The organism is Leptospira soteropolitanensis (genome assembly GCF_026151655.1).
GTDB classification, from domain to species: domain Bacteria; phylum Spirochaetota; class Leptospiria; order Leptospirales; family Leptospiraceae; genus Leptospira_A; species Leptospira_A soteropolitanensis.
The window spans coordinates 1-115,343 of sequence record NZ_JAMQPN010000010.1; the positions used below are offsets into that span (position 1 = coordinate 1).

Consider the following 115,343-nt stretch of genomic DNA (forward strand, 5'->3'; position numbering starts at 1 on the left):
TTGCCACAATTTTCTTCAATTCTGAATTCTCTCGTTCAAGTTCTTTCATTTTTTGGATATCACTTAATTCAAGACCTCCATATTGGTTCCGCCATCTATACAAAGTTTGCTCTGTAAAACCATATTTTCTTGATAATTCTTTGATCGTAACTCCAGATTCTGCTTCTTTTAGAATTTGGAATATCTTAGGTTCTTCTACTCTTTTCTTCGCCATGCTTTACTCCTATTTATCGGAGGAAAACTAACTTATCAAGTGGTCCAATTTTTGGGGGGCAGGTCACTGCTGGTATCGTTGATTTCAATTCTTCTGTTATTTTTGTGAATAGAAAAGAAGGTAAAGTTTCAGAAGGCGGTGGAGACTTAACTTTAGGTAGTTCTCAATCCTTTACAGTTCAACTAAAAAGAAAACCTATATCGAAGGTTGAAATCCAATTGGTGCTTTCGGATTTAACTTATGTTACTGCATCGCAATTGAATATTACATTCGATTCCCAATCGTGGTCGATTCCACAGACTTTTTATATTACTGCTAAAAATGATGATTTGTTGAATGGCAATCGAAAGATTAGTCTGCAACTCATAGCAAAATCGGATGATACAGATTTAGATCTAACACCTATAATTATACCGATTGAAGTTTTGGATAATGAAAAACGATTATTTGTTTCAGCAAATGCATATACGGGAGGATCTTTTGGCGGAATTTCTGGGGCTGATACTATTTGTTCTTCTGATATAAAATGTCCTGCTGGTTCAACTTGTAAGGCGATGATTTTAGGTTCAACGCGAGTAGCCTCTCAATCTGCAAATTTAGGTGACGGCCAGGTTGATTGGGTTCTACATCCTAATGCCCATTATTATCTCACCGATAACACATCTTTGATAGCAAATACAAATTCCTCTTCACTCTTACAAATTCCCTTTTTCAGTGTTATGAGTGCCACTGCTCCTGGGACATGGCTTGGTAGTAACTTTGGTTGGATATTGGGGGCAAATAGTTGTAGTGATTGGACGGATAATACTAATACTGTTACGGGTTATATGCTTCGTACACAATTTACAAATAGCACGCTTTTTGGAGGTAATTTTAATTGTAATAACCCTGTAAATTTATTTTGCGTAGAGTATTAACATTTTAGCTGTATGAGTTTTGTAGTTACTTGTAAAAAAATATAGGAAAAAAATTAATTGCATTATTAATGCTTTTTGTTCTCAAACTTGAGAAAATTACAATTTGGTTTTTCGTTTCCTTTTTTGCATTTCTCTCTTGCGCAAAAACTGAGTTAAATAACCTATGTGACCCGAATTCACGCTCTTATGGTGACACCTTCATTCTATTAGGCTTGCTAGGTGAAAAAAACACCCTTGTTTTCCAGGGGTTAGAATCGTTACAAATCCGGGTCTTAACATTAATACATACAATGGCACTTTGTCTGAGTCCGGAGGAAATGCTTCTCAAGGTAGCTCGATCACTTTTGAATCCTTTTTTGGATCTGCTCCCAAAGATACAGTTTCCGTCCAAGTCATAGTAAGTAATCCAAGTTATGCTACGGTTTCACCAACATCATTTGTTTGGACACCAAATGACTGGGAAGTCTCAAAAAATATTACGGTAACAGCAGTGAATGATACCCTATTAAATGGGACCAGAGATTTTTTGATTCGTTTGTTACCAACATCGGCGGATAGTAATTTGCGACTTCAAGAAAGATTGATCTCGATGCAGATTCAAGATAATGATAAACGGTTATTCGTGAATTCAACTCTTACTAAAGGAAATCTAGGTGGGATTGTTGGCGCAGATGCCATGTGTTCAATGGATCCAAAGTGTCCTGCGGGTTCCCTATGTAAGGCGATGCTTGTTACCGATTCGGGAGTTAGAATCGCAAGTTTAACAGCAAATGCTGGTGATGGTCAAGTGGATTGGGTTTTAAAACCTTATGCGTCTTATTATCAGAGTAATAATATTACTCTGATTGGTACTACAAATGGTGTTTCTTTACTAACATTCCCGCTTCTGGCAGGAATTGATCCAGGCTCTGTAACAACTTGGACAGGGATGGGAACCTCCTGGGATGCGCAACCGGACCATTGTTCCAATTGGGGAAATTCAGTTTCTGGAAATGGCGTTGTGGGCAATTCAAGTAGTACTTCAGGGGCACTCCTCAATAATTTGAACGTTGCATGCACTAGTGATTTGAAGTTCTACTGCGCAGAACAATAAGGAAAAATTTTGAATTTTCGTATTGACAAAGCATATCTAATAGATATATCTTGGAAATATATCTATTAGATATGGTGTCCCATGCAAACAAATCGTCGGAATATTCTTGTAGTCCTTGGCCATCCGAATTCGAATTCACTTTGTGCGCATTTAGCGGAAACCTATGTAAATGAAGCAAAGAAAGTCGGTCATACTGTCAATTTTCTGAAATTAGGTGAATTGAAATTTGATTATAATTTACATATGGGTCATAAAAAAGAATCCCAACAGTTACTAGAACCTGACTTAATCCAAAGTCAAAGATTGATATCGGAATCTGATCATTTGGTCTTTGTATTTCCTAGTTGGTGGGCCAGTATGCCTGCGGTTTTAAAAGCATGGATTGATCGCGTTTTTTTGCCTGGATTTTCTTTTAAATATCGAAAGAATTCACCATTTCCCGAAAAACTTTTGTTAGGTAAAACTGCCCGTATTATTGTAACAATGGATGCTCCGAGTTGGTATTACAAATGGTTCAATAAATCTCCTGGTGTTCAGTTATTGAAGTTTGGTACTTTGGAATTTTGTGGAGTATCTCCAGTCAAAGTAACTATCTTTGGTCAGGTAAGAACTCGAAAACAACGAGACTTTATGAAATGGACTAAGTTAGTTGAATCGATTGCAATAGAAGGTAAATAATATGATTTTTGCTAATCCAGAATTAAATGAATTTGAAAGTAAGGGGCAATATTTAAATTTTCGAGGTTACTCAATTTTTTACCGTGTGATAGGAACTGGTGAAAATATATTCCTTCTACATGGATATCCATTCAATAGTTATGACTGGAGTTTAGTCATTCCAGAGTTATCCAAAGAGAAAAAGATTATCCTTCTGGATTTTTTGGGAATGGGTTTTTCTGATAAACCACAAAATTATCGTTATACGTTTGAAGAATACGCAGAGATAGTGAATGAAGTTGCTAAACATTTGAATATAGTTGAAGCCGATATTTTGGCCCATGATTTAGCAGTAAGTGTTGTCCAAGAAATGTTAGCATCTCCGGAGAAAAATAAATTTCAAATTCGATCGATTGCGTTTATGAATGGGGGTTTGTTTATAGATGTTTATAAACCAAGGTTGATTCAAAGGTTATTATCGCAAACTCCCAATGCGATCGGAAGATTTTTAAGTAATCGTATGAGCAGAAAATCAGTTGAGAATTCTCTACTTCGTTTATTTGGCCGAGATACAAAACCAAACTTAAGTTTACTAAATATTCTTTGGGAAGTGTTAAATTATAAAAAGGGAAAATCAATAGCCTACCTCATTGGTAGAATGGTCTTTGAAAAAGTTCATTATCAAAATAGGTGGATTGAGGCGATGTTAAAAACAGGAATTCCATTTTGTTATATTTGTGGACCTGCTGATCCAAATTCTGGAAGGCATATGGCAAATCGGTTTACACAAACTTTTCCTAATAAGCCTGTTTATTTTTTATCAGAAATGATAGGTCATTGGCCGCAAATAGAGTCGCCGAATGAAGTGACTTCAATGTATTATCAATTTCAGAATTATCTAAAAGATTTAAATGAAACGAGAAAGTAAAACACCTTATGCGCTCCTAGGAATTTTATCGCAATGTGAAATGAATGGGTATGAAATCCGTAAATACATTGAATCAACGATTAGTTTTTTCTGGAGTGAAAGTTTTGGTCAGATTTATCCAACACTAGCGAAGTTAGAAGAAGAAGGCTTAATTCGTGAATGGGAAAAAACTGACAGTAGCGGAAAAAAGAAAAAAGTGTATAAAATCACTCGTCCTGGGTTAGAAGCATTTCGCCGTTGGATGGATGAATCTACCATTCAAACTAATAAAAGAAATGAACTATTGTTTAAGGTATTTTTTGGAAGGCATATGAATCCTAAGCTATTAACTCAACAATTGGAAGAAGAAACAAGAAAACAAAAAGAGGATTTAAAATCTCTCAAAACTTTTCAAAAAGAATTAGACAGTGATTGGGAAAACCATCCTGACCAAGAATACTGGTCTCTCACGCTAGAATATGCAGAAAAACTAGCAAAACTCAATCTTGACTGGATTGAAAAAGTAAAACAGAAGATTAATCATTAAGTTTTTATTCTAAATTTTAATCAATGTAAAAGATGGTAACATTCCTATTTGGAGCAAAATGAAATAAAATGGTTTTATATTGATTAATTTCATTGATTTGCAAAATACAATCGATATAAAAAGCTTATGCATGGAAGGGCCTCTAAAAAGATTTTTTTCTTTTTTTTTAGCCTTCTCTGTTTATCTCACTCCCCTGTTTTCGGAATCGAAAAAGTTACTCTTCATTTAAAATGGTTTCATCAATTCCAATTTGCTGGATATTATACTGCACTAGAAAAGGGTTTTTATCGAGATGTTGGGCTAGATGTTGAAATTTTAGAAAGTACTGTTGGAATCAAAGGTATTCATGAAAAAGTAATACAATCAACCGGTCAATATGGTGTTGGAAGTAATGAATTAATTCAAGAACGATTTGCTGGAAAACCCGTAGTGGTACTTGCTGTAATTTTTCAACATTCTCCTTCCGTTTTATATTTCAAAAAGACTTCGAATATTCAAAGTATCCACGACCTCGCTGGAAAACGAGTGATGTTGACTCCGAGAATGGATGAAATAGTGGCTTATTTGAAAAAAGAAGGTATTGGGCCTAGCGATTTACAATTGTTAGAGCATGGATTCAATCCAAATGATTTAATACAAGGAAAGGTTGATGCATATTCTGGTTATGCAACAACACAAGCGTATGATTTTAAAAAAGCAGGATTCCCTTATATTGCTTATTCGCCACGAGTTGCTGGGATAGATTTTTATGGCGATAATTTGTTTACCAGTGAAGCCGAGATTCGGGAACATCCAGAGAGAGTTAAGGCTTTTAGGGAAGCGAGTCTTCGTGGTTGGCAATATGCGATGGCGCATCAATCGGAGATAGTTGACCTTATTTACGAAAAATATTCAAAACGGAATCCGAAAGAAAGATTACTTTTTGAAGCGGAACAAATGACTCCATTGATTCAACCTGTCCTGGTTGAGATGGGGTATATGAATCCTGGCCGATGGAAACATATCAATGAAGTATATTCCGAATTAGGAATGTTGCCTAAAAATATTGATTTAAAAGGATTTATCTACGATCCTAACCCAAAAGTTAACTACGATTGGATTTATTATGCGTTTGGATTTATAGTTGTTTCTTTTTTAATAATTTGGTTGGTTCAATGGCGGAGATTGAATAAACAATATTCTGAGAATCTTAAGAAGCAGGTTGAAGTTAGAACTGAAGAGTTAAAACATTCGAATGAATATTTGCAGGTATTAAATCAGAGTTTGTTGAATACATTGAAAGAGCTTACTGAGGCTCAAGAGAGACTTTTGGCATCCGAAAAGTTGGCGGTTCTTGGACAATTATCAGCAGGAATGGCACATGAACTGAATACACCGTTAGGTGCGATAGTTTCTTCAAACCAATCTATCACCGATTTTCTAAATAAAATAAAGAACGTTATTGAGTCTATAATTGGATTTAATAAAGAGGATTCTTTGCGATTCCATAAGTTGCTTGAACAAAGTTTGAAAAATAATATTTTCCTTGAGGGAAAGGAAGAGCGATCTATAAAAAAAGAACTAGCTATAAAGTATTCGAATTCGAAAAAGATGGATTTATATGGAAAACATATGCAGCTGGTGGTCGAAACTGGAGCGTTTCGTTTGGGTGATGGACTAAACGAAATTTTAGAAAGTGAAAATTCTCTTCAAATTTTGGAAACTGTAGCAAATATTTTTGCTGCCTATCGATCTAATCAAATCATATCGGTTGCATCAGAAAAAGCAACCCATGTAATCAAAGCTTTGAAGAGTTACTTGGTTTCAGAAAAAGATATTTTAAGTGGGGATACCGCGGTTGATCTTATTTTCGAAATTGAAACTATATTGTCTTTATATCATCACAAGTTAACTAAAGTTAATGTGTTAAAAAAATATTTAACAGATAAAAAATGCAAAGGAAGTAGAGATAAACTGAATCAAGTTTGGATTAATCTTTTGAATAATGCATTACAGGCAATGGGTTATGTCGGAACATTAGAAATCAAAATTCAGGAAGTGGAATCTTGGATTAAAGTGTCTATTACTGATTCCGGCACTGGCATTTCTGACTCAATTAAGAATAAAATTTTTGATCCATTCTTTACGACAAAACCTGCGGGAGAAGGTATGGGCTTAGGTCTTGATATTTGCAAAAAGATAATTTTACAAATGGGAGGAAAAATTGAGTTAGAAGATGTTCCGAATGGAGCGTGTTTTTCTGTTTGGTTGCCAATGGCTTGACGCCGACTAAATTTTTTATAATCTGCTTATCTTAAATTCTAACGAAAAATACTTTTTCGATTCCAATTACTAAAGGGGGGATGTAGAATCGTTTTAGTTCGTATGGAACCTTTAAAAGCAATGTATTCCCGAGAATGGGTTCTCGGATTCGGTAACCAATTGGCTAAGGTTGATTCCAAAATCAATCCTCTGACATTCCAAAAACAGGTATTTGCTTCTCCCTGGAAACAGTTGGAATTAAAAGAAAGAATCAACCGTTTATCTGATGTGTTGGTTGAATATTGGCAAGATCCTCTTGTTCAAATATATCCGAATTTATTTAAATTGATAGAAACTTTACGCAAACAGGGTGTTTCTGATTTTAATTTTCCTTATATCTTTTTGAATGATGTTGTCACCAAAAAGGGGTTAAATGATTTTGAAACATCGATGAAAGTACTGGAAAAACTCACGGTATTTTCTAGTGCTGAGTTTGCTATTAGGTTCTTTTACAAACAACACTTTGATAAAACCTTAAAACAAATGTATAAATGGTCGAAACATAAAGAGCCAATGGTTAGGCGACTGGCTAGCGAAGGAAGTCGGCCGATGTTACCTTGGGGCATTGGCATTCCTGAAATTAAAAAAAATCCAGCAATACATATGCCTATTATTGAAACTCTTTGGGATGATAAAGATGAGATTGTTCGAAGGAGTGCAGCGAATCATTTAAATGATATCTCTAAACTTAATTCTGATTTAGTGTTGGAGTTCTGTAGAAATAAATTTGGAAAGTCAAAAGAATTAGATAAAAATTTGAAACATGCTTTGCGAACGCTTCTAAAAAAAGGAAATACTGAGGCACTATCTTTTTTTTCTTATAACACAAATTGGAAACCCCAAAAAATCAAATTTGAATTATTGAATAAAATAGTCAAGATAGGAAGTCCACTTGAGTTTAAAGTTTCAATCAAACAAACGCCTAAGGATGAAACTAAGGTTAGGATAGAATATAAAATTGGGTTTTTGTTAGCGAATGGTACCTTTGGTTATAAGGTATTTCAGTTGGGTGAAAGAAGTTTATTGCCAAATGAAGAAGTGATAATTTATAAAAAACATTCATTTATACCGATCACTACCAGGGTATATTATCCTGGAACACATACTATATCGATTTTATTAAATGGCAATGAAATCAAATTATATAAATTTGAATTAATAAGAGGATAGGGACCATGCAACAAAGATTTTTAATTGTTCTGTTATGTTTATTATTTAAAGTTCCTTTTATTTCTTGTTCTGTATTTTATTCCTCAGAGAGACCAAGGGTTGATTTTTCTAAAAACATTAAAAATAAATCTATTAGTTATGAATTGATTGGTTGGGATGACGAGGCAGACCGTAGAAGGATTTCTTATATACTATCTGCTTTACAATCCTCTGGAAAATTTTCAACTGTTCGATACCAAGACCCTACAAAAACAGATGTTCATGTCCAAATCATTTTGGAATCAAGTCCTAGATTCAAATTCTTCTTAGGAGAAGCATCTGAACCAGTTTCTTATTTGCCAGAGAGGGATCCTATCAGATTTGGAGTTTATTTAATCAATCGTTTCCTTGCTATTAGTACTTTTTTTGTAATACCTGATGTTGATCGAGATGATGATTATTTGGTATTTAGATTAAGTAAAAAAGGAAAACCATACAAGGAGTTTCGATATCCGATGGAATCCTATCGCGTGTTTGGTTGGGTTTCTCTTCTCCTAATGTGGGGAGATGATAGTAAAGAATGGAAACCAATCCTTACGGAAAAAGTGTCCGAATTTTTAGGAGATACATCCAATGAACTTTAAGTCTAAGTTACGATTTTTGATTTGTATTCTTCTTATCCCTGTTTTACTTAATTGTGCTGCTTTTCCGGATGTTGTTATATCTAAAGAACGTAAATCTTTATCGATTGAAAAAGAAAAAGTCAGAATCGTTTTTACAGGGTTTTACCGTTACGATGAAGAAAAAAAGGCGATCTTGGAAGTTTTGTTAAAAGAAGGATTCATTAATGATCCAAATGCCAGTTTAGGATTAGAAGTGATTCTCCAAAAAAGAGAGCCGCATTATCGCTATTTATGGATACATCGATTGAATTTTCTTTTGACATTTCTTTCGGGTGGTTTTGTTCCATCTCATATCAGGACGGAATCTACACTTACTTTTCGATATTCTAATTTAGGTGAAGTAGAAAAAGAATTTGTATATGATCTTGGAATGGATCAGTGGCGTGGAATTCCAGTTGTTATTTTTATGATCACTCATTGGCCAAACAAAGTTTATAAAGAACAATTAATTGAAGCAACTAAATTGGAGATAAAAGAAATATGAGGACATTGTCTGCAATTGCCTTTTTATGTTTAACTTTATCATGTATGGGGCTCACTCGAAAGTTATCTCCAAATGAAAAACAGGATGTTTTGGAAATTCAAAATAACAAAAGAACATATATGGTTCATTATCCAAAAAAATGGGATGGTTCACCAGTTCCTCTGTTAGTTGCGTTGCATGGGAGATTTGGCTCTGGTTCTTCTATGATCAAACAAACTAAATTGGATCTTCTTTCTGATTCAAAGGGTTTTGTGGTAGTTTTTCCCGATGGTTTTAAAAGAAGTTGGGCTGACGGAAGGGGAAATACCCCAGCAGATCAAAACAAAATCAATGATGTTGTTTTCATTGAATCCATAGTAAAAAGGTTAATAGCGGAAGGATCTGTAAATTCAAAGGAAATATTTTTGGTTGGCCATTCTAATGGTGGTTTTATGGCTCAAAGATTGGCCGTTGAAAAACCCGAACTATGGAAAGGAGTGGTGAGTGTTGCGGCTCAACTTTCCGTATCAACGCTGAAGAGGAAGTTGAGTTTAAAAACAAAACCCGTTTCTATTGGTATCATCGCTGGAACTGAGGATCCATTAGTTCCGTATAGTGGTGGTTATGTGAGAGATGGGGGAGAGATTCTTTCAGTTGATGATTCTATTCAAAGATGGAAAGAATGGAATTCTTGCGGTGATGTTGTTACTAAAAAATCAAAAAGTTTCAAAGAAGACGAAGCAGAAATAAAACTAGATTTCTTTCGATATGAGTCTTGTGCAGAGAATACCAAAGTCGGTTTAATTCAGCTAAATGGCTTGGGTCATAGTTGGCCGGGAGAAACACCAATGATACCATTTATAAATCAGGGAAAAACTACGAAGGTCATTAGTGGTTCTGAACTTGTATGGGATTTTATGGAGAGTTTGTGAAGGATTCAAAAGTTGCATTAGTAACCGGAGCATCTAGAGGGATTGGGCTTTCCATATCTCGGATGTTAGTTGGTTTGGGGTATAAGGTTTATGGAATAGCCAGAAATCCAGAAAATTGTAATTATTCAAATGATAAGTTCCATTTAATTTCTTGTGATCTTAACGATGTTAAACAGTTGGATCGGATATTAGATACTATTCCTGATAAAAAAGATGTAAGTTTGTTGGTTCATAATGCAGGACTTGCCTATTTTTCTCCAGTAGAAGAATTATCTTCAGATAAAATTCGAGAAATGGTTGGACTCCATATTACTGCACCAATGTTATTAACTACTCATCTGACTCGATTTTTAAAACAAAACAAGGGTCGCATTGTATTTATTGGATCAGTCGCTGGTAAGGAAATTTCTCCTTGGGGGAATGTGTATGCTTCTCTAAAAGCAGGTATTCATCATTACGCAAGGGAACTATTTGCCGAATTGCGAAAGTTTGGTGTGAAAGTTCATTTGATCATACCTGACATCACTAAAACCGATTTTTATAATCACCTGAATTTTGAACCTGATGAAGATCCAAAGTCTTTTTTATTGCCTGATCAAATTGCTGATGTTATTAGGGATTTAGTTGCGGAAGATCGAGGTTGGGTGATACCTGAGATTCAGATTTCACCAGAATTCTTTAAATTAAAACGTAAAAACAAAGTTAAATAGTCATTCACCAATGGGTGTTGTATTGTCAGAAAATGGATCTTGCGCCGACGTTGACTCATCACTTCCAATAGAGGTGGCATTAGTAGTTGGTATCATTTTTGCAATCACAGAGTCTTCGTCTTGTTTTCGTTTGATGGCTCTAATTTTTCCATCAGTTTCGTAGAGCCTTTCGATTACCTTTTTCAGTAATAGAAATAAAAACTCGGGACTTTCTTGGCTCATCTGCACAAAAGTAGTTCTGTTGATGATTCCTAATTTTGCAGATTCAGATACTACAACAATGGAAGCAGCTCTTGGACTATTATTGATAATTGCCATCTCCCCAAAAAATTCACCAGGTAGAATGCTTCTGAGTTTTACATGTTTGTTTTCAATTTGTTTATAAATATCGAGTTGTCCTTCAAACAAAAAAAACATAGCACCGTTCGAAGGTACTCCTTCCTTAAAGAGCACCTCACCTCGTTTGATGTTGATCATACTTAGTTTTGCGAGTGATTCTTTAAGTCCCATCAGTAGACTCCGTAAGATCTTTTAGCTTTTGTTCTGCTTCTATCAAACGTTCAACATAAGTTTGTAATAAAGCATATACAAACATAGGATTTGAGTTAGCGATACGTATTAAATTTTGTTTGTCTAAAATTCCAAGTTGTGCTCGGTCTGATTCTATAAAAACAGTCATCGCTCGAGGGTGACTAGAAATCAGCGCAATTTCCCCAAAAAATTCTCCTGTAGAAAGTTTTCGCACTTCATGAAAATTTCCTTGGTCCGGGGCACCCATGCCAACAGAAAGAGTTCCACTTAAAATGAAATACATTCTTTCGTTAGACGGTTCTCCTTCTCTTACGATGATTTCTCCTCGTTTAAAAGTCTTCGTAGGGACAGTGTTTACAAAGTCAAAAATGTTGATTCGATTATCTTTTTTAGGAATGGACATTAAAGGCCGCGGTAAATCTCAATTAGTTCAGGAATTCTTTTTTCCTCAGCATATTCTAGAGGTGACTTTCCCATTTTGTCTTCCACTTTAGAATCTCCGCCGTTTAGGACGAATACCCTCGCTAATTCCAAAATAGAATCGCTTTTACCAGGATCAAACTGGATTGCTAGTTCGGAAAGTATAGTTTTCCCTAATTTATCCTGTTGGTTTATATTCGCTCTTCTCTCTATTAGGAATAGTACTAATTTCTTGTAACTTTCGGACTGAGTGGTATCACGGGAGGATAAAAACTTTTGGATTGCTTTGTGTAAAATAGTAAGGCCATTGTTGTCTGTTAGGTTAGGATCTGCACCTAATGTGATGAGTTGGGACATCGTATCAATACGATTTCTATTGAGTGCAATGTGAAGAGCACTTAACCCACGTTTGTTTTTGGTATTTGGGTTCAAACCTTTTGTCACCAAGAGTTTAATAGTTTCATCGGCAAACTTTTGTTCTTTTTTATCAATTTCCAACTTACAAACTACTGTAATGAGGTTTTCTCCTTCTTCGTTTAAAGATTGAAGATCGGCACCAGCTGAAACTAAAAGTTTAAATGCTTCTGCATCCTTTCTTTCGATAGTCGAAAAAATCAGACTAACACCGTCTTTTTGTTTGTGGTTGGGATCTGCCTTTTTTGATAATAGAAACTTAGCAATAGCGATTTGTTTGTTCTCTAAAGCTAAAGAAAGTGAGGTTTCGTTGGTTTTAAGGTTTAATGCGTCTACAGGAACATTCTTTTTCACTAAAGCTTCTACAATTTTAAGACCAGCTTTTCTCGAAGCCAAATGAATCGGAAGATACCCAGATGGATTTGGTGTCATTAGATCTGCATTTTTTTGTATTAAGAGATCGGCGATAGTCCACTTTGAATTTTCAATAGAGTCTTCAAGAGGATTTTTAATAGTAGAAAGTGTTTGGTTGGGATTAGCACCAGATTCCAATACAAGTTTTAATAAGTTTGTATCATTTTTTTGCAAAGCGAGCTCGAAAAGAGTTTTTCCGCTTAAATTCTTGGAGTCTACGTTTAGTCCTTTTTTAATTAATAAGCTAATCGCTGTTAAATTTTTTTTCTCTAAAGCATAAAATAACAAAGATTCTCCGTCAGGAGTTTTGGTATTTACGTCAGCTCCTCGGTTCAGAAGAACTTCCAATCCCTGGGTAAATCCTTTTTCAATCGCAAACACAATGGGACGTATTGATTTTGTATCCTCTGCATTTGGATTGCCATTGGAATCTAAACTTAATGTTAAAAGTTTTAAATTCTTCTGTTCAATGGAAACAAACACGGGAGTTCTTCCTGTTAAATCAGGGAGATTAATGTCAGCACCATTTTGGAGTAGGTAGTTAATCGAATCGATCTTTGACTTTTCGAATGCTAAATACAGTGGGGACTTTCTTGGATTGTTTCTTAAGTTTACATCGGCTTTGCTTTCTACAAGTAACTTCTGTACGGCAAGACTCGATTTTAAAACAGCTACATGGAGGGCTGTATTCCCATCAGCATCATATGCATTGAGGTCTGCACCTTTTTCCACAATGGTTTTGATTTGGTTTGTAAAACGAGAAGTAACCACATAGTGTAACAAAGTTTTGCCGGAGAGATCCCTTTTGTTGAGATCGGCACCTTGGTTGAGTAAAATTTCAAAATGTTTAGGTTTATTTTTTTCAACAGCAAGTACTAGAAGAGACTTTCCCGATTCGTCACTGCTGTTAATATCACCACCATTAGAGATTGCATTTTCAAATTCCTTTAAGTTCCCTTTGGTTAAAATCTGAACCATATCGGGCGTGGTTTGAGTAATCGACGTTGATTCTATTGGGTTTTCTTGCGAAAAAATAGTTCCGAAGGAAACGAGTTGTAGGAATAAACTAAAGGTAATCAGATTATGTTTCATTTGGGTAAATAGGCGTCAGGATCCAATGCTTGTTGGTCAGGGCCTTTCCTAACTTCAAAATGTAAATGTGGGCCGGTGGATTTACCGGTATTGCCAACCTGACCAATGATGTCGCCTGATCGGACAGTGTCACCTTCTTTTACTTGGCGTTCATTTTGGTGGGCATAATAAGTGAATATATTGTTTTTATGACTTAGAATTGTTAGCATCCCATAACCACCGCTAGTTGTTATTGTTCTCCAAACCTTTCCATCGCTCACGGCTTTTATTGGTGTACCAATGGAAGCAGGTAAGTCGATTCCTGAATGAAAGGCTCCGACTTTACCTGTCACTGGGTCAACTCTCGTTCCAAAATTCGATGACACATAACGATCGTTATCAACAGGAATTTGAAAGTATTTGGAAATATCGTCACTGTCAACAAGAGGGCCTCGCTCTTTGGAAACAAATCCTCCAAAGACCCAACCTTCCCATTCATCATTCCATGAAACGTAAATCCATTTGGATCTCACTCCACCTATGGTTTCTATTTCTTTTTTTGAATCAATGATTTTGATTTTTTCATCACCAGGGATTGTTATGATAACTGAGCCGTAATCGTTTGGTTCATCTCGCATTCTTAAACTTGCGGAGCGTATGTACCTTTTTTCTCCATTTTTTAGTTCATCTGGATTTTCTTGGGGATAGTTATTTTCTCCTGATTGAACATCATAAGATACCACTTCGGATGAACTTAAATAACCACCAAATACCCATCCATTTCCGTAAGCAGATGATATTTGAAACCATTGAGCTGTGATTCCATCAATGGTATCTTCAGAGACCGTTGCGGATTCGATTTTTACTTTTAGGCCTTTAGGAAGTCTCGCAACTACATAGGCATTGACATCAGGTTCTCCACGCATATTAAGAGAACTTGCCTCGACCCACATATCTTTTCCTTTTTTGCTATCGGAATAATTATTGTTAGGTGTCTCTGGTATTCGACCTGAGAGAGAAGACAAATCTAAAGAAAGTCCTTCTGTATTTCTGGATTTTAGCATTGGTTTGGTAGGTGAAAGTAAGTCTTGAGACACATAACCTTCTTGTTTAGATTTGGTTCGTACAAGAACCCAATGTGGCTCTTCTTTTTTTGCAGTTACGTCTTGTTTCAGAACCATAACCACTTCTAAAGTATCACCTTTTTTTACTTTTACGTTTGAACGATTAGAGATAGTATGCGAAGGTTCTAGTTGAAGGATAAAATTTTCTGCAGCAATAGCCGAAACCATCTTTGATTTTTTATCTTTGGCGCCCGGTGCGGCATTATGGTCTGCGATCCCTTCTGCTTGTTTTAAATCGATAGGAGTAGTCGCCATTTTAAATCCAGAAAATTTTGCCTGCACTCGATTTACAAAGTCATTATATTTCTGTAAAATTTCTTCCTGTTTCTTTTGGTTAGCTGTGATAAGGCCGGTTTGTCGTTGTTTGTCCCTATCTTCCAATGTGGTTTGAGAAAGGATTGGGAAAGTGCAGAACGAAAGAAAAATAGACGTTAATAGGATTCTCTGATTCTTCATAAAACAATCTATAAAAACCAAAGAAAATGGGAATGGTCAAGGTTTTTTGTTTAGTCTTCTTCGGGTAGCAGGGGAGTTAAAAAGTAAGAAATAAATTCCAATTTCCCCCTCATGGATGATTTTTCATATATGGAAGCAGTTTGGTTTTCGATAGTCCGCAGACTTTTTTTGCGTACGGCTGCGATTTGTTTTTGAGAGAAACCGCGAAGCAACAGGATGGCGATTTCCGTTTCAGCTTCCGAAAGATTCCATTCCACCATTTGGGCTTTGGCTTCCGCCCAGAATTCAAGTTCTGGATTTTTTAAGATTCTATTCGTACGTTTTAAGTCATGAATTTGAGACTTTGCTTGTACATTTTCTACAGCTTCCGCTTTCAGTTCTTTGTACAGAATAAAGACTACAAGAAAAGAGGAAATTGCAATAAAGGACTCTACAGTGGCAATGATAATCCGGAACCTATCAAAATACTCCGACGGGTTGGTTAACGTAAAGATTTCTTCAGCGATCCAAACAATGAGAGATAAAACGTAAAATGCTAAAAAAAGAATTCTTACCTGACGAGTCTCCATATTTCTTTCTTATTTTTGCAACGAGTATCTATCTACGCAAGTCAGTTTCTTAGGTAGTTTCCACATTTGCGGGTTTCCTCCATTGTAAGATGGGATTGATGTTTGTACGTGATGTGTTATGAAAAATGTCCAACAGCCTCTACAAGTAGATCTACTAAATCTTCAAGATCTAGTAATACTTCCCGCTCTGGTTCAGGCAGTAAGGGAGGAAGTAGTTCGAATTCAGGATCTGGATCTAGTCCTTCAGGAGGTGGAAACTAATTTAAGAACCGGTTTGTCTATAGATGATTTTTGCGCCTATCTGCAAGTTTTTATATAAATCTAGGAAGATTTGATTGGGAACCATACCTTCCAAATCTCTGGAAAATTCTGGACGTAGCCGTTTCAAAAAATACATCCCCAACTCACCTTTGTTTTTTGCTTTGATCTTTCCTCGATATTCACATTCAAAGAAACGTTTCACCTTATCATAAGTGGTTTCTGAAAGATTAATTTCTCCAGCATCACCAGAACTTTCCATTCTACTTGCTGTGTTTACTGTATCTCCCCATACATCATAGGCAAATTTTGTTTTACCAACAACACCTGCCACTACAGGGCCCGTGTGAATACCAATTCGAATTTCCCAGAAATCTTGACCTAACATTTGTTTAACTGATTTGATTTGAGTCATAAACGATTTAATTTCCATCGCAAAAAGACAAGCATCCACAGGATGTGTGAAGTTACCTTGTGGAATTCCACCAGCAGCCATGTATGAATCACCGATAGTTTTTAGTTTTTCGAAATTATACCGGACTGCAATGTCATCAAATTGAGAGAAACAGCCATCTAACTGTTCAATTAAATCTTCTGGAGAAAGTGATTCCGCAGCTGCAGTAAAGTTTTTGAAGTCTGTGAACAATATACTCACCGATTCATATTCCATTGGAGCGACTTCTCCTCGTTCGATCAACTCATCGGCAAGATCTCCAGGAAGAATATTTCTTATGAAATGCAGTGTCTTTTCTCTTTCTTTTTCTAAATCGCGTCTAAGGTTTGCATTGTGAATGGCACCAGCTATTTGTTCGCAAAAGGAAATAATTTCTGCAAACTCATCTTTGGTCCAATCTTGTTCTCTTGTGAGACGTGTAACACAGATAATACCAATGGTTTGTCCCTGAACCACAAGTGGAATTTGTCCAAATAACTCTAATTTAAAACTCTCTACGATAGAAGAATCAATACTAGACAGTTGCTTCCATTTGATGGATTTTTTTAAGTAAACCGGTTTTTGTTTTAAATATGTTCTGAAAAGAGAACCAATGTTTGGTGATATTTGTGGACGAAAAGATCGAAGAAAGTTGGTGACCAAAAGGCCTTTATTGAAAACTTCTGCTCCTTCCATGAGAGGAACAAGGGAATTCGTTTTTAGATCTACAAGTAGGATAAATCCAAGTTCCACCCGATGGTTATTCTTTAGATAAGTAAATACCTCTCTAGTGATGTCCTCAATTTGAGAAAACGAATTGATCTTTCGATTAAATCTATGTAAGTTTTCTAATTTCAATCGATTAGTTTCAATGTTCTCTTTCTCTTTTTGAATCGCAATATTTCCTATTTTAAGTTCATTTAATAGATATCCGGTTTCTATAGTTCCAGCAATGTAATCAGCTATAATTTTAATCTGATTTAATTGTTGTTCTGTGACTTCAAATATACCTGAATAATCTAATAAGTCTAATGTGCCGATGAATTTGTTCCTCAAATAAAGGGGTACAATCAGCAGTGATTTTAAATTAGCAGAATGTTTGTTTTCAAGTTCGACCCCTTCTGTTTTATAAGATTCAAAATCTTTAATGTAAAAACTTCGTTTGCGTTTGCGAACATAGGCATGAGCATAAATAGTAACGTACGTATCAGATACAGGGATTTGTCTTCCCATGATTTCTTCTTTCACTTTTTCGGAAAGTCCCTCTGGAAAGTTACTATGAAAAAAATTTAAAACTTCTGATTCTTCTTTGTAAACATATAATAAATAGTGTGGGACTTTGAATTTTTCTCGAATGTAGTGGCCAAGTATGTTCAGAATATCTTTCAAATCGGACGCTGAATTAATTTCCCTAAGTAGGCCATCTAAATCTGAAAGTTGTGTATAAGAATCAACTAACTTATCAGAAAACTCTTCTGAAACTGATTTGGTTTCTAATAGTTCTTTTTCTCGGTTTGCTAAATCCTCTTTTAATAAATTTAGTTCAGCATTGTAAGTTAAAATTATATTTTCTTTTTCTTCGTTTTGTTTGTATAAATAAAAAATCCAATATACAATGCTTAAAAATAGTATTACGATGCCAAAAAGTAAATACATCATTTGATTAAAATTTTTGCTCCGCGTTTTTGCTGAGTATATAACCTGCCAAACTTTTCATTCGGAATGAATCCTGAATCGTCAGATAAATCTGGTTTTAAAGATAACAATTCATAAATTGGGAATTGGTCACCTTCGTATGTATTAATTTGTCTTTGGTTATCGATATGGAATAGACGTTTAACTTTTTCCATAGTTTCTAATGAAATATTGATTGGGATACCTACACCACCTCTTCGTATAGCCTGCGTTTGTGTCACCGTTTTTCCCCAAACGTCATAGTTGAACTTAGATTTCCCAATAACTCCTGCGACAACTGGGCCAGAATGGATGGCTATAGTGATTCCATTGGGTCGGAATGGAATGTCTTTAAAGTCTTCCATCATTCTTAATACTTCATTTTTGATTTGCAGTGCAGCAAGGCATGCATCCACCGCATGAGTAAAATTTCCAACGGGAAGTCCTCCTGCAGCTAAATACATATCTCCAGTCATACGAAGTTTTTCCATTCCTTTTGCTTTGATGATTTCATCAAAACGAGAAAAATATAAATCGAGTCCTTCAATGAGTTCCTCTGGAGTGAGTTGCCCTGTGATTTGAGAAAAACCTGGAAAACTAGTCATAAGAAGAGTTACATTTTCGAACTCAACTGGATTCACTCTTCCTTTTTTTTGTAATTCTTCTGCAACGTTTTTAGGAAGAATATTGAGCAAAAGAGAATCTGATCTTTGTTTTTCTTCTTCTATTTTTTTGAGTAAAAAATGATTGTTGATGGCACTAGCAATGTGTTCCGATACACCTACGATTGAATTCACTTCATCTGTTGTTAGTTGGATATTTTCATCGCTAATTCCATAAACTGCCATAGCAACAACTTCATCATTGTTGACAAGCGGTGAGATTAAAAATCCTGTCATTCCTGATTTCTCAGTAATTTGTTTATCTATATCGAATGGCATAGTTTTAGGAACGTGTTTCATATAAAAATGTCGTTTTCGTTGATAACATTTATAGACGAACCCACTTTCCTCGCGTAATGGGAAACGGAGTGATTTGAAGTAGTTTATATTTTCGTCGATTAACAGATCAAATCCGGAATGGTTAAGATATCGGAATTCATTGTATTCCTTGTCTAAAAAATATAAAACACAATGTTCTATTTTATAATTTTTGCGAATAAAACCAAAGATTTCGGCTAAAATGTTTTCTAAATTGTTTTGTGAGTTTACGTTTTTTGCAAACTCGTTCATTTTCTGAATTTCTGCTTTGGCGCGTTCCGATTTTTTTCGTTCCTCTTCTGTGATTTGTAATAACAAAGAATTTTGGATCGCACCGGCGATTTGATCACAAAAACCCGAAATTCTTCCGAGTACTTCCCTTGTGACTTCCATTGGTTTTTGGTAAGAGGTGAAATAAGCCATTCCTATGACTTCATTTTGAACTACGAGAGGAACAGCCACAAAGGAAGTGAGACTCAATCGAGAAAAAATTTCTTTATCTAGTTCTGATTCATACCGTTTGGGAGGTTTTGAAACAAACAAAGCCTTTTTTCTGAGATACGTTTTATAAATAATTCCGCCTCTTTCGTTGAGGGGAACACGAATTGATTTTGCAAAAGACAATTGATCTTCTGTTGCGTAAGTCGGAATGGTTGTATTGTATGTATATAACTCTTGTTTTTTGGGGTCGACGAGTTGGAGTAGAGTAGCTTCGATTTCGAAGGTTTTTAAAATGTAGTTAAACATTTCTTCGATGATTTGTGAAAGACTGGATTCTGAATTGATTTTTTTTGTGAATTCATTTAGCTTAACCACTTCGTTTTTAGCGTTTTCCATTTGCATTCTTGCATTTTCAGCAATGAACTTTTCTCGGTTCATTTCTTCCACAAGAATGGAATTTGTGACAGCAGTGGCAATGTTTTCAGCCGTATTTTCGACTAACTGAAGTTGTGACCTAGAAAAACTAGTTCCTTTTTGTTCGGTAAACAAGGCTAACATAGCTATGACTTTACCTTGGGAACTGAGAGGTATGATCATACCTGGATGTTTCCCAATCAGTTGGACAAACATTTGATTTGATTCGGTAAGTCGCGATTCCCAAACTTTTGCAAATCGGAAAGGACGATTCCTTTTGTAAACTTGGTAAAAAATTCCAGCACTTGGGTCCAAAGGAAAATTCATACCGTGTAATTTTGTTTCTAGTGCCAACCCAGAGTTAGGTGATGAGACTGATTTATGATAGACTATTTTCGAATTATCTACATCCACTAAAAGTAAAATCATTGAATCACAAAAAACTTCATCGTTTAAATAATTAAATGCTTTGCCAAGAATGCTATCTAACTCAAGAGAGGTGTTTAGTGTTTTTGCAAATTCATTGAGTCGTTCTATATTTGATTTAGAATTCTCTAGTTCTTGCGTTCTTTCGACAACGATGTCTTCTAGTCCTTCTTTTAGAATGTTAAGTTCTTTGTTAGAAACTTCTAGTCGTTCTTTTAGTTTTTCAATGGATAGGTAGGCTCTTGTAAATCCATATGAAAGGATGTATCCTTGGAAAAGTATGAAACCCAAAAACCCAAAAGGAGTCAGATTCATTGTATTGATTACATTATTTTGATAAAGGATATCATGGACAACTGTCCCAAATACAAAGCTAAATCCTATTAGAGAGAGTCCTGCACCAACGGTATCAGAGCGATAAGCCATGATGATGGCAATTGTAATCCTTACACATACCAATATCAGAAAGATTTGGAAATAATGGATTTGGGAACTAAAAACTGCCACAGGTAAAAATATTGAAATGAGAAATGGAGAGATAAGAATATTTAGAACCCAGATGGTTTTCTGGCCAACAGTGTTTGGAAATACCAGACGGTAGAAGTATGCAAAAACAATGGTTGCGATATATATAGTTGAAAATTCTAATCGAATCAGAAAGTCCATTGGCATATTGGGAAAGATATTGAGGATATTTCTTTCACCGATAGTAAGAAGTCGCATAACAATGAGTAAACTAAATAGAGATATGAAAAGACTAGCTTTGTCTTGCCTACGCATGACAAAAAGGCCCAAGTGATAAAGTGCCCAAAGGAAAATACTCCCTGCAAGAAATGATGTTACTTGATAACTGCGATTGACTTTATCATATAGAGTCCGTCTTTCGCCAAGTTCCATACTTTCCCAAAATCCACCTTTGGAATAATGGAAATTGGAAATTTCATAAACGATTTCTGTTTCACCAGAAACAGGTTCTAAATCCATAAGTACAGATTTATATGATGGTTCAAAATAATTTGCGTTAATTCCGAAACTACCCTGTTCCAAAATCAATTTCCCATTGATGTACAATCTGTACGCAGAAGAAAGGTCTAAGTTATGAAATGCTAGGTTAGGTGTGTCTTTGGGAAAAATAACTTTTAGTTTATATGTCGCATAACCAAATCCACCGAGAGTTTCTCCAAACCAATCGACTCCTTTCCAGTTGGATGGTACTGTTTGGTAAATATACTTAGATTCTCTACCGAGATCTGCATTGATTTGGATTCCTTTTGCGGTTTGTTGCCAATAAAATTCCCATTCTCCGTCAAGGCTGATGTTTCCATCTTTCACAAAGTCCCATGAGGACAAGTCTAACTTTCCTTCCTTGGCGATTGGTTTGTTGCGATTGACTTCTCCACAGCCTAACATCGCAAAAAAAATTCCCACAAGGGATAGCAAAATGATTCTTTTCTTCATAGGTAGGGTCTTAAGTTAAAAACTAGTTATAGAAAAGAAAAGGAAAAATTCAAAAATAACTTACTTTTATTTGCGAGGAAGAAAAATTTTTAGATAATGAAGTGGACATGAGTTCTAAAATTTCTTCCGTTTCTAGTTTCGAATATGAAACTATTTTATCTTTTTTTTCAAAAGCATGAAATAAAATGGAAGAGTCCTTTCTTACTTCTGTCATTCGTTTCAGAAAATCAATATTCATTCTAAATCCCCCAAAACTGATGTCTGTAATGCCTTCTATTTTTAGTTCTTTCCCTAGTTTGTCGGCTAACGATTGGTAATGTGTTTTCCAATCGGGGACTCGTAAAATTGGGTCAATACAAATACGAACCTTCCAACCATCTGAAATGGCTTGGTTGATGGATTTTAATCGGGCCTGTAAGGATGGGGTTCCATGTTCGATAGTTTCGATGATGCTTTGTGGACTGATGGTCCAAGCTAAGATGACATTTGGATTAGGATGAATTTTGGCAATTTGACTGTAGTTAGTCGATTTCGTGCGAATTTCCAAACTCAAACTAGGTTCGGTTGCGGCATATTCTAACCAAGCCTTGGTTGCAGGAAAAAATGATTCCAAAGCCAAAAGGTCGGTATCGTAAGACAAAGCCAAATACAGGGACTTGTTTTTTTCTATAAAATCTTTTGTGGCATCGAAAAAGTCTTCCCAATTGACAAATAACACGAGATTTGCGGAAGGGAACATCCCTTGCAAATAACAATATTCGCAATCGTAAATACAGTTGAGTGCAAGAGTATTGTAGTAAAAGTGAGGATGGGAAAAGTTAGGTGAAAAATCGCTTCCAGGATATAGAAAGTTGTCTTTTTTTTCCGCTAAAATCAATTTTGGGCTTTCTTTTTGGATTCTAAAGTTTTGCGAATTTCGGTTAAAACTATCTTTATAATGTCGAATGGAAATGGGAATCGCTTGAGGAAAACGAGTCAAAATCTCTTTGGTTCGAAAGTGGTCTTTTATACTTTCTTCAATATAAATATGAGAAAAAACTTTAAACATGAAGGGTTTTTCTCCATTCATCAAAAAAATGTTTAAGATCTGTTTTTGATTTAAGATTTTCTTTTAATGTATCTTCAGGGAAAGGTAAAAGCGAATTTGGATTTCGTAGTCGAAAAAACCGAATCGATTTTTTAAGATCATGTTTCATGGTTTCTGTTAGGCGTATATCTTTGATAAAGTTTTCTACTTTTGGCCAGTCATCAGATTCGATATTGTCACCAAGATTCCAAGGTAAAGGGGAAATCCATTCTTCATATAAAGGTTTTGCGATTTTTGCCATCATCATTTCTACATCATTTGATTGGCAGAATTTTCCTTCTAAATGGTCGGATACGACTTTTGCAATTGCAATGTTTTCTAATGGAAAGTAAAGGGATGCTGCTGCAAAGAAACCGGAACCTTCCATATCAACTAAATTGACACCATCTAACTCATGTTCAGTAAGCGTAAAAAACCGATCTATTTTTTTTTCTTTAGTTATGGGCCTGTCAAATGTTTTGAGATTGGTTTCGTTTTTGAATTGGGAGTTGATAATCCGATCTGGATAAAAATCTTTTCCTGTGGCAGCATCAGTGACCTTATGAATCCAAAAATGATCACCTAAAGAAAATGCGATTTGGTTTGCACCAGCAATGCCTAGGTTCCAAATTTTCATTTGGTTGCGTTCCACTTTTGACAAAGTATGAGCAAATTCAGAAACAGCCAAAGCCATTGAGAGTTTTCCTGTCCCAGATATGATGATATAATGCGATTCGTTTTGAAAAATTCGAAATTTGCCAGAGGGAGACAAGGGTTTCGCTTGTAAAAGTTCCAACCAGGGTTTAGCCTCGGAAAGTACAGCGAAAAACAATGCAGACATAGTCTAAACTTGCAATAGGGGGGTTTTATGCAAAGGAAAGTTTTGTTTGCCATTTTTCTCTTTATCAGTTCCAATATTTATGCCGGAGGAAAAAAGATGTCATTCTTTGATTTTAAATCTACATCCATCCAAGGAAAGGAAGTTTCTCTTTCCGAATACAAAGGACATCCTGTCCTTGTTGTCAATGTTGCATCTAAATGTGGTTATACGCCTCAATACGAAGGTCTAGAAAAAATCCATCAAACTTATAAGGACAAAGGATTAAAAGTCATCGGATTTCCTTCGAATGATTTTGGTAGTCAAGAACCGGGAACCGAATCTCAAATTGTAGAGTTTTGCAAACTAAACTTTGGAGTCAGTTTTGATCTGATGAAAAAAACAAAAGTTTTGGGAAATGATAAAGATCCTGTTTATCAATTTCTAACAGAGAATGCAAAAGAAAAAGGTGATGTGAAGTGGAACTTTGAAAAGTTCTTAATCGATAAAAATGGTAATGTAGTATTTCGATTTCCCTCTGGAACTAAACCAGAAAGTGCGGAGCTAAAACAAGCAATTGAAAGCCTTCTCTAATTTAAGTCGATTCTGGATTTTGCTTTTTTTTGTCGTTTGGGGCATTTCTGCTGAAGAGGAAAATTCGTCCGTACAAATTGTACGTACGTCTACCGCAGAAATGGTTTCCATTGACGAAATTGTAAAAGAAACTTCAAAATTCAATGTCATCGTTTTTGGAGAAGAACATGATAATGACGATTTACATCGTTTTTATCTGGCCTTATTCAAACGTCTATCGGAAGTAGAATCCTTGTCCTTGTCTTTAGAAATGTTGGAAAAAGACGAACAATATATAGTGAATGAATTTTTGGAGGGTAGGATTTCTGAGGTAAGTTTTCTTTCCTCCATAACTCAGTGGAAAAATTTCAAATCCGACTATTTTCCGTTAGTTTCTACTGCCAAAGAAAAAAAATGTAATGTGATTGCAGCCAATCCTCCTAGAAGGTATGTAAATTTGATTTCTAGGAAAGGTTTGGCTGCCTATCGGGAATTTACAGACCAAGCCATCCAATATTTACCACCTGCTTATAGTTTAGAAAAGTATCTTACAGAGGACTACAAACAAAGGTTAACTGAACTTTTCGGACAAGGACATGGAGGAGGCCACGGAGGAAATCAATACCTGATTTTAGCACAAGCGACTTGGGACCAAGGTATGGCTGAAGCGATTTCTCGTGAATTTTATAAAACAGGTAAGAAAGTGGTTCACTTAAATGGTCGGTTTCATTCCGACAGAAGGGGCGGTGTCGTACACAGACTACAAGAAATGGGACTTTCTGTCTTGGTTCTCTCTGGATTTGTCAAAGATAGGGAAGAGAGTCGAGATTTTGCAAAAATCGCTGATTTTGTAATTTTAACAAACGGCCGATAAGAATAGGGAGAACCTATGTCGGCACTTTCTCCCAAATATCTTTGTCCACATTGCCAAAAGGCATCTCGATTGCCAGAACCAATCCCTCGGGAAGGTAAATTTCAGCTAACATGCGCTCATTGTAAAGAAAAGGTAATTCTCAATTTTGTAGATTATCATTTCGAGATTTTGCAAGTAGTACCGAAAGAGCCGGTAGTTACGGATGATACTCAGTCATTCCAACCATTTAAAATTCCTACGACTCCCATAGCAAAACCAAGTTCCTTCCAGGAAAAAGTTCAATCCAAATCGAAACCAATTTGGGAACGTAAAGTGGTTTTTGTGCGAGAACCAGAAGAACGACAATTCAAACCAAAACCATTAAAACAAAGATTAACCACAGGTAGTAAAAAAAAATTTTCATTTTCCTATTGGAAAATAACATTCACAGTTACTTCAATATGCCTTTTTTTATTCATTCTTGGGTTTTCTTATTTTGTTGCTGGAGTCCTTGCTACTAAAAAAGAAGTGCCTATTTATTTGGAGTCCCTTTCGAAAAATATTCCCACTAAAATTTTAGATCGTAATGGACAGATGGTGAGTGAAATTTTTCAAAAGAGAACTTCCACCTTACGTTTGCAAGATTACCCAGAGGATATGATATCGATCCTTCTAAATATTGAAGATCAAAAATTTTTCTTTCATGGTGGGATTGATTATTCAGCAATTCTCAGGGCTTTTTTAAAAAATATCATTAACTTAAGTTATAAACAAGGTGCTTCGACCATTACTCAACAGTTAGCAAGAATCATTTTGGATGATCGTCGTAAAAGTTTAAATCGTAAATGGCGAGAAGCACAACTGGCATTTGCTTTAGAGTCTGTGTTAACGAAAGAACAAATATTAGAAACTTATATGAACCATGTGTATTTGGGACATGGAGCATTTGGATTTGGAGAAGGGATTAAATTTTATTTTCAGAAGAATCCAATGGAGTTAAGTAAAGAAGAAATGGTGCTTCTTGCGTCACTTCCGTCTGCACCAAACAAATACTCTCCTCTTAAAAATCCGGAAGATTCTTATACCCGGGTTCGCGCTATATTACAAATGTTTCGGAATCGTGGCATTTATCCCAATTTAGACCGCGAAAAAATTGTTAGTTTTTATCATAATCTTTCTACTCGTTCCCCGAATGAAACTGTTTTTGGTTCGAGACAAGACATTGCTCCTTATGTGACCGAACATGTTCGCGGGATTCTTTCTTCTTTAGAAGGTGATAAAAATATTTATGAAAGTGGTGGGTATACAGTAGAAACAACCTTGGACCGAGGTGCCCAAGAACTCATTGGTCCGATTGTTCGTGAATATTTAACAAAATCTCGAAAGTCAGGGAAAATACAAAAAAAGAGAGTGCGAGTAAAACCAGAATCACCATTAGATTTGGCATTTCGCCAAAAACTGGAAGAGGTTTCTATTTTAAACGAACTCGTTTGGAATACGGATAGTCTGGATTCGGAAAAAGATACAAGCGTCGTACAAGCTGCCATTGTGGGAATTCAACCAAACACAGGTCAGGTGTTGTTTTTACATGGTGGAGAAGAGTTTAATTCACAAAACCAGTTCAATCGTGCTACCCAAATGCGTAGACAAACCGGTAGTTCCATCAAGGCAGTGTTATACGCCTCAGCCATTGATGCTGGAGTCATCCAATCAGGCACAAGAATTTTAGATGCTCCTTTGTATTACCGAGGAGGTGGGGGAAAAGAGTGGGCTCCTGAAAATTTAGGAGGTAACTTTGACGGTGAAATTTCTCTTCGCACAGCTCTAGTGAAATCAAAAAACACAGCAGCGGTTCAAGTCGCAGAACGATTGGGAAGTGCAGGTATAGAACGTTATTTTACAAAATACTTTTTTCCAAATGATTCAGAAAAAAAAGCACGATACCGGGGAGACTTATCTTTAGCACTTGGTACTTTAGAAATATCTCCTATGGAGATGGCATCTGCTTTTACCGGCTTTGTGAACCAAGGTACTGTCAAACGTCCTTATCTAATCCAAAGGATAAAAAATGCGAAGGGTGTTGTTTTGTATGAAGCTGGTGGTTCTGACGAATTCAAATTAAAATTACCACCGGAACGCCAAGTCATTCGTCCTGATACGGCAGAAGTGATGGTATCCCTACTTAGAGATAGTGGTCGTGCCAGTGGAGTCAGAAATGGTAGTTATGCGGGAGATTTAATCGGCAAAACAGGAACTACTAATGATTATAAAGATGCATGGTTTGTTGGGGCAAGACCTGATTTATCTTTGGCTGTTTGGGTTGGTTATGATAATCCAAAATTTGGAATGGGTCCTAGTGGGCTCGGAGGGGCAGTGGCAGCTCCTCTTTGGGGAGAAATTGTCTCTTCCATTGATAAAAAAAATATAATTCCTAAAATACAATTCAGCCAACCAGTGTATGCAAAACCTTTTAAAATATGTGCATTAACAGGTAAACAAGCTGGGTCCCATTGTCCAGTAGCAAATGAGCTTTATCTTTCCGATTACCCTCCTGAAGGAATTTGTACAGAAGATCATAAAGCAACGCATTCAGAAAACAAAGATTTGATGAAGGGGTTGTACTAGATGAAAAGATATCATATATCATTCCATTGCCTAATATTTCTATTGTATGTAATGGGATACACTCCATCGGTATTCGCCAATTCTTATTATGAAGCTGGGTATGAGATGGAACAATTAAATACTCTATTTGCCATTCCGCTATATGAAAAGGCATTAACAGAAAAACCATCTGGTAAATTACAGAAGGCAGTAGTATCCAGACTTTTCTTTTTATATAAAAAACATGGGAAGTTACTGGACGCATTGTTTTTAGGAAGTAAGTATCCAAATCTCATTCCTACCAAAGAGAGAAGTTGGATTTGGACAAACTTAGCAGAAATTTATAGACCTATTAGTGTTTCTGAACTTTCCTCAACATATGTACTTGCTAGTAAATCCTCTCCGGAAAAATATTTGGAATTATCGGAACATTTGAAAAATGCCGCCTCGCAAAAGTTATACGAATTTGCATCTATTATTCTTTTGAAACGCAAACAATATAAAGCGATTTTATCAATTTATGCAGAGAATCCCGGTATGGTAAAAACCCCATTGTTTATTGGGATTTCTGAATTTAAAATTGGCGCAGATTCAGGTAAAGAATTTTTGAAAACAATATTAGGTGATACAGATCGTGAGCGCACTGACCAAGAAAAATCCGATGTATTGTATTTGATGGGTGTTTATTATCGCCAAACAGCGGACTATGATTTGTCTGCTCGTTACTTTCGAATGAGTGGAAGTTTTGGATCAAAACCAAGAGGAGATTTAGAGACAACAAAATCCTTGGTATTAAAGGGAAATTCCAAAGAGATGTGTTCGACTTTTAAATTTACTATATCCTCCTCTGATGAAATAGAAACTCTCTTAAATTTTTATTGTTCTCCGAATGCAAACAGTTCTTGGAAACCTTATGAACCGAGTATTCGTATTTTGGCAGAAAGAGAGGGAAATGAATTTTTAACATTACTCTTTCCAGGGATCAACTAATGAAAATATTCTCATATCTATCGATTTGTTTTACAAGATTTTTGGTAATCGTTTTATTATCTTTCACCTATCCTTTATTAGCAAATTTTTTAGTCACACCAGAACAAAATCTGCGATTGGAACTTGTCGGATCTTCTCGAGATCAAATTCGTTTTTGCAAACAGAAACCAATACAGGTATTTGGTCGTAATCCAGTAACTTCTTCTGGCACATGTCAGTTTTTACCGGAAGCAGAAGTGAGTTTAGATCATTTTTTTACTGAAGAACTTGCGGACACGGAAGAAACACAATGGGCTTTCTATGATGGATCGGGCAAACAATTGTTTCCGACAGTCACTTGGGAAGGGCAAGAGACATTGAATTTCATATCTGTGGTGCGATCAAAACGCGGACAATTTGGTATGCAATTGCAAAGGAAAAGAGACGAAGCGTATTTTTTCTATCGAACGAAGATTCAAAACTGGGTGATTTAGATGAAAGAAGTTCTAAGAAGACTTTTCTTTTTGTCTTAAGTATTGTAAGATCCAAATAACGATTGGTAAACTTAATTCTAAACAAACATAAACGTTAAGTCTAACCTCTGTTGGAATTCCAACGGTGATCATTGAAATCACACGACCTAGACCTGATAAAAAAACAGCTGTACCCATCACATAGATAAGATCTCCTTGTTTACGAATGGTAATTGCCACCCAGAATGCAATGAGGCCAGCACCAAGAAGAATCCCAGCTAAATAACGATATACATTGTCTGCATAGGGAGTAACAGCTGTTCCCTCGGGCATGATGAGGGAAACACCTTTGATTAAATTGGTAATTCCACCGGAAAGACCAATTAGAAACACAAGGAAAAATAGGATCTGTAGGATTCTTTCTTTTTTGTTCATTTGGACCTTTTCTATCGCTATAGGTTTTTTGGAGCAAACTATAATTTGGTGGGAAATTAAATGTTAGGGGGGTATTGAAATCCCTCAATTAGTTAAAAAAGTTTCCAAAAACTGTTATTTCTGTTTTAAAAACACCAAAATTCCGTTCAAAACGGTTTATGGTTCGCTCATTGGCGAAAAAAGTGTAGATCCATATTCTATTTTTCTAATGATAGTTCGGAAGTTAGGTTATATGAAATCTTTAATTTTTATTTTAATTGTGACTGTGTTGAATTGCACAGACCAAAAGGATTTTTGTAGGCAAACCGTCGAAGGTAAGGGTGGCGGTTTCTTTGAGGGTGATGCTGAATCGCTTTGTGCAAGTTATTTAGTTTTTGATCAAACCGTAAGAATCAATATAGAGAGTGGACGCCCTTCTTCGTTTGCTCGTTTCTTATCAGATCAATATTTGTTGCTTTGCCTCTATAAAACCATCGAGGAACGGAAGTGTGAAAAAAAATCGGAATACATCCCACATTTTGGGTATTAAGTTAAAGTGATGAAGCAGCTTCGAAACATATTTTGCCTGATCCTCATTGTTACTCTAACAAACTGTATGGTTGGTAAAAAGGAAGATGCGTGTAAATACTATCTGGATAGGGATTTTAAATCATACTGTGAACAACTAGTTCTTTTATCGCCTACAATATTGAAAGAGGATAAAAATTTAGGACAAGCGATCGCTTCCAACATTGTGTTAGTCGGTTGCGCCACCTATCTCAAAAAGAAAAAGGAATGTGAAAGAGAAGAGAATCGTTACCTTCCGGGTCTATATGGGATGAATGAATTCAGGCAAAATCTGGACTTTTTAAAAAAAGAAGAGAACCAATATATTTGTAGTATTTATGGATAATGGTGTAATATAGATTATGCGGAAAATTCAAAAATTATGATCATCAAAAGAATTGTACAAATTTATCTGATATTTTTCCTTTTCATCTTCCCAGTTTTCTCTGAAGAAACTAATATAGAAAAGGAAAATAATAAATCAATTGAAGAATTAAAAGAAGAAGAAAAGAGATTAGAAGAACTTCTTAATAAGAAAGAACAGGAATATAAGTTAATAAGAAAAGAAAGACTGCGAAAGGAATTTAATTCTGATTTTATACATTCAGTAACAATTTCCCTATCTCCAAATCTGTCTCAAGGTTACAACAGTCCGAATTCACATGAGGTGCCATATATTCTTTACATCCCTCGACTCAACAATCAAGACACACCTAGCCGCAACAAGACTTTGTTCTTATCCTATTTTAATTTACCTAGTAACATTGGATTTCAATTTTATGCGATCAATATATCCTCTAATCCGAGTATCATTGGATATGACCCCTCAAATAGCCAACTTTTTGAAATTCATGATGCAAAAAATAAAACAGAAGTTACATTTTTATTTTTTAAAATGTTCTCTATTACAGAAAATTCAAAATTTGGATTTTTAGTTGGTCTAACAAATCAAAATGAAGAATATACTCGTTCGGATAAATATTATAATTCTATGGCTTACTTCCGACAAAATCAGAAATTTGCTGGATGGGGTCCAGAGATAGGATTAAGCTTTCAATATACGTTATTCGGTAAAATTAAAATTTCCAATAATCTCTCATTTTTTGTTACAGATAACAATTATAGTTACTCCAGGCTTTTTTATAGTCAGAATTTTCAATATTATATTGAGGCTTATGATACTAACAGTATTCCAGGAATCAGATTGTTAACAAATGGCAATAGTTTGAAAAATGGGTCTATACAAACTACTGGATTTCGAAACTTTTTAACTTTGGAATTTCCGGTTTTAGATAATATTGGATTCAATTTAGGACTAATGACTTCCATTAGAAATATAAAATTTCGAAATTTTGATGCCGATACTTTAGGTTTTTCAAGAGATGGTATGAGATATGAAACACAAAATGGGATTGAGCAATATTTATTAACTTCCGCTTTTTATTCTAATACAAAAAATCAAACTACCTTCTATTCGAATATTAATTTCGGACTTACTTTTTATCATTAACATGCTGCGTTTAATAGAGACGGCTATATTCCTTCTGAACTAAGAGCCAGCCTAGGTCGGTAAGTGTGTTGGTTATGCAAAGTAGCAAAAAAATTTTGAGGAAGACATGAAAAAAATAACAATAATACTGATTCTATTTCACCTTCAATGCGCAGATGGCGAAAGGCAGAATTGCAGAGAAAATTTGGATTCTATTGAATTTCAGAAAATAATGGCTTTAAGTTTACTGGTGCCAATTCCAAAAAATACAGATCAAGAAAATGAAAGCCGCAAAAACATTGGCCTTGTTAACTTTGTTTATACTCAAAACAAAGCGGAAGAGAGAAAACGAATATGCGATAATAAATTAGTATTTAAAATCTTTGAACCAGAAGCAAATGATTTTGATTAATGTTGGCAGAACACTGATAAGATCACAAAAAATGAGGTGTCGGAATAAAAATGAAGTTTCTTTTGTTTTGGAATATTGGGCAAGTTTAAATGGCATTCTATCAAACGGATCTTTTATTCATGCAGGAAAGTTATCCTTTGAAAATAAATATTTAGAACATGTAATTGGTATTATTGATTCTATTTTAATCGCAGAAACCAAACAGAGAAAATTAAAACTTTGGACATCGGATAAGAAAATTTTAAAACTCCTCACTCCCCAATATATCTTTGAATTATAGAAAATACGCTGTATAAAAGCTTCGGAAACTTAGTTTGGGCAGGACGGATCGCCCACCCATCGCTCCGCCATCGTGGCTACGTTCGCGCGGGCCCGTCACCGCTCGCTTTTCCGCATCGTGCGGAAACTGCTCCATCCCCCCTTGCTTGCCTTCGGCAATCAACATCGCCTCAGCTTTTTACGAAAGCTTCGCGGGGTCGCAGACGATCTCCTCTATTCGAATCCTTCGATCAGTTGTTAGTTGGGAGATTTGTTCCGTTGAAAAGGAACTTAGTTTGGGCAGGGAAGGATTCGAACCTTCGAAGGTAAAACCAGCAGATTTACAGTCTGCCCTCGTTGGCCACTTGAGTACCTACCCGAAGAAGTTGCATGGAGCCGCCTGAGGGATTTGAACCTCCGACCGGCTGTTTACAAAACAGCTGCTCTACCACTGAGCTAAGGCGGCATGCATATCCAATTTTTGTGAAAAGCGGTTAAGGTCAAATAAAAATTCTTTGAGCGGAGGCGGATTCTTTCAGAATGACAGGAGATGGCACTGTTTTTGGTCAATTCTCTCATGACGATTTCCATTATTGGATTCTATTTGGGTTATTTCTTTCGAAAGAGAGACCAAAAACGACATAGATTCTTCAACACAATCGGGATTTTGGCAAATCTTTCCGCCGCTGTTTACCTTTTGAGCATTAAGTATTTGTTAGGTGGGATAGCCTTTCACCAAATTTATCCAACAGCACCGGAAATTATTATCCACATCCATCGTTTTTTTGCAGCCATTGCGCTCATTCTTATGTTGTGTATGGGTTATTTGGGATGGAAAAGAAAACGAAACTTACACGTAAAATTGCATTACATCTTTTTGCCATTGTACACGATTGTTTATATCTCCGGTCTGTTTTTATTTCAATCAAAACCGCTTTAAGGAATGTTCATGGAAAAAATTGAAGTCGCAAAGAAGTTTGCAAAAGATATCCGAATCCAAGTAATTAAAATGGTCACTGCTGCCAATTCTGGTCACCCAGGTGGTCCTCTTGGACTTGCTGATATTTATGCTGCACTGTATACTTCTGTTTTAAAACATGATCCAAAAAATCCGGATTGGGCAGAAAGAGACCGACTCATTCTTTCTAACGGCCATGTTTGTGCAGTTCGTTATGCTTCTATGGGCCTATCTGGATATTTTCCTGTAGAGGATCTACTTACATTTCGAAATATTAATTCTTATCTCCAAGGCCATCCTTCTACTCGTTATATGAAAGGACTCGAATCGAGTTCAGGTTCTCTTGGACAAGGTTTGTCTGTTTCTGTTGGTTTGGCTCTTGGTGCAAAATTAAAAAAAGAGACATATAAAATTTATACATGTATTTCTGACGGTGAATGCGGTGAAGGAATGACTTGGGAAGCTGCACAATCGGCAGTTCATTTCAAAACTGACAATCTCATTGCTTTTATGGATCGGAATTATATTCAAATCGATGGTAACACTGAAGAAGTAATGAAGTTAGAGCCATTGGATAAAAAGTTCGAAATGTTTGGTTGGAATGTAATCAATGCAGACGGACATAATATGGAAGAGATCTTTGCAGCCTTTACAAAAGCTAAACAACACACTGGTGGACCTACACTCATTGTCTTTAGAACCATTTTAGGAAAAGGTGTTTCTTATATGGAAAACAATCCTAAATGGCATGGAACTCCTCCAAATAAAGAACAAGAAGCGCAAGCACTAGCAGAATTGGTTTAATCTTCTAGATTCGATTGACATTTTTGTTTTTATAAAGATAGTTTTTGCATGGGACAAACTTCCTTTCCTGACTTTTATCCGGATGATATCACTCGTATATTATATGATTGGGAAGTTGCCCCACCCGAAAAAAAACGTTTTTTATTAAAACTCATTGCATCTCGAATTCCTTGGCAGATCCAATTGGAATCTGCATTGGATGAAGTAAAAGATCCATATCTCAGAGTACAGGCTAGAAATTTAAAATCAGAAATCTCTCGCCATAGGTTACGTCATTCTTTCTTTAAACTTACGTTACGTGGGAATACGAATCATTATAAAGATTTAGAAGAGATGGCAGTTCAGCTTTCTAGTATCGGTTTTCCTGATCAAAACTATGCCGAAATCAAACATGAATTAGATAGAATTGCACTCAGAGTTTCCGAGTTGTATGATGATCATTCTGGATATTTGACAGATGAATTAAAAGTGCAAATTCTTTGCCAAGTTTTATTCCAAGAAGAAGGATTTGTTGGGAATATCCAAAATTACAATGACCCAGGAAATTCTTATCTATACCAAGTGATCAAAAGTAGATTGGGAATTCCAATCACTCTTTCTGTGGTATACCTGTTAGTTGGCCAAAGATTGGGGCTTCCGCTCTATGGTACCAATTTGCCACTTCATTTTCTTTTGCAATACGAATCGGAAGGTTATTTTACTTACATTGATCCATTTCATGGCGGAGTTTTGTTAGATAAATTTACCTGTGAAAAGTTTTTGGAAGCGAATGGATATTCTAATTCACCAAAATATTTTACAAAAGCTTCCACACTTTCTATGATCAAACGTATGTGTCGCAATCTAATCCACATTTATCGAGATAATCAAACAAAAGAAATGGAAAATATTATAAAGGATCACCTTCAGATTCTCGAAAGCAGATCCACTCATGTGGAATAATCAATGAAATCTAATCTTGGTATCCAATCCATTTTAGCTAAGTTTGATAAAAACCTAGATGGAATTATAAAGGAAGATATTCCTGTTCTAAAAAAAATCAAAAAACATGTCATAACATCTGGCGGAAAAAGGATTCGACCTTTTTCTCATTATTTGTTTTGTCAGTTTCTAAATGTAAAAGATGTTAGCTGGCTTGATGTAGGTAGTGTTGCTGAACTCATTCATGCGGCAAGTTTACTTCATGATGATGTTGTTGACAATGCTCCTATTCGTCGAGGTAAACCAACCATTGGATCTTTGTTCGGAAACAAAACGGCTATTCTTGCCGGCGATTATCTGTTAGCTTGTGGTATCAGTCGACTGAATTCACTTGGGAATTCCGAACTTATGGAAATTTTTTCGCAAGTTTTAAAAGATTTATCGGTAAGCGAACTTTTGCAGATGGAATGGGAAAAAAATCCAAAAATTTCCTTAAAGGTTTACGATTCCATCATTTATGGAAAAACGGCTTCGCTTTTTGGAGTTTGTACAGAATCGGCCGCCATTCTTGCTGGTAAAACTAAAAAGGAAAGAATGGTCGTACGTGATTTCGGCGTTAGGTTAGGAAAACTTTTTCAAAAGAAAGATGATTGTTTGGATTATTTTGTTGATTCCAGTGCGAGTGGAAAGGAGTTTTTAAAAGATTTTAAAAATGGTTTATTTACCTATCCAGTTCTTATTTTACGTAATCAGCTTGGTTTAATTGAAAAAAGAAAATTAGAATCAGTTTTTAAAAAGGAAGAAAGAGATTCTTCCGATGAATCTTATATTTTAAATCTGATGGAATCCAAAAAGGTATCAGAGATTTTGCATAAAGAGTTAAATTCAGAAAAAAACTATCTTTTGAGTTACTTAAATCAATTTCCAAATAGCGGTGAACGAGAACTTTTTGTAGAGCAATTAAATCGTCTGACTTAATTGAATTTTTAAGTTTCTTCGACAAAGGGTTCGTTGGGATCAATGAATTCGATGACTGGCAATTGTATCGAAAAGCAAGTCCTTCCCGGTTCTGATTCTATAAATATATTTCCTTTGTGTTTTTCTATAATCGACTTCGTTATTCCAAGGCCCATCCCTGTTCCATCGCCATGATTTTTGGTGGTGAAGAAAGGTTCAAAGATTTTGTTTTGAATCTCTAATGGTATGCCGGGACCGTTATCTATTACTTTGACTTCAACTAAACTTCCTTTTTTTTCGGAAGTGATCATAAGATTTCCTTTTTGATTCATGGCTTCGAGTCCATTTAAAATCAAATTGGTCCATACACGAATTAAATCTTCAGGCCAACCGAGAATGGTTGCATCCGTCAAAAAAGTTTTCTTAAGTGAAACTTTACCCCGCATTTTGTATTGGTAAATAGTAAGTACCGTTTCAATATTTTCAAGGAGAGTGAAAACCCTCCTTTCTTCAGCTTTTGTGACTCTTGAAAAGTTTTTTAGGGCAAGTATAATTTTTGAAGATCGGTCAACAGCAATTTGAATAATTGATAGATGGAGTTTGAAATTTTTTTCCTCTAGAATTAAGTTAGATAGTTTTTCTTGTCCAACTTTTAGTAAGGCAATTTCTTCATCATATAATTTTGTAATTCCTACATCTAAAAATCTTTCTAATATTGCATCTTCGAATTCTAAATCATTGTCTTTGCAGTTTTTTTTAAGATTTGCTTTTTTTTCTTTTCGTTCCGTGTAACTTGCTACTAGTCCAAAATCGGATTGGTAGGTAAGCATTTTTTGAATGGTTTTTAGTTCTGTCGGATTGAGGGAGGAATAGATATTCTCCTTGGACCCTAGGTTCTTTATTTCATTGTTTTTCGATTCAATTAAAGTTTCAATTGAAGCTTTGATCGCACTAAGCGGATTATTGATCTCGTGGGCCACGCCTGCGACTAATTTTCCCAATTCAGACATTTTTTCAGAAAATACCAATTGGTTTTCAGTATGACTGATCTGTAATAATGCCTTTTCTAATTTTTCGTTTTGCGTTTGTATTTCCTTAGTTCTCTCCAAAACCATCGTTTCTAACTCTTCGTTTTCTTTTGTTACAGTTTGTTCTTTTTTGATTCGGTTTTGAATTTGAAATTTTGAAATCGCTATGGTAAAAATTGTCATCTGGATGGCGGCACCAATCTCGTTTGCAGAACTTAAAAATGGAAAAGAAGGTAAATAACCGAGGTTTGCAAAAATTAATAAAGTGGTACTGATCTGTCTCACAAGGAATGCATAAAACAAAACATTTGCGTTTTCTTTTCTTTTAATCATACAATAAATGGCATAACCAAAATTGAAAGTTGAAAACATTAGACTATTCGCATATATAAATCGAAAGTAAAGCTGAAGATCAATAAATACGATGAAAATAGACAGAATTAAAAAGTAGGCATAAGAAACTATATATTTGTCTGCATTCGGATATTTCTGTTTTGTTTGTAAGAACTCTCTAAGAAAAAGAACCAAACCAAAAGGACTTAATGAAACGAGTCCAGGTACATATCTATAAAACCATTCACAATCACTAAACCCGTATTCGTAAAATAGTCCCGATCTCAAAACATTTGTAAAGAGAATGGACATGGTTGCAAAAGTTAGTAAAAGATAAACTCGCTCTCTTAAAATGATATACTGTGTTGCAGAGAGTAGGCAAACCAAAATACATAACCCAAAGTAGAACCCTTGCCAGAGAGAAATAGATTTTGTAAATTTAAGTAAACTGAATTCATCTTGAATGCGAAAATTGATTCGGTGTGTGTCTTCGGATTGGATTCGAATTAAGTAAATTCCTTTTTCTTTTGCGGGAAAAACAAAGCCGCCTGTAAAGGATACTTCAGGAGGTTTTTTCCTAACAAGACCTGTTTTGATTTCAGAGACTTTTTTCCCGTCTTTATATAACTCACAATCCAGTTCGGATATCATTCCATTTTCGAAATGAAAGTATCGGGAGGAACTTTCTTCTAAGCTGATTAAATAGTAGTGACTTTCTTTAGTGAATCCAAAATAAAATTGAGAACTGTGATCTTTTGGATTAAGGTCTGTTAGATTTGTTTTTGGATTTGTTCCTAAATGCCAAAGCCCTTCGCCCCCTTCCGCCATAAGGGAAAGGGGAAGGAATAAAAGGCAAAGAATAACTTGATACAATCTTATTGATCGTTCTGTGGATTTTTATTGTGGAACAATATTTGGTGCGTTACATTTCAATGTACCGCGAATGATCACAGACTTTGCATCCGTATTTGTATTTTGGACTAAACAAGTTCTGTTATCAGATGTAAAACATTGTGTTGAAGAAGTACCTGATGTACAGTTAACACTATCTAGTGTATTACAAGAATTCAATATAGAAGTAGTGGATGTGGAAGTTGTGCTGTAAGTTCCATTTAAAGTGATTTCTAAATTAAAAAAGGAAATTTGTTGGGCACTTTGTAATGCAGTATCAATATTGATACCTTGATTGAACCACTCTACGGTTCCTTGAGTCCCTTGGACAGTTTTACCAAATGCTCCACCCGCTAAAACAAATCCTTGTTGTGGATCTATTTTTCCTTGGATCTGCGTGCTATCGTATGTAAAACGAAGGTTGAGAGTTTCTTTAGTTTTGAAAATCAATTGGGAAATCACCGTAAAGCGAGTGTTATTGCTAGTGGAATTAGATCCACCAGGGGTTGGAGTTGATCCTGGATTAGCGGATGTAGTAGTTGCTGGAGTGGCCTGTCCACAACTGGTTGTCACATCGTTATCGACCTCGCCCAAGAAAAAGAGGGAAGGTTCGCCTTCCGGTAAAATCGTGATTTCCGCTTTGTTTTCATTCTTTAGACCACAAGTAACAAAAATGGAGGAAAATGCGAAAAAAATAACGATATTTCGGAACATACCATCCAATCGTCACCGGAATTCATTCTCTGGTCAAGAGGATTCAGAATTTCCTTGGGAAATTTAGAGGAAAATACAACCTTGCCGTATGGGCTCAAAATTCGGTCTAAAGGGAGTGTTTTCGATCCAGGGACCACGTTCGATTTATGTCTATTCTCTGTTCATTGGTCTTCTTTCGGGCTTCGGTGCTTACGGATTTAACTGGGCCCTAACTTGGACAGAATCATTTACCTTTGGGAACCTCATGGGTTACGATCCAGGTATTCCTACCGGAGATTTAAATTTTCATTCCGTTGGTTCTGTAACTCCTCTTTCCCCTTTTTGGATTTTATTACTTCCGGCGTTTGGTGGCCTCCTTGTTGGCATTGTCACAAGTTTTTTTTGTGCTGAAGCACAAGGTGGCGGAACGGATTCACTGATCTATGCTTTTCATTTTAATGAAGGAAAGATTCAGGCTAAAGTTCCTTTTTATAAAGCGGTTGCCACCATACTTACGTTAGGTTCCGGGGGATCGGGTGGAAAAGAAGGACCAACCGCTCAAATTGGAGCAGGTTTCGGTTCCAGCTTAGCTGGATATTTGGGAGCCGGTGCCAGAGCGAGAAGGACTTTGATGCTTGCAGGAACGGCCGGTGGACTTGGTGCCATTTTTCGGGCTCCGCTTGGTGGAGCAATCACTGCAGTGGAAATGGTCTACCAAGAAGATATTGAAAGTGATTCCCTTGTGCCTTGTATCCTTTCTTCTGTCACTGCTTATCTAACTTATATAAACATTGCGGGAAGTGGTTCTCTATTTTCCGTACAAGAATATAGTCTGAATGATTATAGACACATTCCTTTATATATACTTCTAGGACTTCTTTGTTATGGAGTGGGTTATTTTTTTGTAAAAGTTTATCACACAGTTCAGGATATTTTTTCTAAACTTCCTCTACCAAATTTTTTGAAACCAGCGTTTGGTGGACTTCTTGTGGGTTGTATTGCATTACTTTTTCCAGAAGTATTGGGATCTGGCTTTGGCCTCATTCAAAGAATGATTAATGGTGAAGTTCTTGAATCTACAAGTTTTGGATTTTCTGGACCTTTTTTCCTTTTGGCTGTTGCATTGTTTAAAGTTTTTTCTACTTCATTAACCGTTGGTTCAGGAAGTTCTGGTGGTTTACTTGGCCCATCATTTGCCATCGGTGGTATGTTAGGTGCTTTTGTTGGTTCTATGGCGCAGGTATTATTTCCGGAATTGGGTATTACTATATTCCCTTTTTTGTTAGTTGGTATGGGATCTTTTTTTGCTGGTGTGGCAAGAGCTCCCATTGCCGGTATGATTATGGTTTGTGACATGATCGGAAGTTATGAACTTTTACCTCCACTTATGATTGTTTCTGTGATTGCTGTAGTATTGTCCCACAAGACCTCTATCTATCGGAACCAAATTAAAAATAGATTTTTATCACCTTCCCACCATTGGGATATGAACCAAGACATTATGGATCGAATTCGGATTCAGGATCATTTTTCAGAATTTAGAAAATATGCAATGGTTTCCGAAAACCTTTCTTTAACGGAATTACAATCCAATGCGCCAGGGATCCAAGCTAGCGATTTTATTTTGATCGGGGCAGGGGAAGAATACAAAGGAATTGTTTCTCTTAGGAAAAATAGAATCCTTCCAGAATTTGAAGCCGATTTAAAAAACTTGATTACCTGCGGAGAAATTGTGCAGGATGTTCCGTCTGTTTGCATAAATGATACATTGGGTAAGGCACTTCAAATTCTATTAGAATATGATGTCGACAAACTCGCAATTGTTGAAGATGGTAAATGTTTGGGTTATTTAAGGTATATTGATTTATTCAATGCCTACCAAAATGAAGTGAAAAATAAACAGCGAAAATCAGCATGAAATTCTTTGGTCAATTGGTAAAACAAACGCAAACTCTAATGATACATTTATTTCGATTCTTATTATACTTACTTGTTTTGGGTCAGTTATTATTATTTTTAAACTGTTTTGGATCCAAACAAATTATCGAGAAAAAGCCAGACTCTCATATCAAACCGATTGTCATACCTCCGCAGTATCTAAAACCCATTATTGGACGTGTGGAATGGGTAGAATTTCCCAATTGGAAACTTAAACTTCGAGCAAGAGTCGATACGGGAGCTAAGTCTTGTTCCATCCACGCAGTCAATATAGAAAAGGTTACAGAAAATGGAGAGGTATATGTTTTGTTTGATACCTTTGTCGACGAAAAACCTGTGCGATTAAAAAGTAAATTTGTCAAAGAAGCAAAAGTAACAAGTACTTCTGGAGTTTCAGAAAATCGGATTATCATTAGCGAAATGATGAAGATGGGAAAATATAAAGAAGAAGTGATTATCAATTTAAATGATAGAACCAATCTTACTTATCCTATCCTAATCGGTAGAAATTATCTTATGGGTAAGTTTCTTGTAGACGTATCGTTATCACATGCGTTAGGGGACTAGTTTGGATCGTAAAACTTTAATTACAGTCTCTATTCTTGTTATTCTGCCTATCTTATCTATACTGTATAAATTAAATATTGCGGAACTTTCCTTACTTCCTGTCGAAGTTGATGACACTGTCAATTTACAAGTGGTGATTCTTCCTAAGGAAAATGTTGCTGTTTCTGAAGTGAACTTTCCTATTCCAAAACAATTCATTCAATCAAGAGTTTTGAAATCTAATACTAAAGTGGAAGATTTAGATTTTCGTCTCCAGAAAAAACAATATGGTCATTTGGGGATTTGGGAAGGAGAGGATTGGAATTCATCGATTGGGTATTATGCAAAGATCAAAATTTTACCTTATACACATTCAAACCCAGAGCCTGAACTTCAACAGACAAATGGAAAACAACTTTCCAAAGAGCCCTATTATCTTTCTTTAAAAAACTTTTCTCCCGAAGAAATTCGGTTAGGAAAAAAACTCTTTGAACAAATCCATCCCTATGACAAAGATAATGTTGCAGCAGCGAAACAGATTTTTTATTTTATTTCGGAAGAAGTTTTAAACACAACCAAAGACATAACGCTTGAGGACACGATACGTTTAAATAATGGAAGTGCATATACTCAGGCAATTTTATTTTCTTTACTCTGTCGTATGAAGGGAATTCAAGCAAGAACTGTTGCTGGATTTGATTTATCAAAACAAAATTCCAAAGACAACAAAGCAAAACTTAGTTTTTGGAATGAAATCAGAATTCATGGCAAATGGTATTTTGTTTCTACATATAAAAATATATTCGCAGGAACAGTCAATGGGTATCTTCCCCTTTGGAAATCCGTTGAAGAGAAAAGGTCGCTTGGAGAAGAGCCAGCTACATTTCGTTATACTGCCTATATTACAAAATCCAACGTAAATCGTTATAATTTTAAAGAATATAGTGAGGAAGTGGCATCAAGTAATAGTTTTTTGCGATATTATTCTTTGTATAGTTTGCCAACTCCGTTACAGAATTTATTTCGTTTGGTCATTTTAATTCCTATTGGTGCATTGGTACTTTCTGTCGCAAGAAATATGGTAGGTATACCTACTTTTGGGATTTTTACTCCGATATTACTTGCGATGTTTTTTTATGAAACTAATCTTATTTTTGGGATTTGTTTTTTTCTTTTGATGATTGGGCTTGGTTTTTTTGAACGGTATGCTTTGGATAAATATTATCTATTGGCAGTCCCAAGACTTTCGATTCTACTGACTATCACAGTAATTACATTAATCCTATTTTCCGTTTTGAATGAAGAGATTTCCTTTTTCAATCAAATGAGTGTTACCTTATTTCCCATAGTCATTACTACGATTTTTGTGGAACGATTTTCCATTATGATTATCGAAGAAGGGATTTTGCATACTTTTGTGACGCTTGGTGGAACTTTACTTATCGCGCTCATTAGTTACATGATTTTCTTTTTTGGCTCTTTACAAATTCTATTTTTTACTCATCCCGAATTGTTGTTCATTGTGATCGCCATTCAAATCCTACTTGGCCAATACAAAGGGTATCGCGTCTCCGAACTTTTTCGATTTAAGGAAATCTTTAAATCGTGATCTCTTTTTTTAAGAAGTTTGAAGAAGAGGGAATCCTTGGAATTAATCGAAGGATTGGGGAATATATTTTGCCTTACAATCCAAGAGAGTATTATCCTTTAGTGGATGATAAATGGAAAACTGCAGAACTCGCAAGGCAGTTTCATGTTCCTATGCCATATCATTATGGTCTTGTGAACACTTTTGGTGGAATTCGAAATACTCGGGAACTGATCAAAGGAAGACCAGGATTTGTTGTCAAACCAGCTAACGGTGGTATGGGGAATGGAATCCTTGTTATTACGGGCGAATCAGAATATGATAACGGATCAATTATTTTTCACAAAGCTGATGAGAAGAAGATCACCGAAAAAGAATTATACCATCATGTCTCAGGAATTTTATCTGGACTTTATTCCTTAGATGGTAACTCCGATTCTTGTATTTTACAAGAAAGGTTAGAATGTCATACTTTCTTTCGTGAAATTTCCTTTCGAGGTATTCCTGACATTCGTGTGATTGTTTTTTTAGGATATCCTGTGATGGCTATGTTACGTTTGCCTACAAAGGAATCAGGAGGAAGGGCAAATCTACACCAAGGAGCTCTCGGTGTGGGAATCGACCTTCGGACGGGAACCCTCACGCATTCGGTCTGTAATGACAAAATCATTCATTTACATCCTGACACAAAACGAAAGTTAAGTGGTCGTGTCATTCCTTGTTGGGAAATTATTTTGCAAATGGCCTCTCGTTGTTTCGATATGTCAGGTCTTGGATATTTGGGTGTGGATATCGTTCTTGATGAATTACGTGGGCCACTTCTTCTCGAAATGAATGCGAGGCCAGGGCTTGGAATTCAGATTGCCAACCGAATGGGTTTACTAGATCGTCTTCGTTTGGTGGAGAGGATTCATGATCCGGCGGATGGTCCCAAAGACAGAGTCCACCGAATGTTGCAAGAATTGTAAAAAGAAGAACCTAGTTTTTATGCGTTTTGTTTTGCTGTAACAAATACGGTGCGATTGAGAAAAGCCATCGATCCAAATAGGATTCCGGAATACACTAAGTCACCGGCCATCGAGTTTTGGAAAAAAGGAATGGCGAGCGTAAAACAAGTCACAAGTCCAGAAGCATCTAAAGTATACATACCACTCGTTGCCCAAACTGCCAAATTGGTAAGAACAAAGAAAACAACAGACCCAACCACAGTGAAGCCAAAGGATTTTGTCAGAGAAGAGCTAATTTGTTTTCCAAAGAGGACCGCAAGAACCATAAATCCGTAAACTACAGGAATTAGGTCATGAAACCCGATGAAATAGTCGGAAACAAACATCGCAAAGATAGGAACAAAAAGAGCAAGTCGTCTGTCTGTCAAATAAGCACCCGAAAACAAAGAAATTGCCAAAATAGGCGTAAAATTCGGTGGGTGAGGTAGGATACGGCTGATGACAGTAGCGATCACCATAAGGATGGCAATGGAGACACGGGATTGGAACATAGGGATAGACTCGTAAAGGGGGGGGGCTTTCGCAAGATAAAATTTCCGTTTGCTTCCCGCAAGGTTCGGGAAAAATACAATCAGTGAACCCTCCTAATTTTGATTCACCCTTGGAAAATCTACTGGCTCTCACCGCTGACTTGCGTAGCCCAGAAGGTTGTCCTTGGGATAAAGAACAGACCCATCAATCCGTCATTCCGCATTTGCTTGAAGAAACCTATGAAGTCGTTGATACGATCGAAAGAGGGGATGACAACCATTTAAAAGAAGAGCTTGGCGACTTACTTTTTCAGATTACCTTTCATAGCCAATTGGCTAAAGAGAGGGGAGCCTTTACGTTTCAAGATGTGGCTAGTGATGTATTTCAAAAATTGGTATTTCGCCATCCTCATGTTTATGGGGACAAGGGCGGAGTTGATTCAGGTGAGCAAGTTCTGACACAGTGGGATCAATTAAAACAAAAAGAAAAGGAGTCGAAAGGGAAAACAGATTCCGATAAAAGTATTCTTGCTGGAATTCCAAAAGCATTACCTGCCATCCAACGATCTGAAAAAATTCAAAGTAAGGTCACAAAACATGGATTTGATTGGCCTACAGTTTCGGGTGTTTTTGAAAAGTTCCAAGAGGAAATAGGGGAACTGGATCGAGAACTCAAAACCAAAGGGTCTCTTAGTTCTAAAAAATTACCTTATGATGAACGTGTCGAAGATGAGTTAGGTGATCTTTTCTTTTTACTCGTCAATTTATCTCGTAAACTATCCATTGACCCAGAAACCTGCCTTCGACGGGCAAATGAAAAATTCGAAACGAGGTTTCGTATCGTAGAAGATTTGGTTTCACAAACGGGAAAAACTTTGAAAGATCATTCACTTGAGGAACTTGATTTGTTTTGGGATCAGGCGAAATTAAAATTAAGAAAGAAACTTTGAACCAAAACAATTCGGATCACAATTTCTAAAATAAAATTTTTTAGAGAAACGCCAATTTTTTAGAATGAGAGCAGTATGAATACCATTGAATTAAAAGATTTACCTTCTTTAAAAGAATTTTCGATTATCGCCTATAAATGGTTATCTGACACATATCCGAATTTAGAACGCCTAACAAATTTCGATCCAAGTTCCGAGCTTTCATTCCCAATTCGTTGGAAATCCAAGATGAATGGTGAAGTCTTTGAGTGGGTGGTCTCCGATATGGGATCTATCACACTAAGATTAGGTGGGCTTGAAGGAAACCGAAGAAACCCGTCTCCGATTTTTTATTTGAGTTTAAATAAAACAGAAGAAGGGAAGTTTCACTGGACAGATCCAGAAGGAAATCCAATTCCGTTTCCCGATCCGTCTATTCATGCGGTTATCCAAAATCGCATTCAATTATACATTGATTCAATTTCTTAGATAACAATCGATATACGGTATAATATGCATTTCTAAATAACACACAGCCTATATTGCAAAGCTGTGTCCTATAAAAAAATGTTTAAGATTCTTTTGCCTCAATTCCTACTTTTTTTTCAATGTTTTCAATGCGTTTTAACCATTTGTTTAGATTCACAATGTTTTTGATATTCACACGATACTTTTGAAATTCAGGGAAGGTGAGCCCTAAGTCCCAACCCACATATACATCTTTTGTTTTCGGCGATGTACGTAGGCTTGATCCACCGGCAATGATAGTCCCTTCAACAAGTGTGATATGGTCACTGATGGCACAGGCGCCACCGATAATCACGTGATTTCCTAATGTCACACTTCCTGCAAGACCGGATTGGCCAGCGATAATGACATGGTCTCCCACCTTACAGTTATGAGCAATATGAACCATATTATCAAACTTACAACCGTTTCCAATCGTTGTATCAGTGAGTGCCCCACGATCTATAGTGCAGTTACTTCCAACTTCCACATCGTCGCCAATCACAACGCGACCTACTTGTGGTATTTTGTTATGTTTGCCTTCGGCAAAAACAAAACCAAACCCATCCCCACCAAAACTAGAATTTCCAAAAACAATAAATCGTTTTCCGATGATGGTATCGTCAAAGAAGACACAGTTTTTTCCAATTCTTGCACCATCTCCAATTTGGACATTGTCACCAATTTTGACTCCATCTTCGATGATGCAGTCATTTCCAATAACAGAGTTTTTACCGATAGTTACAAAATGTCCGATATCAGTGTTCGATCCAATTTTCGCACTAGGATCAATGGCTACCTGTGTGCTATGTTTTCCTGTGGGTTGTTTTTCGGGAAAAAATTGACGAATGATTTTTGCAGTTGCGAGTTCCACTTTAGGAACTATGATCAACGCTTTTTCTGAAAGGGAGTCAACGATATCAGAAGATACAATGAGTACGGAAGCTTTTGAGGTTTTTGCTTCATTCACAAATGTTTTCGATGCTACAAAGGAAATATCGTTTGTAGTGGCTAATGAAAGAGAAGTGAGTCCGGTAAAAGATAGAGAAACTATACTTTCTGTATTTTGAAACTTTGCTTCTGGTAGTAATGATTGGAGCGTAGATAGGTTGAGTGTTTGCATCTCCGATTCCTTATCGATGGTTTAAGACAAGGAATCAGAGAGGTCAAAGTTTGGCTAACACTATTAGATAGTCTTAGTCATGATTTTTCTATTAGCCTTCGATTTTATGTGCGATGATGTCATCCAAAGAAAATGAACCAGCACCTTTAATGATCAGAGGAATCGCCAAACCAAAAGTTAAAAGTTGGTATTCGTATCCACCTTTATCAGCAAAGAAACCGTTTGGTAAATGAACGATTAGTGCAGCAACAGCCATAGTGGAAAAAATTCCAAAGGCAGCAAGTCTTGTGAAAAGTCCAAGGATTAAGCCAATTGCGCCAAAGAATTCAGCTATGATGGCAAGAAGGGCAAAGAAGTACGGAATGCCCAGTGTTCCTGTAAAAAAACCCATTGTTCCTTCGAATCCGTATCCGCCGAAAGCACCTAGAACTTTCTGTGCTCCGTGGGGAAGGATCACCAGACCGAGAGTGACACGAAGGATCGTGAGTGTAATGTCTTTGTTTGTTGCAAGTAGTTTATAAAACATTGAGAACCTCTTATTGCTAAATAGTTTAATATCAAACTATTTAATGATGGGGAAACCGGTCAATCTAAAATTTAGAAATTTTTCAAGATTTTTCGTAAACGAGAAAGATTTCGTTTCTTTTGGTAAAATGGTCTTTTAGAACCCAGCCATTTTTATCGAAGTTAGGAAGTTCGGAATTGTGGTCGGCGATCCCTGCCAGTCCCGTTTTTCCGATGATATAAGGAACAATGGTAAGATAAATTCGATCGACTAGATCGGCCTCTAAAAAAGAAAAATTGAGTTTGGGCCCGCCTTCCAAAAGAACATTTTTGTAACCTTTGCGTTTGAGGATTCCTGTGACTTTTTTGGGATCAATGTCATCGGAATCTAAAGCAAAAATCTCAGCCTTGTTTTCTAGGCTCGTTTTGATTTCTTTTAAGTTTGATTTGGTGCAGATGACTAGTGGTATATGATCCGATTCTTCAAAGACATGTTTGTCAGGGGGTAAAGTGCCCTTTCTTACGAGGATGACTGGCCTTGGATTCAGTGCATTAGGTACGGCACGGATTTTTACGATAGGGTTGTCATTGATGATGGAGTTTTTTCCAATGAGGACGGCATCGGATTGGGACCTGTAGATGTCCATTTGGGTTTTATCATCGCTAGAAGTTAGGCCATACCACCGACCATCCGGTCGGACTACTTTCCCATCCAAGGTCATGGCCATATTGATCGATAATTTCATGAAATTTTCCTCCGTGAGAGATTCTGCAATTCGCGCTGGAGGATGTGGTACACTTGCATGGAGCAGGTTCCGCAGCCGGTAGAGGCCCTTGTGGTTTCTCTGATTTGTTCCATTGTCACGGCGCCCGCATGGATGGCACGGACTAAATCGTCTTCTGTTACCATTCGACATAAACAGACCCTTTTGGGTCTCATTAGGGAATTCAAATCGAAAGGATCCATACCTGAACTAATCATTTGACAGATTTGGGAAAGGAAGGGAAACTCTTTAATTACTTTCAACCAAGGAAAATTCAATCAACCTCTATGTCCAAAGACAAAAACCCGGAAGCCAAAAAGAAAAAAAACCGTGAAATTTTTGGATGGTGTATGTTCGATTTTGCGAACTCCTCCTACACCACCGTCATCATCAGTGTCGTTTATTGTGAAATTTTTACGAGACTCGTTGTTCCTGCAGATATGGGATCGGACAGTCCGTACCGATTGGGTAATTCCCTTTGGGCTTGGGCACTTGCTGCTTCCTATTTATTTGTGGTAGCCACAGGACCTATCTTTGGGGCGATCACGGACTATAGCTCAAAGAAAAAACTATTTCTTTTCCTTAGTTACATTGGTTGTGTCGGGGCCACTTTTTTGCTCTATTACGTGGAACCAGGAATGATTTGGCTTGGAATGGTCCTTGTTGCGTTCTCTAACTTTTTCTTTGCATCAGGTGAAAATTTTGCATCTAGCTTTTTACCTTTCCTCGGTTCCAAAGAGGATTTAGGTAAAATCTCAGGTTATGCCTGGGGGATTGGATACTTCGGAGGGATTGGATCTGTAGCCCTTGCCACAACACTTGGCGATTATACCTTAGAGAATTTTCAAAATTTAAAATTAGTTGGGCCTTATACTGCGATTTTCTTTTTCGTTGCTGCCATTCCAACATTTCTATTCTTAAGAGAACCTCATTTGCCGTTAGGTGTTTCGCACAACGTAAATTATTTTAAAATTGGAAAGGATCGTGTGGTTCAAACACTAAAGGATGCAAGTCACTTCAAAGATTTGATGATTTATTTGGTCTCATTGTTTTTTACAATGGCAGCCCTTGCGATCGTAATCTCTTTTGCCTTTATTTATGGATCACAAGAAATTCATATCGAAGCAGAACATAAACAAGCAATGTTTATCTTTATTCAAATTTTTGCCGCTATAGGAGCACTTGCTTTCGGAGTCATTCAGGATAGTATTGGTGCTAAAAAAACTTTCAACCTAACTCTTGTTCTTTGGCTTGTGACATGTGGATTGATTTATTTTGTCTATGATATCACAAATTTTGCAAATGTGACTCTTGGAAAAACTTGGACAGTGCAGTGGGTTTTTGTTTTTATCTCTTCTCTTGCGGGAATGGGACTTGGATCTACCCAATCAGCATCACGAGCATTGGTAGGTATATTCAGTCCTGAATCCAAGTCTGGCGAATTTTTTGGAATGTGGGGGCTTTCTGGGAAAATTGCAGCGGCAGCGGGACTTTTTCTTTTCGGTTATATCCAAACACTAGTAACCCTTAGAAATGCCTTCCTTGTCGTTGCCTTCTTCTATTTTCTATCTCTAATCATTAATCTATTTGTAAATGAAGAAAGGGGAGTGGAAGCGGCACATCGTTTCCAAGAAAAACCATGATAGTCGAAGACGAGGACGATTTTGAATTACACCAGAGCCAAAGAAATTTGGCTCTAGCTACCATTGATGAATTAATGTTAACGAAGATGGATTTGTTAGATGCAGAAAAAAAAGTGCCTCGTTTTATAAACAATGCACTTTCGTATTTAAAGAGGAAGTATGTGACAGAGGAACAAACGATTTCTCAGCTCCTCATCAGTCGAAGAGAAAAACAACAAACTTAAGTTTCAAGTTTGTTGTTTTAAATTTTTTAGTTTGTATTGTAATCCAAAATCTTAGTAATCATTTGTTTTTGATCTAACTCGATGTTTCTAAGTTTGAATGCTGTTTGTTTAGAAATTTTTCGTAACATCTTTTTGTAAGATCTCATGATATGTTTTTGTTTATCATAAGGAAGAGGGTCTTTTTCATCATTGAGAACCATTGCAATGTCTGGTTCTGCTGGTTGCACAGGGTCATTGGGCCAAATAGTATCAGAAGTGAGAGATCTATAATATTCCAAGCGAATATCCGAGTTTGTATCTAACTTTGCTTCTCCTTTTTCATCTTTTTCTGTACCTTCTGATTTAGGAGTTGGGTTTACGAGCCTTCTCATTTCTTTCACGTGGATGGTTCCATCTGCATTCACCCTGCGAAATGTAAGAATGATTTTTTCTAAATCGCTAAAATCCTCTTTTGGATAAATATAAGCAACGCCATCATATAAAAATACTGTCGGATAATCAATGTAAGACTGTCCTTGTGGAAGTTTGATTTCTAAATAAGGTTTACCATCTTTATCTTTTTTATACAATTCTTTATGTTCTTCTGGTGTATGGGCAAGATACTGTGCTGCTGTTTTATCTACTCCTAGATCCTGGAGTTTTTTCATCTTACGTAAGTTCCCAATGATGTTTGCGTGTAAGGTATCAATTTCGTTATCACCAAACCCGTTTTTTCGTTGAAGATCGATTTGTTTTTGGGTCTCACGTTCCTTCAAAGTAGCAGAGGCCGGTTTTTCAGCGTATACAGCCGAAATCCCAAGTAAGAAGAAAAGAGTGATGGAGAATCGTAGAATCATGACGTACCTCAGAGATTTCTGTCTTTTATAGTATCGAATCCTACCTTGTCGATTCTTGAATGGACTTAGTCAGATTTTTCTTGTGGAAAAAAAACGCATCAATGATTGGAAAAGGTCCATTTCCGCTTCTTTGGCTTTAGGAATGAGCCCCGAAAGTTGGATGTATCCGTGGATGAGAGAGGAAAAAAGCCTTTCTTCCACTTTGACCCCTGCTGATAACAAAAGTTTTGCATAGGTTTCTCCCTCTTCGCGTAGAGGATCATAACCGGCTATTCCAATGTATGTCGGAGGAAGGCCTTTCAGCTCTTTCGAATCAGCCAAAACGGGAGAATTATAATGAAGTAACCTATCTTTTTTGTTGGGTAGGTAATTCTGAATAAACCAACGCATAAGAGAACGTGTGAGGACAAAACGTTCTGCAAAAAGTTCATATGTTTCTGATTCTTTGGAAGTATCGAGCATAGGATACAGTAGGGCTTGGTACACTGGAACCGGAACTTTGTCTTTTTTGGCCCGTAAACAAAGTGAAGTTGCGAGTAATGCTCCTGCACTATCCCCACAAACGGCAATCGCATTGGGTGAGCCCCCAAAAAGAAAAACGGTGTTTCGAACATATTGATACGCGAGCCAAACATCATCGTGGGCCGCAGGGTAGGGATGTTCCGGTGCCAAACGGTAATCCACGGCAATCACGATGCTCTTTGTGTAATGAGACATTTTACGACAAAAATTATCATGGGTCTCTAAATTACCAATGGTGAGACCTCCACCGTGAAAGAAGAGTATAGTAGGAAGATTTCTTTTTTGTGGGTTGGCGTTGTAGACTCGGATGGGAATGAAAGAGGCACTAGGAGTGGGAATGAGTTTGTCTTCGATATGAGCAATCGGAAATTCCGGCTCATCGAAGATCCGCATTTGATCGCGGTAGTGCCGGCGAGCCTTCTCTGGGCTCATTTGTTCCATTTTGGGTAGGAACCTTGCAATGTTACAAGCTAAGGCACAATGCGGATCCAATGCATTTGTTTCCGGTTGGCCTGACCTACGAACCAAAGTGGAAATCCAATGTTCTGGTAACGAAAAGACAAGTTGTGCGACTGATTTTTTGATACCTAACATTAAATAACCGATAATCTTTCTTGTAACATTCTATAGATTAAAAACAAACCGTAACTGTCTAATTTGCAGTAAGCTTTCAAATCCTCCAGAACACGTTTTTTTTCTTCGGCTGTCACCTGCTTTTTTATTAATCTTAAATATTGGTAGTTAGCATCTTGGCCTTCACGAATGGATAGGCTTGTGTGACTTTCTGTACTAAAGCAGGGAAGTATTTCCTTTAATGATGCTTTGCCGTTCTGACCTGGATGGTAGATCCAAAGTTTTTTAAATGGCAATGCCAGGTCGATAAACATCGATTTGACTCTCTCCCAGAACTCTAAAAACTCAGGAAAAGCTTCTGCAGACTCCTGAATGATGAGTTTTTCAAAGAAATCGTTAAAAGAAAAGATTGTGATCCCTGGTGGTAGATCCTTTTGCAATTGGGACATAATAGAAATACGGGGATCAGAGCCTACATCTTCATGTAGATAGGTCTTATGTGTTAAATGATCATTTTCAGAATCCCAAATATGTAAGGAATATAAGTAAGGAATGTGTTGAAAGGGTCTTGTTTGAGGATATAGAGGAATGTAAGGGTTGATTGATTCAAAATCTAAAAAAGCAACAGATTTTGTCGCATTAGATAAATACGTTTCGAACGATTTTCGATCAAAGTATATATTTCCGGTGATATGAGCTTCTTTTTGTATCTTTTGGATGGGCGAAAGTTCAGAATCGGGTACAGATTCGTACGAATCGTACCCTGAGGCAAACCACTGTTTTGCTAATTCGGAGCTGTCCCGAAAATCGAAGATCTCTTTGGCATTTTCTTTTCCTTTTGCACAATGACTTGGAGACAAACAGATTTTTAAGGAACGACAACTCGGCTGAGCCTCTAAAAAGGAATACTGTACGGATTGTCCGTTTGTTCTTTCTAGTTCCTCTAGGAATGATCTCCATTCTTCATCCCTCGTCCCCATCTCAGAATCCATACGAGGTGTGATATCTTCTATGAGTAGGTAATCTTCTGGTTTTATCGAACCTCCAGGATAAACAAATTTTGTTTGGATGCGAATGAGTTTGTAGCCAAGAATCCGAAGTGACATTCCTTCTGCCACTTGTTTGTAAAAATAAAAAGAACGAAGAATGTCTTGTTTGATGGAACCAATTGGCCGAAAATCCCAGAGAAACCAACCGTCACGTTCGCAGTCGTATTCTAAAAACTCCACTGTGGAAACAAATTCTTTAAAACGAAGATGGGCATGGAAAATCGATTTCTTTTTAAGAATCAAACTCTCCGTTTTTTGAAAACTTTCTTCTTTATCTAGCGTTTTATCGATGGAGGTTACATCACTAAATTGGTTTCTGCAGAGTTGGAGGAAATCTCCCCATTCCAGATAACCGCCATAAGACGCAGAGGAAGGTTTGGGAACCATTCCTTCTCTTATTAAATGAAAAGCATTATTACATCTTAAGTATTGTAAATACTGAGATTTGGTGATTGTAGTAACTTCTTTATCAAACAAATTGATACAATTCTTCCCAATGTTTTGTATAGGATTGGAATGAGTTTTTCCAATTTTCTGAAGTAGAGACTAGAGCCTCAGGTGATGATACGAAAAATTGAAATAGAGCATTTTGATTGGTTGTTTTGACTTTGTATTCGTTTCCCGCCATTTCGTAATTGGCACCATCTAAAAATAAGTCCCAACGATCTTTATAATCGGGATGAATTTCAAAAGGAATTTCGATTTCTGGGTGTTTGGTGATTCGTAAGGGATGAAAATTCAAATCTTCTTTTGCGATTTTTAGATTCGATAAAAATTCTTCTTTGGATTCTTTTTTGACGGTGATTTTCGGAAGAATGAATCTTCGTAATGACTTTCTTCCTCGATCATAGGCTAGTAAATAGAAGTCGGTAGTGTTTTTCCTGACCAGTCGATAAGGTTCGATGATTCTTTCATTGGATTCATATCCATATTGGATGGTGAGTGCTCTTTTGTCTTTGATTGCCTGAAGTATTTTTTCTGTATGGGAGGAGTCCTGTTCCTCTTCGGATTTCGAATCCTGTTTTGGTTGTTTTGCAAATTTTGGAATGAGGTCTAGATTGTTTGAAAATAGTTTCTGCGAGAGACTAAATCCTTCGGCCGAAGGTTCTTGGGCATACAAAACTTGTGACAGATATTCTAACTCTTCTTTGGTGAACTTGAGAGACCTGTTGATTGATTCTTTTTCTAAATAATAAGGGAAGTAGTCTTCTGATTGGTAACCAAACTGAGCCACTTTGATATTGAATCCTAGGCTTTTGAGTTGGTTTAGGTCACGGTAGAGTTTTTTTCGATCGGATTCTATATCCTCATTTTTATAGAACCGAGGCATGATATTACGAAATTTTTGGAAACTGATCCCTTTTGGTTCGCGGAGCAGATTAAAAAGCAATGCAAAGAGGCGGACTTCCGTCTCATTCATTTTTTTCACTTCAATCATCGGAAAGTCTTCAAAAGAAGTCATATCTTCCCAAATTGTTTGTTTTTTTGATTCCGAAAAGTAGAAAATGAAAAAAACTGGAAAAGAATGCGAATCATTGGTCTTTTTCTTAGCCTCTCCTTTTTTCTACAGTGTGCAACGTATTGGAAAAATCGTAAAAATGATTTCCAAGACATTGTAACCGTGGGTGCCGAAACACCTATGTACGGAGCTGCTGTTAAAGTGGGTCCACTGCCTATTGGCGTGCTTTTCCAAGGTGGAGAATCGGAGATGGGAAAAAAGGATTTGGGTCGAGGGATTGGTCTTCGGGGCGGAGAATTTGGTGGTTACCATTCTCAACAACTCGTCTTCGGTATATTAGGTGGTGAAAGTTTTCATTCAGGCCTTCCACTTTTGGATGCCAAAGGGAATTGGCTTATCGATAAAAAAGGAATTCCTCTTACCAAAGAAGAAAGAGCCAACTTAAAAAGTTATAAGATGCGATATTATTCTTATCTCTATGATCCAGTAAAAGATCGAAAACGAAGGAAAAAAGAGCACTTTCGTCGAGAACTCACCAATGACTTGGTCGCTGCCACAGGACAAAAAGAATTTTTAGTTTATCTTCCCCAAGAAGAATTAAAACCTTTTGGTTATCCTCCTGGTTATTCCTGGAATGTGGAATTTGTCGCAGGGGTTTACGGAGGGGCGAGACTTGGATTTAATGTTGCCGAAGCATTCGATTTTTTATTGGGTTTTACCACCATTGATTTGTTAGATGATGATATCGAAGGAAAAGTCAAACCAAGTTTTCCTGGTTATCCTTTTCCTGCACCAACCGATGCCGAATTGGATTCCACATCGGAAGAATGATTTTATAGTTTAAAGTCTTTTGCTGTAATTTTGTTTTTAGCGTCAAAAGTAAGTTTCAAAAACTTTTCTACTGTATCTGGTTTTTCTTTTAAAGTGTAATATTGTTCTGGAACATCGCGATCTTCAGCAAAATACCAAACCATAACCGTTCCACTCGGGTCAGACGATTTTTCCGTTGATTTACCAAGAACAGCTTCTGTTTTTACTAAACCATCCCCCACTTTGATCATATCGATTTCTAATTTGCGGAGTGCGGTGTGCGGATGAACTTTAGTGCTTCCTGCTTGTACCTTATTTCCTGAAGAGCAGGAAACGAGGAAAAGAACGGACGCAAGTGTGCTGAGTATCAAAAGTTTTTTGAACATAAACCCTTACCTTAAGATGGATTACCCAAGATTCTACAAGATAGGATCAGGGTTGGCAAGTGTTATCTTTTCCCTTTCTTCATCGATTCTGCTCATTTTTTCTAAAATCTTTTTGAAAAAGGGAATGGTTAAAAATACAAGTCCTATCTCCAAAAATCCAAAAAAGAAAGAAAGGGCAGAAAAACTATATGTTGGAGGTAACAACGATTCAAAAACAGTTTGCATTTGAACCGAAACTACTGGTCCTAACATAAACCCAAGAGAACCTACACCAGTAAAGGCAGACATAGTAGTGGCGGTAAGACCTGGTTTTGACATTTTACTGGCAAGCATCATTGAAGGAACAAACATCACTCCGGCTCCAATCCCGCAGATCAGTAAAAAAGTAAAAAGATACCAATAATCGTTGGTTGTCCCAGAGAGACCCAGAAAGATTCCGTATATAGTAGACCCTATTAGCACCAGAGGAAGAACACCTGTTTTGCGAGAGAGGAGTGCCGAAGGGTAAGAAAGTAAACTCATGGGAAAAAGTACAAGTCCTAAAAAGACTCCTAACATTCCAGGATGGAAAGCAAGAGTTTCCCGTAGGTGGATATTAAAGGAAGAAATGATGAAACCCACAGTAAAGCGGTCAATGAAATTGAATAGAAAAGGAACAAATAAAAAGGGATTTTCAAAAATCGCAATTTTTAAGTCGCTCAACTTAAAATCTTTTACTTTATGAATTCCTTTATCCTTTAACATCAGTAAACTCATTAGGCCAACAAAGATAAGAATACCAGAACCCACATAAAAAGGCAATAGAGGGTTTTGTCTTCCTAGGATTCCTAATGGCATTCCAAATGCACCACCTAAGGATAAAAACATACCTGTGATGCCCATAAGAATTCCTTTGCCATAGTAACGTTTGTTTTCTGGATCGTTTTCACGATCGGCTGCGGAACTGAGCAAAAGTCCAATGATAAAGATATGAGCGGCACCTTCTAGGAATCTTAAAAAAAGAAAGAGTCCCATATCGGTGACGATGGTGAGTAAATAAAAAAGGCCTGCATCCAAAAAACAGAAAAAACTAATGAAATACTTTCTGTTTTTGAAACGATCAGAGATGATTCCCGCAACTGGCGCAAAAAGGAAGGAACCGAGCATGGGAATACTTGTGAAATACGCTACTTCCCAATTGGAACCGAGCAACCGGTCTTTTACAACATCCTTTACTACCGGTACAATCATTGTAACCGGTAACATAGATAAAAAAACTAAAGTGACTAAAGTATACGGGAATCCCAAAAATTAACCTGCTGGTAGGAGAGTTTGGTAACGATCCATTCCGATATTTTCTTTCAGGTCGGAATCGAGTTCAATAAACAAAAATTTGTTTAAATCAAACGTTGCCTTTGCCTCTTCTAATAGTTCTGCTTTTTGTGTATCGTCTAGAGGGAGAGTGTCCAAGTTTTGACGATAGATTCCTTTGAACGCCATAAGGTCTTCAATTTCGGGAAATTCATAAAAAGCAGTTCCTTCATTTCCTTCTAATGCAAAAGTTTTTGCTACTACTTTTTTAATCGCTTGGCCACCGGATAGATCTCCCAGGTAACGAACGTAAGCTTGTGCTACGAGTAGTTCTGGTTTGGTTTTGGCAATATTTTTAATATGATCTATGTATCCTTGTGTTGCTTTGGATACGGAACCTCGCAGTTTTGTACCAAATTTCTTTTGGAAACTCGCAATGTCTTCTTTTAGAGCGTTTTCACGAAAAAGAGCAGGGAAATAAAGTTTTGTTAGGATCGGGTTGTCTTTGTTTTGGCGATAGAGGTCTTCCATCACGGTATAGACCGCAAGTAAACTCTCTAATTGGTAAGTATAGGTTTGGGCATCGAGACCCCCTCGAAAAATGGCACGGAGGTAGGGAACCTTTTCGGTTTCCTGGTGTTTTTCGGCGGTTCCTTCTCGTAACATCATTGCAATAGACATAATGGTTCCTCGTTTCTTTTTATGAGAATCAATCTCATATATGACACTACCCTGACAATTGCAGGTGGTGTCAAAGAAAATTATAGGGAATCTTCCTGGGTAGGAGAATTCCAAAATTCAAGTGGGGTATTGGCCCTTTGCTCGGGGTAGAGAAAGTAGGAGAGAAAGAACACTAAAATGGAAACTAGGATTCCAATGGTAGCAAGAACCACGTCCTTTCCCACTTTGCGAAAGGTGTCTAGGTAAGGGAGGTCTTTGTAAGTGATGACATTTAAGATGATTTCCCGGCCTGCAAGGAGTCCGAGAAAGGCCCAGGTGGTGGACATGGGGACACTACTGATGTATTGGAAAAAAAACAAGAGGCTTCCGTAAACTAAATCCACGATGGTTGCTGCTTTGGCCCATTGGATGTCTGATTTTTCGGAAACCACGCGCTGGATGGTACCACCATTGGTACGAATGATGATGAGTAAGGCTGCGATCAGGATAAACACTGCTGCTAAAAATTCAAAGATGCCTAGTTGACGAGGTAAAAAAACGGCAATGTTCGCAGTGTCTTGAAATAACCAAGCCACCCATAAATACATGGTGGAAAGCCATTGTAATTGGGACCACCTTCTTTCCGTTACGGGATCGGGCGTATGGACTTCGTGGTATTCGTGCGGGTCTACTTTCACGAGGATGGCCCAAACCACTATGGCAACAAGGAAAGCTAGACCGTATCCAAAGAATGATTTTGTGAGCATTTGGTCTATGGTCTTGCCACCAAACAAACCTAATACGAGAAAAGTTGTAGAAACTGGAGCCCTAAGTCTCGTGATAACAACTAGGATTACAGGTGCTAAGAGTTGGAGGAGGTTGAAGTCTTTGGTTTCAGGAATGGAATCAAGTCTATGGAAGTGGATTTCTCCGCCGTGTAAAAACCAAGCGATCAAATGAACGAAAAATAAAAGACCACCGAAAACCAGAATCTTTTGGAGCCAGTGAACCGATTTTTTACTCTCGATAAAGGTTCCGATGGTTTGGACCGCATCGTTTCCAGCCACAGAGAACGATGCAATCGCAAAAGAAAACCATCCAAGATAATACCGAGGAAACCCCAGGAAATAACCGGCACAAATGGTAAGAACTAAAAAAAGGGTAAAAACAAAGAATCGAATTTGGTCCTTTTTTGTAGGGTGCTGGTAATCTATTTCCTGGTTAGGGTTCATGCATTCATATAGTGTTTCGCATATCTCTCCGTGATTTCCTTGCGGTCGAAAAGAATAAACACATCTGTAGTACCAAAAACAGAATCCAGTGCAGGAATTCCACAGATTTTAGCACCCACTCGGAGGTATCCTTTCAAAAGTGGAGGGATATTTTTGGAGATTGTTTTGGGATCTTCTACATGGAAATTAGCATCAAAACCAGGAAGGACATAGTCAGGGTTCGGATATACACGAAATTCTTCTGGGGCAATCGCATCTTTCGCTTTCAAAAATCCATAAGATTGAGATGCTACATCTGCATCCGTGGAGTGAATGGATCCACAACCCATGAGGTAACGAACATTATGTTTGTTCATAAACTCAGCAAGACCTTGCCAGAGAAGTGAGATCACCGAACCATCACGGTAGTCAGGGTGAACACAAGAACGTCCCACTTCAGCGATTTCATCCGGAAGATTATAAATAGAAGTAATATCAAATTCGTTTTCGCTATAAAAACCGATTCCGTTTTTTGCATTTTGGCGTGTTAAAATGCGATAAGTTCCAACAATTTTTTTGTCATCAGTAGATTTATCGATAACGATTAGGTGATGGCAGTACAAATCGTACTCGTCTCGATCTTTTCTTGTAGCAGAAGATTGTGGCAGACCTTCTCCCATTTCTAAGTTGAACACTTCATATCGCAGTGCGAGTGCTCTTTCAATTTCTAGTTGGTTTTCTGCTAAACGAACTTCTAAAATTCGTTCTGTTTTATTAATAGTAGTTGGTTTCATCGGATTTTATCCTCTTGTTTATCTTAAGGATAAGGTAAAATGGATCGGTTACGGCAATGTGACAAAAAGGTGAAAATCCGTTGATAAGGTGAATCTTTACATTATTACAAATCGGTGACACGGAAGGTATCTTCGATTTGTTTACCTAATTTTATTTATTCAATCAAATAAGGTTTCTTCTTTGTTCAAATCCTCTTCTCTTGTTTCGTCAGGAGAAAACTGATATAATAAATCTGTAATGTCTTTCGGATTTGTCACAGAAGGATCCAACCAAAAACCTTGGTTTTGTAATGGCATAACAATTGGTTGACGGTGTTTGTTTTCACCGCTATTATGAATGGATTTCATTTTTTCATTTGCCGAACCAGTGAGCACCGTAATCCAGTGTTTTCCATTTTCTACTCCCCATAGTCCTGCAAAAAAAGTATTCGAGTTTTTGAATGTGATTTCATATTTATGTTTTTTGCCAGTTTTTTGTGTTTGCCATTCAAAAAAGGAATGAACAGGGATAAGGATGCGATTGTTGATAAACTGACTCCAAAAAGGCGAGGAAATTAATTTTTCCGATTTTGTGTTCGTCAAAAAGTCGGGACACCAGGTAGGTTGTGTCCCCCAAATACATGTTTTGGAAATGATTTGGTTCCCATTTAATTGGAAAGTTTGGATATGACTTTTGGGATGTTTGATTTCAAATAGTGGTGTATTTGTTTTTAAGAATTGATCGATCGTTTCCTTGGGGAGTCGGTAAAACCAATCCGCTTTTTTTTCTTCTTCAAGGATTAATCTCCAGGATAACAAATTACACATGGTAGTAAAAAAATAAATTTAAATTAGGTTATGTCAAATAGATTAACGAATGACCGATTCCAAGAAGTAAGAAAGTATTTGTAAATGTTGTTCATTTCATAAATTTGCGAACGCTTCAAGGTTTTAGATAATAAATTTCTGATGATAGTTTTTAAATCTGACAATTGCGCCAAGGTTGTGCGAAATGATAAATACTTCGAAAATATGAAAAAAGATTTTAACATTTGTAAAATCTTTTTTTGATTCTATTGCAAGTTATCCCTTATGTGAATAAAGTATTGTTTCTGGATTTGAACTAAGGCAAATGGCCTAATGGGCTTCATCCCAGTTACCGCCAAACTTTCCTTGGGCGACAATAGGAACTTTCAACTTCATTGCAGATTCCATTTCTTCTTTTGCCATTTGATAAAATTCTTTTTTTTCCTTTGGGTCTACTTCAAACACTAGTTCGTCATGTACCTGTAAGAGAAGTTTTGAACGAAAAGATTCTTTTTTGATTTTTTTATCAATTTGAATCATGGCAAGTTTGATCATGTCCGCAGAAGTCCCTTGGATTGGTGAATTGATTGCTACGCGCTTTGCTGCTTCACTTGCCATTTTATGTTTAGAATGAATGTCAGGAAGGTAACGTCTACGCCCAAGTAATGTTTCTACATAGCCGTGTTCTTTGCAGAACTCTACAATTTCTTCCATATAAGTGCCAACGCCTTTGTATGTGGCAAAATATTTTTCTATAAATTCTTTTGCTTCTTTGCGGCTGATTTTTAGGTTATTGGAAAGGCCAAAGGACGTGACTCCATAGATCACAGAAAAGTTTACTACTTTGGCTTTGTTTCGCATATCGGTAGTTACTTGGTCTTCTGGCACTCCAAAGATTCCAGCCGCAGTCCGTTTGTGAATATCAGCACCCGATTTGTAAGCATTTATCATTTGTGGGTCATTGGCAAAATGAGCCATGATCCGAAGTTCGATTTGGCTATAATCTAACGAAAGAATTTCGTATCCCTTTTTGGCTACAAAACCTTTTCTAAGTAATCGACCTTCCTCATCTTTAATAGGGATATTCTGTAAGTTTGGGTTTGTAGAAGATAACCTACCGGTAGCGGCAATCGTTTGATTATAACTTGTATGGATACGTCCCGTTTTGGGATTGATCAGAGTAGGTAATGTATCTGTATAAGTGGATTTGAGTTTTGAGAATTTTCGAATCTCTAACAAGTGGTCAATGATGGGATGAGTTCCTTGGAGAGATTCCAATACGGAATGATCTGTTGAATATCCAGTTTGTGTTTTTTTCTCTGCGGGGAGTCGTAAATCTTCGAATAAAACTGTTTGTAGTTCTTTTGTTGAGTTGATGTTGAATGGTCTTCCCGCAAAAAAATGGATATTTTTTTCATGTTCTTTGATCTTGGTTTCGAAGATTTTGGAAAGTGATTCAAAGTATCCTGGTTCGACAGCAATTCCTTCAAATTCCATGTCAGCGAGCGCCTGTAATATGGGCATTTCGATATCGAAAAAAAGTTTTTTGTGGATACCTTCTTCCATTTTTGGTGCAAGAACATTGAAAAGCTGCAACGTGATATCAGCATCTTCGCAGGCATACTCGGAAACCTTTTCTGGATCAACATCATATAGGTTTTGTTTTTTTTTGCCAGTACCAACCAATTCTTCGTAAGTGATTGTTTTGTAGTTCAAGTAGTCAACGGCCATATCATCCATGTTATGGCGGCGTTCTCCGGGATTTAGGAGGTAAGAAGCAAGCATGGTATCGAAATGGATTCCGGAAAGCTCCACGCCGTAATTCCGTAATACTAACAAATCATATTTAATGTTTTGTCCCACTTTTTTCCATTTGGGATCGGTAAACATTGGTTTTAAAACAGAGAGTCCTTCTTCAGGTGAAGGAAGAAGGTGACTATAGATGGATTCTGGATGAGAGAAGGCAATATAGTAGCCAACGCCTGGTTCCTGCGAGAAGGAAACGCCAAGTAACTCCGCAAGCATTGGATCTTGGGAAGTAGTTTCTGTATCTACAGAAATTGCTTTTTTTGGATCGAGTTTTGCGACTATTTTTTTTAGTTCATCCAAAGTTTGGATTCGTTTGTAATTTTTTTTGGTAACCGCAGAACCTTTGTTTGGTTTTTTTTCGGTCTCAGTGTCGATTACATCTTTAGAATTTTTTTTGCCTTTTTTGATAGGTTCTTGTTCTGCACTTTTTTCTTTGGAGTCTCCATCACTTACAATCGGAATACCTGCTTGTTTGGCAAGGTCACGATGAAGGACATTATAACCTTCGTCTTTGAAATACTGAACCTTTGCTGGATCATGGTAGTTCGGTAGTTTGAGATCACTTTTTTTGATATCGAGTTTGAGGTTTGTAACTATGGTTGCCAATTTTCTGGATAGAAATGCATTATCTTTGTCAGCAGCTAACTTATCTATAAGTGATTTGTTTTTTACCTGATCTAGTTTTTTATAAATGGTTTCTAAGTTTCCAAATTCTTGAATGAGTTTAGCAGCTCCTTTTTCGCCCACACCTTTGACACCAGGAATATTATCAGATGCGTCTCCGAGGAGTCCCATATAATCAGGCACTTGTTCTTTGGTGATTCCGATATTAGTTTCTACCCATTTAGGATCAATTTTTTCAAATTCGGAAACTCCGCGTTTGCCACGTAACATGTGTATATTTTTATCTAGGACTTGGTATAAATCTTTATCACTTGAAAGAATAACGATTTCTTCAAAATCTTTTCCAAACTTTTTGCATAAGGATCCAATGATATCGTCTGCTTCGATACCATCTATTTTATACATGGGAAATTCTAAAGCTTTTAACATCTCATAGATTGTATGGATCTGAGGTTTTAGATCCTCTGGCATTGGTTTTCTATGGGCTTTGTAGTCTTCATATAAGTCGTTTCTTTCGAGTCTTGTCCCGGGATCAAATGTAAAGGCAATATGGGTTACTTTTTCATCTTGGAGGAGTTTAAATAACATCCGCCAAAACCCAAATACAGCACCACTGGGAAGACCTGTTTTGGAGTTTGTGAGATTAGAAGCAGCAAAAGCAAAATAGGCTCGGAAAGCCAAAGCATGGCCATCAATGATAAGAAGTCTTCCACTCATATTGCTTCTCCGTACAATGCATCTCCTAAAAAGGAATAATAGATGAGTTTTGTTTTTTCAACTGTTTTGGTAACAGAAAATCGTTTTACTGAAGTTTTGTTAAAAGCACCGAACTTGGTTCTTAATTCTTCTGAAGCAACTAGTTTGTCCAAACCTTGTGCAATACTTTCTGAATCTCCCACCGAACAGACGTAAGCTCCTTCGTTGTGGTCCAACATTTCGCCGATTCCACCACCGTTGGTAGCAACAATGGGAAGGGCTGATGCCATTGCGTCTAAAACTGATGTTCCAAGACCTTCTTCTTTAGAAGTGAGTGTAAAGATATCAAATAATGAGAGTAGGGCAGGAATATCCTTACGGTATCCAGTAAAAATCACTTTGTCTTTGATTCCTAATAGATCTACTTGTGTTTTTAATTTGTGTTCTAACTTACCTTCCCCAACGATCATTAACCGGAAGTCTACATTCGTTCTCATTTTTGAGATCGCGTTGAGTAAAGTTTCTTGGTCTTTGTGATCGACAAGGGCAGCTACATTTCCTATCACGATACATTTTTTAGGGATATGGAATTCTTCTTTCAAGTATTCGTATGGTGCGGATTTAGAAAAACGTTTTAAATCAATTCCAGAATATACAGTAATGATTCTTTCAGGAGCAATTTTACTAGATATCATCACTTCTTTGATTTTTTGAGAAACTGGAAGATAATAATCGTTAGCTGGATGTTGGTATTTCCATCTAGAAAAAAAACTGGATTTTGGTTTGAAATCTACTCTTCTTGAAACAATCAAAGGTATGTTTAAGTGATTTCGTTTGGCAAGTAGCGCTAATGTATGTGCGTGAGCTGTATGAGTATGAATGAGTTTTACTTTTTTTTCAATACAAAGAGATCGAATATTCTTATATGCTTTTCTATCCCATTCTCCGCGCATTTCGATCGGAACAAATTCATAACCATTTTCTTTGCATTTTGATTCTAAAGGAGAACCCGGTTGGCCTACAACGATTTGTGGAATTTTGAAATTAGTTAGACCTTGGACTAAATAAAAAAGCTGCTGTTCTCCACCGCGCCATTCGCGGGAAGTATTTACATGAAGGATCAAATTATAAGTGTTTGGAACGATCGTATTCGAGAGCGATGATGGAACCCATAACTTTGAATCCCGCTGGTGCTTCGTCTACCATTCCTTCTCCGTGAAACATTACTTTTACGGAGTCCATCATGGCATTGATAATTTTCAATCCTTTTCCCATGTTCTTATGTTTTTGACCAGAGCCATTATAAGGTAGGGTGTCCGGTTTTCTGCTTTGGTGATTTTTAATATGGTCAAGAAAGTTACTAAAACATTGGGATTGGTTCGATCTAAGTAGTTCCTTATCATTGTCAGGGAGAGAACTTTCTTCTGATAACCCCGATCCATAATCTAAAATATAAAGTGTGAATTTGGCTGCATCAATACGCCAACGGCAAATAATGGTTTCATCACAGTGACAGGAAACATTGGCAGCAACCGCATTCGTCAGAGCTTCGTCTGCCGCTAGTTCAATTTGCATGATATTGTCAGAACTAAATCCATTATCTTCCAGTGTCCTTTTTAGTTCGGTACGGAAGTGTTTGACAGAGGACATGTCAGGGGGCAGGAACATAGCGTAAGATCCTACCGAAGGAGTTAATAAATAAGGCAATACTTCTGATGCAGTCAAAGGCCGTCTTCTCCTCCCCTCTCCTCATATTACACGAAGGAGAAGGAGAAAAAAAGTCAAAAATGCCCTAAAAGCAAACCGTCGGAGAAAAAATTTCTTAAATGGTGAGGCCAAGAGTCTCGGACAAGTGTTCCATTCGTTTGACCAGTTTCTCTTGGCCAAGAAGGCTAAAGAGAATGGGTAGTTCTAATCCGTGGGATTTTCCCGTAGTTATGGCTCGGATCGGCATAAAAAGGGTTCTGCCTTTTTCGCCGGTGTTTTCTCCGGCCTTGGCCATCGCCTCTTTGTAGTCGTCTGGGGTTACCAAATTCTGAGATTTCACATATTGGTAAAACGCAGAAACTACAGCTTTCCCGTTCCCGTCTAGAATCAGTTGTTTTGCTTCCTCATTTTCAAATTGGAGGTTTTCCAAAAAGAATTCTTCGATGTATGGTGGAGCTTGGATGAGGCGATCTAGATAAACTCGAACGGAATCTAAGATGGAAAGTAATTGTGGGTTGGTTCCATTTTTAAACTCTTCTGGAATTTGGCAATCTTTGAGGAATGGCTCGAGTTCTTTCCCAAGGGTTTCAATCTTCACGTCACGAATGTATTTATTCGACATCCAATTGAGTTTAGATTTTGGGTTTAGATATTCCGCAAGGCCAAGAAGAGATAATTTATTGAAATCAACAGTTTCCTTTTCTTCTTCTTTCAGTTTTTTAAATACATCGAAGGTTGCAGGAGATTTAGAGCAGCGTTCCACATCAAACACAGTACAAAGTTCTTCATCGCTCATATATTCTTTCCCATCGGGAGACGTCCAACCAAGCAATGCCATATAATTTCTCATGGTATCACTCGAGTAACCTAAGTCACGGAACGCAAGAACAGAAGTGGCACCGGCCCGTTTGGAAAGTTTTTTCCCATCGGTTCCTACAATTTCACTGGCATGGGCAAAACGAGGGAGAGGAAATCCAAAGGCTTCAAAAATCAAAATTTGACGAGGAGTATTGGAAAGATGGCCCACTCCACGAATTACATGTGTGATTTTCATAAGTGCGTCATCAATCACCACAGCATAGTTATACGATGGAAATCCGTCTGATTTCACAATGATAAAGTCACCTATGAGTTTTGATTCAAACTTTACTTTTCCTTGAATCATATCGTCTACGATTACAATCTTATGTGGGGTTTTGAATCTTACGGTAAAGGGGATTTTTTTCTCAATTTGGGATTGGATTTCTGTATCAGTAAGGTCTGAACATTTACCATCATAAATATAGGGAATCCCCATCGCATCGGCTTGTTTTTTTTTGCCCTCAAGTTCCTCTGCAGAACAAAAACAACGATAAGCTTTTTTTTCAGAGATTAGTTTGTCTGTGTATTCTTTATAAATATGAATTCTTTCGGACTGAGTGTATGGGCCGTTTGGACCTCCTACTCCAGGACCTTCGTCCCATTCCATTCCGAGCCACTTCAAAGATTCTAAAATGATTTTGAAGGAAGCTTCTGTCGAACGATCTTGGTCCGTATCTTCAATGCGTAGTAAAAACTTTCCTTTTTTTGCTTTCGCATACAAATAATTAAATAAAGCAGTTCTTGCTCCTCCAACATGGAGAAATCCAGATGGGGATGGGGCAAAACGGGTGCGAACTTCTGTCATTTCATTTCCTCTCTGAGTAAAAAGTCTCCGATCCGTTTGTAACCAAATGGCTCTTTTGTTTTGTTGGTAAGCCCATTTGTATACGGTGGAACAAAGTATAGTAGTGTATTATTTTCTTTATAAATAAGTTTGGAATATAATTTGTCGGTTTCTGTTTCATTTAACTCATAACGAAGTTGTAGATAGTCGTAATGATTGGAAACATGTTCCGATTTAATTGTGTCAGCTTCTTGTTTCGTATAAACTGTGGAATTGGAAAAGAATTCCATAGTTCCCAAACTATGGGACCAACGGTTCTCACCTCCAAGTGAGGAAAAAACTCCTTCTTCAATGAGTTGTCCTGTATCTCCACCTAATTCAAATATGTCGAACTCTTCAATAGAAGATTTAATTTCGTTGTTATTAGTTTTGTTTTCTAAGAGAGAAGAGAGTGTCGAACCTTTTGTTTCCGAAGCGAAGGATTCAGTATAAACAAAAAGAATTCGTTTTTCAGATTCTTCTTTTTTGAATTTGCCGACCTTTTTGTTCCAAATGATTTTATAAGACTCAAATGGTTCGTTGCCGAATTCCGATTTAACTTTTGATAAAAAATTACTGTCATAAGCAAGGAAACTGAGCTCGATTTTCTCCGCATATCCTGTTGTTTTTCCCGGTTCCCATTCAATAAATCGGAAGTGTGAGGAACCTTCTTTGAAGAAGGAAGAAGACATTTTTCTTGGAGATTTAATGTATAAAACAGAAGCGGGAATTTCTGAAATTGGCTCTCTCTTGATGAGTGATTTCAGGTTCTGGCAATTGGATCCAGAAAAAAAAATCAAGGTACATAAAAGCCAATAGAATCGGGAGTATTCTTGAGTTTCTGGGGACATAGACCGGTGCGTATCGCCAGTCTAAAAAGGGAAAACCGCTTGACAAGTCAATTCACCCCATCCCTGTGTCATTTGGAACCATGAAGAACGAAGAACAGTATCCGAAACGCCCCTTTGAAGACCAAGTGAATGATGACCAAAGGAAATACTCTCGCTACGTATGCGATTCAAGAGCCATTCCGCAAGAAATTGATGGTCTAAAGCCTGTTCAACGAAGGATTTTATGGGCGATGTGGAACTCCGATGCGAGAAACCGTCATACCAAAACTGTAAAAGTGGCAGGGCTTGCAATGGGATACCATCCTCACGGAGATCGTTCCATCCAAGACGCTCTTTCCCAAATGGCCCAAGACTTTGCCTTTGCCAATAACTATCCGCTAGTTCATGGAGAAGGAACTTTTGGTGACGTTTTAGATCCGAATGCGATTGCATCACCTCGTTATACAGAAGTCAAACTATCCGACTTTGCAAAAGATTTAGGTTTTTTTGAAAGTTTACCGGACATTGATTATGTCAAAAACTACGATGAAACCGAAGATGAGCCCATTCATTTTGTGGGAAAAGTACCCGTTGTACTCTTAAATAACATCCAAGGAATTGCAACGGGTTTCCGTTGTTTTATTCCTGCACATAAACTCAGTGATGTCATCGAATCACAAGTGACGTATTTAAAAACGGGAAAACCAAAAAAGATCACTCCTTGGTACAAAGGTTACGGTGGTGAAGTGAAGTTGTCCAAAAATGACAATGGTAGCACTGTGATGTCGACTACTTTTGGTTTCAAAAAAGAAGATGGGAAATTGTTTCTTGTTGATGCTCCCATGAACTGGAACCGAGAAAAGGTAGTTGGTTATTTGGATGATCTTATCGAAAAGAAAGACAATTGGTTAAAGGATTATATTGATCATTCCAGCCAAACCTTTAAGATTGAACTCGTTGCTAAAAAAGGGGAAGAACCTTCTGAAAAAGAAATAAAGGAACTTTTTTCCAAAGAGAACAATGAAGTTTTAACGATAAACGTCATTACACACGAAGGAAAACTTCGTAATTTTAATCCAGAAGAAATTATCAAACGGTTCTGTGATTTTAGGAAAACCCATCTCATCCGTCGTTTCAAACGACTTGCGGGATTGGAAAAAGAAAAGATCGATCGTAACTCAGAACTCATTCGGTTCATTAAAGAAAAATGGAACGAAAAAGTAACAGGGATTAAATCCAAAAAAGAATTCGAAGATAAATTGAAAGCAGCTAAGTTCGTTTATTTCGAGTGGTTGAGTTCCATACCCGTGTATCGAATGACTTTGGAAGAAGTTCGTAAATGTGAAGATGCCATTGTGGAAGCCAAAACAAAATATACCGAGTATACAGCATTACAAAAAGATGATAAAAAACTCACCGGTTTTATGACCGATGAACTTGATGAACTAAAGAAAAAATGGGATCCGAAATAATTTAATATGGCTCAAAAAACTGAAAAAACCTCAGGAAATTCGCGAAATTTTAAGAAATTATCGAATGTAGAACACGTTCGTATGCGGACCGGAATGTGGCTTGGGCAAAACTCCCTTTCCACTTTTGAACAACATTTTTTTACCAAAGACAACTCTGGTAAATATGATATCGTTCATGAAGAACTTTCTGACATTCCTGCCAAACTCAAATGTTTGGACGAAGCCTGTATGAACTGCGTGGATGAGTATAGAAAGAACTTAAACGACAAATCCATCCCTGAAAAAGACAAAATGAACAAACTCATCATCCAATTGTCTACCGATCGCAAACGTGTGACCATCCAAGACAACGGTCGTGGAATTCCTGCAGACAATGCAGAAGGGGTTTACCTCCATTTGATGTATGGCGAAAACTTTGATGATAAAGTCAAAGAAGACCATGTTGCAGGACAGAACGGTGTGGGGATTTCACTTGTGCGTATGGTTTCTTCTTTCTTTAGAGTGAAGACCATCAATGGTGGGAAAGCTTACAAAAAAATGTTTAGCATCCATGATGATGTTAAAAAAACCATTCGTAGTTTCAAACTTTCCAAAGAAGATACAGAACGGGTTCATTTATACTATGATGAACATGGAACCTTTGTCGATTGTCCGTTATTATCTGCCGACCAAATCAAACAACTAAAAGCGCCTTGTGATAAAACAGGGATGACTGCTGTTGTCGAAACTGCTAAAAAAGAAGACCACGGAACTACAGTAGAGTTTGAACTAAACCCTACATATTTTAATAACTTAGACACTTCGTTTAACATCAATTTGGTGAAGCAATACCTGCAAGACATCGCAATGTCGAATCCTGGCTTAGAAGTAGTTTTCATTCACAAAACCGGAAAAGAGAAGTATAAATTCAAAAAAGGTTTTGATGAGATTTTTAGTAATTCCGAGATGGTTTACTACAAATTGGATTACTCGGATAAAACATCCGCTACTCAAATCCATATGGATACTTATGTGGTTGTGGGACAAAACAAAACTCTTACTTGGGTGAACTCGATTTTTTGCCCTCAAGGTGGATCTGCCATTGAATATTTAGAAAACAGACTTTGTGATGAGATTCGTAAAAAATCACAAATTGTCAGTTTAGAAAAGAAACTAAACACTCAATGTACAAGAAACGACGTCAGAAGTTGTTTTCATATGTATGTGAACCTTCGTATCCTCAATCCAAGGTTTAAGTCTCAAGATAAATCCTATCTCATCAATGATTTGAATGAAGACATTCGAAAGTCTGTGGACAAACACCTTGACAAACTTTTGAAGAAAACGGGCCTCATCGAAGAAATTAAGATGGTGATGGAACGCAGAACCCAGATGAAACAGCTCGAGGACGCTCAGAAAGGCCTCCGTAAGGCGTCTCGGAACAATATCCCTAAGCTTATGCCTCCGACTGGCAAACCAAACGATCCAGGCCGAATTTTATTTGTGGCCGAAGGGGATTCGGCGATTGCGGGTTTACGTCCGGCAAGAAATCCAAAATTACATGGACTTTTCCCTCTGCGGGGAAAACCACTCAACTGTAAAGGAATGTCTCTTGCCAAAGCCATGCAAAACGAAGAGATGAAAAACATCGTGGCCATTGTGGGTCTACCTCTAGACCAAAAGGTTAAGTCCATAGATGAACTTCATTACGATCGTATCAGCATCATCACTGATGCGGATTTTGACGGGTATGCCATTAGGTCTCTCATGTTGTCTTTTTTCTACGAGTATTGGCCGGAGCTTTTTGATTTAGGTTTTATCAATATTTCTGCAGCACCACTTTACGAAGTGGATGTAAAGTGGAAAGATGCCAAAAAGGAAACTGTTTTCTGTATTGATGATGCCGAATATGAGAAGTTAGTTGCTAAAGTCAATAAACAAGGTGGCGAAATCACACGTAAAAAACGAAATAAAGGACTAGGGGAAACGGGAAAAGAGGCAATGAAATACGCTGTAGATCATTGTATGACCACTATCACTGTGGGAAACAAAAAGACAGCAAAGAATACGCAAGACCTTTGGTTTCACAAAGACTATGCAGAAAAACGCCGGGAAGCGATTTCTGAATACTCCATGAGTGTGATCGAAGACTAACCTTTTCGAACGTACCACCCAAACTTTTACCAACAAACAAAACCCAAACGAGAGAACTTTTGTAGTTCTTTCCGTTTGGCATAGCGATCACTCCCTAGCCCGTAGGTCTTGGGTGATTCCTAATTTATGAGCTTGCGTCAAATGATTGATTTTTATTTTTTAGGGGAATGAAACCTCGTTCCTCAAAAAACACTGAGTCTTCGGTTAATTCTTCTACTAAGAACAAAAACAAGAAAAAAGAAGAATCCCTTCTTCCGTTTCATTCCCTGCCTCTATTTTTCCCTCTTCCTGTTTCCTTAAATCGTAAGTCAAAATCCTTTTTTTTGATTTTAAATATTTTCATTTTCTTACAATGCTCCTCCCTACAAGAAAAACCAAAAGAAGTTTATCATAATGACAAGACCACTACGGAAAAAGTGGTTTTGTCTAAAATAGAGGATGTAAAAAACTCCGGGATCAAATCACTTTCGTATATGTATCTGTTAGGTGATGGAGTTGTGCATTCTGGTTTTCTTGGTGTAGACAAAAAAGGCCAGGTGCAAAGATTCAAAATCGGGAGTATTACCAAACTTTTTACCGGCATAGCTCTTTTACAATTACAAGAGAGTGGCAAATTAAAGTTAGATGATCCTGTTTCCATTTACCTTCCAGAAGTGGTGGGGATGCCTTCAAGGGGACAAAACTATCGTGAAATTACCATTCGAGATATTTTAACCCACCAATCGGGATTCCCTTCTGACAGGGCCTCTGGTTTTTTCCTTTCGCCTGATACGAAGGATCCTGAGATTTTGGCTGCCTTTCGTTCTCTTCCTCAAACACTTTCTCAGATGGAAAGAAATGAACCAGGAAAAGCGCATTCCTATTCTAATTTTGGGTTTGGGCTTCTTGGTATCGTGATTGAACGCACTTCAGGTATTGGGATTGAAGAGTATTTCCAAAAGTATCTATTTTCCAAAGCAGGAATGAAACATTCCACCTTGTTAGAGTTAAATGATGATTCAGAGTTAGTATCTGGATATTCCGGTTTGTTTTGGAAAACGGAAACCCGTAGACCAGTGATCCGAGATTTGACCGCAGGTTCTCTTTCCAGTACCGGTGAAGACATGGGACTTTTTTTGAAGGCATTGTTTCAAAGTAAAAGAGGGAATGGCCTTCTTTCGGCATCTAGTTTTTCCGAATTCCATCAGATCCAAAAAGGACCCAACTCCAATTTTCAAATGAAGTTAGGGCTTCCTGTTTTGATAGAAGAAATGAAGAGTGGTGAAAAAAGTATTTGGATTTCAGGTCACTCAGGATCGTTACCTCCGTTTTTTGCTGATTTGATTTATGATCCAGAATCAGAAACGGCAAGTTTTCTTGTGGGAAACACTCTGAGTTTTGGCACTGCTTCGATTCGACCAGCGAACAAAGATATTTTGGAGATTGCATACGAATATAAAACTGGATTAAAATTAGAATCCCCGCCGCTGTCAGAACGAAACATTCAAAACAAATTGGATGGTTTTTACGGTCTTTATGTTTCTCCTTTGGGAATCCATGAGGTAAAACCAGGAAATCCATCTAAAATAGAAATGATGGGTTTTGACTTTGATTTAGTAGAAAAGGACAATCGTTTTGGAGCCAACTTACGTCTGTTTTTCGGCTTGATCCCAATAAAAGAAAAAACTTTAGAATCCATGCGGATCGAATTTGAACCTTGGGAAGGACATCCCATTTTTACCATGTACTCACTGAATGCAGCCAAAGGAAGTTGGGGTTTTGGAGTTATGATTCAACCGAATCACCGGGTGCCAGAAAAAACTTTTTTTACTACTTATCAAACGAATGATCCTTTTTCCCTCATATCAAGAGTGGAGCTTAAAGAAGATAAACGTGGGTTTATTCATGCCACGGTATATTATTCGTTAGGTGGTATGGAGAATTCAAATCAATTCCCTTGCCAACTAGAGTCAGAATCCACACTTAGGATTCTTGGTTTTGGTCGCAATTTAGGAGAAAGGATGGATCTAAAGAAAGTGGATGGAAAACCGGTTCTTATGTATTCGGGGATTGAATTTCTAGGGAGATAGGGGATAAAAAAAGCGGAGGGGTTCCTCCGCTTTTTCCACCAAACAAAGATTTAACTCGTTGCCAGGTAATCATAACTAACCATATAAGTTTTGTTATTTTTTTAGTCTTCCCGTATGACCAGAAGGACCAGTAAGAGTTGCAGCTTTACCAGAAACTGTCACACAAACGTCTGGAAAGAAAAATCCATCTACTTGTGTAGTAGTTTTTGTATCGAGCAGGATATCCCCATCAGTTTTTTTGAGTGCACGGTGATACGCTGCACCTGTAACCGAATAGTTGGGTACTGTATATGCCAGTAAAGCAGACTTAGCGTGGTAGTATCCACTAAATGTAACAATAGCAAGATACCATTCTAAGGCATTTAATTCAACGTTTGAATCACCAAGAACTGGCTGAACGACTCCTTCATTAGTGAACCAACCCAACTCGTAATTACAAGCTTTGGCAGAGGTTTCTTGACCAATGTCATAAGCAGCTTCTGCTAACGGCAAAGTTGCAACTCTTGATGAAAGTAAAGTAGAAGTAGAAGATTTACAATTCACCATGATGGTTGCAACAGAAAGTAGAACAACAATGATTTTTTTCATGTCCGCTCTCCCTTATTTCACAGGGCCAGTTTTTAGTGTGATCGCTTTTGCCTTAACGGTGATACAAGTGCTAGAAGCAAAAAAGTAGTTTGTAGACTCATATTCAAATCTTGGATTTACCAAGTAGTTTGCACCTTCCACTTTGGAAATCGCATCAAAGATCGCTTGAGCTTCAATGTAATCATTTGTAAAAACAGAAGAGACGAATCCAATTTTTCTAGTTGCTCCTGTAGGGAAAATTAGAATTCTTCCACCACAAGATTTACCTGTTGTGTCACCGCTGATTGTATAATCTGCAGGTGCAAGATCTACAGGTGTTGTGTACAAACCTGGAATAGTTTTTGTAGTAGATGAGCAGTTAGCAACAAACGCTACTGCAACGATTAAAAAAAGTAGACTTTTTTTCAAGTTAAGTTCCTCCGAAAGTCCAAATTAGTAAGGTTAATTTGAATCAGTCAAACTAAATTATTAAATCTGTGATTCAATTTCTTTCCAAACCTTTTGAAAATTTCTGGATCGGTCTAAATAATTGTAACGAGTGTTTACGGGTTCCTTTTGTTTTGATTCTAATCCTTCCACGTGTAAAACGGTTTTTGTTTCCATCTGAACCCAAACGAGGATCAGTTTTGCCCTAACGCCAGCCATACAACCCCAGTCTTGCCCGTTGAACCAACCTGCATTATGTGAATAAGAATATTGCACTATAGGAATCAATAAAACACCACGTTTCCCTTTAAAATCATAGCCGGATTGCAACTTAAATTCAGGTATTTCGTTGGGAATGTTGATATTATCAACACCTTCATCGATCACTTTTGTGAAATCTTTTCGGAACTGAACTTGGAAGAGTTTAGATGGTTGCGGAATGGTAAATTTTTGGTAAGATTTTAGACTTTTTGTCAAGATTGCTTGGACGGTATTTACGGATTCTTCCTTAACCCCTGTTTCGTTGAGAAACTCTATCTGTTTGGTAACAACTTGCTCTCCCCAGATGGTTTTTTCTCTGCTGATCCCGCCAGAAAAATTGATATCACCAACAAACAGATTCTTGTTGTAGATTTCCTTTTTGTTGGTTATGGGGATGAGATCTTTTAAGAGTAAAATTTCTTCTGATATAAAAAGTTCAGATTCGCCAAGCGCTGGCAAACGAGAGAGGGCCGAACTACTGGAGGAACAAGAGGCAAAAAAAGAAAGGATTAGAAAAATAATCGGAAGTAGTAATGTCTGCATTTCACCTATTGAAAGGCATTCAGACCTAAGAAAAAAGCATTTTTTCATTTTGGCCCATACAGATTCTCGTCTTTGTGTTTGGGCCAAGGCGAAAATTATGGGTAATTTGTTTTCTTGTGCTGGTAAGCAGCGGAAAACTATTTATTCTTAAGGCAGACCCTTTAGTCCTTGAAACGTTTGATCTCCAGAAGACAAAAGAATGGGGGCGGTACCAACCGAATTCTCCTGAAAATTCTCATCAATTAACAGAACTTTTATTACAATCAGATAAACTTCGATTATATGAAGATGTTGGCTGGATTCAGTTGCTTCATTATGAAAAAAAAGGAGAGGGGAAATTTAAAAGTGAAGTAAATTCAGAACGTTTCTTTTTTGATCCCAAGGGAAGGGTAAATCCGAGGGCAGAACTAGAAGCTACAATTCGAAGTTTTTTTGTAACAGAAGCGATCCCTGATAGTTTGCTGCATCCACTTTGTTCTTATCCTGCTCGTTATAATTTTCTTAAAAAACACTTATTTTTTGAATTTTTTGATATATCGAAAGTTAGGTGTGATCGGTATAAAAATTGGAAGAATTCTTTGCAGGTAAATTCGGTATCCATTGTTTTTGCTTCATACTATTTACAATCTCCTGCTTCCTACTTTGGACATACATTATTAAAACTGAATCAAAATGCGAATGCCATTTCTCAATCAGAAATATTGGATTATGGCTTAAATTATGCGGCAGATGCTCAAAGTATAAATCCAATAAGTTACGCCTATTTTGGGTTAACTGGTGGTTACCAAGGAAAGTTTTATCTTTTTCCGTATTACTTAAAAGTAAATGAATATAATGATTTGGAAAATCGCGATCTTTGGGAGTATGAAATTAGATTAAATGAAGAAGAGGTGGATATTTTAATTTCCCATTTATGGGAATTGTCTAGAGCTGAGTTCCATTATTATTTTTTAAATAAAAATTGTTCATATCAATTAATGGAATTATTGGAAGTTGCTAAACCGAATTTGGATTTAAAGTCGAAGTTGGGAATTGTGGTCTCACCGGTAGATACAATTAAATTCTATTTAAGCACAAAGGATTTGATATCTGAAAAAAAATTTCGACCGTCACTATATACAGAAATTAAATCAAAACTCTTGGAAATGAATGCAGAGGAAAAAGAAATATTTTGGGCATTGACTGACTTCTCCAATACTCGTATGGAAGTAAATAGGTTATTAGAAACTCCTAATAAGATTCGATCGGATTTAATTTTAGATGCTGTTTTAGAAACTTATCGGTATCAAAAAAATAGAGGCGTTGATTTTTCAGAATCAGCGAAACTTAGCTACAAACAGTGGTTAAATTTGAGAAGTCAAATAAAAGAGGAGAACTTGGATTATAAGTTAAATTTTGAAACAAGTTTTCCCCCAGAATCGTCCCATCCAATGGGAAGGGTTTCCTTAGGTAGTGGATATTCCAACTTGGGTAGTTTTGTGGAATGGAAATATCGTCTAGCTTATCATGATTTGTTAAATTCTTCTAAGGGTTCTACGCCTAACGGTGAGTTGGTGTTTTTTGACGGGGCAGTTCGCAATTACGAAGGTAAAAGACCTGAATTTTCGTCTTTATCAATCATGCGAATTCTTTCTTTACAGCCTTACAATTCCATATCCAAACAATTGTCTTACTTATTTGATTTTGGTTGGCAGACCACTGTTTTTACTAAGGAAAAAGATTATTTTAGTCAGGTTCGCTCTATTGATGATTCGAATCCTTATTACAGAAAGCAGGTATCTAATATTGATGTTGGCGTCGGCTATACTTTAGCTGATGAGTTTTCCAAATCCTCACCTAAATTTGGAGTATTTTCATTATTAGCTGGAGGTAAGTTCCAATCGCACCCATCATTTGAAACTGGATCTCGGTTTGGACCCAATGTCCAAGGAATCTATCAAAAAGAATTGGGAAATTGGAAAATCTTAGGAAGTCTCATTGCACAGCATTATACATTTAGTCGTGATCTAAATGTCGGTGTAGGTAGTCTCAAATTGCGGTATTTGTTTTCAGATACCGCAGAATTTAGATTAGAGTTATTTTCAGAGAGACTGTATAGAGAGTTTAACCTCTCCTTTCACTATTTGTTTTGATGATTATTTGAGTAATAAGCATTGAGTTTAAGATTCCTCTGGTATAACCTGTTTTTGATTTCTATAATGCGCAATGTAGGTGATAAGCACTAATGTTCCGACAGGAACAGCAAAATAGATATGTACTTGAATGAGTCCTGCAATCATTCCCAAAATTCCGCCTAAAAATTGTATCACAACAAGGTTTCCACCGGTATTATCCAAAATCATTTTTTCCAAATCATCTGTATCAAGAGCCATCACTCGTTCTTCCACAAGAGCAGTAACATTGATATTGTGGACAAATTTTTCTATATTGGTTTTGAGATAAACTTTCCCTTCTTCGCTATTCATAAATTCAAGAAGGCGTTTTTTAACCCAATCTACAGCACGAAAGAAATTCTTTTCAATTTCTTCCCAGTTGTTCGGATCATCTAAATAGGACTGCAACCTTTCAATTCCCGATGGCAAAAGGTTTTGTCTGGCATAGTCGCCACTGGCTTCCAACCAATTGGAAATTTTTCCTGTGATGAATTCTTGTGTTTCTTTGGAGTTTAATCGTTCCTGAAGGCCTGCCATCATTTCGTCCATCATCTTCATAAACTGATCTGAAGTTTCTGGATCTTTAACGAAACGTTCCAAAAGTTCACGAATGGCATCTTCATTGAAAGAAAAAATCTTTTTCACTCCGATTCCAATTTTACCAAGAGTACTTCTGGTTTTTAAATACTCTTCCAAACCTTCGTTGAGTAAGTTTGCGAGCTTCGGCATTTCTTCTAAAAGAATCACTCGAAGTTGTTTTCCTAGTTCTTCACGATTGGTTTCTTCTGTTAAATAATAGGTGAGGCGATTTTTTGTATAGTCCCAAAGTTTTTGTACTTCTTCCGGGCGTTCTGCCATCTTTTTCATTGTCTCTTCTGAAAAATCAAAGATGACTTCTAAAATTTCTGGTCCTCTTTCCTTTAACATGGATATGATTTTGGTCACAAGCATGGTGCGGATTTCTTCGTTATGAATTGCCTCATCAATTTCTTTGACAATTTTTTGTATCCCAGTTTCTACTAGGTTTCGTTCATAGATATAAGTTAAAATGATATCGGGGTGAAGTAAATTACTTTGGATACTTTCACCAAGTGATTTTGCGATTTTTGATTTGTTTTTGGGAACAAGGCCTGACCAACCAAGCACCTTACCATGTTTAGGTTGGAATAACATTTTGATCGCTAGAAAATTTGTGAAATAACCCACCATCCCTGCCATAAGCACCACGAAAACCGCGTTGACCCAAACATTTCCTTCGTAATAAAGTTGGAATCCTCCACCAATGATGGAGAAGATAACAAGGAGTCTACGGTACCAAGTATCTAATTTTGCTACATCCATCCTATTCCTCTTCCAACTTTAAATATCGTCCGCTTAATCTACGTAAGAAACCTCTTGGGATTAGTTCTGATACAGTGATTGCTCCTTGATTGAAGGAACCAGTGATACAAACCGCTTGGTTATAACGAAGTGCATTTAATGATTCCTCCACAACAACATCTGCATTTTGCCACATAAAGGATGGATATTTAGATTTGTTAATCCCTGCTCTTTGGTGGAAGTCTGAATGAGTGAGTCCAGGACAAAGTGCTTGGACATAAATCCCATGAAGTTTTGCTTCTTCGTGGATGGACTCAGTAAAGGATTTAACGAAAGCTTTGGTGGCTGCATAAATGGCACTACCTGGTGCAGGCAAATAACCGGCGATAGATGCTACGTTAATTAAATAACCTTTTTTATTTTTTTTGAATCGGTTGAGCGTGACGTGACTTAGGTGCACTAAAGTTTTTACATTCAGATTGACTTCATCTAATTCTTTGTCTAGTGGAAGAGCTGCAAACTCACCCACAGTTCCAAATCCTGCATTGTTGACGAGAAGTTCTGCGTCTTTGTCTTTGGAAATGATATCAGCTAGTTCTTCCACATCCTTTTTTTTGGTAAGATCTAAAGCGAAGTATTTTAATATACCCCTGGATTTAGGTTCTAATTCTAAAATAACTTTTTTTAAATCGGATTCCGTACGGGAAATTAAAAAGACATTATAGTCTTTTGCAAGAGCACGAACAAATTCTTTTCCAATTCCTTGGGATGCGCCAGTGACATATGCATTTTTCATTCTGATGGATTCCTTTTCATTAGGACGGCTGTAGATCCGTCCGGGTAATATTTTTTGCGTCTCTCTAATTCGATAAAACCAACGGATTGGTAGAGTGTTACGGCACCATAATTTGATTCCTTTACTTCCAAAAAGAATTCTTTTTTTGGAAATTCTTGGAATAATGCCATCAAAAGATTTTTTGCCAAACCTAACTTTCGATAGTTGGGAAGTGTTGCGATCCGAAAGATTTCAATCTCCCAAGGAGTTTCACAAATAAGTGCATAACTCTTTATTTCTGGATCTCCCAAACCGAAAGCCACATGGAATTCAAGATGGGTTTGGATCATTTTTTCTGTCCATTCCTCTCCCGAAAAACAAAGAGATTCCCACCCAAGGAGGAGGGGAAGATCGGATTCACCCAGCCTTCGAAAACTATGAGACATAATCACATTTTTTTCTTTTCATCTAAAAGAAAGAAACTAAAATCGAACCGATGGGCACAAAAAACAGCAGGTTTTCTTTGGTCTCCTTGCCACTCGGTTTTTTCCTCCTCCTGCTTGGATTCAGTTTGATCGGCTGTGACTATCTCAAGTCCCTTACCGAATCTAAATACCGCAAACGAATTGGAGGAGAATTGCCTTCCGAAAAAGACATCGTCAATTGGAAAGAGAAGTTGGCTTTGGAAGAGGCTGAAATCGAAGAGATGGACAAACGGATTCGCAAAATGGTCCAAAAGTCCAACCAGTCGGCTGCCCTTTCTTGGAAAATTGCCCGAGCTTATATGCGAGCCGGCTCTGCTGACCTAGGTGTCCGTTATTATGAAGAAGCAATCGGAGAAACTTTGCCAAATGCAAAACAGGGTGGATATGAAATCCACTCTTATGAGTCTGCTTTACCTTTTTTTGAAAAAGCTATCCAATCTGGAAAGTTAGACAAGCAGTTGTTATATGAGACTGCTGTCGCTTATGCTAATGCTTCCAAGGATATGGGGTGGGAGCCGGTCAGACGAAATCGTGCGGTTGGACTTTTGAAACAACTTTCCAAATTAGACAAAGAGGATTCTAGATTCCCATTTCAATTGGCTCTCATTTATTTTGATTCTTCTTTGAAGGATGAAGCATGGAATGGAAAACTTTCGAATGGCTATGATGAAGTAGAGATTGCTTTTTTACTTCTCGATCAAATCCTACGCAAAGAACCTTACAATGTCCCAACTCGGTTTGCTAAGGCCAATTTTTTATACCAAGTGGGAAAAACAAATTTAGCCTATGATGAATATACACGAATCAAATCTATATTGGAAGAGATGAAAGAAAAAGGTTCGATTCGAGAACCTTTGGAAGAAAATTCTTCTTATCGCAATGTGATTAAAAATCTAAACCAATTAGGGGCCCAAAACAAATCAAACTGACCTCTTAGATTGTGGTCGTTTCCATTTTGGGACATCCTAAAATTTCCGCTTTTTTGCGGAAAACAAGAGTTTGGTGCAAGTATAAACATTTTTCTGAATTGTATCAGGTTTTGTCCATACACTTAGATGAGGAAATTTGGAAGCAATACTTAGCAGAATGTACTCAATGGGAAAAATCAAAAGATCCGAATTGGAAACTTGTTAGTATTTTTGATCCCGAGTATCCCAAAACTTTAAAAGAAATCTATGACCCGCCACTGGTATTAGCTTGTTTGGGTAATCTCTCATTATTAAAATCCTCAATAGTAGCCATAGTGGGTACAAGAAAGTCTTCGCCAGTTTCGCTTTCTGCAACAAGAAAGTTGGTCGAAGTTTTGTCGGCAAACAAGAGTTTATCGATTGTTTCAGGTATGGCCCTCGGCATTGATAGGGAGGCCTTTCTTTCTGCTTGGGAATTTGGACTTCCGGTCATTGGAGTTCTGGGAACAACTTTGGGAATGGAATACCCACCAGGAAATCGAGATCTGTATAAAAGAATCAAGGAAGATCCTAATCAACTTCTGATTACCGAATTTTTACTCAAAACAGAACCTGCTAAATGGACCTTCCCAAAACGAAACCGAGTGATTTCTGGTCTTTCGGACAAAGTTTACATAATGGAATCTGGAAGAAAATCAGGAACTATTTCGACTGCCTATAGTGCGATGGAACAGAACCGAGAAATTTATGTGTTTGACCATCCGAAACAGTTTGATAACGAAGGTGGAAGGTTACTCATTAGACAAGGTGCCCATAAGTTAATTAGCGAAATCAAGTTCTCAATAGAAGAAGTAAAAGTAAAGAATGCTTCGATGAGTTATGAAGATTGGTGTAAAAAACGAACCATCCCTTCAGAAATTCGAAGAGATGGTAGATGGGATTTTGATTTTAACCTTTAAAAATAAATCCTGCTGCGGTTGCTATAATATAAATGATTAACAAAAAAACACCAAACGGTCGTTTAATTTTGTCTTTTGAAAATACAATCCCTAAACGAAAGAGTACAAGAACAATGAGCATCGATGGAAAGTAGAATGTAAAAAAACTAACTGGAGCTTCTAGTCCGGTTTTTGTTACTGCCGCGGCGGCACCGGAAACAAAAAGAACATTCAAAATATCGGCTCCGATGATATTTCCAACGGCAAGTTCCGAATGCCCTCGTCTAGAGGCTTGGATGGCCGTAACAAGTTCCGGAAGGGAAGTTCCAAAGGCAACAAGAGTAGCACCAATAATTGAGTCGGGAATGGATAGTCGAACCGCTGTTTCTTGGACAGAAGGGATAAGAACCTTCGATGATAAAATCACAAGAGTGATGGCCACTACGAGTTTTAAAAGAATAACCCCAAAAGGAGATTCATCATATTCGGTTGTGGCATCAATTCCTGCTTCTACTTCGCCCGGCTTGGAACGAGACCAACGAATGCTTAAATAAATATAAACAGCAAGAAGGATTAAAAATACAAAACCGGTTCCTTGGTCGATTCTTCCCCCTGTGGAGAAAACCGATGTTAGGTTTGACCAAGGTAAAGCTGCAAACACGAGTAAAAATCCTGCAAGTACTTGGATCCAACCTTGGCGATTGACTAGTCGTTTGTCAATGTCAGGCGGTGAAATAAGGATGGCGATTCCCAAAATCAGTCCCGTATCACAGATGATGGAACCAACGGCATTTCCCAGTGCAATTCCTGGATTTCCTTCCAAAGCGGAAAGAACAGATACGGAGACTTCGGGGAGGGTTGTACCCAAACTTACGATGGTGGCCCCGATAATCATTTTAGGAACACCCCATCTTGTGGAAAGGGAAACTGCTTCATCCACGAGAACGTCTGCGGCTTTACCCAAAACTAGGATGGAGCCGATGATAACGAGTAAAAGAACTGGTAAGGGGAGGGTTTGAAAAGTTGCAGTAAGAAATGCATCCATAGATAACGGTCAGAATATGGAAAACTTCATCCGACTGCGACTCTTTCTTTGGGTAGGGACCCTCGGATTTTTTTCTCCGGTACTCGGAGAACCACGATTGCCTAAGGAACCAAACCTACCTTCCATCCCTCAGGAAGAATCGAAAGAACCACGAAATGCTCGTGGAGACAAAGACTCTACAGAACCTAAAGTATTAAACCTTACCCTTTGCGATGGGCGGACCGTTCGAGGCGAATCATCTAGCGGCAGTCAGTCGATGTCTTTCGAACATTCTAAAGATGGAATCCTTTACAAAAAAAAACTGACAGTAAACGAACTTGACTCGCTACGAATTGACTCCTGGGAACTAAAGCAGAAACGAGAAGAAAAAAAAGGAATCACTTACGAAGTGGTTCCTAAAAAAATTCGTATCCGTACCCGGAATGGCGAAGTATTTTATAAAGAAACGGGTGTATCCGATTTAAAATTACTAAACATTGAAATTAAAAACAATAATGGAGAGACAACACTTTTTACCTTTTGGGTCGATTTAAAATATCCGGATGGAAAATGGTATTCAGGATTATCCAGTTTGAAACAGGACCAAGGGACAAGAGAAGATTGTTTGAAAGATGTGGTAAAGATGATTGAGTGGGAGTGATTTTTCATTCACCAATACCAAGTGGAATTTTCACCTGGCATTGGTTTTCTTAGTTCTTTTGATTTATTCCGATACACAATCCACATAATAAGTTACATGGCCTGACTCTGATTTTTCTTCCACAAGACCGTGGATATCAGTTTCAAAACCTGGGAACTTGGAGTTAAACTCTCTTGCAAATTGTAAATAACGAATGATGGTCATGTTAAACTTTTCTCCTGGAATGAGAAGTGGGATTCCAGGAGGATAGGGTGTAAGCAGCACCGAGGTAATCCTTCCTTCCAATTCATCAATCGGAACTCTTTCAATGTCACGGTGTGCCATTTTTGAAAATGCTTCCGAAGGTTTCATTGCAGGAATCATAGGGCTCAAATACATCTCTGTTGTTAGGTGAGAGATATTGTTGGCTCGATACACTTCATGCATAGATTGGCAAAGGTCACGAAGCCCAATCCGGTCATACTTCGGATATGCAGCTGTAAACTTTGGCATCACACGCCAGAGTGGTTGGTTTGAATCATAATCATCTTTGAACTGCTGTAATTCGGTTACCATAGTGTTCCATCTCCCTTTGGTGATCCCGATTGTGAACATGATAAAGAAACTATAAAGTCCTGTTTTTTCTACAATGATTCCGTGTTCTGCCAAATACTTAGTAAGAATAAGAGCAGGGATTCCCCAATCAGCAAATTCCCCTTCCACACTCATACCTGGTGTGATAACTGTTGCTTTGATCGGATCCAGCATATTGAATCCTTCCGCAATGTCACCAAATCCATGCCAACGATCATTGGCCTTAAGAATCCATTCGTCTCGTTCGCCTGCTCCTTCCTCTGCTAGAGCTTCTGGACCCCAGACACTAAACCACCAGTCTTCTTCCAATTCCAAATCTACTTTGCGCATGGCACGTCGGAAATCGAGTGCCTCTTCAATGGATTCTTCAACGAGTGCGTTTCCACCGGGAGATTCCATCATGGCTGCGGCCACATCGCAAGAAGCGATGATGGCATATTGTGGGCTGGTACTTGTATGCATTAAAAATGCTTCGTTAAATAAGTTTCTGTCCAAAGTTTGTTTTTCACTGTTTTGCACAAGGATCTGACTTGCTTGCGAAAGACCAGCCAGAAGTTTATGTGTGGATTGGGTGGAAAAGATCATACTTTCTTTTGGTCTTGGTCTGTCTGAACCAATCGCATGCATCCCAGTGTAAAAACGATGAAACGATGCATGTGGGAGCCATGCTTCATCAAAGTGTAATGTTGAAATTTTACCATCTAACTCTGATTTGATGTCTTCGACATTATATAAAATTCCGTCATAAGTGCTTTGTGTGATGGTGAGAATTCTTGGGTTTCCTTTTACATCTTTCGCAAAAGGATGTTCCGCGATTTTTTTCTGAATGTTTTCCCATTTGAATTCTGATTTGGGAATAGGACCAATGATCCCAAAATGATTTCTAGTTGGCATTAAAAAGACAGGAATTGCCCCTGTCATAGTAATGGCATGAAGGATACTTTTATGACAGTTACGGTCAACGATCACTACGTCACCCGGTGCAACTGTGCTATGCCATACAATTTTGTTGGAAGTAGAAGTTCCGTTTGTAACAAAATACAAACTATCACATTGAAAAATTCGCGCGGCATTTCTTTCGCTGGCAGAAATAGGCCCTGTATGATCTAAAAGTTGTCCTAGTTCATCTACCGCATTACAAACGTCAGCTCGTAACATGTTCTCACCAAAAAATTGATGGAACATTTGACCAACGGGACTTTTTAAAAAAGCAACACCACCGGAGTGACCAGGACAATGCCAACTGTAACTTCCATCATGAGCATATTGGGTTAATGCACGAAAGAAAGGCGGAGGCAAACTATCCAAGTAAGATTTTACTTCTCTGTGAATGGCTCTTGCCATAAATTCAGGTGTGTCTTCAAACATATGAATGAAGCCATGTAATTCTTTTAAGATGCTATTGGGAATATGACGACTGGTTCTTGTTTCCCCATATAGAAATAGCGGTATGTCAGCGTTCCTATGACGCACTTGTGTCACAAAATCTTTGAGTTGGCGCAGAGCATCTGGAACTTCTCCTTCTGTTTCAGGAGTGAATTCTTCATCATCGATCGAGAGGATGAAACCACAAGCGCGGCTTTGTTGTTGCACAAAACTTGTCAAATCTCCGTAACTGGTAACACCCAGAACTTCAATCCCTTCGCCTTCAAGGGCCTTTGCAATAGCTCGAATGCCAAGACCACTGGCATTTTCGGAACGAAAATCTTCATCAATGATGATGATAGGAAATTGTACGATACCGTTTTGATACATCACACTCCATAGGAGGAGTGACCCGTAGGGAATCAAATAATTTTAGTATTTAAACGCGTTTTTTAGGAAGGTATTTATAATACTCCATTTCGATCGTATTGATGAGGTAGGTGTAGTACTTAACTAGCTTTTTATCGAACTTCTTTTTGTTCATTTCCTCTCTGTAGTGGTCGGCAAGTTGGCCACGAAAGAGGGCTGACTTCATATCGTTTCTGTTGATAAGAATGGTATTTGGAAGATCTCGAATGGCAACATCGTCTGGTATGACAACGGTAGAAACGGATTGTAAAACAGCATATTCTACGGTAGAAGCAACTTTGTCGTTATCTTTCTCTTTGCCTAAAGTCATGTTATTTCGTTTGATGTTGTCTAAGTTTTCGTAAATGCGAGAACGTAAGGACTTGGGATCCAAAACTTTGTCTGTGATTTTATTGAATCGTTTTGGAAATACGAAATTATCTGCGGCTTTGTAGATATTGGAGAGTTTTTCGTCTTTTTTACTCGTTTCCTCTTCTTCTTCGTAGGTTGAAGAGGAGGAACTAGAATGATAAGTTGGTTTCCCCCAATCTCCGATCCCAGAAAATTTTCCTGAGTTTTTGATATCTTCTCGGATTTCTTCTGTTGATTTTTCTCGGAAATAAATCGCTGCCATAAATCCGAGTACTACGGAAAAGGGAACTCCAAAGAATATCGGCATCGCGGACCGAAGGTAGTAAGCACCTGTGATAAAAATAAGAGTGCTTACCACAAAGGTTAAAATACCAGGAACTACATTGAACCGAGAGCGGATTTCGTTGGATCGTTCTTTTTCCAATTCTTCCACTTCCATGTTTTTTACATCAGCATTGAGTTTGGCGATTAACTCTGGTTTTAGTTTGTTATTGAGTTCTGGATGTTTAGGATTCGAGAGTTTATGATTGATAATTTTGGCATAACCCAATTGTTTTTTGTATTCTGGATTGGTTCTACCTTCAAATGCTAGTTTGTGGATGACAGCAGCCATATAACCATGATCTACAACGTAATAAACAGATCTTCCATCTGGTAGTTTTTCTTCATAATACGAATGATCGGAAAAAACATCGTCTTTCAAACGTTTGATGTATTCGTTTGCTTTCTCTTCTGAAGTGATTCCCGCTTTTGCTACTTCTTCTTCAAAATCAATTCTAAGTAGTGTATTATGGTTTTTTGTATGCTCTGGGATTTTGCTGATGACTGCATTTTTGACGGTTCCATAAATGCTATCATCTTTGCGAGTGAGAACAGATCCCTTTTCTTCAGAAAGTCTTTTTAAAATTTTGACACTAAGTTCAATTGTTTCTTTAACAGATAATGCTTTGTTTCCTTTTTCAGTAGGAAAAGGGAAACTTTCAATGATTGATAAAAACTTTTTCACTTCTTCTTCTGGGTTCATTTTTGATTCTAAAGAAGAAAATTTTGGTTTGGAGATATAGTCACTGAAGGTCGCAAGAAAGGACTCATACTTTGCATCTTTAGCAAGTTTTGTGAGTTGATCCTTTGAAAAATGTTCCAATCCATTCATATGAGCAAGGATTTGGTTCACAACTTCTGGCAATCGTTTGAAACTTCCATCAGGTAAGATATTGAGTTCATCGATCACTATGTGATAATCAGATAAAATAGGAAGCGCTAGGTTTTGTTCTCTGGCAAAGTCAGTAAAGTCCTGGAGAAAATCTGGCATGGGGATATAAGGTAAATTTCCAAATCCTTTCCGAACCAAAGAGGAAATTTCAGCTTCGAGAGATCCAAGTTTTGGATAAAGCCAAGTATTTCCTTCTTTGTTCTTTTGCAAAAGTAGAGAACCTGGATTTTCTTCATCCCAGTTTCTACCTTTTTTGGCACGATTTTCCAAAAGGACTTTGATTAGGTCTTGGGAAAAACGAAAACAAGCCTGTCTATACGGTTGTGTATCCGTCTTATTTTCGTTTTGCGGTGCGACGAGAGCAATCTTGGAAGAGATTTTACTGCCAGTGCGTATCAGATAAGGGTAAGCATAGGCTGCTCTGTTTTGGCCCCGGTGGTCAATGTCCAAAATTTGACGGAGCGCATGGTAAATGGAATTTTCAGTTCGGCCTTGGGTCCCTAAGTTTGTATACTTTCCTAATGCTTCCGGAAGTTTATCTACTGTCATCAAATAAGATGCATGTTTTTCTTTTGAGCCGTGTTTTTCTAAACGTTTGTGCCAGTCTTTGAGTTCATCCAGGATACAACGTGCAGTGGGTGTCAGACTCCCTACCGAATCAGACAAAAAGATATATGATTGTGCGGATGGTCTATCGGAAGAAGTTTCCTCTTTGGTAGAAGGATTTTCTACGACTGTGTCTGATAGATCAAAGTTGTCTTCGCTCATTTGGATTTTGCCTGGTGTGAAGCCACAATTTCTGCAAGGATATGGGCTCCCCTGGCTAATTCTTCTTCCTTGCGGCAATATGTCAAACGTATGCATTCTTTGGTGTGGGAAAAATCTGAGTTTAATCCCGGAAAGAAATAATGTCCTGAAACTATAAAGAGTCGTTTATCTTTACAAAGGTGGTAAAGTTGGTGATTTGATATGGAAAGATTTGGAAAACGTATCCAAAGAAAAAATCCGCCCATAGGATCGTGGATTTCATATTCCACTCCATATTTTTTGAATTCTGATTCAAAGATAGAGGTGGCAAGTTCTAACTTTTTTTCATAAAACGGGCGTAAGACGTTTTTTGCAAGTTCAGGCAGAATGTTCTTTTGGAAAAGGAATTCCATCATATACACTCCAAGGTTACCAACCGCTAAGTTGCCAACGGCCGCATAAGAAGATAGAATTTCAATGGTTTCTGGATTAGCCATGACGATGCCCAATCGAACTCCCGGCAGACCAATTTTGGAAAAACTTAATGATAAAGTCCTACCGTCCTTATATGTGATCGGTTCTTCGGCAGCAATCAGGTTGGGAAAGGGATTTCCGTAGGCTAAGTCAATAAGAAGTGGGATTGAGTTTTTTTTGGTTCTTTCTTCTATCCACTGAATGTCTTCTAATGGTAAAATATTTCCAGTAGGGTTTGTGGGTCTTGACATAACAACACAACCTATGTTGGATAAATCAAAATTTTCTTTATTAAACCCGTAACGAAATCTATGTTTTCCTGTTGGAATGACTTCAGGTTCTTTTGCCAAAAAAACATCGGCTTCAATTGATTGGTCCGCATAACCAATATATTCTGGAACAATGGGAAGGAGAATTTTTTTGAAATTGCCACCTATCATTTTACCGGAATGAATATTGAGTAGGAAGGAATAAGCGTTTTGGCTGCCGTTAAAAAAAGCAATATTGTCCTTTCTGAGGTTGGCATCTAAATGGGGAGAGAGATACTCTGCGGCGAGGGCACGAAAACGATCATTTCCAATCGGAGCTTGGTAGTCTCCAAGTAGGGCCTTTAGGTTCGGGTCACTGGCGAGGGATTGAAAACAGGCAGTAAAAATATCCTCTGCTTCCCGGATATGAGCAGGATTGCCACCACCAAGTAGGATTTCTTCTGGGTGGCCTGTCACCTGGCCCAAATCTTCCATAAGAGAACGAATTCCCTGGTTTTGTCGGAGGCGGCTAGCCCAAAGAGAAGCGCAAGAATCCTTCATGGGCGTCATATTCACCAGACTTTCTCGTTTCTGAACCTTTTTTCTAGGGGATACTTAAAATTATGTTCGCATTTCGAAAAATGAAGTGACATAATTCAGAAATACAGTAATTAAGTGACATAATATAGAGGAGTGCTGTTGGATGAGCACCGAAACAATACAAAGACCTATTCGAAAAGAAAAAGATATCGAATTTTTTAAACCGACTCTTTCCAGGGAAGACCTGAAAGGTGTTTTAGAGTGTCTCGTAGAAGAACATCTTTCTACCGGTGAAATCGTCGAACGTTTTGAGAAAACGTTTTGCCATACGTTTAAAATCAAATATGCCGTTTCTTCCAATTCTCTCACTTCCGCTTATCATTTAGCATTACTTGCATTAGGTGTGAAAGCTGGAGACTTAGTTTTACTTTCTAGTTATGCACCGATTTCAGCTTTGGACGCCATTTTTCTTTTACAAGCAAAGCCAGTGCTTGTGGATTTAAAACGAAATTCCTTCCACCCATGTCCAGAAGACTTCCTACGTAAAAAAAATGAATCCGGTGCGAAATTTGCTCTTTTTGATCATAGTTTTGGATCGCTCATTCGTATCTCTGATTATTCCATCGAAGGATTGGAAGTAGTAGAAGATTTTACGGAAGCCATTGGTGCTACATCCGAAACCATTACGGTCGGCAAACAATCTAAAATTGCGATTTGTGGCCTTAGTGCTGAGAATATCATTACCACTGGAAACGGGGCAATGATCATTACTTCCGAACTTACTCTTTCTAATGCAGTTAAATCGTATAAGTCTGGGTCTTCCGCCAAACGTAACTTTGGTGAGCCAAAATATGATTACAATTTGGTAGATTATCAAGCAGCCCTTGGAATTGAACAACTTTCAAAACTCGGTGTAATTTTGGAACGTAAGAAAAAAATTGCATCAGCATACTTACAAGCAGTTCAAAATTCTAGATTAGAAACTTATTTTCAAAATCCAACTGAAGACACATTCCAAAGATTCCCCATTGTAGTTTCGGGACAAAACTACGAAGAGATTCAAAGATATTTTAAATCGATTCATATTGGAACACAAAGAACCGTTGATGAACCACTTCATCGAGTATTGGAAGAAAATCCGTTAGAGTTCCCAAATGCAGAACGTCTCTTCCAAAGAGGACATTGTATTCCCATTTATCCTAACCTCACCAAAGATAACGTACAACGGATTGCAACTGCCATCCGGCGCATCTATTGATTGGCAAGGAAGCTCTATTATCTAGACTCACTTTTCGAGTATAGATTACCTTCCCATCCTCCCCATTTGGATTCCTCTCTGAAACGGAGGAATCGATGTTTGGAGAAGATGTTTTTTCCGATCTCAAGGTCAGAAGACTTTGTCCTAGTGGAAGAGTTGCCTAACGAGGAACTTTTTACACATTGGAAGGACTCTGGACTCACTCCAGGGTCTCCTTATTTAGAAGGGGATCTTCTCGGCGATGTGACTCTTGTCGAATGGGGATGTAGGAACGAATGGTACGAAGGCCGTTTAACAGAAGACCCACTTCGCATCGAAACCTCCCGGTATCTCAATTCAAAAATAACCCAATTAGATTTTCGAAAACATCACTCACCTCTGCCTGCGAAAGTAATCACTTCCGAGGAACATTTGTTTGCTGAACTAGAAGAAACAAAACTTCCTATTGTTTTGAAAAGTGAGTTTGGTTTAGCTGGTCGAAATCATATCATTTTTAAATCGAGATCCGATTCCTGGAAGATGTCCCAGGTGAATAAAAAACTTTTTGGTTTTCCCATTGTTGCTGAGTCCTGGGTGGGAGAAGAACGTTTTTTTGATTTCTCAACGTTATGGGATGTGCAAGATGGAGAGTTCTTTTATCTAACTTCCACAGCCATGCTCATTGATAAGGAAGGAGTATTTCGTGGGATTCGTATTGGAGGGACAGAACTTCCCTATACTGCTAACTTTTTACCACCAGTTATGGATCTTGTAAGAGACTCTAAGGGACTAATTCCTAAAGAATATTCGGGTCCTTGTGCTATCGATGGATTTTTATTTAGGGAAGAAGGAAGAACTCAAATTCAGCCAGTATCAGAGTTTAATTTTCGTTATTCGATTGGTCGTGTTTTATGGGAAGTTCGAAAAAAAAGGAATCCAAATAAAGATACTGTCAGCGGAATTTTAATTTTGCCTTATCCCAAACAGGGTTCTTTAGAGGAATGGTCTACTTTAATTCGATTGGAAAAAGAATTGGGTGTTAATTTGGTTTTATTAACACCCGTTAGAGATTTGTCTGGAAAACCATACCAAAATACAGTTTTGTATTTTGAAACCACGGAAGAAAAAGAACCAACCGTGGTAGAATCTATCTGGGAATCCTGGATGGATTGATTTTTGTAACTAATTTCCTTTTTTAAACGCCATCCCTATTTGAGATAAATTCATGTTTTCCATTGATCTCAAGAATTGGATCTGATGGATTTCCCCTGCGTTTGATTTCTAAAATATCAGTGTCAGTAAGAGGAAGAGTTGCTTCTAGACTGACAATGACTTTGTCTCCTTTTTCCGTCCAAGTACATAACATTTTAGCAGTTTCGTATCCCATTTCACAAGTTCCATCATTATGGAGTTGGATCCTTGCAATATTGGATTTGGTTTTCCACTTTCCAATCGCCCAAGTATTTTTTGGAGGAATGAGAGCAGAACCTGCTTGTTCTGAATTGAAAAAGACTTCTGCAATTGCTGTGTTTTCGGGACTAGTACCTTTATAAACTTCTTGAATTGTAAGAGAAATTTCTTTAGCACGGACCTCTGATTTGAATTCTATCATTTGAAGAGATAAACTATCTTTCAAAGTAACAATTTCTTCAATTCCATCCTCAGTAGATATTTTTAGCTTTTTGATTCGATTGTTTGCTGCCCATAATTTGGGATCACCAAATCCATTGTAGATGGAGAGAGAACGAAAGCTAATCGGTGATTTGTATTTGATTTGCAAAGATTCACCGATTCCTTCGCCAAGGGCTCCTTCTACCCAACTGGTTTTGAGTTTCCCGTCCATTGCAAAGATGGGGATGTATTTTTTTGAATTTGGTAACAATTGACTCGTGGAGGTAATGCTCGGAGGATTGAGTGGTTGTGCTAAGATGGGAATACAAATAGCGGCGATGATTAGGGAAGTTTTTGAAATGGAAAACTGCATACACAAAATCATAAGTATCTAAATAATAGAGCAAGTAGGAAAAAAAATAAATGAATGAAGCTTTTGAATTCAGTACATTGTATGTCACTTTTCCCTCAGAAGAGGAAGCCAAAAAAATTGCGAAAGTAGTGGTGACGGAACGATTGGCCGCTTGTGCCAATATCATAAAAGGAATGGATTCGATCTATACTTGGAATGAGGTTTTGGAGGAAGCAACAGAATTTGTTTCTTTATTCAAAACCACAAAGGATAAAGTAGGACTCCTAATGCAAAGAATCAAAGAATTACATTCTTATAAAACTCCCTGCATTGTAGAGTGGCCGATTGTTTCTGGTAATCCAGACTATTTGGATTGGATTCGAAAATCTTTATAGAATTCCACGATTTTATCGAACAATAATTCGAATCCTAATTCTTTTCGCCATGTGAGAAAGGACTCAGGCATTTGTACAGATGCAAACCAAGGGTAGGCGGGTGAATCTTTCGGTTCAGCTAACATCCCCATTAAACTTGCCACGGTTATATCGACTCGACCAAATGAGGCTCCATTAAAAAATTTTCGATTTTTGTAAATTTCTATCAATTCTTTAGAACATTCATCTAATAATTGTTTTACGACTTCAAGATTCTTTGGAGTAATTTTATATCTTCTTTTGAGAGAAAGGGCAATTAAATCAAAGTGTTCCGGAGGTCCAACTGTGTCACTAGGGGAGGCAGGATTTAATAAAAATAATTTACCTACGATTTCTGGATAATCTAAAATAAAATGGTAAAGCAGTGTTTGTAAACTTTTCCCAATTTGAGTATCGACTTTTTCTTCCATCTGTTTTTCTTCAGTCGATGCTTTGTGGCCAAATGCTTTTTCTTCCACTAAATCGAGAATACTGCCAGATCCTTGAACAATGCCTGTTTCGGTTTCTAAAACTGGCACATAGAGATCATTGACTAGGGGTTTTAAAGTTTGAATGTGTTGGCCAGGAATGAGAGGATTTAGTTTGTAATCGTAGTTTGCAAGGTCCAATGCCCATCTGGCTTTTTCAGAAAAATGTGAAATTGGGAAGGTATATAAGGTTGCACTCATTTGTTGAAGTTTGTGGAAAAGAAATCATTCTGCAATCAAGTTTTTATCTCGGAAAATGGATTGTCTTTTAAGTGTTCCCATCGTAAATATGATTCCTGTTTTATGAGATTTGTTTTTTTCATTTTACTTCTAGTTTGTCCCATTGGATTTCTAGGTGCCAAGGAACATTCAGAGTTTTGTTCGATGGAAAGACTATGTGTCATTTATATTCAGGATCAAACGGGAGTTGATATTTACTTTCAAAACAAAATTGCCATTGATGAAACCTATACAACTGTCTCCGTTACCGCGACATCGACGAATATGAAAAGTTCTCGAAAACTTCCATTGGTTACTGTTTTAAAGGGACCAAAACGTAAAAAACTATTCCGTCTGAGTGTAAACAAACCTAACAAACGCTGGGTATATCAAATCAAATACAAATGGATTTTGGGTGATTATTCGGTCTCTCATGATCCCAAGGTAGTTTACGACCTTCCTTTTGAAAAAGGTCTTAAAGTTCGTGTTTACCAAGGTTATAAAGGAACAAAGAGCCATCAAGGTGACAATCGTTATTCGATCGATTTTGGTTTGAAGGAAGGTGATTTGATTACTGCAGCAAGGGATGGTATTGTCATTGATACCGAACAAAAAAATAATGAGGGTGGGTTCGAAATTAAATATATCCATTCAGCCAATTATATAAAAATTCTTCATGACGACGGTACGATTGGTCAATATGCTCACCTTCGTTATATGGGTGTTCTTGTTAAACGAGGCCAACACGTTACCGCCGGAACTCCTATTGGATATGCTGGTAGCACTGGGTTTAGCGATGGGCCACATTTACACTTTGAAGTGTATAAACCAACGAGCAGTTTGCGTAAAAAAACTATTCCCACTCAATTTCGAACGGAGTCTTCCGATGCAGAGGTTGTTTCTGAGGGAGAACTTCTTTGGCGGAGAGATTCCAATACGCCAGTGGTAAAACTTCAGTCGGACATAGATGAAATTCAAATTTGTGAATCAGTTCAAAATTTGGAACGTTTAGGCTGTAATGTAACTTCTTTTGTCACCGGTTCCCCTCTTTATTTTTATATCCCACTATTAAAACCGTCTCGTTATAAAATTCAAATTTCCGTTCGTAAAAATGGTACCTCTATTTTGAAATTGTATAATTGGGAGACAAATCCCGACTGGTGGGATACTTATTTGGATGTCCAGTTGGACGATCCTTCCGAATCTTTGGAGGGAGACTGGACGGCAGTTGTATCGATCGATGGAGTTGTCCAAAAGGAAATTGAATTTCAATTAACGAGTGTAAAGTGAAACGGTTTTTATTATTAATTTTATTTTTCAGTTTTTCTTTTGGATTGTATTCAGAATCGAATGTAACCGAAGAATGTAATCAGGAATGGATTTGTCTCATTCAAAAAAAAGACGAGGATGGGATTGAGTTATCGATCCGTAATTACAATTCAAATGCAAAAATTACAAATTCTGTTTTACTGAATGCTACTCTTGTTAATTTTAAAACCGATATAATGTTTCCATACTTCGTTGTTGTAAAGGGTCCTTCACCAATTTTTATAACCAAGTTTTTACTGGAAGATAAAACTAAAAATGCATTTCATTCTTTTTCCTTTCGTGTAAGACCTGGTGATTGGGACAGCATTCATGATGATTCGGTAAGTTACCTTTTGCCTTTTGGTCCTGAAGTTCATGCAAAGGTAGTGCAAGGTTATAATGGAAGTGTTACTCATTTTGGTAATTTTGCACATTCCATCGATTTCGGAATTCCTGTTGGAACTCCTGTACATGCAGCTCGGAAGGGTTATGTGATGGCAACTGAATCACGTTATTCGGAAGGTGGATTTCGCAAAGATTTGCTATCCAAAGCTAATTTTATCATTATCCAACATGAGGATGGGACATTAGGAAATTATGCTCATCTTATGAAAAATGGTGTTGTCGTGAAAATCGGTGAGACAGTGGAAGCTGGCCAATTGATAGGATATTCGGGTAATACTGGTTATACGCAAGGCCCTCACCTTCACTTTGAAGTACATAAGCCGAATCGCCAACTAGAGGTAACTACAATTCCTACTGTGTTTAAAACACAATATTCAGAACGCGATACATTGAGTGAATTTTATACGTATTGGCATCCTCGGCCTGGGGTCGATCCACCTAAGACAGATATTTTACCGGAAGACATTCAAATTTGTAAATTAAATGCAAAACGAGAGAAAATTCAGTGTGGAGAAAATACTTTCCAGTTGGGGGAGAACTTTCTTGTGTCTTTGGAATTCATTCGACCAGGAAACCAAAGAATTGAAGTCGATATATCCATTGATGGAAAAGGATTTGAACCAATGAAACTGGATTGGGTGGCACAAAAAAACTTAGCCTTCGAAGGTCGGTATCTTTCCATAGCCAACAACCCTAAATTTGTTGGTCGATGGAAGGTTCGGGTTCGGATCAATGGGGAAGAAAAAAAGACCCTTTTTTTTGATGTAAAAGCATAATCGTTTGACAAGTAAATATATGTATAGTAGGTTGACTATGGGCTTTCCAAGACCTTTTGGTCGTTCTACTGGGGGTGCAAACCCCCATCTTTTTTCTAACCTGATTGCAGATTCGTCTTCCCAGATTTGATTGCCTGTCTAGTTTGAGATACCTATGGAAATGGATGATTCCGTCAATGTTCTCGGTGGGCCTCTGGTGCCATGTTCCACACAGCCACTTACAGGTTTCTTTCGCGATGGTTGTTGTAATACATCTGATGAAGATGTTGGTTCCCATACGGTTTGCGTGTGGGCAACAGAGGAATTTTTAGAGTCGCAAAAACAAAGTGGAAATGATTTAATCACTCCTTGGCCACAATACGCCTTTCCTGGTGTTAAGCCGGGTGAACGTTGGTGTCTTTGCGCTTCTAGGTGGTTGGAAGCTTACCGCAACGGGGTAGCTCCTAAAGTCTTTTTGGAGTCTACCCACAAACGTGCGTTAGAAATTATACCCTTGGAATTACTCGAAAGATTTGCGGCCGATGACTTTGATTAATTCCTTTTAAGAGCATCCAAATACGCTCTTGTGTGTTTAGATGTATTGTGTAGGAGTGAACCGAGAATATTATGGATCGGATGGTTGGGTTCATATAAAGTTTCATATTTTGGAATCTCTAAATTTTCTAACTGTTCGTCCATAGGTTCACCCGCATCGTAAGCTTCTTTGCAAACATTTTCACGCAGCCCATCCATACCTAACCAATTAGGTTTTTCTTTTGTGGAAAAGTTCGTGATGGAAGTGGCTACTGGATGATTCCAATTTTTGGTTTCGATTAAGTTTCGAATCAAATAATACTGATACTCTTCGATTAATGTATGTCTTCCCGAAACAAAACGAATCATATCATCTTTAGGTTTTTGGTATCCTACTATAGATACAAGTTGTACGCCAATTTGTTTGGCCGCACTGACTCTAGGCAATACGGAAGAATGATAAGGTTGGGTTAAATCTTGAATATAATGCAGTGCCCAACCTGCAAAACGATATCCCCAATAAGGATGACCTGTTCGAAATGCTAGGTTGGATAATTCTGTAAATTGATGAATGCGGTATTCGGGATAAGTTCGTTTTAAAAATCCAGCTAGAGCAAAAATAATACCTGGTTCGTAATAGAAACCCATATGGAAAGGTGCTTGTGAGGAAAATTCAACAGCCGGATTTCCAAACGGTTGGTATCCGAATCCATAAATTTTGCCAACTTCACTACCACTATCTTCGAAGAGATATAAATCCAAATCATAATCAGGTTCATCTGTGGCCGAAATCAACACTTCATCGGCACCAATGGTTTGGCCTTCTTGTAAGGATAAAAAGGTTTCGTTGGTAAGTTTGCCTTTGTCATTTAATGTTGTGAGTTTGTCCAAAGGCAGTTTTGTCCCTCCTCGTTTAGGGACAGATTGTATATAAAGAGAAGCTTTGTGATTTGGATTCACACGAAGTGCTTTATAAAAATTAACAACCAGGTCTGCCTCCTTTGTAGTTTTGGAAAACTTTAATTGTTCGTCAGTGGAAGTTAGGTGAGGGAGGCGATTCTTTGCCCATTCTTCAGAAATAGTCAAACTGTCTTGAATGAATGTTTTTTCTTTTGATAAAAATGTCTTTAAAGATTCTACTTTGACCTGAGGCGTTTGTTGGCCTTTCCAATGGTCCTTTAAAATTAAATAAGTAATACCTGCATGATTATTCCAGGCAAAGACTGGGATAGTAAAAACAAAAATTGTTACTAGGCTGATGAATCTATTCATTGGTTATATTATTTTCCTTTTTGAAAATTGGTTCCATTCCAAATGTATTCCGATTGGTAATATTCATGAGAACTCTCGTCATCAATATCAAAACTATGAGTTAATTCGATGATTGAATTTGGTTTTCCTTTGGTTGCTTTGCGGTTGATTTTTTTATCGGCAGATAAGGTTTCATTTGGAAAAATAAGCCATGATTCTGCGCAGGATGGTGGATCGCAAGCTCCAGGATTCCAGGAAAACTGCGAAACAAATTTAAAATCTTTATCTATAGTAAAAATTTGTTCGTTTGTATAGCCGTATTCAATTTCAGAAAAGACAAGATACCTTAATCCAAAAACAGAAATGGGGCTCGGCGAAAAAGAAGCTGGCAGATAGATTGTATGGTTCCAACCCTCATTGCTCATTGGTCCAACATCCCAGGTGCCATAAGTTAACATTTGATTGTTTTGGAATAGTTTTAGTTCCAGTTTTCCTATGCGAACGCCTAAGTTTCGTGCTAATATAGTTTTGTCATTCCATTCGAATGAATAATCAGCGAGTAATCCTCCCCAAATATATCCGACGTCCTTTTCTGATTGGACTTTATACCAGTATTCTTTTACTGAATTCTGTTCCAAGGTTTGGTTCGTTTTTGTAAGAACTTTGACAGACTCACCAATGGAAAGTTTTTTTAAAATTTTGGCATTTAGATTATTTGATTCTCGTAGATTAACATTGTCACCAAATATAAGATAGGTGGACCCTTCGTTTTTTTCGTGTATGTAGTTGTCCCAATGGTTTTCGGGGAAAATGGGAAAAACAAATAGAATCATTAGAATGCAGAGTAAAGTTTTGTAACCCGACATAGTGCAAAAAATAAGGAACGTACGGTCATGAGTCGATCTCTTTTCGAGTGGAGTAGTATTTTTCTCTAAATGATAGGTCGACAATGAAACTATAGGCTTTTTTTTAAAAGGATGTTGTCTGGATGATATTTGCACAAGTAATGAAAGCGTATTCTGTAGATCAAATACGGTTATTGGAAGAAAAAATGAATGCCTATGAACATTGGGTATTCTTGCTGATATTACTTGTTGCCGTACTTATCCTAGTGTCTGTCCTACAAAGGCTGACGATTGCAAAGTTAAGATCTTTTGAGGCATCTAAAGGAAAGTATTTGTCAAAGGATCCAACACCTAATTCAGATTTAAGTCAATTGAACATAACTGAAGTTCCTATTGCCGATATTCATACGATTACACAAACCCCAATTCACTCCGAGATGACAATCGGTGGTAAGGATTTATTGGATCCTGGTTTGGTCTTTAAATACATTGTTCATTTAGACACAAGTAAAGTGATTTCAATTGGGCAACGAGAAGGAAATATCGTCACTCGCTCTACAGATATTTTAGATCATCACCTAACAATAGAAATATGTGCGATTGATGTGTCTAACTTGGAAATGTTGTCTTACACTTTGGAATTGAGAAGAGAAGGGAAAGTTTTGTTGCAGCTTCCTGGTGCCCGTAGTTTTCGAGAGATGGGTAATAAGGAAAAAATTCATATTTCTAAAACTCTTTCTTTTGATGGGGAACCTTGTTTGGAGTCTTTAAGTCCGAAGCAACCAATCCGATTTAGGCTTGGAAGTCGAATCAATTCTCTCGGCAAATTTAATTCAGGGTATTTTGAGTTTCACTTATATAGCAAAGATGTGTTTGAAAAGACAGACCAAGGAACCAAACGAATCGAAAAACATTTTTATTTAAAGTTAGTTAAGATTTTTCCAGGATATGATACAGCGGGTCAAACAAAAGAAGGCCTGGTTCCGATGCTTGCAAGGTTTGGGGGGTAGGGTGTGAATCTAACATCCCCGCCCTGATTTGGGTGGGGTTAACCACCCGCCACCCAATATGTCCTCGCTACCACATCATATCCTTCCTTTCAATTCCCTTCGCCGTATTACAAAATTCTTTTCAAAAGAGTTCACCTTTTGCATCATTTGTTTGGTTAAGAATTCCACCCCAAAAAAAAAGCCAAGGTTACCCTTGGCTTTTTTTCGATCTTTCGAACGAACGTAATTGAATTTTAGATTCGAATTATGGTCTTTCTACGATCATTGATCCTGCGATCCCACCGTGTGCACAAGCAGTGACTAGAACCTTTTTTGCATCTTTGTTTTCATGGAAGTCCATGATCGCATTGTGAAGGAGTCTTACCCCTGTTGCACCAAACGGGTGTCCAATGGCGATAGATCCGCCATTTGGATTGATCTTTTTGGCATCAAAGTTCTTTTCCCAATCAAATCCTGTTCTGATTTTGATTTCTTCAAGAGCTGCAACGGCAGTTGCTGCGAAAGCTTCATGGATTTCGATCACGTCGATGTTTTCCACTTTTTCGCCAACTTCTTCGAGAAGTCCAAGAGTTGCTTCTGCTTGTCCAAGTCCCATTAGGTTAGGCGCAACACCTTTCATTTTGAAACCAGTTACCACTGCTTCTGCTTTGAGTCCGAGTTTTTTTGCTGCTGCTTCAGAAGCGACAATGATTCCCGCTGCTCCATCAGAACGTGGGCTTGCATTGAAGATGGAAACAGTAGGGCCATGTGATTTTTTTAAATCTTTGCCGTATTTTTCTTTCCAAGCATCAAATTTCATCGCTGGGTTATCAAACATAAGCATAGCGCGACCCATACGAGTTGGGTTTTTCACAAGACCTTCACGAAGAAGAACTGCTTCGTCCGCTTGGAGTGGGTTTCCTTCATCGTCTTTTACTTCCATGATATATGGTTTGTAACGACCTTCTTGTGTTGCTTCGAATGCTCGTTTGAAAGATTCGTAAGCGACTTTGTCTTGTGTTTCGCGTGGGAGTGCGTAGTTTTGTGCGAGAATTTCAGCCGTTACTTGCATCCCGTAAGAAGTTTCACCATCACCAAGACCATCTTCTAATGTATCACGAAGTTCCACACCTTCAGGAAGGTCATTTGGAAGCAGTTTAACAAGTGAATCTAAACTGTTTGTTTTTTTGTTAAGGCGAGCATTTTTCACAACGAAAGGCATAGAAGTTTGTGATTCTTCACCAATCACGAGGAATACCTCACCTTCACCTAACATAATACGGCGAGATGCTTCTGCGACCGCTTCGAGTCCTGAAACACAGTTGTTTGCCACTGTTAAACAAGGAATTTCTAAAGGTAAGTTCATTAGGTTTGCAATCACACGAGCAGAGTTTGGTGCATTTGCAAAACCTTCTCCAACGATCACACCGTCAATATCAGTTGGTTTTAAACCACTGCGTTTCATTACTTCTTCACCGACAATTTTACCGAGGTGGTGACCTGGATACTGTGCAAGTGCCTTTCCAATTTGAGCAAAAGGAGTTCGTGCAGGTGCTGCGAGTACTATCTTTTGTGTTACTTTCATATAAAATCCCTTCTTCCTTTCTTTAGACTAAAACTTTAGTTACCTTAAAAATTACTTCGCAAGCCACTTCATCATCGAACGTAGTTTTGTTCCAACTGCTTCGATAGGGTGAGCCGCATTTTTTTCTTTGAGTTTTTTATACTCAGGGTATCCTGCTTTTGTATCCGCCATCCAACGTTTAGCGAACGCTGCACCTTTATCTTTTTGGATATCAGTGAGAACGTCTTTCATACGAGCTTTCACACCAGCATCAATGATGCGTGGTCCGCTGATATAATCTCCATACTCTGCAGTATCAGAGATGGAATAACGCATACGTGCAAGTCCACCTTCGTAAATCAAGTCAGTGATGAGTTTCACTTCATGTAAACATTCGAAGTAAGCGATTTCTGGATCGTATCCTGCTTCTGTTAATGTTTCAAATCCACTCATAATGAGGTTCGCCACACCACCACAAAGAACAGCTTGTTCTCCAAAAAGGTCAGTTTCCGTTTCTTCACGGAAAGATGTTTCTAAAATTCCTGCTCTTCCTCCGCCTACTCCACTTGCGTGCGCAAGGGCGCGAGCTTTTGCTTGGCCAGTTGCATCTTGGTAGATCGCGATGAGGCATGGAACTCCACCACCTTCTGTATACACTCGGCGAACCAAATGTCCTGGGCCTTTGGGAGCTACCATATAAACGTCTACGTTTTTAGGAGGAGTGATGAGATCATAATGGATGTTAAACCCATGAGAAAAAACAAGAGCTTTTCCTTCCGTAAGGTTTGGTTCAATGTCCGCCTTATACATGTCAGCTTGGATTGTGTCTGGAGCAAGAATTTGGATGATGTCTGCTTTTTTTGCAGCTTCCGCAACATTGTACACTTCGAAGCCAGCTTCTTTGGCTTCTTTGACTGATTTAGATCCATCGCGAAGTCCAATAATGACTTTCAAACCAGAATCTTTCATGTTTTGAGCTTGGGCGTGACCTTGGCTTCCGTAGCCAATCACTGCAATGGTTTTACCTTTAAGGAGATTTAGATCGCAACTGTCGTCGTAATAGATATTTGCCATGGATGGGCACACTTCCTGCGGAAAATTTAACTGATTTTTCCATCATTTTTAACTATTAGGAGGGAAACAAGAACGAATTAGGGCGCCTTTCCTTGCTGTCTACGGACTTTCGCATTCGCTTCGGTCCTTCGGACGGCTTACGCCTCCTCCGCATCAAGGGCGCATAAGAGACATAATATTTTTCAAAGCTCTTCATTCCTTTTGATTCTACAAAAAGCATTGGCATAGGTGATCCCCGCAAATGCGGAAACCCTCCATTGGAGAAATGGTCCTTCCCTCCTATACTGTACTCATGATGAACCGAATCAATTTTGAATCCTTAAAGAAGTTGCACGGCAAGAGTTTTGTTAGATGCATACTTTCCTTTTTTTTCGTGGGTAGTATGGCACTGTTGGGAGGAGGCTGTATCACTCCTGACCTTGTCCATGACTCTTACTATACGAGACACCCAAGCCAAAATAGTCATAACTACCGCGAGTATCCCTATCCCTACCAAGGATCAAGAGGAGGTTACGGTGTTCCGTATCCTTATTATGGAGGAGGAAACCAGTTCCAAATCCCAAGGTCACACGGTGGCGGCCACAATCCCTTCCATGTCCCTGCGGGAAGATACCATAATGTTGGTAGTCCAGGTAAGTGGAGGTTATAGAACTTGGAAAAATTAAATTCTAGCAAACTCTCTTCTGATCAGTTGTGCCAGTCTCTTACCTGAAGAAAGAAGGGTGTATCAGAATAACCCAGTCAAATTACCGGAGGGAATGAACATCCACCAATGGATGGAGACAAAAAAGTATCAATTTCCAAATCGATTTTGGTCCAGACAAATTGGTATTGATGAGATTTATTTAACTCTACCGAAGGAGTTGGCAAAGGAATACGACGAGATCAAGTTTTGGCTTTCTCTACGGTAATGCCGGAATAACGAATGAGTCCAAGGGTCAAATCATCTTGGATGGCAGTGATTCCTCCAGAAAGTTGGATGACCGATTGGAAAACTTGGTCTTGGATTTCAAAGAGAGGAAGGCTTCGTATATCACGAATTAGATGGAGTAGTCTTTCTTCTCCAAACATTTGTAATGAATTGGGTTCTCTTGCCTCGGTGAGTCCATCGGTGAGCATGACAATCAAATCACCCGTTTCCAATTGGAATCTTTCTTCTTCCGCGAGAATTTCAAAAATGGGGGTAATGATCCTTCCCATAGGTTTCAAACTCACGAGAGCTCCCGATTTACGAATGATAAATAGAGGAAAATGTCCTGCTCTGGCAAAAGTTAGAGATCCTGTGCCTGTATAGAGATGGAGTAAACTAGCAGTGACAAAATGTTCCCTTAGATTTGGAATGATTCGTTGACGGATCGATTCTAAATTATCCTTCAGGCCAACAGGGTCTTGTTTCCATTTTTCTAGTGATGTTTTGACAAGTGCACTGAGAAGTGCCGCTGGAATTCCATGTCCAGAAACATCGCAAATAAAAACACCTAACTCTTGTTTTTCTGGTTTCCAAACAAAATCATACAAATCGCCTCCCACTTTCATCATCGGGATGTTTTTAAAAAGAATTTCTACTCCCTGCGGTTTAATTTCTTTTTGAGGAAAAAGGGATTCTTGGATCCGTTTTGCCATATCCAATTGTTTTTCAATTTCTGTTCTTTGTTCTTCAATTACCGCCGTTCGTTCTAGAACTTTTTGTTCCAATTCTTCATTGGCCTTTTCTTTTAGTTCATTTAAAACTTGTAAGGATTTTAAAGAAGCAAGTTGAGCTCTTTCCCTTTCCCTTGTGGCGGTGACAAGAAAGTAAGCAATCCCACTGATACAAAACAAAAATGCATCCAAAAAAATTAGGGAATCATTGATCGAGAGGCCACTCGCATCTCTTCTTGCGAATACTCCTTTCCCGTCAATTGTTAGTGTAACGGCTGTAAATGCGAGGACTACTGTGGAGAGTGTGGCACCAAATTGACGAAACCTTATGCTTGTGACAATCACGAAAGGAATTGGCAAAAAAAGCAGAGGCCATTCATCGCTAAATGCAATCGATCCAGAAATATAAACTAAAATGATCCAAAGCAGAAGCTCAATTTGTTTGCGAAGTTCTAACTTTAATTTTGATTTAGGATGAAACCATACATATAACAAAGGAGCCACAATGAGAAAACCGAGCATCTCACCCGAAAACCATGTGAAGAATACGTTGAAATACAATTCACTCGATAAAAAATCCCAATACCATAAACTTGTAACACCCATAATGGCGCTTACAAAAGATCCAGGAAATGTTCCTATACTTAGGAAATAAATTAAATCCTTTGTGGAGTAGATGGGATCACTTTTTTCTGTAACTTTTTTGATGATTCGATAGTTGATATAACTACTAAGCGTATTTCCAATCCCAATAATAAAGGCTGTTTGCAAGTGTGGATTGTTGAAAAAATTGGCAAGGGTTGCACCTAAATAAATTCCAGGTAAAGCAACAGGTCCAAGTAAGAGAAGAGAAGCAAGGCCCACTCCTTCGGGGGGCCAAACAGGAGAAACTTGGCTATTTAAGAAGGCAATTTTAAATCCAATTTGTGCTGAGATGAAGTACCCAATGAAGATGATGGGTGTCCAAATAAAAATTCTTGTATATAGGACAGTCTTCATTCGGATTGAAGCATTTCCCATTCCTCCATTTTGTAAAGAATTTCCGTTTCTATCTTTTGGATTTCTTCAGATATTTTCTGAAGTTCTGTATGATTATTTGCGAATGTACTCAATTTCTTTTCTAATTCTTGTTTGGATGATTCAAGTTTAGCGATCTCTAATTCTAATTTAGAAAGTTTCTTTTGGTCTTGTTTGGACTTTTGTGGTTTGTCCGTAACTAATGTAGCAGGCGAAGATTCTTTTGGTTTTGGGGAACTTTGTTCGTTTTCTAATTCTAAAGAATCGGTTTCCAAAAAGGAAGAAAAAGTTCCAATGTAATGATCTAATTTTCCTTCTTTTCTAAAAATGAGAAGGCTCTCTGCTGTCCGGTCGAGGAAATATCGGTCATGAGAAACAATCACAACCGTTCCTGGGAACTCATCTAAAAAGGATTCTAAAACAGAAAGGGTTTGGATGTCCAAATCATTGGTTGGTTCATCTAAGATAAGAAAGTTGGGACCTGTCATCAGGATCTGAACAAGAAAAAGGCGGCGTCTTTCACCTCCAGATAGTTTGGCGATGGGAGTGTATTGCAATTTTCCATCAAAGAGAAATCTTTCTAACATTTTCGCGGCAGAAATTTTCTCACCTGATTCGGTTTCGATCATTTCTCCGGCCACATCTTTGATATAATCGAGTACATTTCTTTCTAGCGGAAGTTCGGAACTGGTTTGGTCAAAATATCCAACTTTTGTATTCATCCCCGGTTTGATAAATCCACTATCAGGTGCAATGCGACCAGCCATGAGATTCAATAGTGTGGACTTGCCAATTCCGTTTGGTCCAATGATCCCTAGTCTTTCTTTGGCTTTAAAAGTATAAGTGAAATCATTGATGAGCAGTCGGTCGCCGATTCCTTTTTTCAGATTATGAATTTCTAAAATGGTTTTCCCTTGGCGTTTGGCAGCAACACTCAATTCTAAATCTTTTTGAATTTCTCGTTTTTCTCTATTTTGGAGATCACTGGCGCGATCAATCCTGGCTTTTTGTTTGGTGGTCCGAGCTTTCGGTTGGCGTTTCAACCACTTCACTTCTTGTTTGAGGAATTGTTTGATTTTATCTTCTTGTTTTTGAAGGGTTTCTTCTCTTTCCACTTTTCGCTCTAAATAAATAGAATAGTTTCCTTCATATAGAAAATGGTTACCACGATCCAGTTCCAAAATTTTAGTTACAATTCGATCTAAAAAATAACGATCGTGAGTGATGAGTAAGATGGCTTTGTCAAGACCTGCTAAATAATCTTCTAACCATAAAATAGATTTTACATCCAAATGGTTTGTTGGTTCATCTAAAATTAGTAAATTACTTTCATCAATAAGGGATTTCGCAAGTTCTACTTTTTTAAGCATCCCACCAGACAACTCTGACATTTTTCTTTCTAACTTTTCAACACCTAACTCTTTTAATATGGACTTGATTTGTTGTTCGTAATCCCAAGCAGAAAGCCTATCCATTTCTTGTGAGGCACTCGTAAACTCATCATCTAGTCCCTCTTCACCTTCACCCATTCGTTCACAAATGTCTTCATAACGACGAATGGTTTTGACGAGTTTGTTATCACCCTTATAAATATGATCGAGGATAGTTTCGTTTTGATCAAAAACAGGGTTTTGGTCGAGGATAGAAATTTTAAGGTTATTGTTTTTGATGATTTGTCCGGAATCCGTTTCTTCTTTTCCAAGAAGAGCACGAAGGAGAGTAGACTTACCCGATCCATTGATCCCTACAATGGCGAGTTTTTCTCCTTCGCTGATAGAAAAATCAAGATTCGAAAAAAGTTTTTTTTCGCCGATGGTTTTGGAAAGTTTGGATACAGAGACTAGCACAATGTCCATGAGATGGAAATAGGCTCATTCGGACAATCGTATTCAATATTTTGTTATGAATGTACATCTGATTTGTCGACTTTGCCTTGGTTTTTAAGACCTTAGAATTTTTCGCATTCTCCCTAATTTCCATCGTGGACTTACTGGGTAATATGTTATCGAATGGACAAGATGAATTTTATAATTCGATCCTCAGTCGGCAATCCATCCCAGAAACAGTGGTTGGTGGCAAACAAGTGGCCAGTCGGTTTTTGGAAGAATTGTTTTCTGTTTTATTTTCTGGATACCATTTAGAACGTAACTTTATTTCTAAAGACCAAATCATCGACCAGTTGGAACTCTTTCGCATTCGTTGGAAAAATTTACTGGAACCTTATGCGGCTTATGCAGATAAAGAACTTGGTCGCATCGTTGCGTTAGATGATATTTTACATAACTTCGTTGCCAAACTTCCTGGCCTCTACCAATGGATGTGGGAAGATGCGGAAGCTGCTTTTTTAGGAGATCCTGCTGCAGAAAGTATCCACGAAGTAATCCTCGCCTATTCAGGGTTTTATGCCGGTGCTGTCCACAGAGTAGCAAATTATTTTTTTAAGTCTTCTTTGCCTATCTTCCCAAAACTATTATCTCGTGTGGCACATGAAGCAACAGGTATTGACATCCATCCAGGTGCTGAAATTGGGCGGGCCTTTTTTATGGATCATGGAACAGGGATTGTGATCGGAGAAACCACACGTATTGCAGACAATGTAAAGATTTACCAAGGTGTAACATTAGGTGCCTTATCAGTAAACAAGTCTTTGGCGAAACAAAAACGCCATCCTACGATTAAAGAGGGAGTTGTGATTTATGCAGGAGCCACCATTCTCGGTGGGGAAACGGTGATTGGGAAACAATCCATCATCGGAGGGAATGCTTGGATTACCCAAAGCATTCCTCCTTATTCCGTTGTGTATCAGAAATCAGAAGTGCGAGTCCGAAGTGCTAATGAAATCCAAGGTTTGGATTTCACCATTTGAACTAAAGACCGAAACGATTGCGACTTCCTAACCCGTACAACACCCGGATGAGTGCATCAATGTCTTCACAAGAATTGTAAAAGGCAAGAGAAGGTCTCACTGTTGATTCCAATCCAAATCTTCTTAAAATCGGTTGGGCACAGTGGTGGCCGGCACGCACAGCAATTCCTTCTTCCGCTAATTTTTTTCCAATCTCTTCTGTTTTGAATCCATCAATGACAAAAGACAACACTCCCGCTTTGTCTTTGGCAGTTCCAATCAAATGGAGTCCTGGAACCTTTAACAGTTCTTTGGTGCCATATTCGAATAGATCATGTTCGAAGGCAGAAATTTGTTTCATTCCAAATCGGTTCAGATATTCAATGGCAGCGCCAAGTCCTACTGCATCAGCGATGTTACCTGTTCCTGCTTCAAAACGAAACGGTGCTTCTTGGAAGGTAGTGTGATCAAAGTTGACATCTTTGATCATATTCCCTCCACCTTGCCAAGGAGGCAAACTGTCGAGAATGGATTTTTTTCCGTAAACCACACCGATGCCAGTCGGAGCGAAAAGTTTGTGACCACTAAACACAAAAAAGTCGCAATCGATCTCCTGAACGTTCACAGGCATATGGGACACAGACTGAGCTCCATCCACAATCACAAGGGCTCCTACTTTATGAGCAGACTTTGTCATTTCCTCTACGGGAACCACTGTTCCTAAAGCATTCGAAACTTGTGTGATGGATACAATTTTTGTTTTGGAATTTAACAAACGTTCGTATTCGCCTAGAATGATTTGTCCTGAATCATCGACAGGAGCGACTCGTAACTTTGCGCCTTTTTTGGCACAGACCATTTGCCAAGGAACAATGTTTGCGTGGTGTTCCAAATGAGTGATGAGAATTTCATCACCAGGTTGGATGTGTTTGTCAGATAAAATATTGGAAAGTAGATTGATACCTTCTGTAGTTCCTCTGACAAAAACAATTTCTTCTACACTCCCAGCTCCAATAAACCCTTGGACAAGTGACCTAGCTTTTTCATAAGCATCGGTGGACCTTGCCGCAAGAGTATGGGCTGCACGATGGATATTGGAATTCTCATGTAAATAAAAATGAGATAATCTTTCGATTACCGAGCTTGGTTTTTGTGTGGTAGCCGCATTGTCGAGCCAAACCAAGGGTTTCCCATTGACTGTTTCCGTTAGGATCGGAAAATCTCTCCTTGCCGATGCGAGGTTCCCACCACCTGACTGAGATAAGCCGATACTTGGGAAAGACTGAAAATCAGAATAGGAAAAACCTGTATCTGTTAATTTTAAGTCTTCTAAATAAGGTAAGGACTCTTTTGGTAAATTTTGCGAAGGTAAGTCATTTGATGGAAAACCCACTGTAGGAACGTTACTTCCACCAAACGATTGCAAAACTCCAAACATTTCCTTCGCCATTTTTTCTAATGTTTTTTCATCAGGAAACAACGACGGGGAACCATTGATGAACGAGTCCGGTTTTAATTTTAAAAAACTCGGATTATTTGTATTCATAATAATTTCCCACATCTACATTGTCGAGTGCAGCAATCGCATCGTCAGTGAGTATGGCTGCTGAGCAGTAAAGAGAAATCAAATAGGATCCAATTGCTGATCGGTTAATTCCCATAAAACGAACAGACAGTCCCGGAGTTTGTTCCCCTGGTAGGTTGGATTGATATAAACCCACAACCCCTTGTTTTTTTTCACCAACTCTTAAGAGTAAAATACTAGAAGTTCCTACAGCTGACTTTGGATTTGTTTCACCATTCACAAGAAGTTTGTCGGTAGGAATGAGTGGTAGCCCTCTCCAAGTTAAAAATTGTGCACCAAACAGAGTCACTGTGGCCGGTGGAACACCTCTTCTTGTACATTCACGACCGAAAGCAGCAATTGCAAGTGGGTGTGCTAAAAAGAAAGATGGTTCTTTCCAAACTTTTGTGATTAAATCATCCAAATCATCAGGGGTAGGAGGTCCTTTGCGAGTGCTAATTCTTTGGTGAGGCGGAACATTTTTTAACAATCCATAATCCTCATTATTGATGAGTTCCAATTCTTGTTTTTCTTTTACACTTTCAATGGCGAGTCTAAGTTGTTCATTGATTTGTTCATGTGGGGAACTGTATAAATCAGAGACTCTGGTTTGTACATCAAGGATTGTGGAAATTAAACTAAGTGTGTATTCACGAGGTTTTTCTTCGTAGTTAACAAACGTTTCTGGAAGTTCTTGTTCTCCCTTTTGTCCGCAAAGTACATCCACTTGTGTATTGGATTTCACTCGGTTAACACGAAGGACTCCCGCTTCTAACGGTTTCCAGTCGAGCAACCTAACTAAAAAACGTGGGGTAGTGGCACCATATTGTGCATTTGTTTTGACTGTATTTGCCAGTTGGCGTGCTGCTAAATCGCCTAAAGCGTGCTGTGTTTGTTCTGCCATAAATGACCTCTTTTTTGGAAATGGATCATTTACGATAAATTTCTTTCGATACCCCGAAAACGAGAATCGATAGGATCAATGAAAATAGAGTTAAGTTTTGTGTGGTATATTGTGAAAGTTGATCAGTAGACTAAGCAATTTAATCCAATCGGAGCCATTGTTTTATCTTTTCGGCAATCGTTTTTAAAACAACAGGTTTGGATATGTAATCGTTCATTCCACTTTCCAGGCAACGTTCTTCTTCACCTGACAGAATACCGGCGGTGAGTGCAATGATCGGAACCATTTTCCCATTGGCTAATTTTCTGATTTCTTTGGTCGCATCGTAGCCGTTCATTTCTGGCATCTGTACATCCATTAATACCAATTGTGGTTCTGTTTGAATAAAATTTTCTACTGCTAAGACTCCGTTCTCAGCTTCGATGATGATGGTTCCGGGTAAAGATTTTTGAACAATTGCTTTCGTTAACATCATGTTTACGGGATTATCTTCTACAATCATAATCTTGATTTTTTCATTGGTCAAGATGGGAGAGACTGGTTCATAAGCGGTTGTTAATACTTCTTGGTTTTTTCCAGAAACGAGTTTGTCCAAACTCTCATACAAAATATTGGTTTGAATTGGTTTTAAAAGAATAGATTGTATGCCGAGTTCCTTCCCGCGTTTGTAAATGCTTTCATCATTGGAAGACGTATGAAGAGATAAAAATGGTTTTCTTAAGTTGTTTGTTTTGATCGTTTTTAAAAGATTTTCTAGGAAATCTAATCCATTCATTTCTGGCATGTTAAAATCGGAGATCACTACGTCGTATAGATTGCCAGAGGAAATTGTATTGAGTGCCTCCTGTGCGTTTCGAAACCCATCAACTTGGATTCCTTTGTAATTTAACATCTCTCGGATCACAAGTAAGTTGGTTTCATTATCATCTAAAACTAATACTTTTTTGATTTCTTTTAGTTCTGGTTCTATGTTTCTTTCGTTATCGGCAAGGGTAGTGATTTTGAAGAAAAACCGAGATCCTTGGTCTCGTTCTGATTCCAATTCCATTTTTGAATCAAATAAATTTAATAATTTACTAGAAATGGATAATCCTAAACCGGTTCCACCAAACTGCCGTGTTGTGGAAGTATCTGCTTGAGAGAATACTTCGAAAATTTTCTCTCTATTTTCCGGGCTAATACCAATTCCTGTGTCAATTACTTCGAAAAGAAATTCGTATTCGTTCTGGCCTTTTGGTTCTGCAGAGATTTTGATTTGAATTTCCCCTTTTAAGGTGAACTTTAGCGCATTACCTATTAAATTTAAAAGGATTTGTCGTAACCTAAGGGAATCGACGAATATATTTCTGGGAACTTTGGGTGAAATGTTTAGTATGAGTTCTAAACCTTTTTCGTATGCTTTGTGTTTAACGATCTCTGCAATTTGATGGAGTAAGTCATAGATATTAACACGCTCCTTATAAAGTTCCATTTTCCCGGATTCAATTTTGGAAAAATCTAAAATGTCATTGATGAGGTCGAGTAGGGAACTTGCTGAAAGATATACAGTTTCCATGTATTTTCTTTGTACTTGGCTAAGTTCTGTACGCATGAGTAAGTCTGAGAAACCAATGACACCATTGAGCGGAGTTCGGATCTCATGACTCATATTGGCAAGGAAATCCGACTTTGCCTGGGAAGCTTTTTCTGCATTTTCTCTGGCAACTATTAGATCTTTTTCGAGTAACTTTCGTTCGGTGATATCTGTATGGGTTCCAATCATCCGAAGTGGTTTACCATCTTCTGTCCATTCAATGACTTTCCCGCGGTCTAAAATCCATTTATAGGATCCATCTTTACATAACATGCGATGTTCATTTACATAAACCGCAGTTTCACCATTAAAATGTTTATCTAAATCGGCAAAATAATTTTCTTTATCTACCGGGTGGACTCTCGATTCCCATTCTGATATATCAGTGCCAATTTCTTCTTCAGAATAACCTAACATGTTTTTCCATTGGTTGGAAAAGAAAACTTTGTTTGTGATGGCATTCCAATCCCAGATTCCATCTCCTGATCCTTCCAAAGCAAATTGCCAACGGCTTTCGCTGGCACGTAATGCCTCTTCGGTGGCTTTGTGCGCTGAAATATCGATACCTATCCCAAGGTAACCTGTGATTTTGCCATCTTTGTTTTTGGTAGCAGTGATTACTAGTTGGACAGGAAATTCCGTTTTATCTTTACGCACATAAGTCCACTCTCGTGAGTCATATTCACCTAACTTCGCTTTATGGATAAATGTATTAAACCCTGATATGGGAATTCCAAATTCACTTGTCAAGGCAGCGGAACGGGCTTCGATTTCTTCCTTTTTATGAAAAATCGCAAGTGTCGTTTTGCCAATAATCTCTTCGGCATCATATCTTAAATGGTATTCGGCACCTTTGTTAAAATGAGTAATGATTCCATTCGTGTCAGAACCGATAATGGTTACATGAGTGGTCGCATCCAAAATGGTTTCTAGTTTTGAAAGTGCATCTTCTCTTTGTTTGTCTAGGGTTACGTTTTTAGTGATATCTTGAAAACTTCCAAAAACACGGATACATTTTCCATCTTTAAATACAGAGTGTCCGATAGCCCTTACCCATTTGATTTTTCCCAAATTGGTTTTGATTTGTAAAACCAAATCGTAGGATCTACCTTCCGTTACGGCTTTGTTGAAAGCCTCTAATAACATTTGTTTGTGGTCTTCTAATGGATAAAAATCGAATGCAGTTTTTAGATCTGGAATATAATCATCTGGAACTTCATGGATTCTTTTTGTCTCTTTGGCCCAAAATAGAGTGTTGTTAACAAGATCAACATCCCAGGCTCCGACGTTGGCAGCAGCATTGGTTTCTTCGAATAAAAGTTTAATACTCGCAAGCTCATCTCGTTGTTTGATAACTTCTAATTCTTTATCTTTTCTTTTTGTGATATCGATTAGATAAGAAATTTTTTCTGTAGGTATGGAATTGAAATAACTAACAACACTATAAACGGAAACATAAATGTAAGCACCGTCCTGTTTTCGAAATCGAAATTCCCTTTGGTAAGTGTTTGATTTATTTTTTAAATGCTCTTTTTCTTCGGAAATAGCTCTTTCTTTATCATCCGGGTGAATGAGATCATCCGGCTTTAACATCCCTTTTTTAAAGTCACCGGTTTGGTATCCCAAGTTTAAAGAAACATTCGGTGACACATAGGTTGTTACAAACTCCGTATCAAATTGATAACGAAAAATAACATACGGACCACTATCCAAAATTACATTTTCTATATTAAAGTTTGGTTCTCCGCGGAGAATGACTCCTGGTTTGTTTTTGAATTCTATATACCTTCCCGAAATTCGAAATGGGTTCCCGAGAAGGCTTGTAGTGAATTGGAAAGGAGTCCTTTTGGCCAAAGTTTCTTGGCATAAATTCACGAGAATCAGTGCATCCCTGGGAGAGATGTGAAGGTCGTTAATATGTTTTCCAACGGAAATGGAATCAGGTGGCAGAAAAAGATTCGGAGAGGTGCGAGAAAATTGAATTTCTAAAAATGGATCCAGGTAGATTAGGAATTCGTCAAAACTCTCCACTATGGATTGGTAGTTGAAACTTTCTGCCATGAATTGTTATGTCACTTGACCAAAACGATTGGTTCTAAAGAATAATGGATACGATGATGAATCGCCTGTCACTTTCTATTTTTCTTCTGTGTATTTTCGCATTTCCTATGGGAAATCTGATGAGCCAAACCCAAAGAAATCATGGTTGGGTGGTTTCGGGAAATTCCTCCAAACTCCTCATCCAAGGAAAAGAAATTTTAAATGCCAGAGATGATTTTCGATTCAAAGCACCTGAGGGTATGAATCAAATCCAGGAAATCGATTATTATCTAATGTTAGGAGAATATTATCTACGAAAAAAAGATAAAGTAGGAATTGCCAATATCCTCTACGATCTTCGTACTAAAAAAGGTGAATATGCCTTTGCCGATTCGTTACTCACTTCTTTATGGAAACAGTCACAATCCGAAGAAGTGCAAGCGATTAAAATCCTTGATACCTACATTCAAAAAGAACCCAATACATACTTTCGTAACCTAGCAAAAAATATGCGAACCAACCTTTTTCAAACAGGGGAAGATGAAAAAAAATCTATGGTCCGCATGGATTGTCAAAAAAACAAACCTTACTATTCTTTATGCCGAGTTTTTCGATTACAATATTATATTGATCTTCCTTCCGGCAAAGAGAAGGAAATGCATAAACATTTTGTGAATATTATGCGTGTCAGTTCTCCTTTTTTTGAAGACCCTAATTTGGAATGGATTCCTCTTCTGGATCGGATAGACGAAGATCTTCCCGCCAAACTTTCCTTTCTTGGATTTGCCAGAGAAGGAATTCATCTGCAAAAAATGATGATGGATCTGGAAAAGATCACAGACGGGTTTATCAGTGAAAATTCAAACGAACGAATGGCATTTTTTCAAATACTTTCGGGAGATTATGCCGGAGCGGAAGAGTCACTTTTGAATTTTCTGAAATTAGCAAAGGGCAAAAAGACTTCCATTCTAAATAGAGTCTATGTAAAGTTAGGTGCACTTGCTTATTTGCAAAAAGATTATAAAAAATCTTTGGATTATTACCTGAAATTGGATTTAACGAACTGGTCAGCCGATATTCATCATCCCTATTTGAACGAACCAATGTCGATCAGTGGAGTTAAGGATTTAATTTCTGTTTCATTGTATAAGGTAAATGGAGCTGACGCTGCCCTTAAAGCATTACAAAAAATCAAAGATCCTGAGAAACTAACAGAAGCAGATATCTGGCCTAAACTAAGAATTTCACAAATGTTAATGGATCAAAATCCAGAACTATCATCACGAATGACTGATGAAATCATTTATATGGCT

General features: G+C 37.7%; 105 protein-coding genes and 2 tRNA genes (1 of these 107 running past the window's edge). 51 read left to right on the top strand and 56 right to left on the bottom strand.

Annotated elements, in window-relative coordinates; all coding sequences use genetic code 11:
• On the bottom strand, positions 1–214 hold a 214-nt coding region (locus ND811_RS16625; protein WP_265365540.1), incomplete at its 3' end, for a transposase.
• Positions 215–318: 104 nt separating this feature from the next.
• Here ND811_RS16625 and ND811_RS16630 point away from each other — a divergent pair.
• The 11 genes from ND811_RS16630 (at position 319) to ND811_RS16680 (ending at position 10,573) form a co-directional block, all read left to right on the top strand.
• A complete protein-coding gene (locus ND811_RS16630; RefSeq protein WP_265353234.1) occupies positions 319–1,131 on the top strand; it encodes a DUF1554 domain-containing protein in 813 nt (270 codons plus the stop codon).
• 298 nt (positions 1,132–1,429) lie between these two features.
• Positions 1,430–2,224, top strand: coding sequence for a DUF1554 domain-containing protein (locus ND811_RS16635; protein ID WP_265353233.1), 795 nt, complete (start codon positions 1,430–1,432; stop codon positions 2,222–2,224).
• Positions 2,225–2,305: 81 nt separating this feature from the next.
• Positions 2,306–2,902 carry an NAD(P)H-dependent oxidoreductase gene (locus ND811_RS16640; protein WP_265353232.1) on the top strand — a complete coding sequence of 199 codons (597 nt, stop codon included), beginning with the start codon at positions 2,306–2,308 and terminating at the stop codon, positions 2,900–2,902.
• Position 2,903: 1 nt separating this feature from the next.
• A complete protein-coding gene (locus tag ND811_RS16645; RefSeq protein WP_265353231.1) occupies positions 2,904–3,809 on the top strand; it encodes an alpha/beta fold hydrolase in 906 nt (301 codons plus the stop codon).
• Positions 3,793–4,335: a PadR family transcriptional regulator gene (locus ND811_RS16650; RefSeq protein ID WP_265353230.1), complete on the top strand. Its 543-nt coding sequence runs from the start codon at positions 3,793–3,795 to the stop codon at positions 4,333–4,335. The genes ND811_RS16645 and ND811_RS16650 overlap by 17 nt, the downstream gene beginning before the upstream one ends.
• 126 nt (positions 4,336–4,461) lie before the next feature.
• Complete coding sequence (locus ND811_RS16655; RefSeq protein WP_265353229.1) at positions 4,462–6,597, top strand: ABC transporter substrate-binding protein; 2,136 nt, start codon at positions 4,462–4,464, stop codon at positions 6,595–6,597.
• Positions 6,598–6,699: 102 nt separating this feature from the next.
• Positions 6,700–7,806: a DNA alkylation repair protein gene (locus tag ND811_RS16660; RefSeq protein ID WP_265353228.1), complete on the top strand. Its 1,107-nt coding sequence runs from the start codon at positions 6,700–6,702 to the stop codon at positions 7,804–7,806.
• A gap of 5 nt (positions 7,807–7,811) precedes the next feature.
• Positions 7,812–8,429, top strand: coding sequence for a hypothetical protein (locus ND811_RS16665; protein ID WP_265353227.1), 618 nt, complete (start codon positions 7,812–7,814; stop codon positions 8,427–8,429).
• On the top strand, positions 8,419–8,952 hold the full coding sequence (locus ND811_RS16670) for a hypothetical protein (RefSeq protein WP_265353226.1): 534 nt from the start codon (positions 8,419–8,421) through the stop codon (positions 8,950–8,952). Before ND811_RS16665 ends, ND811_RS16670 begins: the two co-directional genes overlap by 11 nt.
• Positions 8,949–9,863, top strand: coding sequence for a CE1 family esterase (locus ND811_RS16675; RefSeq protein WP_265353225.1), 915 nt, complete (start codon positions 8,949–8,951; stop codon positions 9,861–9,863). Before ND811_RS16670 ends, ND811_RS16675 begins: the two co-directional genes overlap by 4 nt.
• Positions 9,860–10,573, top strand: a complete 714-nt coding sequence (locus ND811_RS16680; RefSeq protein ID WP_265353224.1) for an SDR family oxidoreductase — start codon at positions 9,860–9,862, stop codon at positions 10,571–10,573. Before ND811_RS16675 ends, ND811_RS16680 begins: the two co-directional genes overlap by 4 nt.
• Here the strand turns inward: ND811_RS16680 and ND811_RS16685 are convergent, their stop codons facing one another.
• From ND811_RS16685 to ND811_RS16725, 9 genes are all read right to left on the bottom strand, one after another.
• Positions 10,574–11,083 (bottom strand): Crp/Fnr family transcriptional regulator, encoded by a 510-nt coding sequence (locus ND811_RS16685; protein ID WP_265353223.1) that lies wholly within the window; start codon positions 11,081–11,083, stop codon positions 10,574–10,576.
• Entirely contained in the window at positions 11,073–11,507 is a 435-nt protein-coding gene (locus ND811_RS16690; protein ID WP_265353222.1) for a Crp/Fnr family transcriptional regulator, read from the bottom strand. Before ND811_RS16690 ends, ND811_RS16685 begins: the two co-directional genes overlap by 11 nt.
• The gene (locus tag ND811_RS16695) at positions 11,507–13,444 is read right to left on the bottom strand and encodes an ankyrin repeat domain-containing protein (RefSeq protein WP_265353221.1); all 1,938 of its coding nucleotides are present in this window, start codon (positions 13,442–13,444) and stop codon (positions 11,507–11,509) included. The genes ND811_RS16690 and ND811_RS16695 overlap by 1 nt, the downstream gene beginning before the upstream one ends.
• Complete coding sequence (locus ND811_RS16700) at positions 13,441–15,003, bottom strand: peptidoglycan DD-metalloendopeptidase family protein (protein ID WP_265353220.1); 1,563 nt, start codon at positions 15,001–15,003, stop codon at positions 13,441–13,443. Before ND811_RS16700 ends, ND811_RS16695 begins: the two co-directional genes overlap by 4 nt.
• A 50-nt stretch (positions 15,004–15,053) precedes the next feature.
• Positions 15,054–15,572 carry a helix-turn-helix transcriptional regulator gene (locus ND811_RS16705; RefSeq protein WP_265353219.1) on the bottom strand — a complete coding sequence of 173 codons (519 nt, stop codon included), beginning with the start codon at positions 15,570–15,572 and terminating at the stop codon, positions 15,054–15,056.
• Positions 15,573–15,834: 262 nt separating this feature from the next.
• Positions 15,835–17,922, bottom strand: a complete 2,088-nt coding sequence (locus tag ND811_RS16710; RefSeq protein WP_265353218.1) for an adenylate/guanylate cyclase domain-containing protein — start codon at positions 17,920–17,922, stop codon at positions 15,835–15,837.
• A complete protein-coding gene (locus tag ND811_RS16715; protein WP_265353217.1) occupies positions 17,919–21,656 on the bottom strand; it encodes an adenylate/guanylate cyclase domain-containing protein in 3,738 nt (1,245 codons plus the stop codon). Before ND811_RS16715 ends, ND811_RS16710 begins: the two co-directional genes overlap by 4 nt.
• A gap of 49 nt (positions 21,657–21,705) precedes the next feature.
• Positions 21,706–22,704, bottom strand: coding sequence for an SPL family radical SAM protein (locus tag ND811_RS16720; RefSeq protein WP_265353216.1), 999 nt, complete (start codon positions 22,702–22,704; stop codon positions 21,706–21,708).
• On the bottom strand, positions 22,697–23,563 hold the full coding sequence (locus ND811_RS16725) for a phosphorylase (protein ID WP_265353215.1): 867 nt from the start codon (positions 23,561–23,563) through the stop codon (positions 22,697–22,699). Before ND811_RS16725 ends, ND811_RS16720 begins: the two co-directional genes overlap by 8 nt.
• Positions 23,564–23,590: 27 nt before the next feature.
• Between ND811_RS16725 and ND811_RS16730 the strand changes: the two genes are divergently transcribed.
• From ND811_RS16730 to ND811_RS16750, 5 genes are read left to right on the top strand one after another with little or no spacing between them, the layout of a single operon-like run.
• A complete protein-coding gene (locus ND811_RS16730) occupies positions 23,591–24,133 on the top strand; it encodes a glutathione peroxidase (protein WP_322113486.1) in 543 nt (180 codons plus the stop codon).
• Positions 24,117–24,986, top strand: a complete 870-nt coding sequence (locus tag ND811_RS16735; RefSeq protein ID WP_265353214.1) for a ChaN family lipoprotein — start codon at positions 24,117–24,119, stop codon at positions 24,984–24,986. Before ND811_RS16730 ends, ND811_RS16735 begins: the two co-directional genes overlap by 17 nt.
• A gap of 15 nt (positions 24,987–25,001) precedes the next feature.
• Positions 25,002–27,590: a transglycosylase domain-containing protein gene (locus tag ND811_RS16740; protein ID WP_265353213.1), complete on the top strand. Its 2,589-nt coding sequence runs from the start codon at positions 25,002–25,004 to the stop codon at positions 27,588–27,590.
• Positions 27,591–28,559, top strand: a complete 969-nt coding sequence (locus ND811_RS16745) for a hypothetical protein (protein ID WP_265353212.1) — start codon at positions 27,591–27,593, stop codon at positions 28,557–28,559. It abuts the gene before it with no gap.
• Entirely contained in the window at positions 28,559–29,032 is a 474-nt protein-coding gene (locus ND811_RS16750) for a hypothetical protein (RefSeq protein WP_265353211.1), read from the top strand. Before ND811_RS16745 ends, ND811_RS16750 begins: the two co-directional genes overlap by 1 nt.
• Positions 29,033–29,044: 12 nt before the next feature.
• On the opposite strand, the gene ND811_RS16755 is transcribed toward ND811_RS16750, so the two are convergent.
• Entirely contained in the window at positions 29,045–29,446 is a 402-nt protein-coding gene (locus ND811_RS16755; RefSeq protein ID WP_265353210.1) for a DUF4345 domain-containing protein, read from the bottom strand.
• Between the two features lie 232 nt (positions 29,447–29,678).
• On the opposite strand from ND811_RS16755, the gene ND811_RS16760 reads away from it, so the two are divergent.
• From ND811_RS16760 to ND811_RS16780, 5 genes are all read left to right on the top strand, one after another.
• Positions 29,679–29,975 carry a hypothetical protein gene (locus ND811_RS16760; protein ID WP_265353209.1) on the top strand — a complete coding sequence of 99 codons (297 nt, stop codon included), beginning with the start codon at positions 29,679–29,681 and terminating at the stop codon, positions 29,973–29,975.
• A gap of 9 nt (positions 29,976–29,984) precedes the next feature.
• On the top strand, positions 29,985–30,338 hold the full coding sequence (locus tag ND811_RS16765) for a hypothetical protein (RefSeq protein ID WP_265353208.1): 354 nt from the start codon (positions 29,985–29,987) through the stop codon (positions 30,336–30,338).
• A gap of 36 nt (positions 30,339–30,374) precedes the next feature.
• Positions 30,375–31,502, top strand: coding sequence for a hypothetical protein (locus ND811_RS16770; protein ID WP_265353207.1), 1,128 nt, complete (start codon positions 30,375–30,377; stop codon positions 31,500–31,502).
• 106 nt (positions 31,503–31,608) lie between these two features.
• Positions 31,609–31,893 (top strand): hypothetical protein, encoded by a 285-nt coding sequence (locus ND811_RS16775; RefSeq protein WP_265353206.1) that lies wholly within the window; start codon positions 31,609–31,611, stop codon positions 31,891–31,893.
• The gene (locus ND811_RS16780) at positions 31,880–32,173 is read left to right on the top strand and encodes a PIN domain-containing protein (RefSeq protein ID WP_265353205.1); all 294 of its coding nucleotides are present in this window, start codon (positions 31,880–31,882) and stop codon (positions 32,171–32,173) included. Before ND811_RS16775 ends, ND811_RS16780 begins: the two co-directional genes overlap by 14 nt.
• Before the next feature lie 275 nt (positions 32,174–32,448).
• Here the strand turns inward: ND811_RS16780 and ND811_RS16785 are convergent.
• Both ND811_RS16785 and ND811_RS16790 read right to left on the bottom strand, forming a co-directional pair.
• Positions 32,449–32,530 (bottom strand) — tRNA-Tyr (locus tag ND811_RS16785).
• A gap of 12 nt (positions 32,531–32,542) precedes the next feature.
• Positions 32,543–32,617: transfer RNA gene (locus tag ND811_RS16790), tRNA-Thr, on the bottom strand.
• Positions 32,618–32,701: 84 nt separating this feature from the next.
• On the opposite strand from ND811_RS16790, the gene ND811_RS16795 reads away from it, so the two are divergent.
• Genes ND811_RS16795 through ND811_RS16810 form a run of 4 tightly spaced genes read left to right on the top strand, consistent with a single transcriptional unit; the run spans position 32,702 to position 35,812 of the window.
• A complete protein-coding gene (locus ND811_RS16795) occupies positions 32,702–33,091 on the top strand; it encodes a hypothetical protein (RefSeq protein WP_265353204.1) in 390 nt (129 codons plus the stop codon).
• Positions 33,092–33,100: 9 nt separating this feature from the next.
• Positions 33,101–33,913 carry a transketolase gene (locus tag ND811_RS16800; protein WP_265353203.1) on the top strand — a complete coding sequence of 271 codons (813 nt, stop codon included), beginning with the start codon at positions 33,101–33,103 and terminating at the stop codon, positions 33,911–33,913.
• A gap of 48 nt (positions 33,914–33,961) precedes the next feature.
• The gene (locus ND811_RS16805) at positions 33,962–34,855 is read left to right on the top strand and encodes a transglutaminase-like domain-containing protein (RefSeq protein WP_265353202.1); all 894 of its coding nucleotides are present in this window, start codon (positions 33,962–33,964) and stop codon (positions 34,853–34,855) included.
• A gap of 3 nt (positions 34,856–34,858) precedes the next feature.
• Positions 34,859–35,812, top strand: coding sequence for a polyprenyl synthetase family protein (locus ND811_RS16810; protein WP_265353201.1), 954 nt, complete (start codon positions 34,859–34,861; stop codon positions 35,810–35,812).
• A gap of 8 nt (positions 35,813–35,820) precedes the next feature.
• Here the strand turns inward: ND811_RS16810 and ND811_RS16815 are convergent, their stop codons facing one another.
• Together ND811_RS16815 and ND811_RS16820 are read right to left on the bottom strand one after the other, a co-directional pair.
• Positions 35,821–37,980, bottom strand: coding sequence for a 7TM diverse intracellular signaling domain-containing protein (locus tag ND811_RS16815; protein WP_407658919.1), 2,160 nt, complete (start codon positions 37,978–37,980; stop codon positions 35,821–35,823).
• A gap of 69 nt (positions 37,981–38,049) precedes the next feature.
• A complete protein-coding gene (locus ND811_RS16820; RefSeq protein ID WP_265353199.1) occupies positions 38,050–38,757 on the bottom strand; it encodes an LIC10920 family plasminogen-binding lipoprotein in 708 nt (235 codons plus the stop codon).
• An 88-nt stretch (positions 38,758–38,845) separates the two neighbouring features.
• Here ND811_RS16820 and ND811_RS16825 point away from each other — a divergent pair, with 88 nt between their 5' ends.
• From ND811_RS16825 to ND811_RS16840, 4 genes are read left to right on the top strand one after another with little or no spacing between them, the layout of a single operon-like run.
• Positions 38,846–40,654, top strand: a complete 1,809-nt coding sequence (locus tag ND811_RS16825; RefSeq protein ID WP_265353198.1) for a chloride channel protein — start codon at positions 38,846–38,848, stop codon at positions 40,652–40,654.
• Between the two features lie 38 nt (positions 40,655–40,692).
• Complete coding sequence (locus tag ND811_RS16830; protein ID WP_265368971.1) at positions 40,693–41,241, top strand: ATP-dependent zinc protease family protein; 549 nt, start codon at positions 40,693–40,695, stop codon at positions 41,239–41,241.
• 1 nt (position 41,242) lies between these two features.
• Positions 41,243–42,829 (top strand): 7TM domain-containing protein, encoded by a 1,587-nt coding sequence (locus ND811_RS16835; RefSeq protein WP_265353196.1) that lies wholly within the window; start codon positions 41,243–41,245, stop codon positions 42,827–42,829.
• Positions 42,826–43,776: an alpha-L-glutamate ligase-like protein gene (locus ND811_RS16840; protein ID WP_265353195.1), complete on the top strand. Its 951-nt coding sequence runs from the start codon at positions 42,826–42,828 to the stop codon at positions 43,774–43,776. Before ND811_RS16835 ends, ND811_RS16840 begins: the two co-directional genes overlap by 4 nt.
• A gap of 17 nt (positions 43,777–43,793) precedes the next feature.
• Here ND811_RS16840 and ND811_RS16845 read toward each other — a convergent pair whose 3' ends face one another.
• A complete protein-coding gene (locus tag ND811_RS16845; RefSeq protein ID WP_265353194.1) occupies positions 43,794–44,306 on the bottom strand; it encodes a DUF6580 family putative transport protein in 513 nt (170 codons plus the stop codon).
• Between the two features lie 83 nt (positions 44,307–44,389).
• Between ND811_RS16845 and mazG the strand changes: the two genes are divergently transcribed.
• Positions 44,390–45,235: a nucleoside triphosphate pyrophosphohydrolase gene (gene mazG, locus ND811_RS16850; protein WP_265353193.1), complete on the top strand. Its 846-nt coding sequence runs from the start codon at positions 44,390–44,392 to the stop codon at positions 45,233–45,235.
• 75 nt (positions 45,236–45,310) lie between these two features.
• Positions 45,311–45,703 carry an LIC_13241 domain-containing protein gene (locus ND811_RS16855; protein WP_265353192.1) on the top strand — a complete coding sequence of 131 codons (393 nt, stop codon included), beginning with the start codon at positions 45,311–45,313 and terminating at the stop codon, positions 45,701–45,703.
• Between the two features lie 82 nt (positions 45,704–45,785).
• On the opposite strand, the gene lpxD is transcribed toward ND811_RS16855, so the two are convergent.
• From lpxD to ND811_RS16875, 4 genes are all read right to left on the bottom strand, one after another.
• Complete coding sequence (gene lpxD / locus ND811_RS16860; RefSeq protein ID WP_265353191.1) at positions 45,786–46,844, bottom strand: UDP-3-O-(3-hydroxymyristoyl)glucosamine N-acyltransferase; 1,059 nt, start codon at positions 46,842–46,844, stop codon at positions 45,786–45,788.
• A gap of 91 nt (positions 46,845–46,935) precedes the next feature.
• Entirely contained in the window at positions 46,936–47,370 is a 435-nt protein-coding gene (locus ND811_RS16865; protein WP_265353190.1) for a DoxX family protein, read from the bottom strand.
• An 82-nt stretch (positions 47,371–47,452) separates the two neighbouring features.
• Positions 47,453–48,094, bottom strand: a complete 642-nt coding sequence (locus ND811_RS16870) for a RibD family protein (protein WP_265353189.1) — start codon at positions 48,092–48,094, stop codon at positions 47,453–47,455.
• Positions 48,091–48,330 carry a (2Fe-2S)-binding protein gene (locus tag ND811_RS16875; protein WP_322113716.1) on the bottom strand — a complete coding sequence of 80 codons (240 nt, stop codon included), beginning with the start codon at positions 48,328–48,330 and terminating at the stop codon, positions 48,091–48,093. Before ND811_RS16875 ends, ND811_RS16870 begins: the two co-directional genes overlap by 4 nt.
• 69 nt (positions 48,331–48,399) lie before the next feature.
• On the opposite strand from ND811_RS16875, the gene ND811_RS16880 reads away from it, so the two are divergent.
• Together ND811_RS16880 and ND811_RS16885 are read left to right on the top strand one after the other, a co-directional pair.
• Positions 48,400–49,755 (top strand): MFS transporter, encoded by a 1,356-nt coding sequence (locus ND811_RS16880; protein WP_265353188.1) that lies wholly within the window; start codon positions 48,400–48,402, stop codon positions 49,753–49,755.
• Positions 49,752–49,979: a hypothetical protein gene (locus tag ND811_RS16885; protein WP_002971906.1), complete on the top strand. Its 228-nt coding sequence runs from the start codon at positions 49,752–49,754 to the stop codon at positions 49,977–49,979. Before ND811_RS16880 ends, ND811_RS16885 begins: the two co-directional genes overlap by 4 nt.
• 26 nt (positions 49,980–50,005) lie before the next feature.
• Here the strand turns inward: ND811_RS16885 and ND811_RS16890 are convergent, their stop codons facing one another.
• From ND811_RS16890 to ND811_RS16905, 4 genes are all read right to left on the bottom strand, one after another.
• Positions 50,006–50,815, bottom strand: a complete 810-nt coding sequence (locus ND811_RS16890) for an LIC13212 family protein (protein WP_265353187.1) — start codon at positions 50,813–50,815, stop codon at positions 50,006–50,008.
• Positions 50,816–50,884: 69 nt separating this feature from the next.
• The gene (locus ND811_RS16895) at positions 50,885–51,931 is read right to left on the bottom strand and encodes an alpha/beta hydrolase (RefSeq protein WP_265353186.1); all 1,047 of its coding nucleotides are present in this window, start codon (positions 51,929–51,931) and stop codon (positions 50,885–50,887) included.
• The gene (locus ND811_RS16900; RefSeq protein ID WP_407658920.1) at positions 51,931–53,346 is read right to left on the bottom strand and encodes a DUF2779 domain-containing protein; all 1,416 of its coding nucleotides are present in this window, start codon (positions 53,344–53,346) and stop codon (positions 51,931–51,933) included. The genes ND811_RS16895 and ND811_RS16900 overlap by 1 nt, the downstream gene beginning before the upstream one ends.
• A gap of 82 nt (positions 53,347–53,428) precedes the next feature.
• Positions 53,429–54,421 (bottom strand): helix-turn-helix transcriptional regulator, encoded by a 993-nt coding sequence (locus ND811_RS16905; RefSeq protein ID WP_265353184.1) that lies wholly within the window; start codon positions 54,419–54,421, stop codon positions 53,429–53,431.
• A gap of 63 nt (positions 54,422–54,484) precedes the next feature.
• Here ND811_RS16905 and ND811_RS16910 point away from each other — a divergent pair, with 63 nt between their 5' ends.
• Complete coding sequence (locus ND811_RS16910) at positions 54,485–55,249, top strand: LIC13411 family adhesin (RefSeq protein ID WP_265353183.1); 765 nt, start codon at positions 54,485–54,487, stop codon at positions 55,247–55,249.
• 2 nt (positions 55,250–55,251) lie between these two features.
• Here ND811_RS16910 and ND811_RS16915 read toward each other — a convergent pair whose 3' ends face one another.
• From ND811_RS16915 to ND811_RS16965, 11 genes are all read right to left on the bottom strand, one after another.
• Positions 55,252–55,614 carry an LIC13410 family lipoprotein gene (locus ND811_RS16915; protein WP_265353182.1) on the bottom strand — a complete coding sequence of 121 codons (363 nt, stop codon included), beginning with the start codon at positions 55,612–55,614 and terminating at the stop codon, positions 55,252–55,254.
• 33 nt (positions 55,615–55,647) lie between these two features.
• Complete coding sequence (locus ND811_RS16920) at positions 55,648–56,901, bottom strand: MFS transporter (RefSeq protein ID WP_265353181.1); 1,254 nt, start codon at positions 56,899–56,901, stop codon at positions 55,648–55,650.
• Positions 56,902–56,904: 3 nt separating this feature from the next.
• Complete coding sequence (locus tag ND811_RS16925) at positions 56,905–57,585, bottom strand: biliverdin-producing heme oxygenase (RefSeq protein WP_265353180.1); 681 nt, start codon at positions 57,583–57,585, stop codon at positions 56,905–56,907.
• Positions 57,586–57,665: 80 nt separating this feature from the next.
• Positions 57,666–58,796, bottom strand: a complete 1,131-nt coding sequence (locus ND811_RS16930; protein WP_265353179.1) for a hypothetical protein — start codon at positions 58,794–58,796, stop codon at positions 57,666–57,668.
• Positions 58,793–59,569 carry a GNAT family N-acetyltransferase gene (locus tag ND811_RS16935; protein ID WP_265353178.1) on the bottom strand — a complete coding sequence of 259 codons (777 nt, stop codon included), beginning with the start codon at positions 59,567–59,569 and terminating at the stop codon, positions 58,793–58,795. Before ND811_RS16935 ends, ND811_RS16930 begins: the two co-directional genes overlap by 4 nt.
• A 159-nt stretch (positions 59,570–59,728) precedes the next feature.
• Entirely contained in the window at positions 59,729–60,376 is a 648-nt protein-coding gene (locus ND811_RS16940; protein ID WP_265353177.1) for an SOS response-associated peptidase family protein, read from the bottom strand.
• Between the two features lie 309 nt (positions 60,377–60,685).
• Positions 60,686–63,505: a DNA polymerase I gene (polA, locus tag ND811_RS16945; protein WP_265353176.1), complete on the bottom strand. Its 2,820-nt coding sequence runs from the start codon at positions 63,503–63,505 to the stop codon at positions 60,686–60,688.
• On the bottom strand, positions 63,502–64,608 hold the full coding sequence (locus tag ND811_RS16950; protein ID WP_265353175.1) for a glycosyltransferase: 1,107 nt from the start codon (positions 64,606–64,608) through the stop codon (positions 63,502–63,504). The genes polA and ND811_RS16950 overlap by 4 nt, the downstream gene beginning before the upstream one ends.
• A gap of 1 nt (position 64,609) precedes the next feature.
• Entirely contained in the window at positions 64,610–65,209 is a 600-nt protein-coding gene (locus ND811_RS16955; RefSeq protein WP_265353174.1) for an ATP-binding protein, read from the bottom strand.
• Between the two features lie 97 nt (positions 65,210–65,306).
• The gene (gene gltX, locus ND811_RS16960; RefSeq protein WP_265353173.1) at positions 65,307–66,857 is read right to left on the bottom strand and encodes a glutamate--tRNA ligase; all 1,551 of its coding nucleotides are present in this window, start codon (positions 66,855–66,857) and stop codon (positions 65,307–65,309) included.
• Entirely contained in the window at positions 66,854–67,726 is an 873-nt protein-coding gene (locus tag ND811_RS16965; RefSeq protein ID WP_265361209.1) for a hypothetical protein, read from the bottom strand. Before ND811_RS16965 ends, gltX begins: the two co-directional genes overlap by 4 nt.
• Positions 67,727–67,806: 80 nt before the next feature.
• On the opposite strand from ND811_RS16965, the gene ND811_RS16970 reads away from it, so the two are divergent.
• From ND811_RS16970 to ND811_RS16980, 3 genes are all read left to right on the top strand, one after another.
• Complete coding sequence (locus ND811_RS16970; protein ID WP_265353171.1) at positions 67,807–69,177, top strand: DNA gyrase subunit A; 1,371 nt, start codon at positions 67,807–67,809, stop codon at positions 69,175–69,177.
• A gap of 6 nt (positions 69,178–69,183) precedes the next feature.
• Complete coding sequence (locus ND811_RS16975; RefSeq protein ID WP_265353170.1) at positions 69,184–71,310, top strand: toprim domain-containing protein; 2,127 nt, start codon at positions 69,184–69,186, stop codon at positions 71,308–71,310.
• 167 nt (positions 71,311–71,477) lie between these two features.
• Entirely contained in the window at positions 71,478–73,379 is a 1,902-nt protein-coding gene (locus ND811_RS16980; protein WP_265353169.1) for a serine hydrolase, read from the top strand.
• 93 nt (positions 73,380–73,472) lie between these two features.
• Here ND811_RS16980 and ND811_RS16985 read toward each other — a convergent pair whose 3' ends face one another.
• From ND811_RS16985 to ND811_RS16995, 3 genes are read right to left on the bottom strand one after another with little or no spacing between them, the layout of a single operon-like run.
• On the bottom strand, positions 73,473–73,967 hold the full coding sequence (locus ND811_RS16985; RefSeq protein WP_265353168.1) for an LEPBI_I0682 family protein: 495 nt from the start codon (positions 73,965–73,967) through the stop codon (positions 73,473–73,475).
• 12 nt (positions 73,968–73,979) lie between these two features.
• Complete coding sequence (locus tag ND811_RS16990; protein WP_265353167.1) at positions 73,980–74,375, bottom strand: hypothetical protein; 396 nt, start codon at positions 74,373–74,375, stop codon at positions 73,980–73,982.
• Between the two features lie 60 nt (positions 74,376–74,435).
• On the bottom strand, positions 74,436–75,197 hold the full coding sequence (locus tag ND811_RS16995) for a hypothetical protein (RefSeq protein ID WP_265353166.1): 762 nt from the start codon (positions 75,195–75,197) through the stop codon (positions 74,436–74,438).
• Between the two features lie 116 nt (positions 75,198–75,313).
• Between ND811_RS16995 and ND811_RS17000 the strand changes: the two genes are divergently transcribed.
• Positions 75,314–77,329 (top strand): Lnb N-terminal periplasmic domain-containing protein, encoded by a 2,016-nt coding sequence (locus tag ND811_RS17000; RefSeq protein ID WP_265353165.1) that lies wholly within the window; start codon positions 75,314–75,316, stop codon positions 77,327–77,329.
• A gap of 27 nt (positions 77,330–77,356) precedes the next feature.
• Here the strand turns inward: ND811_RS17000 and ND811_RS17005 are convergent, their stop codons facing one another.
• From ND811_RS17005 to ND811_RS17015, 3 genes are read right to left on the bottom strand one after another with little or no spacing between them, the layout of a single operon-like run.
• A complete protein-coding gene (locus tag ND811_RS17005) occupies positions 77,357–78,691 on the bottom strand; it encodes a DUF445 family protein (RefSeq protein WP_265353164.1) in 1,335 nt (444 codons plus the stop codon).
• A gap of 1 nt (position 78,692) precedes the next feature.
• Complete coding sequence (locus ND811_RS17010) at positions 78,693–79,466, bottom strand: SDR family NAD(P)-dependent oxidoreductase (protein WP_265353163.1); 774 nt, start codon at positions 79,464–79,466, stop codon at positions 78,693–78,695.
• Positions 79,463–79,891 carry a GNAT family N-acetyltransferase gene (locus ND811_RS17015; RefSeq protein ID WP_265353162.1) on the bottom strand — a complete coding sequence of 143 codons (429 nt, stop codon included), beginning with the start codon at positions 79,889–79,891 and terminating at the stop codon, positions 79,463–79,465. Before ND811_RS17015 ends, ND811_RS17010 begins: the two co-directional genes overlap by 4 nt.
• A 50-nt stretch (positions 79,892–79,941) precedes the next feature.
• On the opposite strand from ND811_RS17015, the gene ND811_RS17020 reads away from it, so the two are divergent.
• Together ND811_RS17020 and dprA are read left to right on the top strand one after the other, a co-directional pair.
• Positions 79,942–80,859 carry a tetratricopeptide repeat protein gene (locus ND811_RS17020; RefSeq protein WP_265353161.1) on the top strand — a complete coding sequence of 306 codons (918 nt, stop codon included), beginning with the start codon at positions 79,942–79,944 and terminating at the stop codon, positions 80,857–80,859.
• Between the two features lie 11 nt (positions 80,860–80,870).
• Positions 80,871–81,797, top strand: a complete 927-nt coding sequence (dprA, locus tag ND811_RS17025; RefSeq protein ID WP_265353160.1) for a DNA-processing protein DprA — start codon at positions 80,871–80,873, stop codon at positions 81,795–81,797.
• Here dprA and ND811_RS17030 read toward each other — a convergent pair.
• On the bottom strand, positions 81,787–82,821 hold the full coding sequence (locus ND811_RS17030) for a sodium:calcium antiporter (protein ID WP_265353159.1): 1,035 nt from the start codon (positions 82,819–82,821) through the stop codon (positions 81,787–81,789). The genes dprA and ND811_RS17030 overlap by 11 nt on opposite strands.
• Here ND811_RS17030 and ND811_RS17035 point away from each other — a divergent pair.
• Positions 82,820–83,461 carry a hypothetical protein gene (locus ND811_RS17035; protein WP_322113487.1) on the top strand — a complete coding sequence of 214 codons (642 nt, stop codon included), beginning with the start codon at positions 82,820–82,822 and terminating at the stop codon, positions 83,459–83,461. The two genes, ND811_RS17030 and ND811_RS17035, sit on opposite strands and share 2 nt — an antisense overlap.
• A gap of 63 nt (positions 83,462–83,524) precedes the next feature.
• Here ND811_RS17035 and ND811_RS17040 read toward each other — a convergent pair whose 3' ends face one another.
• From ND811_RS17040 to ND811_RS17050, 3 genes are read right to left on the bottom strand one after another with little or no spacing between them, the layout of a single operon-like run.
• Entirely contained in the window at positions 83,525–85,789 is a 2,265-nt protein-coding gene (locus tag ND811_RS17040; RefSeq protein WP_265353157.1) for an arginine/lysine/ornithine decarboxylase, read from the bottom strand.
• Between the two features lie 49 nt (positions 85,790–85,838).
• A complete protein-coding gene (locus ND811_RS17045; RefSeq protein WP_265353156.1) occupies positions 85,839–88,160 on the bottom strand; it encodes a hypothetical protein in 2,322 nt (773 codons plus the stop codon).
• The gene (locus ND811_RS17050; RefSeq protein WP_265353238.1) at positions 88,157–89,431 is read right to left on the bottom strand and encodes a valine--pyruvate transaminase; all 1,275 of its coding nucleotides are present in this window, start codon (positions 89,429–89,431) and stop codon (positions 88,157–88,159) included. The genes ND811_RS17045 and ND811_RS17050 overlap by 4 nt, the downstream gene beginning before the upstream one ends.
• Positions 89,432–89,564: 133 nt before the next feature.
• Between ND811_RS17050 and ND811_RS17055 the strand changes: the two genes are divergently transcribed.
• The gene (locus ND811_RS17055) at positions 89,565–90,659 is read left to right on the top strand and encodes a DegT/DnrJ/EryC1/StrS family aminotransferase (protein WP_265353155.1); all 1,095 of its coding nucleotides are present in this window, start codon (positions 89,565–89,567) and stop codon (positions 90,657–90,659) included.
• A gap of 108 nt (positions 90,660–90,767) precedes the next feature.
• Positions 90,768–91,811, top strand: a complete 1,044-nt coding sequence (locus ND811_RS17060; RefSeq protein WP_265353154.1) for a hypothetical protein — start codon at positions 90,768–90,770, stop codon at positions 91,809–91,811.
• A 22-nt stretch (positions 91,812–91,833) separates the two neighbouring features.
• Here the strand turns inward: ND811_RS17060 and ND811_RS17065 are convergent, their stop codons facing one another.
• Complete coding sequence (locus ND811_RS17065) at positions 91,834–92,622, bottom strand: NADase-type glycan-binding domain-containing protein (protein WP_265353153.1); 789 nt, start codon at positions 92,620–92,622, stop codon at positions 91,834–91,836.
• Between the two features lie 50 nt (positions 92,623–92,672).
• On the opposite strand from ND811_RS17065, the gene cutA reads away from it, so the two are divergent.
• Positions 92,673–92,996 (top strand): divalent-cation tolerance protein CutA, encoded by a 324-nt coding sequence (gene cutA, locus ND811_RS17070; RefSeq protein ID WP_265353152.1) that lies wholly within the window; start codon positions 92,673–92,675, stop codon positions 92,994–92,996.
• Here the strand turns inward: cutA and ND811_RS17075 are convergent.
• Positions 92,966–93,703, bottom strand: coding sequence for a glutathione S-transferase family protein (locus ND811_RS17075; RefSeq protein ID WP_265353151.1), 738 nt, complete (start codon positions 93,701–93,703; stop codon positions 92,966–92,968). The two genes, cutA and ND811_RS17075, sit on opposite strands and share 31 nt — an antisense overlap.
• Positions 93,704–93,805: 102 nt before the next feature.
• Here ND811_RS17075 and ND811_RS17080 point away from each other — a divergent pair, with 102 nt between their 5' ends.
• The 3 genes from ND811_RS17080 to ND811_RS17090 all read left to right on the top strand — a co-directional run bounded on the left by ND811_RS17080 (position 93,806) and on the right by ND811_RS17090 (position 96,745).
• On the top strand, positions 93,806–95,011 hold the full coding sequence (locus tag ND811_RS17080) for a M23 family metallopeptidase (RefSeq protein ID WP_265353150.1): 1,206 nt from the start codon (positions 93,806–93,808) through the stop codon (positions 95,009–95,011).
• Positions 95,008–96,210, top strand: a complete 1,203-nt coding sequence (locus ND811_RS17085; protein WP_265353149.1) for a M23 family metallopeptidase — start codon at positions 95,008–95,010, stop codon at positions 96,208–96,210. Before ND811_RS17080 ends, ND811_RS17085 begins: the two co-directional genes overlap by 4 nt.
• A 154-nt stretch (positions 96,211–96,364) precedes the next feature.
• On the top strand, positions 96,365–96,745 hold the full coding sequence (locus ND811_RS17090; RefSeq protein WP_265353148.1) for a DUF2237 family protein: 381 nt from the start codon (positions 96,365–96,367) through the stop codon (positions 96,743–96,745).
• Here ND811_RS17090 and ND811_RS17095 read toward each other — a convergent pair.
• Entirely contained in the window at positions 96,742–97,995 is a 1,254-nt protein-coding gene (locus ND811_RS17095; protein ID WP_265353147.1) for a phospholipase C/P1 nuclease family protein, read from the bottom strand. The genes ND811_RS17090 and ND811_RS17095 overlap by 4 nt on opposite strands.
• Before the next feature lie 8 nt (positions 97,996–98,003).
• Positions 98,004–98,840, bottom strand: a complete 837-nt coding sequence (locus ND811_RS17100) for an SH3 domain-containing protein (protein ID WP_265353237.1) — start codon at positions 98,838–98,840, stop codon at positions 98,004–98,006.
• 122 nt (positions 98,841–98,962) lie between these two features.
• On the opposite strand from ND811_RS17100, the gene ND811_RS17105 reads away from it, so the two are divergent.
• Positions 98,963–99,829 carry a hypothetical protein gene (locus ND811_RS17105; protein WP_265353146.1) on the top strand — a complete coding sequence of 289 codons (867 nt, stop codon included), beginning with the start codon at positions 98,963–98,965 and terminating at the stop codon, positions 99,827–99,829.
• A gap of 244 nt (positions 99,830–100,073) precedes the next feature.
• Here ND811_RS17105 and ND811_RS17110 read toward each other — a convergent pair whose 3' ends face one another.
• Positions 100,074–101,393 (bottom strand): thiolase family protein, encoded by a 1,320-nt coding sequence (locus ND811_RS17110; RefSeq protein ID WP_135644839.1) that lies wholly within the window; start codon positions 101,391–101,393, stop codon positions 100,074–100,076.
• A gap of 51 nt (positions 101,394–101,444) precedes the next feature.
• Positions 101,445–102,446 carry a ketol-acid reductoisomerase gene (gene ilvC, locus ND811_RS17115; RefSeq protein ID WP_265353145.1) on the bottom strand — a complete coding sequence of 334 codons (1,002 nt, stop codon included), beginning with the start codon at positions 102,444–102,446 and terminating at the stop codon, positions 101,445–101,447.
• 241 nt (positions 102,447–102,687) lie between these two features.
• Between ilvC and ND811_RS17120 the strand changes: the two genes are divergently transcribed.
• Positions 102,688–103,095: a hypothetical protein gene (locus tag ND811_RS17120; protein ID WP_265353144.1), complete on the top strand. Its 408-nt coding sequence runs from the start codon at positions 102,688–102,690 to the stop codon at positions 103,093–103,095.
• Positions 103,096–103,331: 236 nt separating this feature from the next.
• On the opposite strand, the gene ND811_RS17125 is transcribed toward ND811_RS17120, so the two are convergent.
• On the bottom strand, positions 103,332–105,086 hold the full coding sequence (locus ND811_RS17125) for a SpoIIE family protein phosphatase (RefSeq protein ID WP_265353143.1): 1,755 nt from the start codon (positions 105,084–105,086) through the stop codon (positions 103,332–103,334).
• Complete coding sequence (locus ND811_RS17130) at positions 105,083–106,960, bottom strand: ABC-F family ATP-binding cassette domain-containing protein (RefSeq protein WP_265353142.1); 1,878 nt, start codon at positions 106,958–106,960, stop codon at positions 105,083–105,085. The genes ND811_RS17125 and ND811_RS17130 overlap by 4 nt, the downstream gene beginning before the upstream one ends.
• A 143-nt stretch (positions 106,961–107,103) precedes the next feature.
• Between ND811_RS17130 and epsC the strand changes: the two genes are divergently transcribed.
• Entirely contained in the window at positions 107,104–107,970 is an 867-nt protein-coding gene (gene epsC / locus ND811_RS17135; RefSeq protein WP_265353141.1) for a serine O-acetyltransferase EpsC, read from the top strand.
• A 1-nt stretch (position 107,971) separates the two neighbouring features.
• On the opposite strand, the gene ND811_RS17140 is transcribed toward epsC, so the two are convergent.
• From ND811_RS17140 to ND811_RS17150, 3 genes are all read right to left on the bottom strand, one after another.
• The gene (locus ND811_RS17140; protein WP_265353140.1) at positions 107,972–109,495 is read right to left on the bottom strand and encodes a family 2A encapsulin nanocompartment cargo protein cysteine desulfurase; all 1,524 of its coding nucleotides are present in this window, start codon (positions 109,493–109,495) and stop codon (positions 107,972–107,974) included.
• Positions 109,482–110,417, bottom strand: a complete 936-nt coding sequence (locus tag ND811_RS17145) for a family 2A encapsulin nanocompartment shell protein (protein WP_265353139.1) — start codon at positions 110,415–110,417, stop codon at positions 109,482–109,484. Before ND811_RS17145 ends, ND811_RS17140 begins: the two co-directional genes overlap by 14 nt.
• A gap of 139 nt (positions 110,418–110,556) precedes the next feature.
• Positions 110,557–114,051: a PAS domain-containing protein gene (locus ND811_RS17150; protein WP_265353138.1), complete on the bottom strand. Its 3,495-nt coding sequence runs from the start codon at positions 114,049–114,051 to the stop codon at positions 110,557–110,559.
• A gap of 56 nt (positions 114,052–114,107) precedes the next feature.
• Here ND811_RS17150 and ND811_RS17155 point away from each other — a divergent pair, with 56 nt between their 5' ends.
• On the top strand, positions 114,108–115,343 hold the 5' end (the start) of the coding sequence (locus tag ND811_RS17155; RefSeq protein ID WP_265353236.1) for a tetratricopeptide repeat protein. It continues 1,374 nt past the right edge of the window; the window shows 1,236 of its 2,610 coding nt (coding positions 1–1,236); the start codon lies at positions 114,108–114,110; the stop codon falls past the right edge of the window.

Excerpts from the sequence above, each read along its gene's own strand:
- ND811_RS16895 (WP_265353186.1), bottom strand. The coding sequence starts at position 51,931 with ATGTTAGGTATCAAAAAATCAGTCGCACAACTTGTCTTTTCGTTACCA.
- ND811_RS17075 (WP_265353151.1), bottom strand. The coding sequence starts at position 93,703 with ATGAGTGCAACCTTATATACCTTCCCAATTTCACATTTTTCTGAAAAA.
- ND811_RS16700 (WP_265353220.1), bottom strand. The coding sequence starts at position 15,003 with ATGAAGAATCAGAGAATCCTATTAACGTCTATTTTTCTTTCGTTCTGC.
- ND811_RS16930 (WP_265353179.1), bottom strand. The coding sequence starts at position 58,796 with ATGAACCCTAACCAGGAAATAGATTACCAGCACCCTACAAAAAAGGAC.
- ND811_RS16890 (WP_265353187.1), bottom strand. The coding sequence starts at position 50,815 with ATGATTCTACGATTCTCCATCACTCTTTTCTTCTTACTTGGGATTTCG.
- ND811_RS16685 (WP_265353223.1), bottom strand. The coding sequence starts at position 11,083 with ATGGGACTTAAAGAATCACTCGCAAAACTAAGTATGATCAACATCAAA.
- ND811_RS16745 (WP_265353212.1), top strand. The coding sequence starts at position 27,591 with ATGAAAAGATATCATATATCATTCCATTGCCTAATATTTCTATTGTAT.
- ND811_RS16755 (WP_265353210.1), bottom strand. The coding sequence starts at position 29,446 with ATGAACAAAAAAGAAAGAATCCTACAGATCCTATTTTTCCTTGTGTTT.
- ND811_RS16780 (WP_265353205.1), top strand. The coding sequence starts at position 31,880 with ATGATTTTGATTAATGTTGGCAGAACACTGATAAGATCACAAAAAATG.
- ND811_RS16695 (WP_265353221.1), bottom strand. The coding sequence starts at position 13,444 with ATGAAACATAATCTGATTACCTTTAGTTTATTCCTACAACTCGTTTCC.
- ND811_RS16900 (WP_407658920.1), bottom strand. The coding sequence starts at position 53,346 with ATGGTTCCCAAACCTTCCTCTGCGTCTTATGGCGGTTATCTGGAATGG.
- ND811_RS16980 (WP_265353169.1), top strand. The coding sequence starts at position 71,478 with ATGAAACCTCGTTCCTCAAAAAACACTGAGTCTTCGGTTAATTCTTCT.
- ND811_RS16970 (WP_265353171.1), top strand. The coding sequence starts at position 67,807 with ATGAAGAACGAAGAACAGTATCCGAAACGCCCCTTTGAAGACCAAGTG.
- ND811_RS16655 (WP_265353229.1), top strand. The coding sequence starts at position 4,462 with ATGCATGGAAGGGCCTCTAAAAAGATTTTTTTCTTTTTTTTTAGCCTT.
- ND811_RS16730 (WP_322113486.1), top strand. The coding sequence starts at position 23,591 with ATGCAAAGGAAAGTTTTGTTTGCCATTTTTCTCTTTATCAGTTCCAAT.
- cutA (WP_265353152.1), top strand. The coding sequence starts at position 92,673 with ATGAATGAAGCTTTTGAATTCAGTACATTGTATGTCACTTTTCCCTCA.
- ND811_RS17060 (WP_265353154.1), top strand. The coding sequence starts at position 90,768 with ATGTTTTTTCCGATCTCAAGGTCAGAAGACTTTGTCCTAGTGGAAGAG.
- ND811_RS17105 (WP_265353146.1), top strand. The coding sequence starts at position 98,963 with ATGATATTTGCACAAGTAATGAAAGCGTATTCTGTAGATCAAATACGG.
- ND811_RS16800 (WP_265353203.1), top strand. The coding sequence starts at position 33,101 with ATGGAAAAAATTGAAGTCGCAAAGAAGTTTGCAAAAGATATCCGAATC.
- ND811_RS16770 (WP_265353207.1), top strand. The coding sequence starts at position 30,375 with ATGATCATCAAAAGAATTGTACAAATTTATCTGATATTTTTCCTTTTC.
- epsC (WP_265353141.1), top strand. The coding sequence starts at position 107,104 with ATGTTATCGAATGGACAAGATGAATTTTATAATTCGATCCTCAGTCGG.
- ND811_RS17020 (WP_265353161.1), top strand. The coding sequence starts at position 79,942 with ATGGGCACAAAAAACAGCAGGTTTTCTTTGGTCTCCTTGCCACTCGGT.
- ND811_RS17050 (WP_265353238.1), bottom strand. The coding sequence starts at position 89,431 with ATGACGCCCATGAAGGATTCTTGCGCTTCTCTTTGGGCTAGCCGCCTC.
- ND811_RS16775 (WP_265353206.1), top strand. The coding sequence starts at position 31,609 with ATGAAAAAAATAACAATAATACTGATTCTATTTCACCTTCAATGCGCA.
- ND811_RS16805 (WP_265353202.1), top strand. The coding sequence starts at position 33,962 with ATGGGACAAACTTCCTTTCCTGACTTTTATCCGGATGATATCACTCGT.
- ND811_RS16650 (WP_265353230.1), top strand. The coding sequence starts at position 3,793 with ATGAAACGAGAAAGTAAAACACCTTATGCGCTCCTAGGAATTTTATCG.
- ND811_RS17090 (WP_265353148.1), top strand. The coding sequence starts at position 96,365 with ATGGAAATGGATGATTCCGTCAATGTTCTCGGTGGGCCTCTGGTGCCA.
- ND811_RS16875 (WP_322113716.1), bottom strand. The coding sequence starts at position 48,330 with ATGATTAGTTCAGGTATGGATCCTTTCGATTTGAATTCCCTAATGAGA.
- ND811_RS17030 (WP_265353159.1), bottom strand. The coding sequence starts at position 82,821 with ATGGATGCATTTCTTACTGCAACTTTTCAAACCCTCCCCTTACCAGTT.
- ND811_RS16660 (WP_265353228.1), top strand. The coding sequence starts at position 6,700 with ATGGAACCTTTAAAAGCAATGTATTCCCGAGAATGGGTTCTCGGATTC.
- ND811_RS17120 (WP_265353144.1), top strand. The coding sequence starts at position 102,688 with ATGCGGAAACCCTCCATTGGAGAAATGGTCCTTCCCTCCTATACTGTA.
- ND811_RS16670 (WP_265353226.1), top strand. The coding sequence starts at position 8,419 with ATGAACTTTAAGTCTAAGTTACGATTTTTGATTTGTATTCTTCTTATC.
- ND811_RS17140 (WP_265353140.1), bottom strand. The coding sequence starts at position 109,495 with ATGAATACAAATAATCCGAGTTTTTTAAAATTAAAACCGGACTCGTTC.
- ND811_RS17055 (WP_265353155.1), top strand. The coding sequence starts at position 89,565 with ATGAGCACCGAAACAATACAAAGACCTATTCGAAAAGAAAAAGATATC.
- ND811_RS16675 (WP_265353225.1), top strand. The coding sequence starts at position 8,949 with ATGAGGACATTGTCTGCAATTGCCTTTTTATGTTTAACTTTATCATGT.
- ND811_RS16720 (WP_265353216.1), bottom strand. The coding sequence starts at position 22,704 with ATGTTTAAAGTTTTTTCTCATATTTATATTGAAGAAAGTATAAAAGAC.
- ND811_RS16665 (WP_265353227.1), top strand. The coding sequence starts at position 7,812 with ATGCAACAAAGATTTTTAATTGTTCTGTTATGTTTATTATTTAAAGTT.
- ND811_RS16825 (WP_265353198.1), top strand. The coding sequence starts at position 38,846 with ATGGGCTCAAAATTCGGTCTAAAGGGAGTGTTTTCGATCCAGGGACCA.
- ND811_RS17125 (WP_265353143.1), bottom strand. The coding sequence starts at position 105,086 with ATGAAGACTGTCCTATATACAAGAATTTTTATTTGGACACCCATCATC.
- ND811_RS16820 (WP_265353199.1), bottom strand. The coding sequence starts at position 38,757 with ATGTTCCGAAATATCGTTATTTTTTTCGCATTTTCCTCCATTTTTGTT.
- ND811_RS16705 (WP_265353219.1), bottom strand. The coding sequence starts at position 15,572 with ATGGAGACTCGTCAGGTAAGAATTCTTTTTTTAGCATTTTACGTTTTA.
- ND811_RS16995 (WP_265353166.1), bottom strand. The coding sequence starts at position 75,197 with ATGCAGACATTACTACTTCCGATTATTTTTCTAATCCTTTCTTTTTTT.
- gltX (WP_265353173.1), bottom strand. The coding sequence starts at position 66,857 with ATGACAGAAGTTCGCACCCGTTTTGCCCCATCCCCATCTGGATTTCTC.
- ND811_RS16815 (WP_407658919.1), bottom strand. The coding sequence starts at position 37,980 with ATGGCGGAAGGGGGCGAAGGGCTTTGGCATTTAGGAACAAATCCAAAA.
- ND811_RS17110 (WP_135644839.1), bottom strand. The coding sequence starts at position 101,393 with ATGAAAGTAACACAAAAGATAGTACTCGCAGCACCTGCACGAACTCCT.
- ND811_RS17150 (WP_265353138.1), bottom strand. The coding sequence starts at position 114,051 with ATGGCAGAAAGTTTCAACTACCAATCCATAGTGGAGAGTTTTGACGAA.
- ND811_RS16910 (WP_265353183.1), top strand. The coding sequence starts at position 54,485 with ATGCGAATCATTGGTCTTTTTCTTAGCCTCTCCTTTTTTCTACAGTGT.
- lpxD (WP_265353191.1), bottom strand. The coding sequence starts at position 46,844 with ATGCAAACACTCAACCTATCTACGCTCCAATCATTACTACCAGAAGCA.
- ND811_RS16965 (WP_265361209.1), bottom strand. The coding sequence starts at position 67,726 with ATGTCCCCAGAAACTCAAGAATACTCCCGATTCTATTGGCTTTTATGT.
- ND811_RS17005 (WP_265353164.1), bottom strand. The coding sequence starts at position 78,691 with ATGGATGTAGCAAAATTAGATACTTGGTACCGTAGACTCCTTGTTATC.
- ND811_RS16880 (WP_265353188.1), top strand. The coding sequence starts at position 48,400 with ATGTCCAAAGACAAAAACCCGGAAGCCAAAAAGAAAAAAAACCGTGAA.
- ilvC (WP_265353145.1), bottom strand. The coding sequence starts at position 102,446 with ATGGCAAATATCTATTACGACGACAGTTGCGATCTAAATCTCCTTAAA.
- ND811_RS17045 (WP_265353156.1), bottom strand. The coding sequence starts at position 88,160 with ATGAGCGAAGACAACTTTGATCTATCAGACACAGTCGTAGAAAATCCT.
- ND811_RS16940 (WP_265353177.1), bottom strand. The coding sequence starts at position 60,376 with ATGTGTAATTTGTTATCCTGGAGATTAATCCTTGAAGAAGAAAAAAAA.
- ND811_RS16690 (WP_265353222.1), bottom strand. The coding sequence starts at position 11,507 with ATGTCCATTCCTAAAAAAGATAATCGAATCAACATTTTTGACTTTGTA.
- ND811_RS17065 (WP_265353153.1), bottom strand. The coding sequence starts at position 92,622 with ATGCAGTTTTCCATTTCAAAAACTTCCCTAATCATCGCCGCTATTTGT.
- ND811_RS16740 (WP_265353213.1), top strand. The coding sequence starts at position 25,002 with ATGTCGGCACTTTCTCCCAAATATCTTTGTCCACATTGCCAAAAGGCA.
- ND811_RS16870 (WP_265353189.1), bottom strand. The coding sequence starts at position 48,094 with ATGAAATTATCGATCAATATGGCCATGACCTTGGATGGGAAAGTAGTC.
- ND811_RS16885 (WP_002971906.1), top strand. The coding sequence starts at position 49,752 with ATGATAGTCGAAGACGAGGACGATTTTGAATTACACCAGAGCCAAAGA.
- ND811_RS16795 (WP_265353204.1), top strand. The coding sequence starts at position 32,702 with ATGGCACTGTTTTTGGTCAATTCTCTCATGACGATTTCCATTATTGGA.
- ND811_RS17015 (WP_265353162.1), bottom strand. The coding sequence starts at position 79,891 with ATGTCTCATAGTTTTCGAAGGCTGGGTGAATCCGATCTTCCCCTCCTC.
- ND811_RS16905 (WP_265353184.1), bottom strand. The coding sequence starts at position 54,421 with ATGACTTCTTTTGAAGACTTTCCGATGATTGAAGTGAAAAAAATGAAT.
- ND811_RS17095 (WP_265353147.1), bottom strand. The coding sequence starts at position 97,995 with ATGAATAGATTCATCAGCCTAGTAACAATTTTTGTTTTTACTATCCCA.
- ND811_RS16845 (WP_265353194.1), bottom strand. The coding sequence starts at position 44,306 with ATGTTCCAATCCCGTGTCTCCATTGCCATCCTTATGGTGATCGCTACT.
- ND811_RS16765 (WP_265353208.1), top strand. The coding sequence starts at position 29,985 with ATGAAGCAGCTTCGAAACATATTTTGCCTGATCCTCATTGTTACTCTA.
- ND811_RS17080 (WP_265353150.1), top strand. The coding sequence starts at position 93,806 with ATGAGATTTGTTTTTTTCATTTTACTTCTAGTTTGTCCCATTGGATTT.
- ND811_RS16760 (WP_265353209.1), top strand. The coding sequence starts at position 29,679 with ATGAAATCTTTAATTTTTATTTTAATTGTGACTGTGTTGAATTGCACA.
- ND811_RS16855 (WP_265353192.1), top strand. The coding sequence starts at position 45,311 with ATGAATACCATTGAATTAAAAGATTTACCTTCTTTAAAAGAATTTTCG.
- ND811_RS16725 (WP_265353215.1), bottom strand. The coding sequence starts at position 23,563 with ATGTCTGCATTGTTTTTCGCTGTACTTTCCGAGGCTAAACCCTGGTTG.
- ND811_RS16925 (WP_265353180.1), bottom strand. The coding sequence starts at position 57,585 with ATGTCTATTGCAATGATGTTACGAGAAGGAACCGCCGAAAAACACCAG.
- ND811_RS16715 (WP_265353217.1), bottom strand. The coding sequence starts at position 21,656 with ATGAAGAAAAGAATCATTTTGCTATCCCTTGTGGGAATTTTTTTTGCG.
- ND811_RS16975 (WP_265353170.1), top strand. The coding sequence starts at position 69,184 with ATGGCTCAAAAAACTGAAAAAACCTCAGGAAATTCGCGAAATTTTAAG.
- ND811_RS16985 (WP_265353168.1), bottom strand. The coding sequence starts at position 73,967 with ATGAAAAAAATCATTGTTGTTCTACTTTCTGTTGCAACCATCATGGTG.
- ND811_RS16935 (WP_265353178.1), bottom strand. The coding sequence starts at position 59,569 with ATGAAACCAACTACTATTAATAAAACAGAACGAATTTTAGAAGTTCGT.
- ND811_RS17145 (WP_265353139.1), bottom strand. The coding sequence starts at position 110,417 with ATGGCAGAACAAACACAGCACGCTTTAGGCGATTTAGCAGCACGCCAA.
- ND811_RS16915 (WP_265353182.1), bottom strand. The coding sequence starts at position 55,614 with ATGTTCAAAAAACTTTTGATACTCAGCACACTTGCGTCCGTTCTTTTC.
- ND811_RS16710 (WP_265353218.1), bottom strand. The coding sequence starts at position 17,922 with ATGATGTATTTACTTTTTGGCATCGTAATACTATTTTTAAGCATTGTA.
- ND811_RS16750 (WP_265353211.1), top strand. The coding sequence starts at position 28,559 with ATGAAAATATTCTCATATCTATCGATTTGTTTTACAAGATTTTTGGTA.
- ND811_RS16645 (WP_265353231.1), top strand. The coding sequence starts at position 2,904 with ATGATTTTTGCTAATCCAGAATTAAATGAATTTGAAAGTAAGGGGCAA.
- ND811_RS16830 (WP_265368971.1), top strand. The coding sequence starts at position 40,693 with ATGATACATTTATTTCGATTCTTATTATACTTACTTGTTTTGGGTCAG.
- ND811_RS16865 (WP_265353190.1), bottom strand. The coding sequence starts at position 47,370 with ATGTTTTATAAACTACTTGCAACAAACAAAGACATTACACTCACGATC.
- ND811_RS16640 (WP_265353232.1), top strand. The coding sequence starts at position 2,306 with ATGCAAACAAATCGTCGGAATATTCTTGTAGTCCTTGGCCATCCGAAT.
- ND811_RS17130 (WP_265353142.1), bottom strand. The coding sequence starts at position 106,960 with ATGGACATTGTGCTAGTCTCTGTATCCAAACTTTCCAAAACCATCGGC.
- ND811_RS17010 (WP_265353163.1), bottom strand. The coding sequence starts at position 79,466 with ATGAAAAATGCATATGTCACTGGCGCATCCCAAGGAATTGGAAAAGAA.
- ND811_RS17040 (WP_265353157.1), bottom strand. The coding sequence starts at position 85,789 with ATGTATCAAAACGGTATCGTACAATTTCCTATCATCATCATTGATGAA.
- ND811_RS16810 (WP_265353201.1), top strand. The coding sequence starts at position 34,859 with ATGAAATCTAATCTTGGTATCCAATCCATTTTAGCTAAGTTTGATAAA.
- polA (WP_265353176.1), bottom strand. The coding sequence starts at position 63,505 with ATGAGTGGAAGACTTCTTATCATTGATGGCCATGCTTTGGCTTTCCGA.
- ND811_RS17100 (WP_265353237.1), bottom strand. The coding sequence starts at position 98,840 with ATGTCGGGTTACAAAACTTTACTCTGCATTCTAATGATTCTATTTGTT.